At 74.5% G+C, this 113,527-nt stretch carries 96 protein-coding genes (2 of these 96 only partly in view); 53 read left to right on the forward strand and 43 right to left on the reverse strand.

The annotated features are described in order from the left end of the window. Nucleotides 1–438, reverse strand: the 5' portion of a protein-coding gene (locus tag ACFVVX_RS19270) for a hypothetical protein (protein WP_387947015.1). The gene continues 216 nt to the left of window position 1, outside the view; only the first 438 of its 654 coding nucleotides appear in the window; it begins with the start codon at nt 436–438; its stop codon lies beyond the left edge, outside the window. Between the two features lie 178 nt (nt 439–616). On the opposite strand from ACFVVX_RS19270, the gene ACFVVX_RS19275 reads away from it, so the two are divergent. Beyond that, nucleotides 617–1,267 (forward strand): hypothetical protein, encoded by a 651-nt coding sequence (locus ACFVVX_RS19275; RefSeq protein WP_387947017.1) that lies wholly within the window; start codon nt 617–619, stop codon nt 1,265–1,267. Beyond that, nucleotides 1,258–2,736 (forward strand): ABC transporter substrate-binding protein, encoded by a 1,479-nt coding sequence (locus ACFVVX_RS19280; RefSeq protein ID WP_387947019.1) that lies wholly within the window; start codon nt 1,258–1,260, stop codon nt 2,734–2,736. The genes ACFVVX_RS19275 and ACFVVX_RS19280 overlap by 10 nt, the downstream gene beginning before the upstream one ends. A 45-nt stretch (nt 2,737–2,781) precedes the next feature. Here ACFVVX_RS19280 and ACFVVX_RS19285 read toward each other — a convergent pair whose 3' ends face one another. The 4 genes from ACFVVX_RS19285 to ACFVVX_RS19300 all read right to left on the reverse strand — a co-directional run bounded on the left by ACFVVX_RS19285 (nt 2,782) and on the right by ACFVVX_RS19300 (nt 6,258). After that, nucleotides 2,782–3,945 (reverse strand): PP2C family protein-serine/threonine phosphatase, encoded by a 1,164-nt coding sequence (locus ACFVVX_RS19285; RefSeq protein ID WP_387947021.1) that lies wholly within the window; start codon nt 3,943–3,945, stop codon nt 2,782–2,784. A gap of 158 nt (nt 3,946–4,103) precedes the next feature. After that, nucleotides 4,104–4,526, reverse strand: a complete 423-nt coding sequence (locus tag ACFVVX_RS19290) for a MarR family winged helix-turn-helix transcriptional regulator (RefSeq protein WP_387947023.1) — start codon at nt 4,524–4,526, stop codon at nt 4,104–4,106. A 73-nt stretch (nt 4,527–4,599) separates the two neighbouring features. Then, nucleotides 4,600–5,769 carry a M48 family metalloprotease gene (locus tag ACFVVX_RS19295; RefSeq protein ID WP_387947025.1) on the reverse strand — a complete coding sequence of 390 codons (1,170 nt, stop codon included), beginning with the start codon at nt 5,767–5,769 and terminating at the stop codon, nt 4,600–4,602. A gap of 168 nt (nt 5,770–5,937) precedes the next feature. After that, a complete protein-coding gene (locus tag ACFVVX_RS19300) occupies nt 5,938–6,258 on the reverse strand; it encodes a dsRBD fold-containing protein (RefSeq protein ID WP_387947251.1) in 321 nt (106 codons plus the stop codon). A 214-nt stretch (nt 6,259–6,472) separates the two neighbouring features. Here ACFVVX_RS19300 and ACFVVX_RS19305 point away from each other — a divergent pair, with 214 nt between their 5' ends. Together ACFVVX_RS19305 and ACFVVX_RS19310 are read left to right on the forward strand one after the other, a co-directional pair. Then, nucleotides 6,473–7,609, forward strand: coding sequence for a CapA family protein (locus tag ACFVVX_RS19305; RefSeq protein WP_387947027.1), 1,137 nt, complete (start codon nt 6,473–6,475; stop codon nt 7,607–7,609). Nucleotides 7,610–7,735: 126 nt separating this feature from the next. Next, entirely contained in the window at nt 7,736–8,704 is a 969-nt protein-coding gene (locus ACFVVX_RS19310; RefSeq protein WP_387947029.1) for a helix-turn-helix transcriptional regulator, read from the forward strand. A gap of 19 nt (nt 8,705–8,723) precedes the next feature. On the opposite strand, the gene ACFVVX_RS19315 is transcribed toward ACFVVX_RS19310, so the two are convergent. From ACFVVX_RS19315 to ACFVVX_RS19330, 4 genes are all read right to left on the reverse strand, one after another. Further along, nucleotides 8,724–10,028, reverse strand: coding sequence for an MFS transporter (locus ACFVVX_RS19315; RefSeq protein WP_387947031.1), 1,305 nt, complete (start codon nt 10,026–10,028; stop codon nt 8,724–8,726). A 210-nt stretch (nt 10,029–10,238) separates the two neighbouring features. Then, the gene (locus ACFVVX_RS19320) at nt 10,239–10,937 is read right to left on the reverse strand and encodes a siderophore-interacting protein (RefSeq protein WP_387947033.1); all 699 of its coding nucleotides are present in this window, start codon (nt 10,935–10,937) and stop codon (nt 10,239–10,241) included. A gap of 107 nt (nt 10,938–11,044) precedes the next feature. After that, nucleotides 11,045–11,689 carry a TetR/AcrR family transcriptional regulator gene (locus ACFVVX_RS19325; RefSeq protein WP_387947035.1) on the reverse strand — a complete coding sequence of 215 codons (645 nt, stop codon included), beginning with the start codon at nt 11,687–11,689 and terminating at the stop codon, nt 11,045–11,047. A 4-nt stretch (nt 11,690–11,693) separates the two neighbouring features. Beyond that, entirely contained in the window at nt 11,694–12,932 is a 1,239-nt protein-coding gene (locus ACFVVX_RS19330; RefSeq protein WP_387947037.1) for an MFS transporter, read from the reverse strand. 422 nt (nt 12,933–13,354) lie between these two features. On the opposite strand from ACFVVX_RS19330, the gene dhbC reads away from it, so the two are divergent. The 6 genes from dhbC to ACFVVX_RS19360 all read left to right on the forward strand — a co-directional run bounded on the left by dhbC (nt 13,355) and on the right by ACFVVX_RS19360 (nt 20,969). Continuing rightward, a complete protein-coding gene (gene dhbC / locus ACFVVX_RS19335; RefSeq protein ID WP_387947039.1) occupies nt 13,355–14,572 on the forward strand; it encodes an isochorismate synthase DhbC in 1,218 nt (405 codons plus the stop codon). Between the two features lie 10 nt (nt 14,573–14,582). Further along, a complete protein-coding gene (locus ACFVVX_RS19340) occupies nt 14,583–16,139 on the forward strand; it encodes a BTAD domain-containing putative transcriptional regulator (protein ID WP_387947041.1) in 1,557 nt (518 codons plus the stop codon). Between the two features lie 119 nt (nt 16,140–16,258). Further along, the gene (locus tag ACFVVX_RS19345; RefSeq protein WP_387947043.1) at nt 16,259–16,828 is read left to right on the forward strand and encodes a hypothetical protein; all 570 of its coding nucleotides are present in this window, start codon (nt 16,259–16,261) and stop codon (nt 16,826–16,828) included. Between the two features lie 111 nt (nt 16,829–16,939). Further along, on the forward strand, nt 16,940–19,921 hold the full coding sequence (locus ACFVVX_RS19350; protein ID WP_387947045.1) for a BTAD domain-containing putative transcriptional regulator: 2,982 nt from the start codon (nt 16,940–16,942) through the stop codon (nt 19,919–19,921). 140 nt (nt 19,922–20,061) lie between these two features. Further along, the gene (locus ACFVVX_RS19355; protein ID WP_387947047.1) at nt 20,062–20,466 is read left to right on the forward strand and encodes a hypothetical protein; all 405 of its coding nucleotides are present in this window, start codon (nt 20,062–20,064) and stop codon (nt 20,464–20,466) included. A 158-nt stretch (nt 20,467–20,624) separates the two neighbouring features. After that, complete coding sequence (locus ACFVVX_RS19360) at nt 20,625–20,969, forward strand: chaplin family protein (protein WP_387947049.1); 345 nt, start codon at nt 20,625–20,627, stop codon at nt 20,967–20,969. A 103-nt stretch (nt 20,970–21,072) separates the two neighbouring features. Here the strand turns inward: ACFVVX_RS19360 and ACFVVX_RS19365 are convergent, their stop codons facing one another. Further along, nucleotides 21,073–21,273 (reverse strand): DUF397 domain-containing protein, encoded by a 201-nt coding sequence (locus ACFVVX_RS19365; protein ID WP_387947051.1) that lies wholly within the window; start codon nt 21,271–21,273, stop codon nt 21,073–21,075. After that, nucleotides 21,270–22,052, reverse strand: a complete 783-nt coding sequence (locus ACFVVX_RS19370) for a Scr1 family TA system antitoxin-like transcriptional regulator (RefSeq protein ID WP_387947053.1) — start codon at nt 22,050–22,052, stop codon at nt 21,270–21,272. Before ACFVVX_RS19370 ends, ACFVVX_RS19365 begins: the two co-directional genes overlap by 4 nt. Nucleotides 22,053–22,303: 251 nt before the next feature. On the opposite strand from ACFVVX_RS19370, the gene ACFVVX_RS19375 reads away from it, so the two are divergent. The 9 genes from ACFVVX_RS19375 to ACFVVX_RS19415 all read left to right on the forward strand — a co-directional run bounded on the left by ACFVVX_RS19375 (nt 22,304) and on the right by ACFVVX_RS19415 (nt 38,795). Next, nucleotides 22,304–23,068: an alpha/beta fold hydrolase gene (locus tag ACFVVX_RS19375; RefSeq protein WP_387947055.1), complete on the forward strand. Its 765-nt coding sequence runs from the start codon at nt 22,304–22,306 to the stop codon at nt 23,066–23,068. 171 nt (nt 23,069–23,239) lie between these two features. Then, nucleotides 23,240–24,370, forward strand: coding sequence for a PQQ-dependent sugar dehydrogenase (locus ACFVVX_RS19380; RefSeq protein WP_387947057.1), 1,131 nt, complete (start codon nt 23,240–23,242; stop codon nt 24,368–24,370). 322 nt (nt 24,371–24,692) lie between these two features. Further along, nucleotides 24,693–25,055 (forward strand): DUF1304 domain-containing protein, encoded by a 363-nt coding sequence (locus ACFVVX_RS19385; protein ID WP_387947253.1) that lies wholly within the window; start codon nt 24,693–24,695, stop codon nt 25,053–25,055. Next, nucleotides 25,052–25,621 (forward strand): TetR/AcrR family transcriptional regulator, encoded by a 570-nt coding sequence (locus ACFVVX_RS19390; protein WP_387947059.1) that lies wholly within the window; start codon nt 25,052–25,054, stop codon nt 25,619–25,621. Before ACFVVX_RS19385 ends, ACFVVX_RS19390 begins: the two co-directional genes overlap by 4 nt. 198 nt (nt 25,622–25,819) lie before the next feature. After that, nucleotides 25,820–26,680: a DUF4132 domain-containing protein gene (locus ACFVVX_RS19395; protein WP_387947061.1), complete on the forward strand. Its 861-nt coding sequence runs from the start codon at nt 25,820–25,822 to the stop codon at nt 26,678–26,680. Beyond that, nucleotides 26,677–31,743 carry a hypothetical protein gene (locus ACFVVX_RS19400; protein ID WP_387947063.1) on the forward strand — a complete coding sequence of 1,689 codons (5,067 nt, stop codon included), beginning with the start codon at nt 26,677–26,679 and terminating at the stop codon, nt 31,741–31,743. Before ACFVVX_RS19395 ends, ACFVVX_RS19400 begins: the two co-directional genes overlap by 4 nt. Next, nucleotides 31,740–32,942: an AAA family ATPase gene (locus tag ACFVVX_RS19405; protein WP_387947065.1), complete on the forward strand. Its 1,203-nt coding sequence runs from the start codon at nt 31,740–31,742 to the stop codon at nt 32,940–32,942. The genes ACFVVX_RS19400 and ACFVVX_RS19405 overlap by 4 nt, the downstream gene beginning before the upstream one ends. A 4-nt stretch (nt 32,943–32,946) precedes the next feature. Continuing rightward, nucleotides 32,947–36,726 (forward strand): DUF5682 family protein, encoded by a 3,780-nt coding sequence (locus ACFVVX_RS19410; protein WP_387947067.1) that lies wholly within the window; start codon nt 32,947–32,949, stop codon nt 36,724–36,726. Next, on the forward strand, nt 36,723–38,795 hold the full coding sequence (locus ACFVVX_RS19415; RefSeq protein ID WP_387947069.1) for a hypothetical protein: 2,073 nt from the start codon (nt 36,723–36,725) through the stop codon (nt 38,793–38,795). Before ACFVVX_RS19410 ends, ACFVVX_RS19415 begins: the two co-directional genes overlap by 4 nt. Nucleotides 38,796–38,905: 110 nt before the next feature. Here the strand turns inward: ACFVVX_RS19415 and ACFVVX_RS19420 are convergent, their stop codons facing one another. Further along, nucleotides 38,906–39,592, reverse strand: coding sequence for a helix-turn-helix domain-containing protein (locus tag ACFVVX_RS19420; protein ID WP_387947071.1), 687 nt, complete (start codon nt 39,590–39,592; stop codon nt 38,906–38,908). Between the two features lie 63 nt (nt 39,593–39,655). Here ACFVVX_RS19420 and ACFVVX_RS19425 point away from each other — a divergent pair, with 63 nt between their 5' ends. Together ACFVVX_RS19425 and ACFVVX_RS19430 are read left to right on the forward strand one after the other, a co-directional pair. Continuing rightward, nucleotides 39,656–40,459, forward strand: a complete 804-nt coding sequence (locus tag ACFVVX_RS19425; protein WP_387947073.1) for an NAD(P)H-binding protein — start codon at nt 39,656–39,658, stop codon at nt 40,457–40,459. 285 nt (nt 40,460–40,744) lie between these two features. Further along, a complete protein-coding gene (locus ACFVVX_RS19430; RefSeq protein ID WP_387947075.1) occupies nt 40,745–41,260 on the forward strand; it encodes a MarR family winged helix-turn-helix transcriptional regulator in 516 nt (171 codons plus the stop codon). Between the two features lie 100 nt (nt 41,261–41,360). On the opposite strand, the gene ACFVVX_RS19435 is transcribed toward ACFVVX_RS19430, so the two are convergent. The 6 genes from ACFVVX_RS19435 to ACFVVX_RS19460 form a co-directional block, all read right to left on the reverse strand. After that, entirely contained in the window at nt 41,361–41,705 is a 345-nt protein-coding gene (locus tag ACFVVX_RS19435) for an ester cyclase (protein WP_387947255.1), read from the reverse strand. Nucleotides 41,706–41,906: 201 nt separating this feature from the next. Beyond that, nucleotides 41,907–42,479, reverse strand: a complete 573-nt coding sequence (locus ACFVVX_RS19440) for an ATP/GTP-binding protein (protein ID WP_387947077.1) — start codon at nt 42,477–42,479, stop codon at nt 41,907–41,909. Between the two features lie 118 nt (nt 42,480–42,597). Next, entirely contained in the window at nt 42,598–42,978 is a 381-nt protein-coding gene (locus ACFVVX_RS19445) for a DUF742 domain-containing protein (RefSeq protein ID WP_387947079.1), read from the reverse strand. Continuing rightward, nucleotides 42,975–43,406: a roadblock/LC7 domain-containing protein gene (locus tag ACFVVX_RS19450; RefSeq protein WP_387947081.1), complete on the reverse strand. Its 432-nt coding sequence runs from the start codon at nt 43,404–43,406 to the stop codon at nt 42,975–42,977. Before ACFVVX_RS19450 ends, ACFVVX_RS19445 begins: the two co-directional genes overlap by 4 nt. Further along, nucleotides 43,406–45,559 carry an ATP-binding protein gene (locus tag ACFVVX_RS19455; RefSeq protein ID WP_387947083.1) on the reverse strand — a complete coding sequence of 718 codons (2,154 nt, stop codon included), beginning with the start codon at nt 45,557–45,559 and terminating at the stop codon, nt 43,406–43,408. The genes ACFVVX_RS19450 and ACFVVX_RS19455 overlap by 1 nt, the downstream gene beginning before the upstream one ends. A 391-nt stretch (nt 45,560–45,950) precedes the next feature. Then, a complete protein-coding gene (locus ACFVVX_RS19460; protein ID WP_387947085.1) occupies nt 45,951–47,231 on the reverse strand; it encodes an acyl-CoA dehydrogenase family protein in 1,281 nt (426 codons plus the stop codon). Nucleotides 47,232–47,628: 397 nt separating this feature from the next. Between ACFVVX_RS19460 and ACFVVX_RS19465 the strand changes: the two genes are divergently transcribed. The 3 genes from ACFVVX_RS19465 (at nt 47,629) to ACFVVX_RS19475 (ending at nt 52,995) form a co-directional block, all read left to right on the forward strand. Beyond that, entirely contained in the window at nt 47,629–48,702 is a 1,074-nt protein-coding gene (locus tag ACFVVX_RS19465; RefSeq protein ID WP_387947087.1) for a GAF domain-containing protein, read from the forward strand. A gap of 228 nt (nt 48,703–48,930) precedes the next feature. Continuing rightward, a complete protein-coding gene (locus ACFVVX_RS19470; RefSeq protein WP_387947257.1) occupies nt 48,931–50,448 on the forward strand; it encodes a lipase maturation factor family protein in 1,518 nt (505 codons plus the stop codon). 204 nt (nt 50,449–50,652) lie between these two features. Then, entirely contained in the window at nt 50,653–52,995 is a 2,343-nt protein-coding gene (locus tag ACFVVX_RS19475) for a hypothetical protein (RefSeq protein ID WP_387947089.1), read from the forward strand. Nucleotides 52,996–53,095: 100 nt separating this feature from the next. Here ACFVVX_RS19475 and ACFVVX_RS19480 read toward each other — a convergent pair whose 3' ends face one another. Then, nucleotides 53,096–54,106 carry a transglycosylase SLT domain-containing protein gene (locus ACFVVX_RS19480; protein ID WP_387947091.1) on the reverse strand — a complete coding sequence of 337 codons (1,011 nt, stop codon included), beginning with the start codon at nt 54,104–54,106 and terminating at the stop codon, nt 53,096–53,098. A gap of 99 nt (nt 54,107–54,205) precedes the next feature. Continuing rightward, on the reverse strand, nt 54,206–55,045 hold the full coding sequence (locus tag ACFVVX_RS19485; protein ID WP_387947093.1) for a helical backbone metal receptor: 840 nt from the start codon (nt 55,043–55,045) through the stop codon (nt 54,206–54,208). A gap of 124 nt (nt 55,046–55,169) precedes the next feature. Here ACFVVX_RS19485 and ACFVVX_RS19490 point away from each other — a divergent pair, with 124 nt between their 5' ends. Genes ACFVVX_RS19490 through ACFVVX_RS19500 form a run of 3 tightly spaced genes read left to right on the forward strand, consistent with a single transcriptional unit; the run spans nt 55,170 to nt 58,150 of the window. Beyond that, nucleotides 55,170–56,258, forward strand: coding sequence for an ABC transporter substrate-binding protein (locus tag ACFVVX_RS19490; RefSeq protein WP_387947095.1), 1,089 nt, complete (start codon nt 55,170–55,172; stop codon nt 56,256–56,258). Between the two features lie 3 nt (nt 56,259–56,261). Continuing rightward, nucleotides 56,262–57,344 carry a FecCD family ABC transporter permease gene (locus ACFVVX_RS19495; protein ID WP_387947097.1) on the forward strand — a complete coding sequence of 361 codons (1,083 nt, stop codon included), beginning with the start codon at nt 56,262–56,264 and terminating at the stop codon, nt 57,342–57,344. Then, a complete protein-coding gene (locus tag ACFVVX_RS19500) occupies nt 57,341–58,150 on the forward strand; it encodes an ABC transporter ATP-binding protein (protein WP_387947099.1) in 810 nt (269 codons plus the stop codon). The genes ACFVVX_RS19495 and ACFVVX_RS19500 overlap by 4 nt, the downstream gene beginning before the upstream one ends. On the opposite strand, the gene ACFVVX_RS19505 is transcribed toward ACFVVX_RS19500, so the two are convergent. The 3 genes from ACFVVX_RS19505 to ACFVVX_RS19515 all read right to left on the reverse strand — a co-directional run bounded on the left by ACFVVX_RS19505 (nt 58,135) and on the right by ACFVVX_RS19515 (nt 62,116). Next, nucleotides 58,135–59,157 (reverse strand): L-tyrosine/L-tryptophan isonitrile synthase family protein, encoded by a 1,023-nt coding sequence (locus ACFVVX_RS19505; RefSeq protein ID WP_387947101.1) that lies wholly within the window; start codon nt 59,155–59,157, stop codon nt 58,135–58,137. The genes ACFVVX_RS19500 and ACFVVX_RS19505 overlap by 16 nt on opposite strands. Nucleotides 59,158–59,262: 105 nt before the next feature. After that, nucleotides 59,263–60,597, reverse strand: a complete 1,335-nt coding sequence (locus tag ACFVVX_RS19510) for a cytochrome P450 (RefSeq protein ID WP_387947103.1) — start codon at nt 60,595–60,597, stop codon at nt 59,263–59,265. Nucleotides 60,598–60,712: 115 nt separating this feature from the next. After that, entirely contained in the window at nt 60,713–62,116 is a 1,404-nt protein-coding gene (locus tag ACFVVX_RS19515) for an MFS transporter (RefSeq protein WP_387947105.1), read from the reverse strand. Nucleotides 62,117–62,410: 294 nt separating this feature from the next. Between ACFVVX_RS19515 and ACFVVX_RS19520 the strand changes: the two genes are divergently transcribed. Then, nucleotides 62,411–63,070 (forward strand): NADPH-dependent F420 reductase, encoded by a 660-nt coding sequence (locus ACFVVX_RS19520; protein ID WP_387947107.1) that lies wholly within the window; start codon nt 62,411–62,413, stop codon nt 63,068–63,070. A gap of 139 nt (nt 63,071–63,209) precedes the next feature. On the opposite strand, the gene ACFVVX_RS19525 is transcribed toward ACFVVX_RS19520, so the two are convergent. Further along, on the reverse strand, nt 63,210–63,800 hold the full coding sequence (locus tag ACFVVX_RS19525; RefSeq protein WP_387947109.1) for a sigma-70 family RNA polymerase sigma factor: 591 nt from the start codon (nt 63,798–63,800) through the stop codon (nt 63,210–63,212). A 55-nt stretch (nt 63,801–63,855) separates the two neighbouring features. Between ACFVVX_RS19525 and ACFVVX_RS19530 the strand changes: the two genes are divergently transcribed. Further along, nucleotides 63,856–64,224 carry a zf-HC2 domain-containing protein gene (locus tag ACFVVX_RS19530; RefSeq protein WP_387947111.1) on the forward strand — a complete coding sequence of 123 codons (369 nt, stop codon included), beginning with the start codon at nt 63,856–63,858 and terminating at the stop codon, nt 64,222–64,224. Between the two features lie 247 nt (nt 64,225–64,471). Here ACFVVX_RS19530 and ACFVVX_RS19535 read toward each other — a convergent pair whose 3' ends face one another. Beyond that, nucleotides 64,472–65,341: a hypothetical protein gene (locus ACFVVX_RS19535; protein WP_387947113.1), complete on the reverse strand. Its 870-nt coding sequence runs from the start codon at nt 65,339–65,341 to the stop codon at nt 64,472–64,474. Between the two features lie 334 nt (nt 65,342–65,675). Here ACFVVX_RS19535 and ACFVVX_RS19540 point away from each other — a divergent pair, with 334 nt between their 5' ends. After that, nucleotides 65,676–66,977, forward strand: a complete 1,302-nt coding sequence (locus tag ACFVVX_RS19540; RefSeq protein ID WP_387947115.1) for an ATP-binding protein — start codon at nt 65,676–65,678, stop codon at nt 66,975–66,977. A 155-nt stretch (nt 66,978–67,132) separates the two neighbouring features. Further along, nucleotides 67,133–68,404: a cytochrome P450 gene (locus tag ACFVVX_RS19545; protein ID WP_387947117.1), complete on the forward strand. Its 1,272-nt coding sequence runs from the start codon at nt 67,133–67,135 to the stop codon at nt 68,402–68,404. 62 nt (nt 68,405–68,466) lie between these two features. Here ACFVVX_RS19545 and ACFVVX_RS19550 read toward each other — a convergent pair whose 3' ends face one another. Further along, on the reverse strand, nt 68,467–68,925 hold the full coding sequence (locus ACFVVX_RS19550; protein WP_387947119.1) for an Lrp/AsnC family transcriptional regulator: 459 nt from the start codon (nt 68,923–68,925) through the stop codon (nt 68,467–68,469). Between the two features lie 119 nt (nt 68,926–69,044). Here ACFVVX_RS19550 and ACFVVX_RS19555 point away from each other — a divergent pair, with 119 nt between their 5' ends. Next, a complete protein-coding gene (locus ACFVVX_RS19555) occupies nt 69,045–69,674 on the forward strand; it encodes a LysE family translocator (protein WP_387947121.1) in 630 nt (209 codons plus the stop codon). A gap of 21 nt (nt 69,675–69,695) precedes the next feature. Further along, entirely contained in the window at nt 69,696–71,189 is a 1,494-nt protein-coding gene (locus ACFVVX_RS19560) for a CoA transferase (RefSeq protein ID WP_387947123.1), read from the forward strand. Nucleotides 71,190–71,271: 82 nt separating this feature from the next. On the opposite strand, the gene ACFVVX_RS19565 is transcribed toward ACFVVX_RS19560, so the two are convergent. Further along, nucleotides 71,272–71,871 (reverse strand): HdeD family acid-resistance protein, encoded by a 600-nt coding sequence (locus ACFVVX_RS19565; RefSeq protein ID WP_387947125.1) that lies wholly within the window; start codon nt 71,869–71,871, stop codon nt 71,272–71,274. 195 nt (nt 71,872–72,066) lie between these two features. On the opposite strand from ACFVVX_RS19565, the gene ACFVVX_RS19570 reads away from it, so the two are divergent. Further along, nucleotides 72,067–73,881, forward strand: coding sequence for an NAD-binding protein (locus ACFVVX_RS19570; RefSeq protein WP_387947127.1), 1,815 nt, complete (start codon nt 72,067–72,069; stop codon nt 73,879–73,881). 169 nt (nt 73,882–74,050) lie between these two features. Here the strand turns inward: ACFVVX_RS19570 and ACFVVX_RS19575 are convergent, their stop codons facing one another. Together ACFVVX_RS19575 and ACFVVX_RS19580 are read right to left on the reverse strand one after the other, a co-directional pair. Continuing rightward, nucleotides 74,051–74,830, reverse strand: coding sequence for an enoyl-CoA hydratase (locus ACFVVX_RS19575; protein WP_387947129.1), 780 nt, complete (start codon nt 74,828–74,830; stop codon nt 74,051–74,053). 128 nt (nt 74,831–74,958) lie between these two features. Beyond that, a complete protein-coding gene (locus tag ACFVVX_RS19580; RefSeq protein WP_387947131.1) occupies nt 74,959–76,023 on the reverse strand; it encodes an enoyl-CoA hydratase/isomerase family protein in 1,065 nt (354 codons plus the stop codon). Between the two features lie 165 nt (nt 76,024–76,188). Between ACFVVX_RS19580 and ACFVVX_RS19585 the strand changes: the two genes are divergently transcribed. Continuing rightward, complete coding sequence (locus ACFVVX_RS19585) at nt 76,189–76,572, forward strand: bleomycin resistance protein (RefSeq protein ID WP_387947133.1); 384 nt, start codon at nt 76,189–76,191, stop codon at nt 76,570–76,572. Nucleotides 76,573–76,717: 145 nt separating this feature from the next. Here the strand turns inward: ACFVVX_RS19585 and fahA are convergent, their stop codons facing one another. The 5 genes from fahA to ACFVVX_RS19610 form a co-directional block, all read right to left on the reverse strand. Beyond that, on the reverse strand, nt 76,718–77,938 hold the full coding sequence (fahA, locus tag ACFVVX_RS19590; protein WP_387947135.1) for a fumarylacetoacetase: 1,221 nt from the start codon (nt 77,936–77,938) through the stop codon (nt 76,718–76,720). Next, the gene (locus ACFVVX_RS19595; RefSeq protein ID WP_387947137.1) at nt 77,935–78,792 is read right to left on the reverse strand and encodes a hypothetical protein; all 858 of its coding nucleotides are present in this window, start codon (nt 78,790–78,792) and stop codon (nt 77,935–77,937) included. Before ACFVVX_RS19595 ends, fahA begins: the two co-directional genes overlap by 4 nt. Continuing rightward, complete coding sequence (locus tag ACFVVX_RS19600; protein ID WP_387947139.1) at nt 78,789–79,988, reverse strand: homogentisate 1,2-dioxygenase; 1,200 nt, start codon at nt 79,986–79,988, stop codon at nt 78,789–78,791. The genes ACFVVX_RS19595 and ACFVVX_RS19600 overlap by 4 nt, the downstream gene beginning before the upstream one ends. A 76-nt stretch (nt 79,989–80,064) precedes the next feature. Continuing rightward, nucleotides 80,065–81,279 (reverse strand): 4-hydroxyphenylpyruvate dioxygenase, encoded by a 1,215-nt coding sequence (hppD, locus tag ACFVVX_RS19605; protein WP_387947141.1) that lies wholly within the window; start codon nt 81,277–81,279, stop codon nt 80,065–80,067. 355 nt (nt 81,280–81,634) lie between these two features. Continuing rightward, nucleotides 81,635–82,996 carry a phosphoribosyltransferase family protein gene (locus tag ACFVVX_RS19610; protein ID WP_387947143.1) on the reverse strand — a complete coding sequence of 454 codons (1,362 nt, stop codon included), beginning with the start codon at nt 82,994–82,996 and terminating at the stop codon, nt 81,635–81,637. Between the two features lie 344 nt (nt 82,997–83,340). Here ACFVVX_RS19610 and ACFVVX_RS19615 point away from each other — a divergent pair, with 344 nt between their 5' ends. From ACFVVX_RS19615 to ACFVVX_RS19640, 6 genes are all read left to right on the forward strand, one after another. Then, nucleotides 83,341–84,546, forward strand: coding sequence for a sedoheptulose 7-phosphate cyclase (locus ACFVVX_RS19615; protein ID WP_387947259.1), 1,206 nt, complete (start codon nt 83,341–83,343; stop codon nt 84,544–84,546). Between the two features lie 330 nt (nt 84,547–84,876). Continuing rightward, complete coding sequence (locus ACFVVX_RS19620; protein WP_387947145.1) at nt 84,877–85,953, forward strand: hypothetical protein; 1,077 nt, start codon at nt 84,877–84,879, stop codon at nt 85,951–85,953. 206 nt (nt 85,954–86,159) lie between these two features. Further along, nucleotides 86,160–86,591, forward strand: coding sequence for a hypothetical protein (locus ACFVVX_RS19625; RefSeq protein ID WP_387947147.1), 432 nt, complete (start codon nt 86,160–86,162; stop codon nt 86,589–86,591). Further along, nucleotides 86,588–86,998, forward strand: coding sequence for a hypothetical protein (locus ACFVVX_RS19630; protein WP_387947149.1), 411 nt, complete (start codon nt 86,588–86,590; stop codon nt 86,996–86,998). The genes ACFVVX_RS19625 and ACFVVX_RS19630 overlap by 4 nt, the downstream gene beginning before the upstream one ends. Nucleotides 86,999–87,263: 265 nt before the next feature. Beyond that, nucleotides 87,264–88,037 carry a cupin domain-containing protein gene (locus ACFVVX_RS19635; RefSeq protein ID WP_387947151.1) on the forward strand — a complete coding sequence of 258 codons (774 nt, stop codon included), beginning with the start codon at nt 87,264–87,266 and terminating at the stop codon, nt 88,035–88,037. A 211-nt stretch (nt 88,038–88,248) separates the two neighbouring features. Continuing rightward, complete coding sequence (locus tag ACFVVX_RS19640; RefSeq protein WP_387947153.1) at nt 88,249–88,452, forward strand: hypothetical protein; 204 nt, start codon at nt 88,249–88,251, stop codon at nt 88,450–88,452. Nucleotides 88,453–88,538: 86 nt separating this feature from the next. On the opposite strand, the gene ACFVVX_RS19645 is transcribed toward ACFVVX_RS19640, so the two are convergent. Beyond that, complete coding sequence (locus ACFVVX_RS19645; protein ID WP_387947155.1) at nt 88,539–90,758, reverse strand: ATP-binding protein; 2,220 nt, start codon at nt 90,756–90,758, stop codon at nt 88,539–88,541. 310 nt (nt 90,759–91,068) lie between these two features. On the opposite strand from ACFVVX_RS19645, the gene ACFVVX_RS19650 reads away from it, so the two are divergent. The 3 genes from ACFVVX_RS19650 to ACFVVX_RS19660 all read left to right on the forward strand — a co-directional run bounded on the left by ACFVVX_RS19650 (nt 91,069) and on the right by ACFVVX_RS19660 (nt 95,831). Next, nucleotides 91,069–91,710 (forward strand): response regulator, encoded by a 642-nt coding sequence (locus ACFVVX_RS19650; protein WP_387947261.1) that lies wholly within the window; start codon nt 91,069–91,071, stop codon nt 91,708–91,710. A 269-nt stretch (nt 91,711–91,979) separates the two neighbouring features. Next, complete coding sequence (locus ACFVVX_RS19655; RefSeq protein WP_387947157.1) at nt 91,980–94,271, forward strand: sensor histidine kinase; 2,292 nt, start codon at nt 91,980–91,982, stop codon at nt 94,269–94,271. A gap of 207 nt (nt 94,272–94,478) precedes the next feature. Then, nucleotides 94,479–95,831, forward strand: coding sequence for a M28 family metallopeptidase (locus tag ACFVVX_RS19660; RefSeq protein WP_387947159.1), 1,353 nt, complete (start codon nt 94,479–94,481; stop codon nt 95,829–95,831). 170 nt (nt 95,832–96,001) lie between these two features. Here the strand turns inward: ACFVVX_RS19660 and ACFVVX_RS19665 are convergent, their stop codons facing one another. Both ACFVVX_RS19665 and ACFVVX_RS19670 read right to left on the reverse strand, forming a co-directional pair. Further along, nucleotides 96,002–97,723, reverse strand: coding sequence for an acyl-CoA dehydrogenase family protein (locus ACFVVX_RS19665; protein ID WP_387947161.1), 1,722 nt, complete (start codon nt 97,721–97,723; stop codon nt 96,002–96,004). Further along, nucleotides 97,723–98,418 (reverse strand): PadR family transcriptional regulator, encoded by a 696-nt coding sequence (locus ACFVVX_RS19670; RefSeq protein ID WP_387947163.1) that lies wholly within the window; start codon nt 98,416–98,418, stop codon nt 97,723–97,725. The genes ACFVVX_RS19665 and ACFVVX_RS19670 overlap by 1 nt, the downstream gene beginning before the upstream one ends. A 181-nt stretch (nt 98,419–98,599) precedes the next feature. Here ACFVVX_RS19670 and ACFVVX_RS19675 point away from each other — a divergent pair, with 181 nt between their 5' ends. Then, a complete protein-coding gene (locus ACFVVX_RS19675) occupies nt 98,600–99,070 on the forward strand; it encodes an SPW repeat protein (RefSeq protein WP_387947165.1) in 471 nt (156 codons plus the stop codon). A gap of 160 nt (nt 99,071–99,230) precedes the next feature. On the opposite strand, the gene ACFVVX_RS19680 is transcribed toward ACFVVX_RS19675, so the two are convergent. Continuing rightward, nucleotides 99,231–100,643 carry a class II fumarate hydratase gene (locus ACFVVX_RS19680; RefSeq protein ID WP_387947167.1) on the reverse strand — a complete coding sequence of 471 codons (1,413 nt, stop codon included), beginning with the start codon at nt 100,641–100,643 and terminating at the stop codon, nt 99,231–99,233. 350 nt (nt 100,644–100,993) lie between these two features. Between ACFVVX_RS19680 and ACFVVX_RS19685 the strand changes: the two genes are divergently transcribed. Then, on the forward strand, nt 100,994–102,811 hold the full coding sequence (locus ACFVVX_RS19685) for a cholesterol oxidase substrate-binding domain-containing protein (protein WP_387947168.1): 1,818 nt from the start codon (nt 100,994–100,996) through the stop codon (nt 102,809–102,811). Nucleotides 102,812–102,821: 10 nt separating this feature from the next. Here ACFVVX_RS19685 and ACFVVX_RS19690 read toward each other — a convergent pair whose 3' ends face one another. Beyond that, entirely contained in the window at nt 102,822–103,304 is a 483-nt protein-coding gene (locus ACFVVX_RS19690; RefSeq protein WP_387947263.1) for a helix-turn-helix domain-containing protein, read from the reverse strand. Between the two features lie 220 nt (nt 103,305–103,524). On the opposite strand from ACFVVX_RS19690, the gene ACFVVX_RS19695 reads away from it, so the two are divergent. After that, nucleotides 103,525–104,310 carry an AzlC family ABC transporter permease gene (locus ACFVVX_RS19695; protein WP_387947170.1) on the forward strand — a complete coding sequence of 262 codons (786 nt, stop codon included), beginning with the start codon at nt 103,525–103,527 and terminating at the stop codon, nt 104,308–104,310. Continuing rightward, nucleotides 104,310–104,618, forward strand: a complete 309-nt coding sequence (locus ACFVVX_RS19700; RefSeq protein WP_387947172.1) for an AzlD domain-containing protein — start codon at nt 104,310–104,312, stop codon at nt 104,616–104,618. Before ACFVVX_RS19695 ends, ACFVVX_RS19700 begins: the two co-directional genes overlap by 1 nt. 35 nt (nt 104,619–104,653) lie before the next feature. Here ACFVVX_RS19700 and ACFVVX_RS19705 read toward each other — a convergent pair whose 3' ends face one another. Both ACFVVX_RS19705 and ACFVVX_RS19710 read right to left on the reverse strand, forming a co-directional pair. Beyond that, nucleotides 104,654–104,974 carry a hypothetical protein gene (locus ACFVVX_RS19705; RefSeq protein WP_387947174.1) on the reverse strand — a complete coding sequence of 107 codons (321 nt, stop codon included), beginning with the start codon at nt 104,972–104,974 and terminating at the stop codon, nt 104,654–104,656. Between the two features lie 49 nt (nt 104,975–105,023). Further along, complete coding sequence (locus ACFVVX_RS19710) at nt 105,024–105,560, reverse strand: GNAT family N-acetyltransferase (protein ID WP_387947176.1); 537 nt, start codon at nt 105,558–105,560, stop codon at nt 105,024–105,026. 138 nt (nt 105,561–105,698) lie between these two features. On the opposite strand from ACFVVX_RS19710, the gene ACFVVX_RS19715 reads away from it, so the two are divergent. The 5 genes from ACFVVX_RS19715 to ACFVVX_RS19735 all read left to right on the forward strand — a co-directional run bounded on the left by ACFVVX_RS19715 (nt 105,699) and on the right by ACFVVX_RS19735 (nt 110,838). Next, on the forward strand, nt 105,699–106,877 hold the full coding sequence (locus ACFVVX_RS19715) for an acyl-CoA dehydrogenase family protein (protein ID WP_387947178.1): 1,179 nt from the start codon (nt 105,699–105,701) through the stop codon (nt 106,875–106,877). Nucleotides 106,878–106,965: 88 nt separating this feature from the next. Further along, nucleotides 106,966–107,373, forward strand: coding sequence for an ADP-ribosylation/crystallin J1 (locus ACFVVX_RS19720; RefSeq protein ID WP_387947180.1), 408 nt, complete (start codon nt 106,966–106,968; stop codon nt 107,371–107,373). Nucleotides 107,374–107,555: 182 nt separating this feature from the next. Next, a complete protein-coding gene (locus ACFVVX_RS19725) occupies nt 107,556–108,434 on the forward strand; it encodes an alkaline phosphatase family protein (protein ID WP_387947182.1) in 879 nt (292 codons plus the stop codon). Nucleotides 108,435–108,720: 286 nt separating this feature from the next. Beyond that, on the forward strand, nt 108,721–109,191 hold the full coding sequence (locus ACFVVX_RS19730) for a hypothetical protein (protein WP_387947184.1): 471 nt from the start codon (nt 108,721–108,723) through the stop codon (nt 109,189–109,191). A gap of 204 nt (nt 109,192–109,395) precedes the next feature. Beyond that, the gene (locus ACFVVX_RS19735; protein ID WP_387947186.1) at nt 109,396–110,838 is read left to right on the forward strand and encodes a multidrug effflux MFS transporter; all 1,443 of its coding nucleotides are present in this window, start codon (nt 109,396–109,398) and stop codon (nt 110,836–110,838) included. An 84-nt stretch (nt 110,839–110,922) separates the two neighbouring features. On the opposite strand, the gene ACFVVX_RS19740 is transcribed toward ACFVVX_RS19735, so the two are convergent. Beyond that, nucleotides 110,923–112,974, reverse strand: a complete 2,052-nt coding sequence (locus ACFVVX_RS19740) for a glycosyl hydrolase family 18 protein (protein WP_387947188.1) — start codon at nt 112,972–112,974, stop codon at nt 110,923–110,925. Between the two features lie 439 nt (nt 112,975–113,413). Continuing rightward, nucleotides 113,414–113,527: the 3' end of a hypothetical protein gene (locus tag ACFVVX_RS19745; RefSeq protein ID WP_387947190.1), read on the reverse strand. The gene runs 459 nt beyond the window's last position; only the last 114 of its 573 coding nucleotides appear in the window; its start codon lies off the right edge, out of view; the stop codon is at nt 113,414–113,416.

Below are 113,527 nucleotides of genomic sequence, written 5' to 3' on the forward strand. Positions count from 1 at the left end.
GCGGTCCGGGTGGCCCGGCCCGGCGGCGGCGCCCGCGTTCGGCGCGGTCCGGCCGGCCGCCTCGTCGGCCGCGCCCGCTTCGGCCGGGTCGGCCGGTTCGACCAGCAGGGCGTACAGCCGCTCGATCCGGAGGTCCGTCGGATCCCCCTGCGGCGGCGAGGACTTGGAGCGGCCGGACGTGCGCACGGCGACCATGACCGTCCCCGCCACGACCAGCGCGGCGCCGGGGATGGTGGAGGAGGCGAGGTAGGGGATCTGCTGCTCGACGAAGGCCTCGCCGGAGACCCCGTACCAGCCCAGCACGCACAGGACCGCCCCGGTCGCCGCGAGGGCCCAGCCGAGCCACTCGGGTGCCCCCCGGGCCGGTCGGACCTCCCGCCCGGGCGTCCGCTCCCTCGCGTGACGAGGTCTCGCGTCCTCGGATTGCGATTCGTCCATGGATCCGCCTTCATGGTGTCACCTGCGACGTTTCCAGGAACGGCCTGGAACAGCATCCGGGACGGATCCGGGAAAGCGCCCGGGAAGGCCCCTGGGAGGCACCCGGGAAAGCGCCGGGAAAGCACCCGGGAAGGCATCCGGGGCAGTGCTCGTGACGGCGCCCGGCGAGAGGAACACCATGCATGTGACGCAGCGGGGCACCCGTCGGGGCGGCACCGGTCGGCGCGGCACCCGTCGGGGCGGCGGCCTGGTCCTGCGGTCCGCGAGCGTACTGCTCGTGGTGCTGCTGGCGGGCTCGACGGCCGGATGCAGCAGCAGTGGCTCCGGCTCCACGACCCCGTCCTCGGCCCTGGGGTCCGCGGCGGCGTCGGTCTCCGCGGCGATCTCCAGCCTGGCCTCCGGGCTGGCGTCCGCTTCGGCCTCCGGCTCGGCGTCGGCCGGTGCCACCGGTACCGCGCCCGCCGATCCGGCGGCCGCCAGGACGGAGGTCACCACCAACTGGGAGAAGTTCTTCGACCCGGCCACCCCGATCGCCGACAAGGCCAAGCTGCTCCAGAACGGGGACGTGCTGCTCCCGGTGCTCCAGGGCTTCTCGCAGGACCCGAGGATCGGCCAGGTGCAGGCCAAGGTGACGGACGTGGCGTTCACCTCGGCGACCGAGGCCACCGTCACCTACTCGCTCTCCCTCCAGGGCACCGTGGTCGAGCCCAGTGCCAGCGGCCAGGCCGTGCTGGAGAACGGGACGTGGAAGGTGGCCCGCTCCACGCTCTGCGGCCTGCTCACCCAGGCCGGCGGTGCCGGCGGGACGCCGATCCCCGGATGCAGCTGACGGCCTCGCCGTCCGACCGGGCCGCCGGAGCGCGCCGGCGGCCCGGGCAGCCGAGCGGTCGGCTGCCCGCCGCAGCCCTCGCGCCGGTGGTCGCGCTCGTCCTGCTGCTCGTGGCGGGCTGCGGTACCCGCTTGCCCGGGTCCGCGTTCAGCGGGCGCCCGACCCAGGGCGGCGGGACCGGCCAGCCGCCCGGCTCCGGCTCCGGCTCCGGTTCGGGCTCAGGCTCGGGCCCGGGGTCCGGCTCCGGCGGCAACCCGGCCTCCGACACCGGGGTCACCGCGACCGAGATCCGGATCGGCATCGTCACCTCGCTGACCAGCCCCGTCGGCAGCGAGGTGTTCAGCGGGCCGCGCTACGGTGCGCAGGCCTTCTTCCAGGCCCTCAACGACCGGGGCGGCCTGCACGGACGCACCGTCCGCCTGGTCACCTGCGACGACGGCGGCAGCGGCATCGGCAACCAGGACTGCGTGCACCGGCTGATCGACCAGGAGCACGTCTTCGCCTTCGTCTCCGGCAGCGTCCTGGACTACGCGGGCGCGTCCTACGTGAGCGGCAAGGGCGTGCCGGACGTCGGGGGCCAGCCGATCGGCACGGCGTACGACCGCTGGCCGCACCTCTACGGCATCTACGGCAGCAGCGCGCCGCGCGACGGCCGCGCGGTCGGCTGGAACGGCACGCTCTACCAGACCACCGAGGTGTTCCGTTTCTTCAAGGAGCGGCTTGGCGCGGGCAGTGCCGCCGTGGTTGCCTACAACCAGGCCGACTCCGCCCGCTACGCCGCCCGGCTGAAGACCGGACTGGAGGCGGAGGGCTACCGGGTGCTGGTGCAGACGGTGGACTTCGCGCTGCCGAACTTCCAGGCGGTGGCGGCGGCCGTGCGCGCCGACGGTTCGCAGCTGCTGTTCGACGCCATGGACACCCGGGGCAACGCGGCCCTGTGCCGGGCGCTGGACGAGGCCGGGGCGCAGGTGGCGGCGAAGGTGACCAACGTCCAGAACTGGTCCCAGAGCGTCGGGACCGACTACCAGGCCTCACCCGCCTGCCGCAACGCGCTCTGGGCGACCGCGTCGAGCCTGAACTACGAGGACGTGGGGTACCCGGCGGTGCGGGACTTCCGGGCCGCGATGGCGCGGTACCTCCCGGACCGGGAGCCGCTGCTGTCGGCCTGGGAGCTGGAGGGCTGGGCGGGCGCCCAGTGGCTCGCCGACGCGATGGACCCGTGCGGCGCCGAGCTCACCCGGGTCTGCGTGGAGCGCTTCATGAACCGGACCGAGCCGTACGACGCGCACGGACTGATCCTGCCGGCCTCCTTCGTCCCGCAGCCCCCGCCGACCGGGCTCGCCCGGGCCTGTCTGAACGCCGCCCGCTGGCAGGACGCCGCCGAGTCGGGCAGGGGCGGCTGGGTCACCCAGGTGGCGTCGATGACGACCACCTGCTTCGACGTGCCGCAACTGCCGTACACGCCGTAGCGCCGGGGCCGGAGGGTAGCGGCGCGGAGTTGGGCGGACGGCCGGTCACGCGCCCCGCGGGCTGTCTCCCGGCAGCCGTTCCACCGCGACCATCGCCGCGTCGTCGTCCAGCCGCCCGCCGACGTGCGCGAGCAGGTCGCGGCGGAGGTGCTGCAGGAGGACGGCCGGGCGCTCGTCGTGCCAGGCGGTGGCCCGCTCGGTGAGCGGGTAGAAGCGCCGCCGGGCGTCGCGGGCCTCGATGACGCCGTCGGTGTAGATCAGCAGCCGGTCGCCGGGGAGGAACGGGTACTCCTCCACCTCGTACTCGGTCGGCCCCAGGTCGCCGAGCCCGAGCGGCGGGGCGGGGTTGCGGGCGGCCAGCGCGGTGGTGCCCCCGGCGTGCAGCAGGAGCGGGGGCGGGTGGCCGCAGTCGATCAGGCGGACCACCGAGCCGTCGTCCGGGATGTCGAGGATGACCGCGGTGATGAACGACTCGCCGGCGTCGCCGGTCGGCTCGCCCCCGTCCGGGTCGCCGTCGTGCCCCTGCATCCCCAGCTGGGCGAGGTCCCAGCAGACGCTGCCGTCCAGGTAGACGGCGAGGTCGGGCAGGGAGGCGTGCAGGTGGGCGGCCGCGCGGAAGGCGCCGAGCAGGAGGGCGGCGTCGCCGAGCGAGGCCAGGCCCTTGCCGCGGATGTCGCCGACCAGCAGCCGGGTGCCGGTGGCGGTCCGGGCCGCCGCGTACAGATCGCCGCCGACCTGGGCCTCGGCCTCGGCCGCGAGGTAGACGGAGGCCAGGTGCAGCGGCCCGATCCGGTCCGGCAGCGGGCGCAGCAGGACGCGTTGGGCCGCCTCGGAGACCGAGCGGACCTGGGCCAGCTCCTGTTCGTGCCGGTCACGCAGCACGCGCAGGCCGACGATCAGCGCCGAGACCACGATCTGGGCGGCTATCTGCGCCTCGTGGTTGGCCGTGGTCAGCCCGTCGCGCAGGCCGCCGATGACGACCAGGGCGGCGATCGAGAGGAGGGCGACGGCGGCGGTGGCCCGGGTGCCGGCGAAGGAGGCGGTGATCGCGGGGGCGACGATCAGCAGCGGGCCGAGGTGGATCTCCGGCGGCGACAGGATGTCGACCACGGTGATCACGGCGATCAGTGCGAGCGGCAGCGCCGTCAGTGCGCGGCGGTCGGGCCGCCACACCCGGCGCGGGTCTCGGGGGTGCTGCCGAAGTGGCACCTCTCCTCTGTACACCGTGCGGGCGGTGGACCGCATTCCGGCGGGAGGGCCCCGGGGCGGAAAGGGGCGGTCCCGGCCGCCCGGGCGGGTTCGGTCCGCGCCCGGTCCGAGCCGGTCCGAGCCGGTCCGAGCCGGTCCGAGCGTTCGGCCCGGGCGGCTCAGTCCTGGGCGCCGTACCGGGCGAGGTAGTCGGCGAAGCGGGCGACGTCCTCGTCCGACCAGTCGGTGAACCGCGCGGTGAAGGAGATCCGGCGCTGCTCGTTGGCCTCGCGCAGCAGGGTCAGCCCGGCCTCCGTGGCGCGCAGGATCTGGCCGCGCTGGTCCTCCGGGTCGGTCTCGCGGCGCAGCAGCCCCAGCTTCTCCAGGGCGCCCACCTGGCGGCTGACGGTGGACTTGTCGAGCATGAAGTACGAGGCGACGTCGGCGGCCCGGCAGCCCCCGCGCTCGTTGATCAGGTCGAGGATGCTGTAGGTGACCAGGGAGAGGTCCGGGTGCAGCTGCGACGCCTTGTGCCGCGCCCGCCGGGCGAAGGCGGTCAGCTCGCGCTGGATGGTTTCGATCGACGTCTCGCGACCGGGCACGGCGCACCTACCTCCTCGAATATTTGTTGCATCATACAACAAATTTCCCTGTGCCCGGCTGTCGCCCGTCCGCTCAGCGGGCCGATGCCTGCCAGGCCCGGGCGGCGGCGATTCGACGGGTCGCACTCGGGTGAGTGGCGAACAGTAGCTCAAGCACCCGGGGCGGGTCGACATCGGACACGTTGACCAGTGCCAGTCTGCGCTGCATCGCGATGAACTGCTCGGCGTCCGAGGTGAGTTCGAGTGCGTGTCGGTCCGCCCGGGCCTCGACCCGCCGGCTCACCGCGCACTGTACCGGTCCGGACAGCGCCCCCAGGAGCGCCGCGCACGCGGCCAGCAGGGGGAGCGAGCGCGGATCGGCGGCGTCCGTCGCGCCGGCGGCCGACAGCAGCGGTCCCCAGCCGGTGAGCAGGCCGAGCACGCACACCACCGCGGCCGCGCCCACCGCGCCCAGCACGGTGCCGGTCAGCACGTCCCGGTGTTTGACGTGGCCCAGCTCGTGCGCCACCACCAGCTCCACCTCGCGCGGTTCGGCCGCGGCGAGCAGCGTGTCGTACGCGACGATCCGGCGGGTCGCGCCGAGTCCGGACACGTACGCGTTGAGCGCCGTCGTGCGCCGCGAGGCGTCCGCCACCAGGACGTCCCGGACGCGTACCCGGTCGCGCTCGGCCAGCGCCAGCAGCGCCTCCCGCAGCGGGCCGTCCGGCATCGGCGTGAAGCGGTTGAACACCGGCTCGACGACGAGCGGGAAGAGGAAGGAGAGGGCCGCGGTGAGCAGCGCCGCCGCGCCCGCCGCCGGGATCCACCAGCGGTCCGGCGACCAGGCGGTCAGCGCGTACAGGCCGAACACGACCGGCAGCGCCAGGGCCAGCGTGAGCGCCAGCCCGCGCAGCGCGTCCACCGCCCAACCGCCCCAGCCCTGGGTGACCAGTCCGTACCGGGCGCGGACGGTGCGGGCGCCGGCCCCGAAGGGCAGCTGCGCGGCCTGGCCGAGGAGGACGAGGGCGGCCGCGCCGGCGAGCACCTCGGCGCTCCGGGAGCCGCCGAACCAGCCGCCGACCGCGGTGACCAGGCCTGCGCCGACCGGGGTCAGCCCGAGCAGGAGGGTGAGCGCCAGGCCGAGCGCCCGCCCGCCGAGTGCCCACGGCAGTTGCTCGCGGCGCAGGGCCCGGCCGCGGGCGCGCTCGGCGGGGGTGAAGTCGGGGGCGGTGAAGTCGGGGGCGGTGCCGGTGCTGGTTTCCATGGGTGCCTGGGGTCCCGGTGGTCGACTGACGGAATCCGAAGTCCGAAGTCCGGAATCCGAAGTCCGGAATCTGTCATCTGTCATCTGGTGTCTGCTGTCTGGCGGTCGTCGTCGAGCGGTGGCCGTCATCCGGCCTGCGTCATCCGCCGACCGCCAGGGACCAGCATGTCAGTCCTCGACGGACCCGGTGGCGCCCTGGGTGCCCGCGCGCAGGAGTTGGTGGCCCAGGTCGACCAGTGCGCGGCCGACGGCGAACTCGTCCCCGACCGCCGGCGCCGGGTCGTCGCGCGGGTTGCGGCGGGCCAGGGCATCGCTCCGCAGGACGGCCCCGTCGGCGTCCAGCACGGCGTGCACCCGGGTGGTGTCGCGTTCCTCGACCACGTGCAGGCTCAGCTGCCAGTCCTTGGTGCGGACGGTGCCCGGACCCCCGCCGTCACCGTTGCCGTTGCTGACAGCGCCGGTGCCGTCCCTGCCGTCCCTGTCGTCCATGCCGTTCACGACCCACCACCTCGAGCGCGGTTGCCACCCCTCCACTCCACGCTGCGCGCGGGCGCCGCCGCCGCGCCAGTGACACGGTGGCCGGATCGGGCGCCCGGGTTGGGCCGGTCGGGCCTGTCCGGGGTCCCGTGGAGGCGGGGCGAAGGCCGCGCGGAGGCGTGACGTAGGCTGAACCGCTCTTGGACCGACCCCTGGGGGAATCTCAATGCGCCGTGTCGCGGCCGCCGTCGCACTGCTGGTCGGGCTGATACCCGTGGCCGCCTGCGGACCGGACGACCCCGCGCCGGCTCCGGCCGCGCTCGCCGCGGACGGCGCCAAGCCCTCGACAGGCGCCACGGCCTCCGCCGACCCCTCCGCAGCGGCGTCCGGCAGCCCCGCCGCGCCCCGGCCGGACGGCAGCATCACGGTGGCGTTCGCGGGCGACGTCCACTTCGAGGGCCGGACGGAGTCGCGGCTCGCCGTGAAGGCGCCGGAGCAGCCGCTCGGGCCGATCTCCAAGACCCTCTCGGACGCCGACCTCGCCGTCCTCAACCTGGAGACCGCGATCACCGACCGCGGCGCCCCCGAGCCGAAGACCTACACCTTCCGCACCTCGCCCAAGGCGCTCACCGCGCTGCGCGACTCCGGCGTCGACGTCGTCTCGATGGCCAACAACCACGCCGTGGACTTCGGCGCCGACGGCCTCGCCGACTCCCTCGCCGCCAAGGACGCCTCGCCGATCCCGATCGTCGGCTTCGGCCACAACGCCAAGGAGGCGTACGCGCCGTACGTCACGACGGTGCGCGGGGTGAAGGTCGCGGTGGTGGCGGCGAGCCAGGTCGAGGACCTCACCAACCAGAAGTGGCGCGCGGGCGCCACCAAGCCGGGCATCGCCTCGGCCCTGGACGCGGCGGCCCTGGTGAAGGCGGTCGAGGCGGCCAAGCAGCAGGCTCCGGTGGTGCTCGTCTACCTGCACTGGGGCGACGAGGGCAAGGCCTGTCCGACCAGCGCCCAGACCGCCATCGCGAAGAAGCTCGCGGGCGTCGGGGCGACGGCCGTCGTCGGCACGCACGCGCACACCATGCTCGGCTCGGGGATGCTCGGCAACACGTACATCGGGTACGGCTTCGGCAACTTCCTCTGGTACGGCACCTCCAACTACGCCTTCTCCAACGAGACCGGCGTCACCACCCTCACCCTGAACGCCGCGGGCAAGGTGACCGGCGAGACCTTCGCCCCGGCGACGGTCGACGGCCAGGGCGTCCCCGTCCCGCAGACCGGCGCCGCCGCCGAGGCCGCCCTCAAGCGCCGCGACGGCCTTCGGGGCTGCACCGGTCTGGCACCCGCCCCCGCTGCGCACTGACCGCCCGCAGCCCGTCCAGGTCCTCCGCGGTCACCGCCTCGGCGGTGTGCGACCAGCGGTGGCCGGCTCGGCGCAGACCTGTCGGCCGGGCGAAGACCTGTCGGTGGTGGCGCGGATACTGCAGCCATGCGTGCGAGCCGACTGGTGTCCCTTCTCCTGCTCCTCCAGACCCGCGGCAGGATGACCGCGCAACAGCTGGCGGACGAGTTGGAGGTGTCGGTCCGCACCGTCTACCGGGATGTGGAGTCCCTGCACGCGGCGGGCATCCCGCTGTACGGCGACGCCGGTCCGGCCGGCGGCTACCGGCTCCTCGACGGCTACCGCACCCGGCTGACCGGTCTCAGCGCCGACGAGGCCCGGGCGCTCTTCCTCGGCGCGCTGCCCGGACCGGCCGCCGAGCTCGGCCTCGGGGCGGTGGCCGCGGCGGCCCAACTGAAGGTCCGGGCCGCGCTGCCCGCGGAACTCCGCGACCACATGGCGCGCAGCCAGGAGCGGTTCCATCTCGACACCCCCGGCTGGTACAGCGAGGGCGAGGAGGTGCCGCACCTGCCGGCCGTCGCGGACGCGGTGTGGAGCCGGCGGCCGATCAGGATCCGCTACCGCCGCTGGCAGGCGCCGACCGAGGTCGAGCGGCACCTCGCGCCGTACGGCCTCGTGCTCAAGGCCGGCCGCTGGTACCTGGTGGCCCGCAGCGGCCCGGACGTCCGTACCTACCGGGTCGACCAGATCCTGGAAGTCCAGCTGCTGGACGGGGAGTTCGAGCGCCCGGAGGGGTTCGACCTGGCCGCCTTCTGGCGGGAGTACGTCGCCGACTTCCACGCGCGGCTGCACCAGGGCCAGGCCCTCGTCAGGCTCTCCCCGCGTGGAGTCGAACGCCTGCCCGGGCTGCTGGGCCGGGTGGTCGCCGAGGCCGTGGCCGCGAGCGTGCGGCCCGACCGGGACGGCTGGTGCCGGGCGGTCGTCCCGATCGAGTCGGTGGACCATGCGCACACCGAGTTCCTGAAGCTCGGCGCGGAGTTGGAGGTCCTGGAGCCCGCGGACCTGCGCGACCGGATGGCCGCGTCCGCACGGGCGCTCGCCGGGCTGTACCGATGACCGCCGCCCCGCCGCGCGGTCAGCCCGCCCCGGTGCCGACCGTCGGCGCACCGCACCCCGCGGGTCGGACGGGCGGGACGGTCTCGGCAGGTTCGACGGGCAGGGCGGGCCGGGCGGGTTCGACCGGCTGGGGCGGCTCGCGCCGCAGGGCCCGTCGGCCCACCGCCGCGACGGCCGCCACCGCGCTGATCGCGGCGAGGACGGCGAAGCCGTACCGGCTGTCGGAGTGGTCGGTGACCGCGGAGACCGCCAGCATCACCACCACCGTGGCGGCCAGCCCGCTCGCATGGGCGACGCCGAAGACCCGTCCGATCCGCTGCTCCTCGACCGAGGTCATCAGCAGAGCGCGCGAGGCGATCCGCGCCTGGCCGAAGAGGAAGGCCCCGAGCGTCACGAACACCACCAATCCGGTGACCCCGAAGAGCGGTTGCAGCACCAGCATCAGACTGGCCGCGAGGAAGCCGACCACCGCGATCCGCAGATCGCCCGTCCGCCGGCCGAGCACCCGGTACGCCACGGCGGCGAGCAGGAACCCGGCGCCCCCGGCGGCGTCGGCCGCCCCGAACACGGCCGCCCCGCGGTGCAGTTCACCGATCACCAGGACGGGGAGCAGCGCGTTGAAGACGGTGACGACGACGCTGCCCTGCGCGTACAGCACGATCAGACGGGCCACCGGGCCGCGCGAACTCCCCGGTGCCGGCACCCGTTCGGCCCCGACCAGCCGTTCGGCGGCCGCGGCGGCCGGGCGGTTCCCCGTCGCGGCCACGCACACCGCGGACACCAGGAAGGTCGCCGCGTTGAACACGAAGAGCGGGGTGGCTCCGAAGAACTGGAGCGCGAAGCCGCCGACCGAGGCGGAGAGCAGCATCCCGGCCTGGGTGGCGACCTCGTAGTCGGCGGTGAACCGGCGCAGTTCGGCGGGCCGCACCCGCTCCTTGATCAGGCCCGCGCTGGCGGGGCCGAAGAGCGCACCGACGACCGCGAGCGCGAAGTTGCCCGCGTAGACGACGCCGCTGCTCGGGCCGGCGGCGGCCGACCAGACCGGGACCGCCAACGCCGCGACGGCGCTGACCAGGTCGCACCCCAGCCAGAGCCGCCGACGGTCGAACCGGTCGGCCAGCCGCCCGAAGAACGGTGACAGCACCGCCTGCGGGACGGCCACGGCGATGAACAGCCAGCCGACCGAGAGCATCGTCCCCTCCGTCCTGACCATCAGCAGTGCCGCCGCGATCAGTTGGATGTTGTTGCCCAGCGCGGTGATGAGCGCGGCGGGTATCAGCAGGCGCTCGGCGGCAGGGGCGGGACGGTCGGGCTGGATGCGCAAGGGATCCTCGTCGGGAGTCGGAGTCGGAGTCGGAGTCGGAGTCGCAGTCGGGAACCGGCGGTCGGCGGGCCCGATGTGGACCGCCGACCGCCAGTCTCGCGAGAATCCCTGACACCTCCTGTCAGTGTCTGCCGGGCAGTGTCCGCCGAGCAGTCTCCGCCGAGCACTGAGTGGACGAGCGGGGGCGGTGGCCGGGGCGGCCGCCCGCGGTCAGCCCTTGTGGTCGGACTCGCCCTGCTTCCAGTAGCCCTTGGCCTGGACGTGCTCGCGGGGGTAGCCGAGGTCGGTGAGGAGGTGGCGGCGGATGGCGGTGACGGAGGAGGCCTCGCCGGCGAGCCACGCCGATGCCGAGGAGGGGAGCCGGGCGTCGAGCAGGGCGGCGCTCAGGAGGTGGCCCTTGGGGTGTCCGGTGGGCCGGGGGAGCCAGCTGGTGGTCAGGTCGGCACGGGTGCTGAGCGGGAGGGCGTCGGCGGCATCGGCGATCTCGAAGTAGGCGGACACCCGGACGGACGGGTGGAGTCGGTCGAGGATGGTGAGGGCCGCCGGGAGGGCGCTCTCGTCGGCGGCGAGCAGGAGGTGGGCGGCGCTGTCGAGCGGCTGGAACCGCCCGCGGGGGCCGGCGAGACGGGCGGCGTCGCCGGGGCGGGCGGTCGCGGCCCAGCGGGAGACCGGGCCGTTGCCGTGCAGGACGATGTCGATGTCCACCTCGCCCTGCCCGGGCCGGTGGTGCCGGATGGTGTAGGCCCGGGAGTGGCCCTCCGGGATCGCCAACTTCACCCACTGGGTGGGGTGTTCGATGCCGAGGTCGGCCAGGGTGGGGCCGTTGAGGGTGAGTCGGACGAGGGTCGAGGTCAGTGGTGCGACCGCGGTGACCCGGACGTCGTGGGTCGGGCGGGGGCGGCGGAACATGGCGGCTCCAGAGGGCGGCCCGGGGGACTCACGGGCGCGGAAAGGGGATTGCGCGGGAACAGGCCTGCGCGGAAAGAGGACTGCGCGGAAAAGGATGTGACGGACCGTCAGTGATCGAGGTGTCGGTCGAGCAGCGCGTCGACGAAGGCCGGGTCGAGCGGGCGGCGCAGGACGAGGGCGCGGTGGTAGAGCGGGGCGAGGAGGGCGTCGAGGACGGACTCGGCCTCGGCGGCGGAGACCGAGAGGCAGCGGGCGGTCTGCTCGACGTCCCGGGCGTGCAGCTCGTCCAGGAAGCCGGAGTGCAGCAACTCCGCGGTCCGGCTGTCGAGCTGGGCGTGTCCGAGGAGGGCCAGCAGGACCCGCCCGGCCGGTTCCTCGCCGAGGAAGCGGGCGAAGCGGTGGACGTAGGCGCGCAGTTCGTCCGCGCCGGGCGGGGTGTCCTCGGGCCAGACGAGGGCCGGTCCGGCGTCCAGGGCCAGGTTGTCGAAGAGGATGTCGACCTTGGACTTCCACCAGCGGTAGATGGTCTGCTTGGCTACCCCGGCCGCGGCGGCGATGCCCTCGATGGTGAGGCCCTCGAAGCCGTGTTCCACCAGCAGGTCGTCGGCCGCGTTCAGCACGGCCAGGCGCGCGGCCTCGCTGCGGCGGCTGCTGCCACCGGTCGGGGCGGGGTGCTGCTGGGCGGCGATGGTGCTGAGGTCCTTACGGGCGGGCCGGTGGACTGTTCGGCCGGAGGTGCTGGTCGGGCCCATCCTCTCACGCCTCCCGGGGGTGGACGGGCGCCGTACGCCGGGCCAGGCCGGCCGCGGCACCGAGGGCCAGCACGGCGACCAGGGCGCTGAAGACCAGGCCGGCCGTGCGCAGCCCGGCGAGCTGGATCAGCACGCCGACGCCCACCACCGGCACCGAGAGCATCGTGTACAGGATGGCGAAGAAGGTGGACACCGCCTCGCCGCGCTGCTGCGGTGCCACGCCGGTGTTGATGGCTCCCAGGCCGGTGCCGACGGCGGTGCCGGTGGCCAGCCCGTTGACGCAGGCGCCGAGCAGGAGCGGGGCCAGGGACTCGGTGAGCAGGGCGGTCGCGATGAGGGCGGCGGCCGCGACCAGTCCGGCGCAGGCGGTCGGCAGGGCGCGGGGTGCGGGCAGGAGGCGGGCCAGCAGCTGGCCGACGGCGGTGGCGGCGAAGGCGAGGCAGACGACCAGGCCGGTCAGCGCGCGGTTGTGGATGTCGAGGACGGTGGCCAGGAAGAGGCCGCTGACGGCGGTGAGCACGCCCAGGACGGCGAACCCGGAGCCGCCGGCCAGCGCGGCGCGAAGGAAGTCGGGCCGGATCGCGGCGGGGACGCGCAGCGGCTGGAAGCGCAGCCTGAACCGGGCGCCCGCCTGTGCCCCGGCCGCCCGCCGCGGACCGGCCGCGGCGCCGGGCACCGTCTCGGGGACGGCGAGCAGTCCGAGCAGCGCGGCGGCGGTCAGGGCGAGCATCACCGTCCAGGGCAGCCGCAGGGGCGAGCCGGCCCACTGGGCGAGCGCCCCGGCGAGCAGGGTGCCGCAGGCCAGGCCGCCCATGTTCGCGGCGAGCGCGAGGGTCTGGGCGCGTTGGCGGCGGTCGGGCGCGGCGAGGTCGAGCAGGGCGGCGGTGGCGCTGCCGGTGATCAGGGCGGCGGAGAGGCCGGAGACCACCCGGGCGGCGAGCAGCCAGGGCAGCGCGTCGGCGGCCTGGAAGAGCCCGGCGGCGGCCGCGGCGAGCAGCAGCGCTCCGCCGAGGACCGGGCGGCGCCCGATCCGGTCGGAGAGGCGGCCGAGGGTGAGCAGTCCGGCGACGACGCCGAGCGCGTAGACGGCGAAGACCACCGTGACGGTGAACGGGGTGAAGCCGAAGGCGTGTTGGTAGAGGGGGTAGAGCGGGGTCGGGACGGTGGTCCCGGCCATGGTGACCCAGAGCGCGAGCGCGACGGCGGCGCGGGCGACCGGTGTGGGGCGGGCTGCGGAGGGCATAAGGGGTGCTCCTCTGGTGGTGGATCCGGCGGTGGGTCCGGGGGTCCGGCGGGTCCGGTGGCGGACTCGGTGGTCGGTCCGGTGGCACACACGCGGCGGATCCGGGGTGAAAGTAGACGCAACGTTGCGTTGCGACTGAAGTGTCCGCACCGTAGCACTGGACGCAACGTTGCGTCCAGGTTCGTGCGCCGGACCCGGCCCGCTCCGCGGCTTCCGGCGTGGAGTGGTGGCCCGAATCCGCGAGTTGACGGGCCCGCAGACCCTCGGCCGAACCGAACAATTGTGTTAGGTTAGGCTTGCCTAATACTTCTGGCGCACCCGAGCCGTCCGCCGTCCGACCCCCGCCGCTCCACCCGCAACGCCCCGCACCCCGCCCGGCCCCACCACGGCCCGGCGGCCACTCGCAGACTGGGAGAATCCAGGTGACCACGGCGCACCACGCCCCCGCCACGGCGTACCACGGCCCGGACGGGACGGACCACAGCGTCATCGGCGCGGCCAGCGGGCTGCTGGGCCGGTACCGGGCCGGGTCCGACGAGGCGTTCTTCGCCTCCCCGAGCCGCACGCTGCTCGCCGAGGGCGTGCACGCCCGCGTCCCGCAGGGCGCCCGCCCGCTGCCGGTCCGGGTCGCCGAGACGTTCGCCCGGGCCCGCCGCGACGGGGTCGAACACCCGCTGGTGATCGGCGCGGTGGCGTTCGACCACGACAGCCGCGCCGAACTGGCCGTGCCCGCACAGGTCCGCCACTGCGGCGCGCTGCGCGACGACCCGCTGATCGCGCTGCCCGCCCCGGCCGCCGAGCGGGTGGACTGGCAGGTCCGCCCGATACCCGAGCCGGCCGCGTACGGCGCCGGTGTCGCCGAGGCCGTCCGCCGCCTCCAGGGCGGCGAGTTGAGCAAGGTGGTGCTCTCCCGGACGCTGGAGCTGACCGCCGCCGGCCCGCTCGACCTGCCCGCGATCCTCCAGCGGCTGGCCCGCCGCGACCCCGGCGGCTACACCTTCGCGGTACCCGCCGGCGGCGGCCGGACGCTGATCGGCGCCAGCCCCGAACTGCTGCTCTCCCGTCACGGCACGGCCGTGCTGGCCAACCCGCTGGCCGGCTCCGTCCCGCGCAGCGCGGACCTCGGCGAGGACGTCCGCCGCGCCGCCGCCCTGCTGGAGTCGCCCAAGGACCTGCACGAGCACGCCGTCGTGGTGGACGCCATCCGTACGGCGCTGGCCCCGTACTGCCGGGACCTGGACGTGCCCGAGCGGCCGACCCTGGTCCGCACCGCCGCGATGTGGCACCTGGCCACCACCATCACCGGCGTGCTGGTCGACCCGTCCGTCTCCGCGCTGGAGCTGGCCACCGCGATGCACCCGACGCCCGCCGTCTGCGGCGCGCCGACGCCGCTCGCCCGCACGGTGATCGGCGAGATCGAGCCGTTCGACCGCGGCCTGTACACCGGCATGGTCGGCTGGGGCGACGCGGACGGCGACGGCGAGTGGGTGGTCACCATCCGCTGCGCCGAGGCCGACGAGCGCACGCTGCGGCTGTACGCGGGTGCGGGTGTGGTCGCCGCGTCCCGGCCGGAGTCCGAACTCGCCGAGACCAGCGCGAAGTTCCGCACCTTCCTGGACGCCGCGGGGGTGCCGCGCTGAGCCACCGGGGGTGCAGGGGCTGAGCGCGGAGGGCCGGTCGTGCGGGGCGGGCCCGGGGGCGGATCCGGGCGGCAATCCGGGTGGTGGATCCGGCCGGGGGCGCCGCTGTAGCACCGGGAACCGGGACGATCGGCCGGACACGGCCTACCATGACGGGCTGTCGGTCCGATCGTCCAAGGAGCACGCGCTGGAGCTGCACTTCACCACCCTCGGACCGCTGAAGGCCTGGCGCGCCGGCCGGGAGCTGCGCATCAACCGGGCCCGGGACCGGGCCGTGCTGGCCGTCCTGCTCGCCGGCGCGGGGCGGCCGGTGCCGGTGGGCGAGATCATCGACGGGGTGTGGGGCGAGGAGGGCGACGAGGCGCCGGACCGGGCCGCCTCGCTGCCGGGCAACGTGTACCGGCTGCGCAGCGTGCTCGACGGCCGGGGTGCGGGCATCCTGCGGCACGTGGGCAAGGGGTACCGGCTGGACGTCGACCCGCAGGGCATCGACCGGACGGTCTTCCTGGCCGCGCTCGCCGAGGCCGCCACGGCCCGCCGGAACTGGCAGCCGGAACGCGCCCGCACCCTGCTCTCCGAAGCGCTGGACCTGTGGCGGGGCCCGGCGCTGGACGGCGTGCCGGGGCCCTTCGCGGAGCACGAGCGCCGCCTGCTGGCCGGACGGCGGGAGGAGGCGCGGCGGTCCCTCCTCGAACTCGACCGCGAACTCGGCCCGTTACCAGGCCCGTTACCAGGCCCGTTGCCAGGCCTGGTGCCCGGTTCGGGGCCCGGTTCGGGGCCCGGTGCAGGGCCCGGTGCAGGGCCTCATCCGGAGCCCGGTCCGGAGGTGGTGACCTGGGCGCCCGGGGCCGCCCGCGCCGGTGCCAGGCCGGTTCGCCGCCCCTTCCAACTGCCCACCGACCTTGCCGACTTCACCGGCCGCGTGGAGCAACTCGCCACTCTCGCCGCCCTGCTGACCGGGCCGCGTCGGCCACCGGCCGCACTGGTCACGGTCTGCGGACCACCCGGGTCCGGCAAGAGCGCGCTGGCGGTGCACGCCGCCCACGCGGCCGCACCCGGCTACCCCGACGGCCAGCTGTACGCCGACCTCCACGGCCGCCCCGGCGAGGACCCCGCGGAAGTGCCCGGCATCCTGGCCGCGTTCCTGCGCGCCCTGGGCGTCGAGGAGCAGGCCGTGCCGCCGGGCCCGGCCGACCGAGCCGGGCTCTACCACCGGCTGCTCGCCGACCGGCGGGTCCTGGTCCTGCTCGACGGCGCCACCGCCGTCGACCGGATCCGCCCGCTGCTCCCCGCCGCACCCGCCTGCGCGGCCCTCGTCACCCTCCCCGGTGACGGCCCGGCACCGGGCGAACACACCGTCAGGCTCGGGCGGATGACCGCCCGCGAGGCACGGGAACTGCTCGGCCGGGTCCTCGGCCGGGAGCGACTGGAACGCGAACCGGCGGCCGCCCGGGAGCTGGCCGCAGCCTGCGACCACCTGCCGCGCGCACTGCGGGACGCGGCCGACCGGCTGGTGCGCCGCCCCGCCTGGCCGATCTCCGCCCTGCTCTCCTCTCCCGGCGCGTAAACGCGGGCATTCATCACCCGTCAACCGACGCGGCCGAGACTTCCCCCCGCAGGCGGCCACCACCCGCCTGAACAGGGCGGCCGCGGCACCAGCAGCGGCCGGGGGAGAGGACCAGGACATTGCGCCGGACCGTCACACGCACCATCCGCGGGCTCGCCGGAGCCGCCACCGCCGCCACCCTGGCGGCCGTCGGCGTCCTCGCCGTCCAGGGCACCGCGCACGCCACCTACGACGCGCCGACCGCGAGCATCTGGGACGACGAGGAGCTCCGCAACGACGGCGGGCACGTCGACAACCCGGGCAACGGCACGGCCCGGCTGGTCATGCAGCCGGACGGCAACCTCGTCGCCTACTACGCGCCGGACCACGACTGGTCGCGCCAGTACCCGACCTGGGCGTCCGGCACCGTCGGCTGCGGCGTCCGGGCGGTCATGCGCGCCGACGGCAACCTGGTCGTCCTCGACCCCTCCGGCGGCCTCTGCTGGGAGAGCGGCACCGCCGGCCACCCGCACGCCCGGCTGACCCTCTGGCGCAGCGGCGACCTCCTGATCACCGACACCTGCAACCGCCTCCTGTGGGAGCGGCAGCCCGGAACCAGCTACGTCCGCGACCAACTGCACGGCCCCATCCACACACCGGACTCCACCGAGAGCCCCTACGTGATCCTGCCGGTGCCCAGCGGCTGCTGAGCCCCGCCGACCTCGGCCCGACCCGGTCCCGCAGCGGGCCGGGCCGAAGGCGTGCACCCGCCGCCTCCGTGCGCCGGCCCCGGGGCCCCACCACGCCCACGGAGACCCGACATGGAGACAACCGAACCCGGCCCCACCGCAGCGGCGGCACTGCGCTTCAGGCTGCTGGGCCCGCTCGCCGCCTGGCACGGCGAACAGCCGCTGGCCCTCGGACGGCGCCAGCAGCAGGCCTTCCTGGCCATGCTGCTCGCCCATCCGGGCCGGGCGCTCACCGCCGGGCAGCTCGGCGACGGCGTCTTCGACGAGGACGGCCCGCCGAACCGGCCCAGGTCCATCCTCGCGACCCACGCCTACCGGGTGCGCAGGGAGCTGCGGAAGTGCTCCGCCGAGCACCTGCTCGTCACCGTCGACGGCGGATACCGCCTCGACGTGCCCGCCCTGGCGGTGGACAGCGCCACCTTCGACAGCCTCGTCGCACAGGCCGCCGACCGGCTCGCCGCGGGTGACCGCCCACGGGCCAGGGAGCTGCTGACCGGCGCGCTCGCCCTGCACGCGGGCGAACCCCTGGCGGGCCTGCCCGGCCGGCACGCCGCCGAGCTGCGCCGCCACCTGGCCGAGCGCCGGCTGGACGCCTGGGAGGCGAAACTCGGCCTCGACGTCGAGCTGGGGGACAACCCCTCCTGCCTCGTCGAGCTCGACCAGGCCGTCTTCGCCCACCCGTTCCGGGAGCGGTTCCGGGCACTGCTGATGCTGGAGTACCACCTCGCCGGCCGACCGGCCGAGGCCCGCGCCGTCCACGCCGACGCCCGGCGCTTCCACCGGTCCGAGGGGCTGGACTGCGCGGAGCTGGACGCGCTGTACGACCGGATCCTCCGCGCGGACCCGGCCCTCGGCGCCGGGCGCCGGGCCGCCGCCCGGGAAAGCCCGGCGCGGGCCGCCACCCCGGACCAACTACCGCCCGGTATCGCCGACTTCACCGGTCGGGCGGCGGCCGTCGCGGAACTCGCCGCGGCGCTCTCCGGGACGGACCCGGGAGCCGTCGTCATCTCGGCGGTCAACGGGATCGGCGGCGTCGGGAAGACCAGTCTGGCCGTGCACGTCGCCCACGCCCTGCGCGGGAGCTTCCCCGACGGGCAGCTCCACCTCGACCTGCGCGGCGCCCAGGGCGACCCGCTCGACCCCGCCGAGGCGCTCGGCACCTTCCTGACCGCCCTCGGGGTGGAGGAGCGGGCGATCCCGGCGGACCGGGTCGAGCGCGCCGCGCTCTACCGCACGACGGTCAGCGGCCGGCGCCTGCTGATCCTGCTCGACAACGCGGCCGACGCCGAACAGATCGCCCCCCTGCTGCCCGGCTCCAGGACCTGCGCGGTGGTCGTCACCAGCCGGGCCTGGCTGACGGCGCTGCCGGGCGCACGGCACCTCCACCTCGACGCGATGGAGCCGGCCGAGGCGCTCGACCTGCTCGCCGCCATCGCCGGCCGCGCCCGGATCGACGCCGAACCCGAGGCGGCGGCCGCCGTCGTCACGGCCTGCGCCCTGCTGCCCCTGGCCGTGCGGGTGGCCGGCTCGCGCCTGGCCGCCGATCCCGCGCAGTCCCTGGCCGCGCTGGCCGCGAGCCTCGCCGACGAACGGACCAGGCTCGGCGAACTCGCCTGCCACCACACCGCCGTGGAGCCCGTCCTCGCGCTCTCCTACGCCCGGCTCGGCGCGGCGCAGGCACGCGCCCTGCGGCTGCTCGCCCTGCCGGACGCCCCCGACCTCGCCCTCGCCGCCGCCGGCGCCCTGCTCGGCACGGGCCTCGACGAGACCCGCGAACTCCTGGAGGAGCTGGTCGACCTCAACCTCCTGCAGTCCCCGGCCGCCGACCGGTACGCCTTCCACGACCTGCTGAAGGTGTTCGCCCGGCAGCGCAGCGCCGGCCAGGACGCCCCCGGGGCGGTGACCGCGGCGTTCGCCCGGCTGCTGGACTTCTGTCTGGCGAGCGCCCGCAACGCCGAGGAGACCGCACACCGCGTCGACCGCGCCCGCCGCAGCCTGATCCGCGCCGAGACCACCGGACCGGGCCGGACCTTCCACACCGTCGAGGACGCCACCGCGTGGCTGCGGACGCAGACCGACCTCCACCGCGCGGTCCTCCACCGGGCCTGCCAGGACACCGGCCTCCCGCTGGAGCAGAGCGCCGACCTGCTGGACAAGATGGGCTCGATCCTGTTCGGGCACGGCTACGCGACCACCGTGGCCGAGCTCGCCGGCCGGGTCGCCGCGCAGGCCCTGGCCCGGGGCCGGCGGGACGCCGAGGCACTGGCGCGCTCGGTCCGCGGCAGCATGCTCTGGCACGCCAACTCCTATGCGCAGGCGGAGGCCGAACTCCACCGCTGCCTGGCCCTGTGCGACGGGCCGGACATGCTGCGGCTGCGCGCCAACGTCCTCCAGCTCCTCGGCGCGAACGCCCGCGCCCGCCGGGAGTTCCACCGGGCCGTCGGCCCGCTGGAGGAGGCCGCCGCCCTCTTCCACCGGCTGGCGGACGACACCGCCGAGGGCCTGGTGCTCGGCGAACTCGGCTTCAACTACGCGCAGTGCGGGCGGCTCGGCGAGGCCAGGACCGCCGCCGAGCGCTGCGCCGCACTGACCGGCGCGGACGCCTCGGACGCCTCGGGGGCCTCGGGGGCTTCGGGGGCCTCGGGGGCCTCCATCTCCGAAGCGGTCGGCCGCTACTACCTCGCCCGGGTGCTGCACCTGTGCGGGGAGCTGGACCCGGCCCTCGACGAGGCCGGGCAGGCGCTGACCCGGTTCCGCTCCTTCGGGATGCCCGGCTTCCAGGCCGCCACCGGCAGCCTGATCGCCCACGTCCACCTGGCGGCCGGGCGCGCGACGGAGACCGTCCGGGCGGCGGAGGAGGCGCTCGCGCAGGCGCGCCAGGTCGGCGGGATGCTCGAAGGCACCCTGCTGCGGGTCCTCGGCGAGGCGCTCGGCCGGCTGCACCACACCGACCGGGCACGGACCTGCCTGACCCAGGCGGTGGGCCACTTCCGGCGACTGGACCTCACCGCGGACGCGGCCGCCGCCGAGGAGCTGCTGCGTGGACTGGGCTGAGCCGGGTGGGCCTTCCGGGCCTGCTCAGGCACCTGCTCAGGCACCTGCTCAGGACTCTGCTCATCGGATGTCCATCGGCGGGGCGCAGCCTCTTCACGTGCCCCGGTCATCCGGGCCGGGCAACACGGGAGGGAACGATCATGTCCGTTAAGGGAATCCGCCGGGCCACGCTGGCCCTGGCCACCGCGGCACTGGCCGGCGGCGTCGCGCTGACGGGTGCCGGGGCCGCCTCGGCGGCGAGCGGCGGCGGCTGCAGCGGCCCCGGCTGGAAGCAGGCCTGTATCAGCGCGGGCGGCGGCCAGGTGGCGGCGACGGTGAACACCAGCTTCGCCAGCAACAACTGCACCGAGGAGGTCATCATCTGGGACTACACCACCGGTAGCCGGGCGCTCTCGGCCTCGTTCCCCTGCCGCTCCGGTCAGTTCGCCTACACCCTCAACCTGACCAACCCGAGCCCGGGCCACGACTACAAGGCCGAGGCCCGCTTCTACTGGCAGCCCGGCAACGGCTACGACTTCCAGACCAGCCCCGACCTCTGGTACTGACCGGCCGACTGACGGGCGGCGGGAGGTCGCGGTCACGGCCGCCCGCCGCCCGGATGGCCCTGGGCCTTGCTGCGGTCGGGTTGGTTCCGGGCTGCGATCGGGTGACTTCTGGCGAGTCTCGAAGTCGGTTTATATGACAAATGGGCACGCATGAGCCCATGACCAACACCAGAAAGTTCGTGGCGGCCGCAGGCCTCGGCGTCGTGCTGGCCCTGTCCTCCGCCGGCCCCGCGCTGGCGGGCTGCGACGGTCCCGACAACGCCCCCGTCTCCTCGGGCATGTCCAACGCCTTCAGTGGCGGCGGCGGTACCACCTGTATCAACGAGGGCGGTGCCTACGCGAGCGGCGTGGTCACCGGCTCGCCCGGTGTCCTGTCCGGCAATCAGATCCAGATCCCGATCAGCATCCCGATCAACATCTGCGGCAACAGCGTCAACCTCCTCGGAATCGGCAACGGTACCGGCGGTGGCGGTGGCAACAACGGCAGCGGAGGCAACAACTGATCCGTAGTCGCGCTCCCGAACGCTGACACCGGCTTCGACGCAAGGGCTGCAACCCCAGCGGGTTGCAGCCCTTCCGGCCGTCCGGGGCGCCAGGCGTCAGGCGTCAGGCGTCCGCGGACGGGGTGCGGTTCGCGGCGTAGGCGACGAAGGCGGCCCAGGCATCGGGGGCGAAGGCGAGTTGGGGCCCGGTCCGGTCCTTGGAGTCGCGGACCCGGACGGCGGCGGGGGTGGCGGCGACCTCGATGCAATCGCCGCCCGCTGTACCACTGTGGCTGGACTTGAACCAGATCAGTTCGCCGCTCATAGTTCCTCCGCCAGCTTGCCGATGAACCTCGCAGAGTCCTCGTGGTTGAGGGCCTGTCGGAGGATCATTTCATGGCGTTGGCTGAGCAGGCTCACCTTGGAGGGGTCCGAGAAGAGCAGGGCCATCGCCTGCCCTTCCTCGTAGCCGAGGCGCTCGTGCTCGGCGGTTTCCAGGAGTACGAACGGGCCGTCGAGCCCAGGGTGTGCGCCCTTCGCCGGGACGACCTGGATCTGGACGTGCCGGGGCTCCCCGGCGGTCAGCAGGTGGCGGAGCTGGCGTCGGTGCTCGTCCGCAGTGCCGACCCGGTGGTGCAGCGCGGCCTCACCGACAAGGAAGTTGAAGGACTTGGTCTGCGTTCTCAGGATGGCCTGGCGCTCCAACCTGGCAGCCACGCGTTCCTCGACCGTCTCGTCGTCCATGCGCGGCCAGTAGGAGTTCATGAGGGCCCGGGCCGTCTCCTCGGTCTGGAGCAGGCCCGGGATCAGCTGGTTCTGGTAGTTGCACAGGATGACGGCCTCGGCCTCGTGTCGCATGAAGTCCTCGGCGAAGTGCGGGTACTTCTCCGGCTTCAGGAACTCCGCTCCCGCCGCCAGGATGCCCTTCGCCCCGCACAGTTCGTCGGCCACGTGCAGCAGGTGCAGCGAGGGCCGGCGCCGACCCGCCTCCATCGAGCGCAGGCTCTCCACGACGTACCCGGCCTCCTTGGCCAGCTCCTCGCGGCTGATCCGGGCATGGGTGCGCCAGAGCTTGATCTGGTTGCCGCAGTACCGCCATGCCATGGGCGGCGGAGTGTTGGAAGACTCGCTCATCGCTGACCCCCCGGGTCCTCTACTGGCGTTGCTCCGGAGGCTAGATCGGCCGAGGCCTGAAAGGATTGGGAATCCTCCCAAACCCCACGTCCGAGGGAATTTCGCCCGCGCGAGCCGTGGCGTGTGCTCTCCGGTGCTCGTCCATGCGCCCCAGCGCGCTCCAGTGCTCTGACCGGGGAAAATCGTGGTGCCTTGATCATTTTCCGCCTAGGGTCTGCCGCATGACTCTTGCTTACGATGCGGCCGGTGACGGCCCCGCGCTGGTGCTCCTCCACTCCGGGGTGTGCGACCGGAGGATGTGGGACCCGCAGTGGTCGGCCCTGGTCGACGCCGGATACCGGGTGGTGCGCTGTGACTTCCGGGGCTTCGGGGAGACCCCCCTGCCGGACCGGCGCCACAACGATGCCGATGACGTGCTGGAGCTGCTGGACACGCTCGGCATCGACCGGGCGGCGCTGATCGGCTCCTCGTTCGGCGGGCGCGTCGCCCTGGAGATCGCCGCCCGCCGCCCGGAGCGGGTGTCCGCCCTGGTCCTGCTGTGCGCCGGGCTGCCGGAGCACGAGCCCAGCGACGTGCTGCGGGCTTTCGGCGAGCGGGAGGACGCGCTGCTGGAGGCGGGTGACGTCGCGGGGGCCGTGGAGCTGAACGTGGACACCTGGCTGGGGCCGGACGCGCAGGAGGCGGTCCGGGACGAGGTGCGCGCGATGCAGCGGCATGCCTTCGACGTGCAACTGGCCGCCCCCGAGGGGGCCGGACGGTTTGCGGTGGAGACCGATCTGTCGGCGGTCAAGGCACCCTGTCTCGCCCTCTCGGGCGGCCGCGACCTGGAGGACTTCCGGCAGATCGCGGCCCGGCTGCCGGAGCTGCTCGCCGACGCCCGGCACCTCGAACTGCCCTGGGCCGGCCATCTCCCCGGCCTGGAGCGGCCGGCCGCGGTGTCGGACCTGCTGGCCGGCTTCCTGCGGGAGACCGTCCCCGCCGGCTGAGCGTGGTGGTGATCGCGGCGGATCGCGGTCGGGGCGGCCCGGGGCGGCCCAGGCCTGGGTCGGTCGTGGTCAATCGGCCCGGTGGCGCGGCGGGGTGCGGCCCCGGCGGCGGGCCGGTGTGGTCTGCTGGGGCGCCGCGTCCGCGTCCGTCGCCCCTTGGAGGGTCCACCGGTGCTCCGCCGCTCCGCCGCCGTCGTTCTCGCCCTGCTCATCGGACCGGCCGCCGCCGTGGGCTGCTCCTCCGCCGCGCCGTCGGCCGCCACCGGGACCGCTGCGACCGCGCCCTCCGGAGCCGCGTCGGCCGCCTCCGGACCGGAGGTCGCCGTCCGGGCGACCGTCACCGACGGGCTGGCCGCGCCCTGGGGCCTGGCGGTGCTGCCGGACGGGGATCTGCTGGTCTCCGAGCGGGACAGCGCACAGGTCGTCCGGGTCGCGGCGAAGGACGGCGCCAAGACCGTGGCGGGCACCGTGCCGGGGGTGACCGCGGGGGGCGAGGGCGGGCTGCTCGGGATCGCCCTGTCGCCCGGATTCGCCACCGACCACCTGGTGTACGCCTACTTCAGCACCGCCGACGACAACCGGATCGTCCGCTTCACCTACGACCCGGCGCAGCCCGCCGACCGGCAACTCGGCACTCCCGAGGTGCTTCTGACCGGAATCCCGCACGGCCCCCGGCACAACGGCGGCCGGATCGCCTTCGGCCCCGACGGCATGCTCTACGCGGGCACGGGCGACAGCAGCAACAGTGCCCTCGCCCAGGACAGGAGCTCGCTCGGCGGCAAGATCCTGCGGCTGGCCCCGGACGGCCTCCCCGCCCCCGGCAACCCGTTCCCCGGTTCGCCGGTCTACTCCTACGGCCACCGCAACGTCCAGGGGCTCGCCTGGGACCCTCAAGGCCGGCTCTGGGCCTCCGAGTTCGGCCAGGACAGCTGGGACGAGCTGAACCTGATCAAGCCCGGCGGCAACTACGGCTGGCCGGTGGTCGAAGGCATCGGCACCAACCCGGACTACATCAACCCGGTGGCGCAGTGGCGCACCGCCGACGCCTCCCCGAGCGGTATCGCCTACGCCGACGGGGCGATCTGGATGGCCGCGCTGCGCGGCACCCGGCTCTGGCGCATCCCGCTCGACGGCGACCACCTGGCCTCCGCGCCACAGGAGTTCCTCGACGGCGAGTACGGCCGCCTGCGCGCGGTCGTGGCGGACCGGGACGGCACCCTGCTGGTGGTCACCAACAACACCGACGGCCGCGGCGACCCGCAGCCGGGCGACGACCGCATCCTGCGCCTCTCCCCGGCGTAGGCCCGCCACCGCCGTCAGCCCGGGCGGTCGGTGGCCCGGGTGGTCGGCGGCCGGGGCGGTGGTACCCCTGGGCGATCGGCAGCCCGGGAGCTTGCGCTCCGGCAACGGGAGTCGGCGGACGCGGACGGCAAACAGGTGCTGGACGCTGTCCTCGCCCCGATTGCGATCGACGGCCGCAGCGGAGTGGAACAGGCGGTCGAGAGGCTGACCGCCGCCGAGGCGTGGGCGGCCTCGCGGGGGCGGTGGACCACTCGGAGATTCTGGACAGGTGTCCATGTACAGTGGACACCTGTCCATGAAGTGCGAGAGGGAGTGGGTCACCGTGGAGACGACGGCGAATGTCCTGGTCGGCCTGGTGGCCGCCCTGCACGCGTACATCCTGGTGCTGGAGATGTTCCTGTGGGAGAAGCGGCCGGGGCGTGAACTCTCCGGCTTCGACGCGGAGATGGCCCGGGCCACCGCCCCGCTGGCCGCGAACCAGGGCCTGTACAACGGCTTCCTGTCGGCCGGACTGGTCTGGGGTCTGATCGCCGCCGACCCGACCGGGTTCCGGGTCCAGGTGTTCTTCCTCGCCTGCGTGCTGATCGCCGGCCTGTACGGCGGGATCACCGCCAACCGGCGCATCCTCCTCGCCCAGGCGCTGCCGGGGGCGCTGGCCCTGGCCGCCGTCCTGCTGGCCCGATGACGGCCGGGCGGGACGGCGACCCCCGGGCGGCCAGGACCAGGGCCAGGCTGCGCCGGGCGCTGCTGGAGGAGTGCGCGCTGCGCCCGCTGGCGGAGGTCAGCGTCGCGGCGCTGGTGCGCCGGGCGGAGGTGGGCCGCGCCACGTTCTACCTGCACTACGCCGACCTGGAGGCGCTGGCCGTCGACGCCTGCGCAGACATCGTCCGGGAGGCGGTGGACGCCCTCCACGCCTGGCGCGGCGCGCCCGATCCGGCCGTCCCGCCGCCGGCCCTGGTCGCCTTCTTCACCGACCTCGCCCCGCATGCCGGGCTCTACCGGGAGCTGCTGAGCCCGGGGGGCGGCGGCCCGCTCGGCCTGGTCCTCCACCGGGACCTGCGTGCCCGCAGCCGCGCCGAACGCGCCCTGGTCGGCGCGCCGGAGCCGGATCTGGTCGCCTCGGCCGTGGCCGCGACCTTCGCCGGGGTGCTCGCCGACTGGCTGCACGGCCTCGTCGAGGCGACCGCCCCCGAGCTGGCCCACCGGGTGTGGCGGCTGCTGATCGCCCTGCACCGGACGGCACTGGACTGACCCCCTGCTCCAACCGGCCCCGCCCGCCGGGGCATTGCGCCCGCCGCCCGCCCGCAGACAGGGCTCCGCCCGGCTGATCGTTCACTCGTTCGATGGGTTTGAGGGTCGGCAGAACCGGTGGCGGCCCCCCGGCGGCCGCGTTGTCAGTGTGTCCCGTTACGTTCCTCCCATCACTGACCAGCTGGGAGGAGAGCGGCCGTGGCATGGGTGGAAGCAGGATCGGGCGGCTACCAAGTCGCGCTCGACGCGGAGGGAAAGGTGGTGTGCCGCAACGCGGCCGGCCGCCAGTTGAAGTCCGTGCCGTCGAAGCTGGGTGACGACCCGGTGGTCACCGGGCTCAAGCAGCTCACCGAGTGGCTCGCCGCGCACGAGCGCGGCTGCCTGGAGGACGTCGAGCGGTGGATGGTCCGCTCGCTGCCCGTGCCCGCCGCCGTGATCACCGCCGTCTGGGCGGACGAGGCCTGGCAGCAGGTCCTGCGCGACCTGGTGGTGACCGGTGCGGACGGCGCGGTCGCCGGGTTCCTGCGCGGCGCCGACGCCGAGCGCGGCCTCGGCCTGGTCGACCTGGACGGCGACACCGTCCGGCTCACCGACGGCGAGGTCCGGATACCCCACCCCGTCCTCCTGGAGGACCTGGACGAGCTGCGCGAGTTCGCCGTCGAACTCGGAGTCTCCCAGCGGGTCCAGCAGCTCTACCGGGAGGTCTGGCACCGCCCGGCCGACGCCGGGGGACAGGCCGCCCAGATCGCCGCCTACGCCGGCGGCCGCTACAAGGAGCTGCGCGAACTCCTCGGCCGCTGCACCCGGCTCGGCTACCGCGTGCGCGGCGGCCACGCCGTGCTCCCCGTCGTCGAGGGCGGGGTCGCCCAGGAGGCCCGGGTCTGGGTCGGCGACTACTACGAGTACGACGAGTGCGAGACGGGCGCGCTCAGCTGGACGGGCCCGGACGGCACGGTGCTGGGGCTCGCCGAGGTCGGGCCGGTCGCCTGGTCCGAGGGGATGCGCATGGCCGCGGCGCTGCACGCCGGCCGCACGATCGAAGGGGAGGAAGCCGCATGAGCGCCACCGACCGTACGACCACCGTCGAAGCCCACGAGAGGCTGCTGGACGCCGGCGCGGTGCTGGCGCCCGGCACCCTGCCCGACGCCGGACGGCCCGACAGCGCGGCGGACGTGCTCACCGCGCGCGGCTACACCCACCCGGCGCTCGACGGGCGCCGCATCGTCCGACTGGTCCCCGGCGCGCTCGGCCCCGCCGAGGACCTCGCGGTCGACTTCCTCGGACTGGTACCCGCGGGCGAGCCCGCCGAGGTCGGCCAGGTCCGCCAGGAGGCGCTCGGCTTCCCCGCCTGGGCGCTCGTCCACGACCCGGCCAACGGGCACCACGCCCTCGCCCTGGTCAAGGAGATGGAGCGGCTCGCCCGGCAGGCCAAGTCCAAGCCCGGCAACGCCAAGGACGGCTTCGAGGCGCTCGCCGTGCGCCTCGGCCGCGCCGTGCCGCACTTCCTCCCCACCTACTGCGAGCAGGTCGGCCGGATCTTCATCGAGCACGGCAACCAGACCTACGCCGGCACCTTCTTCGGCCGCGCCCGCGAGGCCGAGCGCACCTACAGCCTCGCGGTGGACGAGGAGCGGCTGCGCGCCGTCTTCCTGGAGTTCGCCCTGGCCGGCGCACTCACCGTCAAGGCGCTGCGCCAGTACGTCAAGGAGCTCAGCACCCGGCTCGACCCGCTCACCGCCTGGCAGCGCTTCCGCCAGCTCTGCACCGAGCGCTCCGCCGCCGGCATGGCCCCCTACGCCGGGGTCGCCGAGGACGCCCGCGCGCTGATCAGGGCCGCCGGGCTCGACCGTACCGAGCACGAGCAGGCCCTGCTCGCCGAACTGCTCGCCTCACCCGCCGTCGACCGGGCCCCCGGCGCCTTCTGGAAGTCCTGGCACGGCGCCATCATCGAGCTCGCCCAGCGCGACGAGGCCGTCCGCGCCCGCCTGCTGGAGATCCTCCCCAACCCGGCCGGCACCTCCGACGACGCGGCCCAGGACGTCGGCTGGCTCGCCGTCCTCGCCGAGAGCGGCGCCGAACTGCTGCTCACCGGCCCCCGCCCCGAGGGTGCCGAGCCCGTCGCCGGCTGGCTGCAGCGCTGGTGCGCCCACGTCGGCCGCGGCTGGCGCTCCCGCCCCGCCTGCGCCGCCACCTACGCCCTCGCCGGACGGATGGCCGAGCGGCTGCGCGCCGACGACGTCCCGGTCGACCTCCTCGGCGGCCGCCGGCGCGGCAAGACCCAGCTGGAGGTGCTCGACCTGCTGCTCGCCGAGGGCGTCCCGGTCGCCGACCCGGCCGGCACCCACTCCTTCGACCTCACCGACTGGGTGAAGGAGGCCCGCCCCGACAGCCCCACGCTGGCCGCCGTCGCCGCCGACCCGCGCCTGCGGCCCACCCTGCGCGCCGCCGTGCCGCCCGCCTGGAAGAGCGCCGCCGCCGCCAAGACCCTGCCCGCCCTCCCGGTGCTGCGCGAGCTCTTCGTCGAATGGGCCGACCAGCGCACCGACGAACTCCTCGCCGCCCGCGGCCTGGCCGGCGCCGCCGACCTGCTGCGGGAGCTGCGCTCGCACCGCAGCTCCATCCGCACCGAGAACCCGGCCGCCGCCGAGCGGATCGCCGGCCTCGACGCCGCCGGCCTGCTCGCCCGCGCCCTGCGCACCGGCATCCTCGACGAACTCGGCTGGCCCGCCCTGGAGGAGGCACTCGGACGACTCGGCGCCACCACCGGCGAGACGCCCGGCAACCCGCCCGGCCAGACCCTCCCCGAGGGCCTGCTGATCGAGGACGCCTGGCCCCACCTCATCCTGGCCCGCAAGGGCGAGGCCCTGGTGGTCGGCCCGCAGGGCATCCTGCTGGAGCACACCCTGCGCCACCCCAAGCTGGAGAGCTGGCAGCGCCCCCGACTGCGCTACACCGACGGTGAACTCCTGGTCGTCTGGTACCAGGACGGCAAGCAGCACGCCTACTGGTCCAGCCGGCCCGCCGAGACCTTCGAACTCGGCGGCGAGTCCGTCGCCCACTACTACGGCGGCCGCGACGAGCCCGACGACCCGTCCATCCCGCTGCCCGGCGGCGGCCGCACCACCGGCGAACGCCCGCTGCACGCCGGCGACACCCGGATGCCCGGCGAATACCAGGTGCTCGGCGACGGCACCGGCTTCTGGGCGCTGCGCCACGACCGGGGCGACGCCCTCGTCGAGCTCGACCCCGCCACCGGCACCCTCGGCCGCACCGCCGAGCCGCCCCGGATCGCTGCCACCGCCGGCGCCGGCCGGCTCGACCTCCACCGCACCCGGCTGCTGCCCCTCCAGCCCGGCCTGGAGGGCACCCCGCTCGGCACCGACGGCGCCGCACTCGGCAGCTGGGTCCGCGTCGACGGAGCCCGCGTCACCACCACCACGGCCGACGGCCGCACCCTCACCCTGACCGGCTCCGGCGAGCACGTCCGGCGCTACCCGGTGGGCCGGCTCGGCCTGCCCGGTGACGCCCACCCGACGCTCGCCGAGGAACGCGGCAACGGCCTCGCCCTCGTCCTGCCCGAGGCCGGGGGCGACGGCGGCAGCGACCGCACCTGCGAGCTCCGCGCCTGCCGCCCCGGCGGCCTGCACGCCGCCGGCACCGCCCTCGTCCCCCCGCTGGAGCAGTGGCACGCCCTGCGCCCGCGCGACGAGGAGGGCTCGCGGATCCTGCGCACCGTCACCGACGAGCAGGCCGCCCGGCTCATCGACGCCGCCTGGCCCGTGGACGCCGAACCGGTCCCCGAGGCCGAGCAGCGCTGGCTCACCGTCCAGGGCGTCCGCCGCCCGATCCCGCACACCAAGAAGGCCAGGGCCCGGGTACGGGTCCAGGAGGTCGGCGCCGCCCTCGACGGCCTCGGCCACCCGCTGCTGCTCGCCGGGGTCGCCGGGCTCGCCAGGGTCGCCGCCGACCTGCTCGACGCCGCCGCCTGGTTCGTCCCCCAGCCCGAGGCCGAGGCCCGCTCCAAGGCCGGCGCCGGCCGGCAGCGCACCGCGCACCGGCCCGAGCACGGCCGCGACCACGAACTGCGCGAAGCCGCCGGCGTCCTGCTGCCCGACCTCGGCGGCTTCGGCCGCTCCTGGGAGCGCGACGAGACCTGGCGGGTGGTCAACAACCTGCGCACCGTCGCCGCCGTGCTCGCCGACCCGCCCGCCGTCGCCGACGGCACCGAGGGCTGGTCCACCCCGCTCACCGTGGACCTGCAGGGCGACGACAACCACCACGGCTGGCTGCACCTGCTCGGCCGGCTCGGCACCCTCGCCTACGCCGCCACCGCCCCGCTCACCCGGCCCGAGCAGCGCGCCTCGCTCGCCCTGCTGCTCACCGAACTGACCCGCGCCCCGCTCGCCGACCCGCAGGGCACCGTCCGCGAGCTCACCCTCACCGAGCCGCTCAACGCCGCCGGCCACGAGCGCAAGCACGAGGAGCGCGCCGGACAGGTCCTGCGGCTCGGCCACCGCACCGTGGTCGTCCTCGGCTGCCGCCACCACCAGGACGACCAGGTGCACTGGCTCGCCGTCGACCACGACCCGAGCGGCGCCTTCGGCCCGGTCGCCCACTTCGCCACCGCCGAGGAGCGGATCGCCGCCGAGCCCTTCACCGCCGAACGCGCCGCCCGGATCGCCGAGGCCGTGCAACTGCCCGGCGGCTTCACCTGGGACGCCGCCCACGCCGCCGCCTTCGGCGAGCGGACCGGCATCGGCCGCACCCGCGCCACCCTGCTGCTCAGCCCCACCAACACCCTGTTCCAGTGGTACGGCGGCGTCCTGCCCGCCGACCGGCTCAAGGAGTACGGCCTCAAGTCCACCGAGGCCAAGGCCGCCCGGGACTGGCTGCGCGAGCGCGGCCGGGAGGACCTCGCCGCCGTCTGGGCCGCCCTGGTACCCGCCGACCCCGCGCAGATCCGGACCGCCGGCCCCGACCTCGCGGCCGGCGTCCAGGCCTGGACGGAGCGGATCGGACAGCTCGTCACCCTGCCCGAGGAGGAGCAGGCCACCGTCAGCGGCGCCGACATCCGCCACATCGAGGCGGTGCTCAACCCCGCCCGCACCGCCTGGCTGAGCCGCACCACCGGGTACCGGATGCGCACCGACCCGGACCGCGGCATCGACCGGCTGCTGCCCGACGACCCCGACGCCGTGCCCGCCAACGGCGTCCTGGGCGGCATGGTCGACGCCCTGCGCTGGCTCGCCTACCACCTGCCGAACGAGAGCCCGCTGCGCCCGCTGCTGCCGCAGGCCGCCGCCGCGCTGCGCCGGCGCCTCGCCGACCCGGACCTGCTGCTGGACTACGACATCCACCACGACGTCAAGGGCCGGCCGCTCGGCCCGGTGCTGCGCACCCGCTTCGGCCTGCCCGCCGAGGGCGGCGCCGACGCCGACGGGCTGGTCCGCTGCGGTGAGGCGCTGGTCCTCGTGCCCTGGCACGACGGCGTCGAGACGGCCTGGCTGCGGCCCGCCGGGCTCACCGGAGCCGACGACCCGCTGCTCGAACTGCTCGAAGGCCTCTCCTCCAGCTACTGGTTCGGCAGCCAGCGGCCCGGCATCGAGGCCATCCTCGGCGGCGAGCTGGCCCGTCTGGTGGCCGCACCCGAGCCGGGCGCCGAGACCGGCTGGGCGCACAACCCGCAGCTCAGCGTCCCCGACCTGGTCGCCGAGGTGGCCAAGACGCACGGCCTCGGCGAGGACGCCGCCGCGCTCTACCTCCAACTGCTCGCCCTGCCGGACCCGACCGACCGCAACACCGCCCGCTGGACGGGCTGGAAGCCCGCCCGCCTGAAGAAGGCCCGCGCCGAACTCGCCGCCACCGACCTGGTGCTGGAGGCCAAGCGGGCCCGGGCCGGCCGCAGCCTCTTCCTGCCCGGCGGCTGGCAGGAGGCCAAGGCCCCCGGCCTGCCCGCCGAGACCTGGAAGGCCGGCCTCTACCCGCTGGCGACCCACCAGGCGGTCCTGCCGCACCTGCCCGTCCCGGAGCTGTTCGCCCGGGCCTGGCAGCGGATCGCCGAGGGCGACACCCCCGGCTACGAAGAGCTCCAGACCAGCAAGCGCAGGAAGGCCCGCCGATGAGCACCACCGTCACCAGCACCACCGCCGGCACCGCGACCGACGCCACCACCAGCACCACCGCCGGCACCGCGACCGACACCGCTGCCCGGCAGGTCGTCCCGCCGGAGGAGAAGTACGCCGCCGAACTGGAGTTCCTGGCCGCCCACGACTCCGGCCCCCGCCCGCCCGGCTGGCGGCTCACCCCGCGCGCCGTCGTCACCTTCGTGATGGGCAGCGACGGCGAGAAGCTCAAGGCCGGGCGGAAGAGCCTGGCCGTCGAGCAGAAGTTCGTCGGCGAGCGCGCGCTGGTCGAGCGCTGCGTCGTCACCCTCGCCGGGGAGCGCGGCCTGCTGCTGGTCGGCGAGCCCGGCACGGCCAAGTCGATGCTCTCCGAGCTGCTCGCCGCCGCCGTCTGCGGCAGCAGCGCGCTCACCGTCCAGGGCACCGCAGGGACGACCGAGGACCAGCTCAAGTACGGCTGGAACTACGCGCTGCTGCTGGCCAAGGGCCCCAGCCGGGAGGCCCTGGTGCCCTCGCCGGTGCTCACCGCGATGACCACCGGCGCCGTCGCCCGGGTCGAGGAGGTGACCCGCTGCCTGCCGGAGGTGCAGGACGCCCTCGTCTCGCTGCTCTCCGAACGCCGCATCGCCGTACCCGAGCTGGCCGGCACCCCGGACGCGCAGCTGCACGCGGCGGCCGGGTTCACCCTGATCGCCACCGCCAACCTGCGGGACAAGGGCGTCAGCGAGATGTCCGCGGCCCTCAAGCGGCGGTTCAACTTCGAGACGGTCGGGCCGATCGGCAGCCTCGCGGCCGAGGTCGAGCTGGTCCGCCGCCAGTCCACCGCCGCCGTCGCCCGGGCCGGCGCCCCGTACGCCGTGGACGACGCGGTACTGGAGGCCCTGGTCACCGCCTTCCGGGACCTGCGCACCGGCCGCTCCACCGAGGGCTGGGACGTCGAGCGCCCGTCCACCGTGATGAGCACCGCCGAGGCCGTCTCGGTGGCCACCGCCCTCGGCGTCGGCGCCGCCTACCTGCCCGACGGCGGCGACCTCCTCGGGCGGCTCCCCGGTCAGCTGATCGGCGTGGTCCGCAAGGACGACCCGGCCGACGCCGCCCGCCTGCTCGGCTACTGGGACGGCCCGGTCCGTCGCCGCGCCGAGCAGGGAGCCGCCACCTGGCGCACCCTGTGGGACCAGCGCTCGGCTCTGGAGGCGTGAGGCGATGAGCAGCGCGGTGATCACCGACGGCTCCTCCCGGGAGGCGGTCGAGGCACGGGCGGCCGAACTGGCCGCCACCGGGGTGGCGCGTCCCGGGCCCTACCTGATCGGGGTACGGCACCACGCGCCGTCGCTCAGCGCCGTGGTGCCCGCGCTGCTCGACGCGGCCCGACCCGAGGTCCTGCTGGTCGAGCTGCCCGCCGAGTTCCAGCCGTGGCTGGGCCTGCTGGCGGACGAGGACACCCGGGCGCCCGTCGCGCTCGCCGCCGCACCCGGTGCGGACGGGTCGGCGCAGGACGGGACGGCACCGGACGCGGTGGGCGAGGGCGCCGCAGGGCTCGCCTTCTACCCCTTCGCGGACTTCTCACCCGAGCTCGCCGCGCTGCGGTGGGCCCGCCGCAACGGCGTCGAGGCCGTCGCCTGCGACCTGCCGCTCGCCCACCGGGCGCAGGCCCGCCGCACGCCCGGCGGGCCCGGACCGGCGCAGGACGGGGAGCCGGGCGTGGCCGACGCGCTGCGCCACCGGCTCACCGGGCGCGCGGACGACGACGACCTGTGGGACCGGCTGGTCGAGACCGCCGCCCCCGGCTCCCCGCCGGAGGCCGTCCGGCGAGCCGCCCTGCTGGTCGGCTGGGCGATGCGGCGCGACGCGGCGCAGGGCGCGGGCGTCGACCCGTACGACCTGCGGCGGGAGGAGTGGATGCGCGACCGCATCCGGGCCGCGGCGCAGGGCGGCCGCCGGGTCGCCGCCGTGATCGGGGCGTTCCACGCGCCGGCGCTGCTCGACGCCCTCGACCAGCCGAACGAGCCGGACAAGCCGGACCGGCCGGGACCGGCTGAGACCGTACCGGCCGACGGCGGCCACGTGGTCTCGCTGATCCCCTACACCTACCCGCTGCTGGACGCCCGCTCCGGCTACCCGGCCGGCATCCGCGACCCCGAGTGGCAGCACACCGTGCTCGACGCGGCCGGCGACCCGGAGCGGCTCACCGAGGCGCTGACCCTCACCGCTGTCCGGATCTGCGAGGCCCTGCGCACCCAGGACCACCCCGCCGGACCGGCCGACGCCCGCGAGATCGTCCGGCTCGCCGGAGACCTCGCCCGGCTGCGCGGGCTCGCCGCCCCGGGCCGGGGCGAACTGATCGAGGCGGTCCAGACCGTGCTGGCCCAGGGCGAACCGCTCGGCCGCGGCCGGGCGGTGGCCCGCGCGTTGGAACGCGTCCTGGTCGGCACCCGCACCGGCCGACCCACCCCCGCGGCGCCGCGCAGCGGCCTCGCCCCGGCCACCGAGGCCCTGCTCGCCGAGCTGGGCCTGCCCGACCCGGGTGAGCCGGAGGCGCGCGAACTGCGCCTCGACCCGCTGCGCTCACGCCTCGACCGCCGCCGCGACCTGCTCCTGCACCGGCTCGCCGTCTGCGGCGTCCCCTACGCCGAACCGGTCGCCGGTACCGGGGCGGGCGGCACCGAGACGGTCGGCACCCGCTGGCGCGCGGAGTGGACCCCGGCCGTCGCCGCGATGCTGACGGTGGCCGGCACCCGTGGGGTCACCCCGGCGCAGGCCGCCGAGGGCGCCCTGCGCGAGCAGCTGCGCCGCGAACAGCAGGCGGACGGCCCGACGGCCCGCCAGGTCCTCCAGGGCCTCGCCGACGCCGCCGCCTGCGGCCTCCCCGCCCTCGCCGACACCCGGCTGGACCAGCTCACCGCCACCCTCCCCGCCGGCGGCACCCTGCCCGAACTCCTCGACGGACTCGCCCTACTGGACCGCCTGAGGGCCGGTCACATTCCGGGCCTCGCCCCGGAGCGGGCCGATACCGGGGCCGGCGAGGCCGGTGGGGCCGGCGACGCAGGCGGAGATCCGCGGGCCGCGGTACTGACGGCCGCCGGCGAGCTGTTGACGGTGGCGGCCGTACGGCAGTTGGAGGGCCTGGGCGGCTCCGACGATCCGCAGGACGCCCGGGCGCTGGTCGACCTGGCCCGGCGGGCGGACGAGTCCGGAGGGCTGCGGCTCGCCCACACCCTGGCCGAACTCGCCGACGGGGGAAGCCCGCTGGTCCGGGGCGCGGCCGGGGCGGTACGGGTACTGCTCGGGCACCAGCCGCCGACGGTGTTCGGGGAGCGTGCGGCCTCCTGGGTCGACGGCGCCACCGGCCCGCAGACACGGCAGGCGCTCGGGCGCTCGCTGATCGGCCTGCTCACGGCGGCGGAGGGGCTGTTCGCCACCGCGCCGGAGGTGCTCGAACCGGTACTGGAACGGGTCACCACCCTGTCCGACGAGGGGTTCCTCGACCGGCTGCCCGCCCTGCGCGGCGGCTTCGACACCCTCAGCCCGGCCGCCCGGGAGCGCCTGCTGACCCTGGTCGAGGAACGCCTCGGCACCCGGCTGGGAGCCCTGCCGGACACGGTCGACCCCGCCCTGCTCACCGGCTGGGCCCGCGCCGACCTCGTGGCCCGCGCCGCACTCGGCCGACGCGGCCTGCTGCCGGCGGCGGCCGACGCCACTCCCGGCGCCACTCCCGGTACCGCCACTCCCGGTGCCATCACTCCCGGTGCCGCCACTTCCGGCGGCACCCCCGGCCCGGTGCGGACCCCAGGCCCGGTGACGGCCCCCGTACCCGCGCGGACCGGCGACCCCGAGGAAGCCTCCGACCGGGTCCTCGCCCCCGCCGAGCGGTGGCGGCTGCTGCTCGGCCGACCGGGCGGTGGCCGCCCGGGCGGCCGGTCCGCCCGGCTCGCCACCGCGCTGGACGAGCTCTACGGCACCGGACGCGGCGAGGGCTCCGGCCCCGGCCTGGACGGGCGCGGTGGACCGGGCGGCAACCGGGGCGGCCGCGAGGCCCCCTACCCGGGCGTGCGGGAGTGGGCGGAGGAGCTGGCGCTGCTGTTCGGGCCGGGCATCCGCGAGGAGGTGCTGGCCGCCGCCGTCGCGCAGGGTCGGACGGACGCGCTGGACGCGATCGACCCGGGCGCGGTCCGCCCGTCGGTCGACCTGCTGCGTACCGTCCTGGAGCACGCGGGCGGGCTGCCCGAGGCCCGCATCGCCGGGCTGCGGCCGCTGGTCCGCCGCCTGGTGGACGAGCTGACCAGGGAGCTGGCGACGAGGCTGCGCCCGGCCCTGACCGGGATCAGCGTGCCGCGTCCGAGCCGCCGCCCGGGCGGCGGCCTGGACCTGCACCGGACGATCCGGGCCAACCTGGCCACCGCCCGCCCCGCCCGGCCGGGCGAGCCGGACGCGGGCACGCTGATCGTCCCCGAGCGGCCGGTGTTCCGGACGCGGGCCCGCCAGGCCTCCGACTGGCGGCTGATCCTGGTGGTCGACGTCTCCGGATCGATGGAGTCGTCCACGGTCTGGGCGGCGCTGACGGCCGCGATCCTGGCCGGGGTGCCCTCGCTGAGCACCCACTTCGTCGCCTTCTCCACCGAGATCGTCGACCTGACCGAGCGGGTGGAGGACCCGCTGGGCCTGCTGCTGGAGGTCAGGATCGGCGGCGGCACGCACATCGCGGCCGGGCTGAAGTACGCCCGGGAGCTGGTGACGGTGCCGTCCCGCACACTGGTCGCGGTGATCAGCGACTTCGAGGAGGGCGGTCCGATCGGCGGGCTGCTCGCGCAGACCCGGGCGCTGGTCGACTCGGGCTGCCATCTGCTCGGCTGCGCCGCGTTGGACGACACCGGCGTGGCGCGGTATTCGACGGCGGTCGCGAGCCAGCTGGTCGCGGCCGGGATGCCCGTGGCGGCGCTCAGCCCGCTTGAACTGGCCCGCTGGGTGGGGGAGAAGGTCCGATGACGGCGACGACGGCGGAGCAGAGGACGGATCGGCCCGGTGGCGACTGGCCGGCCGTGCGGCCGGAGGTGGTCGCCGAGGTGGTGGCCGGGCTGTCGGCCCGGTTGCAGAAGCGGCTGGACAGCGCGGCCGCCAAGCTGGCCGTCCGGCCGGTGAGCCGCTCCGGTGACGAGTGGCGGATCGAGGTGGACGAGGAGACGGCGCTCGTCCTGCACGCGCCGGGCGGTGTGGTCGCCGGGGAGCAGGACGTCCGCTGCGGCTGCCTGCTCGCGCCCGCCTGTGTGCACCGGGCGGCGGCGGTGACGGTCTGCCGACTGGCCGACCCGGGGGAGGGTGTCGAGGAGGGCGCCCAGGAGGACACGCCGGAGGGCGCAGCCGGGGCAGACACCGGGGCAGCGGCCGGTGCCGAGCCGACGGCTCCGACCGCCGAACCCGCCCCCGCCGAACCCGCCCCCGCCGAACTCGCCCCCGCCGAGCGGGTGTCCGCCCATCACCTGCACCGGGCTGCGGCCGCCGTGCTGGCCGCCGGGGTCAGCGGGGCGGGCGCCGTTCTCCAGGCCGAGCTGCTGCGGGCCGCCCACCGCGCCCGGCTCGCCGGGCTCTACCGCCCGGCCGCCGCGGCCGTGGCGGTGGTGACCAGAGTCCGGGCGGCGCGTTCCGGTGAGCCGGACCACCGGCTCGCCGACCTGGCGGCCGGGCTGCGCGAGCTGCTCGACCTCACGGCGGCCCTGACCGCAGCGCAGGCCTCGACCCCGGCCACCGCCCTCTCGGTGGAGCACTCCGACCTCGCCGAACTGCGCGGTGTCGCCCGCCAGGCGTACCAGGAGGCGGGCGGCCTGCGGCTGTACGGGCTGTTCGCGGAGCCGGTGCTGACGGTCACCCACGCGGGCGTGCTCACCTGGGCGGTGGACGCGACCGGGCGGCTGAGCACGGTCGCGGAGGTCATGCCGCACGCGGACGCGACGGCGGCGGCGCCGCAGGCCGTCGGGGCGGGCAACCGGGCGGTCCGGCTGGGCGACGCCTCGCTCAGCCACCGCGCGTTCAGCCGCGCCGGGCTGGCCGTCCAGGGGGCGACCAGGTCCGCCAACGGGCGACTGGGCGCGGGTGCCTCGGTCCGGGCGGTGCGTGCGGCGGGGGCGGGGTGGACGGCGGAACCCCTCGCGGCGCTGTGGGCCGAGCCGGTGGCCGCACAGGTGGACCGGGCCCTGGCGGCGGCGGCCCTGCCGTACGAGAGCCGCCCGGCCGGGAGCGACCTGCTGTTCCTGGACGTCACGTTGCTCGGCACGGCCCCGTCCGGGCCCGGCGGCGCTCAGCGGCTGCTTGCCGACTGCGGCGGCCGGGTGGTCGCCCTGCTCCCGGGGCACGAGCACCCCGGGCTGGCGTACCGCGGCAACCTCGCGCTGCTGGCGACCGGGCCGGGCCTGCGGCTGCGGGTGATCGGGCGGCTGGAGCGCGCGGCCCGCCCGGAGCTGCGGCTGCTCGCGATCGGCGACATGCCCGAGCCGTCCGACCTGCCCGAGCTGCCGGGGATTCCCGGATCACCAGAGGCACCCGGGGCACCCGGGGCACCCGGATCACCCGAGGCACCAGAGGCGGTCCCGACCGCGCCCGCCCTGGCGCTGCCGGCCGACCGGGCCGGCCGGGTCAACCTCGGCCTGGAGCGGTTGCAGACCGCCGACCTGACCCCGGGCCGCGAGGGCGAGCCGTCGGCCCCGCCGGTGGTGGGGAGCGGGCCCGAGGCCCCGGTGCACCTGCTGACCCGCCGGGTGGAGCAGGCGGTCACCAGCGGGCGTCGCGCCCTGGCGCTCGGGGCGGGGACGGCCACCGCCGACGCGGCGCAGCTGCGGTCGGCGGGCCTTGCCACGGGGGCCGCGCTGTTGGACGGGCTGCGTGCGGCCGCGGCGGACCAGCCCCGGGACGTGTTCGGCCGGGTCGCCGCCGAGGACCACGGCGCGTTCACGGCGGCCTGGCTGGCCGCGGCCTGCTACGGGGAGGAGTTGGCCTCGGCACTCTGCGCGGGAGGCTGGGCCGAGCGTGACCCGCAGGGGGCCGAACTCCAGGAGGTTGGGTAGATAGGCGCGATGGGGCACCTCGGGAGGTGAAGAGGCCAGGGCCTGGTGATCATGGGGTTGCGGCGCTCTGTGATCACCGGGAGACCTGCTTCTGTGCCGTGTCCTGGAACTCAGGCCGTGCACAAGGTCGCGGCGGGGCGCCGACCAGTGGTGAAGGCGGCCGGTGGGACACCCATGAAGCGGCGGAACTCGGCCGTCATGTGGGACTGGTCGTAGTAGCCGGCCGTCGCGGCGATGTCCGCCCATCGGCCCACATCGGCCGCGAGCACGGTGCGAACGCGGTCAATGCGTGCGAAGTGCTTGGGGGACAAGCCGGTCGCGTCGGTGAACAGGGCGTGCAGGCGGCGCTCACTGATGTGCAACCGGGCCGCGGTCGCGGTGACAGTGGTGCCGACCAGTAGACGCGCGGCCTCTTCAAGCCGCTCCGACGGCTCCGGGCGGTCGACCAACGCTCTTTCGAGAGCGGTGACCGGGTCGGCGGCGAGCTGGTCGATGTCCAGGCCCGGTAGTTCGCCGAGCGGCAGGACACCGTCGGCGAGACCGTTCAGCGAACGTCCGAGCAGGGCCTGGGCACGGCCCGGCCGCATCCGAACCCGCACGCACGAGTGGCCGGGCGTGGCGACGTGATAGGCGGCCCGGGTGCGGGGCCCCATGACGATCAGCTCGCGTTTGTCGGTGCGCACGAGAAGTGTGGTGGCGTGGTCGGGCACATCGACCGCCGCCGACCCGGCCGCCGTAGCGACATCGATCCCGGCGACCCACCCCAGAAGGGAAGGCGGCACGACGAGTGAACTCACGCGGCCCACGATAGTGCCGAAACTTCCTATCAGGAGCCGTGAGAGCGCTGCCATCGTCGGGACATGATCCTTGTTACCGGTGCCACCGGCACCATCGGCAGTCACGTCGTCCGCCTGCTCACCGAGCGCGGCCTACCGTTCCGGGCGATGTCCCGCCGCGAGCGTCCCGGCGGGGTGCGGGCCGACTTCGACGACCCGGCGTCGCTGGCGCGCGCAGTGGCCGACGTCGACACGGTCTTCCTGGTAACCGTGCCCCCCGCACCAACCGCGGACCACGACATCGCCCTGGTCGCGGCCGCCCGGGCGACAGGCGTCCGTAAGATCGTCAAGTTGTCCGCCATCGGCAGCGGCGAGCGGTTCGACGGGGCGACCGTCGGCGCGTGGCACCTCGCCGCGGAGGAGGCGATCGAGGCCAGCGGGCTCGTGTGGACGATGCTTCGCCCGGCGAGCTTCTCCTCGAACGTCTTGTGGCATCGGGCGCTGATCCAGGACGGAGAGCCGATCCCGAACCTGACCGGCGACTCCCGGCAGGCCATCGTCGACCCGAGGGACGTGGCCGCGGTCGCCGTCGCCGCCATGACCAGCGGTGCGCACGACGGGCAGCGGTACGACCTGACCGGGCCGGAGCTGCTGACGTTCGCGGACCAGGCGGCGATCCTGGAGGGCGTGTTGGAACGGCCGGTCAGGATCACCGACACGAATGCGCTCGACCAGTTGCCGGCCGGGATGCGCACCGGCGTCGGCTGGGCACGCGCCGGCGGTGCGGCCTACCTCACCGACCACGTGCCGCGAGTGCTCGGCCGACCGGCGGGCACCTTTGAGCAGTGGGCACGCGACCATCGGGAGGCATTCGCGGCAGTGCCGTAACCGACCGCCGCCGATGGCCGCCAGGGGTTCCCGGTTTGCCCCGGTCGACCGGTGGGCGTCCGGCGGCTTCTCCGCCTCCAGGGGTTCGATCAGCCATGTCGGCAAGGCAGGCACAGGTCTCCCGGTGATCACAGAGCGGCGCCCCCATCTGTGCGACCTATAAGGAGAACTACTTGCACAGGCAGCTAATCCGCGCCGACTGGCATACTTGAGTGAACGGGGGAGTCGAAAGCCCCGGGGAACAGCAGGCAACAACGGGGAATCACGGGAACGGAGAGGCCAGCCATGGGTATCCACGACGATGCCGCCGAGGTCCGCGCCCGCGGCTGGCGCACGCTCGCCGCCCTGCACGGCCTCATCGACACCGCGCTGGAGAAGGCGCTCCAGGCCGAGCTGCGGCTCTCGGTGGTCGAGTACACCGTGCTGGACGCACTGTCCCGGCAGGACGGCTGGCACATGCGGATGCAGCAGCTCGCCCGTGCGGCCGCGCTGAGCAGCAGTGCCACCACCCGCCTGGTGACCAGGCTGGAGGACCGGGAGCTGCTCAGCCGCTACCTGTGCGCGGACGACCGGCGCGGCATCTACACCGAGCTGACCCCGCAGGGCCGCGAGCTGCTCGCGGCCGCCCGCCCGGTGCACGACGCCACGCTGGAGGCCACCCTGGCGAAGGCCACCGAGCTCCCGGAGCTGGCGCCACTGGTACGGGCCCTGGACGAGCTCAAGCCGGCCACGCCCCCGGCCGCGTCCCCGACCTCGCCTCCGGCCACGTCCCCGGCCTCGCCCGCCGCGGTCACCGCCTGACGGAGCGCCACACGCCCCCGAGGCCGCGACGTGCGGCCTCGGGGGTGATCGTCCCGTCCGTCGAGCCCGAGTGGCTGTGGCCGGCGCGATCGCCGCAGGGCTACGCAGTCCTCGGCCACTCCCAGCCGAGCTGGAGGAAGAGCCCGAGGCGGTCACTTACGGCACGGATCTCGATGATCTTGCCCTCGGTCAGGGTGAAGATCCAGATCGCCTCGTTCTCGAAGCTCCGGCCAGTCGGCTCGGGCATGCGCGGGTGGGTTCCACCGTGGACTCCACGCTGGGTGACACGGGCGACCACCTGGTCACCCTCGCCGATCAGTTCGTCCACCTGGACCGTGAGTGGCTCGAACGCGACCAGCTGCTGGCGAAGACCTTCGAACGCGGCTCCCGGCCCGTCGGCCTCCCCATGGATGATCTTGTTGTGGTCCACGACATCGTGTGCCATGAACCGGGGAAGGTCCGCAAGCCGACGGTCGCTGACTGCTTCGAAGAAGCCCAGAACGACCTTCTTGTTGTGATCCACCACTGATCGCACACCCCGTCTGATCGATTGTCGGCCACCGGATCCTAATCCCCTTGATCCACGAGCCCGTCGGCACGTTCGAAGCCGGCACGTTCGAAGCCGGTACTTTCGGAACAGGCCCTGTCAGCGCCGTCCGGCGATCGCGTCCGCCCGGACCCGGTCGAGCAGGGCGAGCAGCAGCTCCTTGCTGGACCCGCGCTCCCGGACGTCGCAGAGCACCACCGGCACCGTGGCGTCCAGGTCGAGGGCGCGTCGGACGTCCTCGGGCGTGGACTCGCGGCGCCCGTGGAAGCAGTTGACGCCGATCGCGAACGGGATGCCGCGCTGTTCGAAGAAGTCCACGGCGGCGAAGCTGGACTCCAGCCGCCGGGTGTCGGCCAGCACGATCGCGCCGAGCGCGCCGAGCGCGAGGTCGTCCCACATGAACCAGAACCGGAACTGGCCCGGCGTGCCGAACAGGTAGAGCACCAGGTCCTCACGGATGGTGATCCGCCCGAAGTCCATCGCGACCGTGGTGGTGGACTTCCCCTGGACGCCGTCGAGGCTGTCGACCCCGATGCTGGCGCGGGTCATCCGCTCCTCGGTCTGCAGCGGTTCGATCTCGCTGACCGAGCCGACCATGGTGGTCTTGCCGACGCCGAAGCCGCCGGCGACGAGAATCTTGACCGCGCCCGGCACCAGGCTCTGCGTCGTCAATTCGGGTCTCCTGGAGGGGAACTGGAAGCGGTGGCACGAGGGCGGGCCCGCCGGTCGGTGCCGGCAGGGCCCTCGGAGCCGGTCGGAGAGCGGGGTGGAGCAGCGGGCGCGGGACCGGTCACAGCCGGCGGACGCCCTCGATCACGGCCTGGATGAGCGCGATGTCGGGCGCCTCGGCGAGCTGGACGGGCGCGCGGGTGAGGATCAGCCGCGCCTCCGCCAGATCGTCCAGCAGCACCTTGACCACACTCACCGGGAGGTCGAGGCTGGCCGCGATCTCGGCCACGGCCAGCGGGCGTTCGCGACACAGGTGCAGGATCGCGGCCGGCTCGGGTGTCAGCCGGGTGGTGTCCGTGCGCGGGTCGGCGGTGACCACCAGGGTGATCAGCGCGAAGCCGTCACGGACCGGGCCGGTACGCCCGTTGGTGATGGCGTAAGGGCGGACCAGATGGCCCGCGTCCTTGTCGAAGAACCAGGCCTCCTCGATGTCGGTGGTCACGCACTGCCACCCACGCCGACCTGGCCGGCATCGCTGCGCGGCGCCGCGGTGAGGTACTGGCCGACCTGCTTGACCAGCATGTTGATCTCGTATGCCATCAGCCCGGCGTCGACCAGCTCGCTGGTCAGCACGGCGAGCCGGGCGCCCTGTCCGGCGGTGGTGACGAACAGGAACAGCTGGTCCATCTCGATCACCGTCTGCCGGACCCGGCCGCCGTTGAAGCGGTGGCCGGCGCCGCGGGCGAGGCTCTGCAGTCCGGAGGCGACGGCCGAGAGGTGCTCGGCGTCGGCGCGGTCCAGACCCTGGGAGAGGCCGACCAGCAGGCCGTCCTCGGAGAGGACGATGGCGTGGCGGGTCTCCGGGACCCGCGCCACCAGCTGGTCCAACAGCCAGTTGAGGTCGCGCTGGGTGTCGGTGTGCTGCGTCATCACTGCTGTTCCTTAGCTGCGGAAGGTGCGGCCGGTGCAGGGGAGTAGGCCGATGCGTCCGAGTCCTGGTCCGCCGCGCGGGCGGTTCGGGTGCCGCGCTGGATGGCGGCCATGGTGGCGCGGGAGCGCTGCGGGGAGGGGTCCTCCTCGGCGGGTCGCGCACTCGCCGGGCCGGCCGTGGAGGCCGGAGCGGGGGCCGACACCGAGGCCGGAGCCGGGCCTGACGCCGACCCCGACGCCGGGGCGAAGGCGGCCGGCGGCGGCAGCAGGGAGCCGGGTGCGTTGGCCTCCCGCAGCTGCTCGGCGAGGCTGGCGTTGCGGACCCGCTGCGGCAGGATGCGCGGGGTCCGCAGCTCACCGTCCGGGCCGTGCTCCACGTGGTCCTTCTGGGCGCGCTCGTGCGTGGGCGTTCCGCGGTCGGCCGGGTGGCTCTCCACCGGACCGGCCGCCAGGCTGTCGCCCAGACCGTCGCCCAAACCGTCGTGCAGGCCGTGGCCGAGGCCGCCGCCCGGGGAGTCCACTCCCTCGTTCGTGGTGTCGTACGGCAGGGGCAGCGCGGGCCGGGGGACGACCACGGCGCCGGGCAGTCCGGGGATCGGTGAACCCACGGGCAGTCCGCCGTGGGCGGGTGCCGCTCCGGTCGGGTAGGCGGCGAGCAGCTCACCGATGATCACACCGTGGTCGCCGTCCGAATCCGCGGAAGCACCCGCGGAGCCCGCCGTGAGGCCGCCGCCGAGACCGGCCGGAAAGCCACCCGCAGGACCGCCGGCAGGACCGCCCGCAGGACCGCCCGCGGAACCGCCCGCAGGACCGCCCGCGGAGCCGCCCGGGCCGGCCTCCGGTGCCCCCGGAGCGCCGCCGCCCCCCGGACCGCTGCCGAGCAGTCCGCTGAGCACCCCGGCCAGGGCGCCCGACAGCTCCTCGTCGATCTCGCCGAGCCCGCCGTCCACGACGGCTTCCGGCTGCGGCACCGGCGTGCGGGTGACCCGGGCGCCGGACGGCAGTCCGGGCACCGAGGCGGCCTGCTCCGCCTGCTCCAGCAGCACGGCCGGCACGAGCACCACGGCCCGGGTGCCGCCGTACGGGGAGGGGCGCAGGGTGACCTGGATGGCGTGCCGGGCGGCGAGCCGCGCCACCACGAACAGGCCGAGTCGCAGGTCGTCGCCGAGCGCGGAGACGTCCAGCTCCGGCGGGTTGGCCAGGTAGTCGTTGAGGCGCTCGTACTCGTCCTCGGTCATGCCGAGGCCGCGGTCCTCCACCTCGACGGCCAGGCCCTTGGGGACCTCCTGCGCGGAGACCTGCACCTGGGTGTACGGCGGGGAGAAGGTGGTGCCGTTCTCGATCAGCTCGGCGACCAGGTGGATCACGTCGGCGACGGCCTGCCCGCTGAGCGAGGCGCGCGGCACGCCCTGGACGACCACCCGGGAGTAGTTCTCGGTCTCGGACACGGCGCTGCGCAGCACGTTGACCATGGGCACGGCGTTGCGCCAGCGCCGGGCGGGCAGCGCGCCGCCGAGGATGACCAGGTTCTCGGCGTTGCGCCGCATCCGGGTGGCCAGGTGGTCGACGGCGAACAGTTCGCGCAGCAGCTCGGGTTCCTCGTGCTCGCGCTCCAGGGCGTCCAGCATGCTGATCTGCCGGTGGATCAGGATCTGGGTGCGGCGGGCGATGTTGAGGAAGACCTTCTTCGTCCCCTCGCGGCCCTGCGCCTGGTGCACGATGGCGGCGACGGCGGCCTGGCGGACGGCGGCCAGCCCGTCGGCGGTCTGCTGCAGCTCGTCGCCGGCGCGCCGGGCGGGGGCCCAGGCGGGCGGTGCGGCGAGGGCCTCGCCGGACTGCAGCCGTCCGACCACCTCGGGGATCTCGTGCTGGGCGAGGGCGAGGGTGTCGGAGCGCAGGTTGGCCAGTCGGGTCGACAGCGTCCGGGCAGCCCGGACTCCACGTACCAGGCTCCAGAGCAGCACCACCGCGACGACGGCGCTGACGGCCAGGACGGCGTCGTGGTGTCCGGAGTCGCGCAGCAGGTAGGCGGCGTAGCCCCAGGCGGCGGCCAGGCCCAGACAGGGGACCAGCACGAGGGCGAGGAGGGAGCTGCGGAGGGAGCCGGACCGGCCGGCGCGGTGGCCCGTGCGGGGGGCCGATATGCCTGGCATCTGATTCCTTGTTGCAGGGCCGAACGGCGGGGTCGCCCGTGCGCGTCCGGCCGAGGCTCAGGCCGCCACGGCCGGCAGTGCCGAGGGATGCCCGGCGAGGTGACGCGATGTCATCGTCCGGGCGGGGGTGCAGCACGGCCGCCGACTGCGTGCACGCTACCAGTCCCAGGTGGCCTTATCGCAACATCAACTGACGATATGTGAACGGGTGGTGACTCGGAGGTCGTCGGCGCGCAGCACCTCCGGTCGACGGATCGTCGCAGGTCGGGCGGGCTTCCGGGAAACGCCGACGGCTCTCCGGGACCGCTGGTTGGTCTCCGGAAAGCCGTCAGGGACAGGTCAAGCTCCGTATGCCGAAGAATCGGTCACCGAGCAGTGGGCCTAGGGGTGTTCAGCCCGCCAGCGGGATGCTCAGCAGCGTCGCCCGCAGGGAGCGCTCGGCGTCGCTCTCGGCCTGGGCCTCGCGTTGGGCCAGTTCGGACCAGGCCCAGCCGGCCAGGCCGGAGAGCTCGGCCGACCACTGCTTGCCGTAGGTGCCCGCCGCCACCTGGCCCAGCCGCAGCCGCTGGACGTCCGAGGTGCCGGCCGGCGGGTAGAGGTGGGTGGCGTCGCGCTGGTAGCGCTCGATGTGGAACTCGGCCTGCAGGCCCCGGGCGGCGTGGATCTCCATCGCGTTGCGGGCGGAGTCCAGGGTGTACTCGGTGTTGATGAGCTTGGCGTTCATCAACTCGGCGTCACAGGCCTTGCCGTGGTCCAGCAGGTGCGAGGCGTGGTAGGCGGCGAGCTTCGCGGTCATCAGCCGGGACTGCATCTCGCCGAGCTTCAGCGCGATGTTGGGCAGGTGGGACAGCGGCTTGCCGTAGAGCTTCCGCGACTCGGCGAACCGCACGGTGTCCTCGACGATCGCGACGTGGATGCCGAGGGCGACGGCGGCCAGGTTCAGCCGTCCGTACAGGGTGGAGGAGGAGTAGGCGACGTCCAGGCCCTGGCTCTCCCGGCCCAGCCGGTTGGCGGCGGGGATCCGGCAGTCCTCGAAGACGATCTCGCCGAAGCTGAATCCGTGCAGGCCGCTCTGCGAGCCGAGGGTGCCGGTGCGAAAGCCCGGGCGGTCGCTCTCCACCAGGAACGCCGAAAGGCCCTTGCTGCCCGGCCCGGTGCGGAACACCACGCCGTGCACGTCGCCGATGTGGGAGTTGCCGACGAACCACTTGCGGCCGTCGAGCACGTACTCGTCGCCCTCCCTCCGCGCGGTGCCGGCCATGCCGAGCACATGGCCGCCGGACTCGGGCTCGGTGACGGCGATGGTCGGGAGCGATTCTCCGGACGCGAACCGCGGGAGCCACTTGCGGCGTTGGGCGGCCGAGCCGAAGTGGATGACCTTGGCGACGCCGAGCTGCGAGGCCTGCGCCACCGCGCCCATCGCGCCGCTGACCCGGGACAGCTCCTCGACGATGACGGTCTTGGCCAGGTGTCCGAGACCCAGCCCGCCGAACTCCCGTGGAATGGTGACGCCGATCCAGCCGCGGCGGGCGATCGCCCGGGAGAGTTCGAACTCGACCTGACGGTCGGTCTCCATTCTGGCCACGTGCGGACGCACCTCCTTCTCCGCGAACTCACGGACCTCCGCGCGAAGGCTTTCGTGTCGCTCGTCGGTGAAGTAGTCCATCGCCATGCCTGGTCCTCTCGGTGGGTGTGGTTGTGCCTCCGTCCGTGCAGCCGATCCTGAGCCGACCGCCCGAGAGTGTGGGGCCTGGTTGGCGGTCGGTTGCCCTGCCCCAGGCGACACCTGTGGCAGGGCAGGCGGTTTTCCCCGGTAACCGCCCGTCAGTTCGGCAGGGCTCATTGTCGTATGAGTGCTTGTGTCCCTCCAGAGTGGATCTTGGAATGGCGTGAACAAGCCGCTCCGCAACTGGGGAGGATTGAAACCCGCGGCCGGTGGGAAACGATCTTCCCCCGCTTCACCGGCCGTTCGGGCGGTCGTTCACGTGCGACTTTGGCTGTTCATCAGCAAGGGCGCCCAGGGGGGTCGGGAGCGCCAACTGCCTCGGATGTCTGATTACATGTGCGCCATGACTGATGTGATGAGCACTCAAGGCCAGTTCCCGGGTGCCGCCGGTGAGTCCGAGCGGACCCGCAGGTTGCGCAGCCTGGGTCTCAACGAACCGACCGCGGACGAGGCCTTCGACCGCTTCGCTCACCTCGCCGCCAGCATCACCCGCGCCCCCATCGCGATGGTCAACTTCATCAACGACGAGCGCCAGATGTTCCGGGGGCTCTACATTCCGCCAACCTCGTCCGATTCCGTGGCCGAAGGTAGTGCCTCCTGGGCCGACCGCGGCATCGCCTTCGACCTCCCGACCCGGGAAATGCCGCTGAGTCACGGCTTCTGCCCGCACGTCGTCGCCCAGCGCTCCCCGCTCGCCCTCGACGACATCCTCGCCTACCCGCGCTTCGCCGGTAACCCGGTCGTCGACGAACTGGGCGTCCGCGCCTACCTCGGGGCCCCGCTGGTCGACGACACCAACACCATCATCGGCACCGTCTGCGTCCTCGACCGCGAACCCCGCCAGTGGGGCCGCGAGCGGCTGCGCGACATCCAGCACCTCGCCGAGGCCCTGCTCTCCGAGATCCGGCTGCGCGACAACCTGCTCGCGCAGCAGCAGGAGATGTTCGCGGCCTTCGACGGCTCGCCCTTCCCGATCATCCTCACCGACGGTCCCGGCCAGGAGATCCGCTACGCCAACGCCCAGCACGCAGACATCTTCGGGGCCCCGGCGGCGTACGGCTCGGTCGGCCAGGCCTACCCGCAGCTCGGTGCGGCCGGCCTCCAGCAGGCCGTCGCCGAGGCCTTCCACACCGGGCGGACCACCGTCCTCAACGACGTGCGCATCCAGTCCGTCCGGCCCGACGCCCAGCGGATCCAGCAGATCTTCAGCTTCACCTGCAGCCCGATGCGGGCCGCCCGCACCGGCCAGGTCAGCGGCGTCCTCACCGTCGGCATGGACGTCACCGCACAGTCCCGCACCGAGGAGGAGCTGGGCACCCTCGCCGCACTGCTGGTCGACCGCCTCCAGCAGAACGGCACCGCCACCGGCCGCCCGGGCCTCGGCGCCGGCGAGACCGGCCTCGTCCTGCCGGGCTGAGACCCGGCCCGAACCCTCCGCCGTGGCGGGGATCCTCTCACCCCCGAGGAGAGGACCCCCGCCACAGTGCTGTCCGGCACAGCGCTGTCCGGGCGCCGCACCGCACAGCACTGGCGCCCTCGGACCGGCCGCAGAGCGGTGCCGGACCGGTGCCGGACGGGTGAACCGGCTCGGCTGCGCGCCGGACCCGGCCGCCGGGCGGCACCCGCGGTGGTAGGCATGGGCCGCATGGAGTGGTTCGCGGCGCCCGAGTACTGGCTGAGCAGGCTGCTCGTCCAACGGCTGCTCGCCGCCCTCTACCTGATCGGCTTCCTCGCCGCCGCCGCCCAGTTCCGGGCCCTGATCGGCACCCGGGGCATGCTGCCGGTACCCCGCTTCACCGCCCGGGTCCCCTGGCGCCACGCGCCCGGCCTGTTCCACCTCCACTACTCCGACCGCTTCTTCGCCGCCGTCTGCTGGACCGGCGCCGCACTGTCGGCCGCCCTGGTGGGCGGCGCGGGCGACCTCGTCCCGCTCTGGGCGGCGATGCCGCTCTGGGCCGTGCTCTGGGCGCTCTACCTGTCGATCGTCAACGTCGGCCAGACCTGGTACTCCTTCGGCTGGGAGTCGCTGCTGCTGGAGGCGGGCTTCCTGGCCGTCTTCCTGGGCAACGAGGACACCGCCCCACCCGTCCTGGTGCTCTGGCTGCTGCGCTGGCTGGTCTTCCGCGTCGAGTTCGGGGCCGGTCTGATCAAGCTGCGCGGCGACAGCTGCTGGCGCGACCTCACCTGCCTCCGCTTCCATCACGAGACCCAGCCGATGCCCGGCCCGCTGAGCTGGTTCTTCCACCACCTGCCCGCCCCGCTGCACCGCGTCGAGGCCGCCGCCAACCACGTCACCCAGCTCGTCGTCCCGGTCGGCCTCCTCCTTCCGCAACCCGTCGCCGGCTACGCGGCCTGGATCGTCATCGCCACCCAGCTGTGGCTGGTCGCCTCCGGCAACTTCGCCTGGCTCAACTGGCTGACCATCACCCTCGCCCTTTCCGCCGTCGACACCGCGCGACTGGGCGCCCCGGCGCCGCCCGCCTACCCGGGCACCCCCGTCTGGTACCTGGTCCTGGTCATCGCCCTCACCGCCGCCGTCGCCGTCCTCAGCTACTGGCCGGTGCGCAACATGGTCTCCCGCGGGCAGGTCATGAACCGCTCGTTCAACCGCCTGCACCTGGTCAACACCTACGGCGCCTTCGGCAGCGTCAACCGGATCCGCCAGGAGGTCGTGGTCGAGGGCACCGAGGAGGCCGTCGTCACCCCGCACACGGTCTGGAAGGAGTACGGCTTCAAGGGCAAACCCGGCGACGTACGCCGTCTGCCGCGCCAGTACGCCCCCTACCACCTGCGGTTGGACTGGCTGATGTGGTTCGCCGGCATCTCGCCCGCCTACGCCCGGCCCTGGTTCCTGCCGTTCGTCGCCCGGCTGCTGGTCAACGACCCCGCCACCCTCCGGCTGCTGCGCCACAACCCCTTCCCCGGCTCCCCGCCGACCCACGTCCGGGCGACCCTCCACCTCTACCGGTTCACCGATTGGCGCGAACTGCGGGAAACCGGCGCGTGGTGGCACCGGACCGCGCTGCACGAGTACCTCGAGCCCGTCAACCTGGACACCCTCACCCGATCCGGGTACCGGCCACCACTCGGGCGGCGGATCCGAACGGTGCCGATCAGCCGTCGCAAGGGTGAACAGGGCCACCCGCCCGGCCCTCCCGGGTAGCGGCCAGGCGGGCGGTACGGCACGCCACACCGGCCCGTCGGACGGTGGGTGCGTGCAAGGCTCGAACGGGCACCCGTATTCTGGGCCTCCACAACCGGAAGGCCGACCGCGCGCGCCCAGCCCTCCCGCCCGGGTCCGCGCACGACCGGTCCGCCGTCCCCCTCGCCGCCAGCCCCGCCGCCGTCGCCCAGAACCGGACCTCACATGACAGTGCTTCACTCGCGCAACGCCGACGCCGCCGACGCAGCCTCTGCCACGGACGCCGCGGACGCCACGAACCCGGAGCAGGCCCGCGGTCAGGAGGCCACGGCCGAACCCGACCTCCGCGAGGACCTCGGCCGGTACGCCGAACTCGGCGCCTTCACCCTCACCGCCGAGACCCACGCCTGGTACGCGGCCGTCGAGACCGTCGCCACCCCGGAGGACGCCCGCGCCGCCTCCACCGTCCTGGCCGAACTGCGCGGCCGCGACCTCCAGCAGACCTGGGAGGCCGTCACCAGCCTCGCAACCGACGCCAAGCTGGAGGAGCCCGGCACCGTCGCCAAGGCGGCGCTGCTGGTCGAGCTGCTCCAGCGGGTCCACCGGACCGCCGCGACGCTGATCGGTGCCGCGTACGACGCCGACCTCGACTCCCTCGCCGCCGCCACGGCGGACCGCGGCTGGCGCCGGGAGCGCGGCGTCAAGCTGTCGTTCCTGCGGGTGCGCGCCCTGCGCAAGCAGGCCGCCGCGCTGGTGGTCGGCGGCCGCAAGGTCCGGCCCGAGGACCTGCACGAGGCGCTCGCCTCCGCCGAGATCGAGCGCCGCGCCTGGGCCGTCCTCGCCCCCGAGGGCACCCTGCCCGTCGCGCCCGCCGACGGCGCCCTGGTGGAGCGCACGGCGACCGCGTTCGAGGCGATCAACACCGGCCTGCGGGACCTCGCCCGGCTGCTGCCCGAGCACGACCTGGACGGGCTGCCGTTCGGCGAGCTGATCGACCTGGTGGAGCGGCTGGCCGCGGACGAGGGCACCCTCTACCGCCTGCCGACCATCCGCACCCTGCGCACCTCGCTGGAGGAGGCCGGCCTGACCGACCTGCTCGGCGAGCTGACGGCATCCCGTGCCGACCGCCGCGCCGCCGAGGCCGCGTACGGCGCCCGCCAGGCGCTCGCGGGCGGGCAGCGGGACGGACTCGCGGGGGCCGAGAGTGCTGCTCCCGAGAGCACTCTCACCGAGAGCACCGTCACGGAGGGCGCTGTCACGGAGAGCGCTGCTCCCGAGGCCGCGGTGACCGAGAGCCCCGAGGCGGAGGCGCCGGAGGCAGCGGTCACCGAGGCGGACGTCACGGAGGCGGACACCGAGACGGCGGCCGCCGAGGTCGCTGACGCTGCTGCCGACGCCGACGTGGTCACTGCCGTCGAGGTCGAGATCGAGGTCGAGGTCCAGGCCGAGGCCGACGCGGTCGACGAGCCGGTGGTCGAGGAGCCCGTCGCGGAGGCGCCGATCGTCGTCACGCTGCCGGCTCCGTCCCCGGCCGCCGACGACCTGGTGGCCGCTGCGGTCGTCGCCGTGTCGGTGCCGGAAGAGGTTGCTGTCGAGGCCGAGGTTGCTGTCGAGGTCGAGGCGGAGGTTGCGGCCGAGGCTTCGGAGCCGAGTGCCGAGGTCGCCGAGGAGACTGTCGAGCCGGCCGGTGCAGTGGATGCCCCGGCCGAGGAGACCGAGCCCGAGGTGACGGCCGTCGAGGCCGAGGTGACCGAGGTCGAGCCCGCCGCCGCCGAGATCGAGGCGCCGGTTGTCGAGGACGCCTCGGTCGAGGCAGTCGCCGACGAGCCCGTGGCGGACGAGGCCGCTGTGGTGGCCGAGGTGGCCGAGGTGGCTGAGGTCGCCGAGGTCGAGCCGGTGGTCGAGGCCGAGCCCGTCGCTGAGGTTGCCGAGGTCGCCGAGGTCGAGACGCCTGCTGTCGAGGACGCTCCGGTCGACGCTCAGGAGACCGAGGCTGCTGAGCTCGCCGAGGTCGAGCCCGTCGCCGAGGTCCCGGTGACCGAGGAGTCGCCTGCTTCGGAGGAGACGGTCGTCGCCGCCGAGGTAGAGGCCGCTGAGGTCGAGGCCACCGAGGTCGAGACTGCTGTGGTCGAGCCCGTCGCCGAGGAGGCCCCGGCCGAGGCCCCCGCTGAGGTTGCCGAGGTCGAGCCCGTCGCCGAGGTCGAGGCGCCGGTGGCCGAGGTTTCCGAGCCGGAGGCCGAGCCCACGCCTGAGCCGGTGGTCGAGCCGGTGGTCGAGGCCGCCGAGCCCGAGCCGGCCGCTGCCGTCGAGCCCGAGCCCGAGCCCGCGCCGAAGGCCGAGCCCGCTGCCGCCGGGCGGCCGGAGAAGCCGGACTTCACGCCCGGCCGCCCGGTGACCGCCTACTCGGCCGAGGAACTGCTCGCCGTCGTCCGCTGGGTGGACGGTGACGGCGTCGACCGCAGCGAGGAGGAGCTGCTGCGGGCGGCGATGAAGGAGCTGGGCTTCGCCCGCCTCGGCCCGCGCATCAAGGAGGCGCTGGGCACGGCCGTCGCCGACGCCCGGAGCTGACCGGACGCAGGGCCGAACTGCACACAGCGGGCCCGGTGGATGCACGCGCATCCACCGGGCCCGCTGCCGTGTCCGGCTGTCCGGCTGTCCGGCCGATCGGTCAGCCGGTGGCCTTGGTCCAGGGGGCACTCGACATCAGCGACTTGACGTTGGCCACGTAGGACGGGTTGGGGATGTCCAGGCTGCCGCTGACCGCACCGGTGGCCGGGTCGGTGACGGTGTTGTAGTGCACCTTGCCGGCGCCCGCGTTGTACGCGGCGATGACCAGGTCGAGCAGCGGCGTCTTGCCGGTGGCCGGGTCGGGGGAGAGGTCGTACTTCCCGCCGAAGGAGGAGTCGCCGTAGTAGGCGACCAGCCAGTCGAGCAGCTGGGCGCCGAGCTGGACGTTGCCGGCCAGGGTGTTGGGGTCGGAGGTGGTGGCGAACTTGCCGTTCATCCAGCTCACCGTGGCGGGCATGATCTGCATCGTGCCGATGCCGCCGTCGCAGGCGAGGATGCCGGACTGCCAGCCGCTCTCCTGCCAGGCGATCGCCTTGACCAGGCTGACGGGCAGCGCCGGGAGCCTGTCGGTGCCGCCGTTGCTGAGGTTCAGCGTGCGGGCCTGGCCGGCGGCGGTCGTGAGCGCGGTGCCCACGGCCTCCTTCGGCTCGTTGGGCTGCGGGTAGGTGGGCTTGCAGCTGCTCTGCAGCGGCGGGACGTGCGGGGTCGGCGGCGCGGGCGGCGGCGGGGGTGCGACCGGCCCGGGCTTCTGGGTGGGCGCGGGCGGCGCCGCCGCGGCGGGTACCGGCGCGGGTGCGGGGGCGGCCGCCGGCGCGGAGGAGGGCGCCTTCTGCGCCGGCTCGGAGGGCTTCGCGCTGGTCGACCTGGCAGCGCTCGGGGTTGCGGTGGGGCTCGGCTTCCCGGACCTGCTCGCCGTGGCACTCGGCGATGCGCTCGCGCTCGGACTCGGGCTCGCACTCGCCGTGGGCGACGCGGTGGCGGACGGCGCCGCGGACGGTGAGGCCTCCGGCGCGGTGGCGGCCGCCGTGGTCGGGGCCGTGTCCGCCGCGGTGTCGGCCTTCTTGCTGCCGCACCCGGTGAGCAGCGCCGTCGAGACGGCCACCGCGGTCACCGCCACCAGTGTTCGTCGTGAGGTACGTCCGTGCATCGTGGTCCAGCCCCCGTTCGTCACCGGCAGGCCCGGTGGAAGGGGCATCGTACGACGGGCCGATCACCGCACCGGCGGGCGGGTGGCCGGTCCCTCCGGAGGGCGGACCGCGGTCGCCCGGCGCAGCTGCGCCGCCAGTACCTCCGGTGCTTCGGCCAAGGACGGTCCGTACCAGGTGAGATGGCGTCCGCTGACCAGGGCGGCCGGGATCCCGGGGAAGGCCTCGGGCCCGTCCCCTGCCGTGAACCGGTACGGCTCGTCCGGGAGAACCACCAACTCCGGTCCCTGCGCGATCAGTTCGGGAAGCGGGATGGCGGGGTAGCGTTCCGGGTGGCCGGAGTGCAGGAGCGGGACGCCCAGTCGGTGGAGGAGGTCGCCGGCGAAGGTGTCGCCGCCGAGGACCATCCAGGGGCGGCGCCAGATCGGGACGACGGCACGCAGCGGGCGGGGCAGCGGGCGGACGTCGCGCCAGGCGGCCTCGGCCGCGTCGAGCCAGGCCGGGCGGGGCAGGCCGCAGGCCGCGGTGAGGAGGCGGTGCAGGGAGTGGAAGGCCTGGTCGAGGGTGCGGATGTCGGTGACCCAGACGGCGAGACCGGCGGCGCGCAGCGCGTCCAGGTCGGGGAGGCGGTTCTCCTCGGCGTTGGCGATCACCAGGTCGGGGGCGAGGGCCGCGATCCGCGGGACGTCGGGGTTCTTGGTGCCGCCGACGCGGGTGACGGCGAGACCGGCCGGGTGGCTGCACCAGTCGGTCGCGCCGACCAGCAGGCCGGGCGCGGTGGCGGCGACGGCCTCGGTCAGCGACGGCACCAGCGACACCACCCGCCGGACGGGGGCCGGGCCGAGCGGGACGGAACGCCCCAGATCGTCCCGGGGCGGCACGGCAGGCTCGGAAGCAGAGGGCATGCCCGCCACCCTAGGTCCTGTCCGAGGGTGAAACTCCCGGGAACCCTGCGGTGATGACGGCCGACTATCTGATCCGGGTCCGTAGTGGTGGGCCCCAGCACAACCATTGACCAGGAGAATCCTCATGCGCCCTCGCGTGTTCCACGGTATCGCGGCCGTCGTCGCCCTGTTCGCCACGGCCTGCGGAAGCGACGGTGGGGGGAGTGGCGCCGGGGGGAGCGGTGACGGCGCCGGACCGGCCGCCACGGCCGGGGCGTACCCGGTGAAGGTGGCGGACTGCGCGGGCAAGGAGACCGGCATCACCACGGCCCCCCGCAAGATCGTCACCAGCAACGCGGCCGGCCTGGAGATGCTGCTCCAACTCGGCGCCGGGGAGCGCGTGATCGGTACCGGGTTCCCCCCGGGCAAGGGCTCGCTGCCGGCGGCGGTGGCCGACCAGGGCGCCAAGGTGCCGGTCCTGGGCCAGATGGGCATCGCGAAGGAGAAGCTGCTCGGCTCCGGCGCCGACCTCTACGTCGACGCCTTCGGGGCGATGACCATGGGGGGTGCGGGGGACGCGCCGAGCGAGCAGGAGTTCACGGCCGCCGGCATCAAGCACGTGTTCCTCCTCTCGACCGCCTGCGCCGGCACGCCGAAGGCCGGCAAGGGGCCGCGCACCGACCTCGCCGAGGTGGAGGAGGACATCCGCCGGCTCGGCTCGGTGACCGGTACGACCGCGAAGGCCGCGGAGCTGGTCGCCGGGATGGAGAAGCAGATCGGCGAGGTGCGCACCGCGACCGCCGCCGTCCCCGCCGACCAGCGGCCCGGCTACCTGTTCTTCGACTACGACGCCGGCACCAAGCAGCCGATCGCCGTCTGCGGCCGGCAGGTCGCCAACGCGGTGATCACCCTGGCCGGTGCGCGCAACGTGTTCGCCGACTGCGACGCCGACTTCAAGCCGGTCTCCTGGGAGGACGTGGTCGCCAAGAACCCGGACTGGATCCAGCTCGGCGTGCGCAACCGGGGCAGCGAGGAGGAGAACCGCAAGGCCTTCGAGGAGGCCGAGAACTTCCTGCGGGGCTTCCCGGCGACCCAGGGGCTCAAGGCCGTCAAGGACGGGCACTTCCTGCGGATCGGCTCCGAGGTGACCACCATCGCGGGAGTCCGCAACGCCGACACCGTCCGGCAGATCGCCGCCACCATCCACCCGACGCTCGTCAAGAACGCGCAGTAGTCGGTGACTTCGGCCACCGCAACCGTCGAGAGGGCCCGCCGGGTACGCACCCTGCGGGCCGGGCCGCTGGCCGCCGGGCTCGCCGTCGCCCTGCTCCTCGCGCTGACCGCCGCCGTATCCTTCGGCTCGGTCGACATCCCGCCCGGCGAGGTCTGGTCGGTGGTCGCCCGCCGGCTCACCGGCCGGGCCCCGGCGCCCGGCACCCGGGACCTCATCATCTGGCAACTGCGCTTCCCCCGGGCCATGTTGGCGGCCATGGTCGGTGCCGGGCTCGGCCTGGTCGGCACCGCCGTGCAGGCCCTGGTGCGGAACCCGCTCGCCGACCCCTACCTGCTGGGCATCTCCTCCGGCGCCTCGCTCGGGGCCGTCGCGATGATCGTCCTCGGGGCCGGACTCGGCCTGGAGCTGACCTTCGGCAGCGCGGTCGGACTGACCATCTCGCTGGCCGCCTTCCTCGGCGCGCTCGGGGCGTTCTCCCTGGTCTGGGTGCTCGCCCGGCGCGGCGGCGGCTTCTCCCCGCTGCGCCTGGTGCTGGCCGGCATCGGCATCGGGCAGTTCCTCACCGGCTTCACCAGCTACCTCGTCCTGCAGACCAGTGACGAGCAGCAGACCAGGGGGGTGCTGTTCTGGCTGATGGGCAGCCTCGGCGGCGCCACCTGGAGCCAACTCGCCGTGCCCGCCGTCGCGGTGGCCCTCGGACTGGCCCTGCTCCAGGCCCGCGCCCGGGGGCTCAACGCGCTGCTGATGGGCGACGAGACGGCGGCCGGCCTCGGCGTCGACGTCACCAGGCTGCGCCGCGAGATCTTCGTCGTCACCAGCGTGCTGACCGGCGTCCTGGTCGCCGTCTCCGGGGCCATCGGCTTCGTCGGGCTGATGGTGCCGCACGTCTGCCGGCTGCTGGTCGGCGGCGACCACCGCCGGCTGCTGCCGTTGTCCGCCCTCACCGGGGCCGTGCTGCTGGTGGTGGTCGACACCATCGCCCGCACCGCCCTGGACACCCAGGAGTTGCCGATCGGCGTCGTCACGGCGCTGCTCGGCGCGCCCACCCTGCTCTACCTGCTGGACCGACGTCTGGAGCGAAATTGAGGATCGCGGTCGAGGATCTGAGCGTCACCCTGTCCGGCCGGACGGTGGTGGCGGGCGTCCATCTGGTCGCCAAGGAGGGGGAGATCGCCGGACTCGTCGGTCCGAACGGCAGCGGCAAGTCCAGTCTGCTGCGCACCGTCTACCGGCACCTGAAGCCGAGCGCGGGGAGGGTGCTGCTGGCCGGCCGGGAGCTCGCCGAGCTCACCCCGGCCGAGTCCGCCCGGCACATCGCGGCGTTGCCGCAGGAGCGCGGCGGGGACTTCGAGCTGACCGTCCTCGAGGTGGTGGCGATGGGCCGCACCCCGTACAAGCGGGCGTTCGCCGCGGACGACGCGGAGGACCACCGGCTGGTCGCCGACGCGCTGCAGCGGGTCGGCATGGCGGACGCGGCCGGCCGCCGCTTCGCCCAGCTGTCCGGCGGCGAGCGCCAGCGGGTCCTGCTGGCCCGGGCGCTCGCCCAGCAACCGGACGTCCTGGTGCTGGACGAGCCGACCAACCACCTGGACGTCCGCCACCAGGTCGAACTGCTCACCCTGCTGCGGGAACAGCGCCGCACCACGCTGATCGCCCTGCACGACCTCAACGCGGCGGCCTCGGTCTGCGACCGGCTGCACGTACTGCACCGCGGCACCCTGGTGGCATCCGGGGTGCCGCGGGACGTGCTGACGGCGGAGCTGCTCGCGGAGGTGTTCGGGGTGCGGGCGGCGGTGGTCGAACATCCGCTCACCGGTGATCCGTTGATCGCCTTCGACCACCGCACGCCCGCGTCGTCCTCAGACCTGCTGAAGCGTCAGGAGGTCTCGTAGTGGCTGGGCCGGCCGTTGCGCTCGACCAGGCGCCCGATCTTCTCGGCGTCCGCGCTGCGCAGCAACTCCCACTCGCCGTCCGGCCGGTGGAGCACCGAGGAGTGCCAGGGGGTCATCCACGCGTCGGCGGCCTCCAGCAGCCGGATGCCGAACTTGAGGACGCCGACCTTCTGCGGGTGGATGGACAGCCGGAACGACCGGGGGTGCTGCTCGGCGATCAGGTCGCCCCAGGCGCGGCTGCGCTGGATGACGCCGTAGGCGCGCTGGCGGCAGTCGCGCTGGAGGGCGGACTTGGTGCCCTCGAAGCCGAAGGTGTCCTCGGTGAGGAAACGGGTGATGCCGCGGTAGAGCCGCAGGGTCTCCTCGTCGGTCATGACCTGCTCGCGCAGCTCCTCCCTGGTGGGCGCGTACTGGGCGTGCACCCGGGCCCGCTTCTCGTCGAACGGCAGGTCGCCGAGGACGGCCCGCAGGTCGAAGGTGGAGAGGTGGGTGAGGCCCTCGCGCTCGATCATCGCGGTGAGCTCGTCCGAGTACTGGTCGATGTGGTCGTCCGGGACGTGGATGAGGTCGCCGAAGATGTGCCCGTCGGAGCAGATGAGGATCTGCGCGCCGGGCTCGTAGAACTTGCCGATCTCCTCGCAGAGGCCGTTGAGGAAGGTCAGCGAGAGCCGCTCGCCCTCGTCGGGCAGGTGGCTGAGCACCTTGGCGAGGTTGGGCGACTTGCAGGGGAACCCGGGCAGGGTGAACAGGATCGGGTCCCCGGCCGTGATGAAGTCGGCCAGCTGCTCCAGCTGGAGCGGGAAGTCCGCGGGCGTGGCGTCGACCTCCGGGTCGGAGGCGCGGCGGTGCGGCAGCAGAAGGTCGAGGATGTCGGCGCAGAGCCGTTCCAGGGCCTGCGGGTCCCGGGCGACGGCGGACGCGGCGGCCTTCGCGTCGGTGGCCTGAGCGTCGGTGGCCTGTGGGTCGGGGATCTGGGAGTCGGTGGTAACGGTGCCGGCGGGCGGCATGGTGGTCCTCCACGGAACGGTGAGCGGGCTTCAGGGCAGGCAGAGCCACGCCCGGGCACTGGTTGCCAGGACGCTGGGGGTGGTGCCGGGGAGTATCGGGGCCGGTCAGGCCCGCTTGTCGTAGGCGACCGGCAGTTGGTTGACCCCGCGGGCCAGGACGGCGGGCACCCAGGTGAGCGCGTCGAGCTCGCGGCCGTCGCCGTCGGCGGGACGCAGCCCGGACAGCCGGGTGACCAGGGTGCCGATGGCGATCTGGAGTTCGGCCCGGGCCAGGGCGGCGCCGGGGCAGTAGTGGATGCCGTGGCCGAAGGCCAGGTGGGCGTTGGGGGAGCGGTCGAAGTCCAGGACGTCGGCGTCCGGGAACTGCTCCCCGTCACGGTTGGCGGCGCAGAGCGAGACGATCACCGAGTCGCCGGCCGGGACGGCCGTCCCGTGCAGATCGCTGTCCTCGGCGAAGAAGCGCCAGGTGGTGAGCTCGAACGCGGCGTCGTAGCGCAGCAGTTCCTCCACCGCACGGGTGAGCAGGCCCGGGTCGTCGGCGAGGCCGTCGCGCAGCCGGGCGAGCTGCACGGGGTTGCGCAGCAGGGTGATCAGCATGGTGGTGATCTGGTTGGTGACGGGCTCCTGGCCGGCCACGAGCAGCTGGAACACCATGGAGTCGAGCTCCTCGGGGCTCAACTCGCCCGCGTCGCAGGCGGCGACGAGGCGGCCGAGCAGGTCCACGTCGGGCCGGGCCGGGTCGTAGGTGGCGCGCTTGTGGGCGACCACGTCGGCGATGTACGTCTGCAGCCCGCGCAGTCGGCCCTCGTACGCCGGGCGGCCCGGGTCCTGCGGGCCGACGGGCTGGACGACCTTGCCCCAGTCGCGGTCGAAGCGGGCGGCCAACTCCGGCGGCAGGCCGATGGTTTCGGCCAGCACACGGAAGGGGTAGTGGGCCGCGAAGCCGGCCACCAGGTCGGTGTGGCCGCCGTCCGGAAGCTCGTCGACGAGGGCGTCGGCGAGCTCCTGGATGCGCGGGCGCAGGGCCTCCACCCGGCGGGGCGCGAAGGCGTCCAGGACGAGCTTGCGCATCGTGGTGTGCTTCGGCGGGTCCTGGTGGAGCAGGTGCACCTGGAGCTGGGAGTGCTGCGGCTCGGGCATGATCGAGGCGAGCTTGCGCCAACCCTCGTTGCCCAGTGAGTGGTTCTTGCCGAGGCGGGGGTCGTTGAGGGTCTCGTGGGCGGCCTTGTAGCCGGTCACCAGCCAGGCGGCGATCCCACTGGGGAACTTGACCCGGTGGACCGGGCCGGCCTCGCGCATCCGCTGGTAGAGGGGATAGGGGTCGCTCTTGTACTCCGGGCCGTACAGCGGTACCGGGTCCGGGAGTCGGTCGTACCCGAATGGGCAGCGGGAGGCTTCGGCCGGATCGCCGGCCGTCGGGTCGTGGACGGTGTCGGTCATGCGGGTGTTCCTCCGGTCGGGTCTTCGGTGCGGTGGTGCCATGTGCGGTGGTGCGGTCACGCGTGATGGTGCGGTGGTGCTGTGCGGGTGGTGCGGTGCGCCTCGGTCCCGGGTGCTAGGAACCGGAGGCGCCGGTCGTGCGGGTCGTGCGGTTGGTGCGGTGGTGCAGGGCTAGGAGGGCCACGGCGAGCGCGGCGGCGGTCGTGGCGAGGACGAGCCCCGCCCGGTTGCCCGCGGTGCCGGTGCCGCCGAACAGGGTGGCGGCGGTGGCGAGGGCGGGTCCGAGGGCGAAGCCGAGACTGCGGGCGAGCTGGACGGCGGAGCCGGCGGTGGCCATCTGGTCCGGCGGGGAGGCCGTCATCACCAGGGCCTGGACCGGGCCGCCGTTGAGGCCCATGCCGGCCCCGGCGAGCGCGAGCCGCCAGGAGATGTCGATCGGCGACCAGTCGCCGTCCAGCGGGACGAGCAGCAGCATCCCGAACGCGGTGACGGCGGCGCCGGTGAGCGCGGTCGGCCGGGCGCCCCAGCGGTCCGCGAGCCGTCCGCCGAAGCGGCCGGCGAGCACCATGCCGAGCGGGAAGGCGAGCATGGTCAGCGCGGTGGTGGTGGCGCTGTCCCCGTCGTCCCGGCGCAGGTGCTGGGCGAGCAGGTAGTGGTTGGCGGCGAATCCTGCCGCGAGGGCGAGCACCGAGGCGTTCACCCCGGCCGTCCCGGAGGCGCGCAGCACGCCCGCGACGGGTCGTCCACCGGGCCGGCGCAGCCAGTAGGCGGTGAGCGGGGCGGCGGGCAGTGCGAGCAGCAGCCAGAGCGGCGCGTCGGGGGCGAGGGTGAGCGCGAGCATCACGGAGGCCACCGCCGAACCGATCAGGCCGGCGTCGACGAGCGAGTCCCGGTCGGGCAGCCGCAGTCGGCCGCCGAGCGGCGCGTGGCGGCGGGCGATCAGCAGGGCGGCCAGGCAGACCGGCAGCTTGACCAGGAAGATGGCCCGCCAGCCGGTGTGGTCGAGCAGCAGGCCGCCGATCACCGGTCCGGTGACGGCGCCGAGCGGCCCGAGGGTGGCGGGCACGCTCATCGCCCGTCCGCGCAGTTCGGGCCGGACCGACCGGGCGGCCAGGACCGGCATCAGCACGAACAGCACCGCGCCGAAGGCGCCCTGGGCGAGTCGTGCCGCGATCAGCCAGCTCGCCCACGGGGCGACCGAGGCGAGCACGCTGCAGAACGCGAAGCAGCTCACCGCGAGCAGCAGCGCGGACCTGGTGCCGACCTGGTCGAGCCACCGTCCGGCGGGCAGCAGCAGGGCGACCAAGGGGAGTTGGTAGCCGAGTACGGCCCACTGGGCGGTGGCGGCGGAGATGTGGAAGCTGTCCGCGATGTCGGGGAGCGCCAGGTTGACGACGTTCATGTCGAGCATCGCCACGAACGAGAGCAGCCCCGCCGCCACGACCAGGCTCCACCGGTCCTCAGGCTGTGCCTGATCACCGGTCAGTCCAGCGGTGGCCAGCGGCTGTTGCGCTGCCATGGATCTTCCTCCGTCCCCGTACCGTGCCGGACACCGCCAGAGCGGCGGGGTCCGGTACAGCAGTCGGAGGCGCGGCGGCCCCAGTTCCGAACACTTGAAGGAATTTTTCCGGTTGGCCGGATTGTGTCGGTCCTGGCCGGTCGTGATCGCCCACGATCAAGGTGGCCGGGCCGGAATTCCGCGCGGCGGGGCGGGCCTTCGCCCGAATGTCCCCGACGGTCGGAAATAGCCCCGCCCCGGCCGGGGTTGCAGCCAGGCACGACGCACGGTTACGGAAGGCCGGAGAGGATCATCATGAAGATCGGCATTATCGGTGCGGGGAACATCGGCGGGAACCTGACCCGGCGGCTCACCGCGCTGGGGCACGACGTGTCCGTGGCGAATTCGCGTGGCCCGCACACCCTGACCGCGCTCGCCGAGGAGACCGGCGCCACCCCGGTCACGGTGGCCGAGGCGGCGCGCGGCGCCGAGCTCGTGGTGGTGACGGTGCCGCTGAAGAACGTGCCGGACCTGCCGTCCGGGCTGTTCGACGGCGCCGCCGAGAACCTCGCCGTGATCGACACCGGGAACTACTACCCCCAGCAGCGGGACGGCCGGATCGCGGCCATCGAGGAGGGGCTGACCGAGAGCCGCTGGACGGAGCGCCAGATCGGCCACCCGGTGGTCAAGGCCTTCAACGGCACCTATGCGGAGGACATCCTCGACCGGCCCCGCCCGCAGGGCGACGCGGAGCGCATCGCGCTGCCGGTGGCCGGTGACGACGAGGCGGCCAAGCGGGTGGTGCGCACCCTGATCGACGAGCTGGGCTTCGACACCGTGGACGCGGGCGGCATAGACGAGTCCTGGCGCCAGCAGCCCGACACCCCGGTCTACGGCCTGCGTGCGGGCGTGGACGAGGTGACCAAGGCCCTGGCCTCCGCCTCCCCCGAGCGGCCCGAGGCGTTCCGCGGATAGCGGATAGCAGATAGCGGGCAGCGGCGGGCACGGGTGACGGATCCGGCTGACGGCTGACGGTGGCCGGCGCGGCCGGGGTGGAACGGGTGGCGGCGCCATGGCACCGCCACCCGTTCCGGCCACCGTCAGCCGTCAGCCGTCAGCAGGCCGCCGCGAGCTCGGCGGACGGTGCCGCGGCCGGCGTCTCGCCGTGCTCGGCGGCCCGCAGGCGGGCTATCAGCTCCTCGCGGGCGCGGGCGACCCGGGAGCGGACGGTGCCGACCGGGCAGCCGGCCACCTCGGCGGCCTCGGCGTAGCTCAGACCCACCACCTGGGTGAGCACGAAGGCCTCCCGGCGCTGGGCCGGGACGCGGTCGAGCAGGTCGCCGAGGGCGATGCCGTCCTCGAAGCCGGCGGCCGGCGGGGTGCTCTGCCGCTCGGCCGCCTCCTGCCAGTCCGGCAGCGCCGCGCAGCGCGGCCGGGCGGCGGCGCTGCGGTAGCGGTCGATGACCGTCCGGCGCGCGATGGACAGCAGCCAGGTCCGGGCGGAGGAGCGGCCCGCGAAGCCCGGCAGGCTGCGCAGTGCGCGCAGGAACGTCTCCTGCGCCAGGTCGTCCGCCGACTGCACATCGGTGAGGTGGGCGACGAACCGCCACACGTCCCGCTGGGTCTCCCGGACGAAGGCCTCGACATCCGCCGCCCGGCCCTCGCGGGCGGCCAGGGCCAGCGCGGTCAGCTGGTCGTCATCCACGGCGGCCTCCCACCCGGCCGGTCCGGGACGGACGAAGGTGCGGGACGATGGCCGTATGAGATGCGCCCACTTCCGCACCGCCCTGTCCAGCCGCCTCGACGGTGAACCGGCCGGAGTGCCGGACCGGCGGCTGGACAAGCACGTGGAGCGGTGCCCGGCCTGCCGCGACTGGCTGGAGCGGGCGGAGCGGCTGCGCGGACTGCGTCCGGCGGCCCCGGCGGACGGACCCTCGGCGGACTGGTCGGCGGGCCTCCTCGCCCGGCTCGGCGAGGAGGGGCTCGGCGAGGAGCAGCTCGGCGGGGAGCAGCTCGGCAGGGAGGACGCCCGGGAGGGCGGCGCGGTGCGCGGTACGGCGGGAGGCGCTGCGGGCGGCCCCGGCGGAACGCCCGGTGACCGGCCGGGGAGCGGCGGTCCGGAGCGGTAGGACGGTGGCGCCGGGCGAGGCCGGTGCGCCGTCGTAGTCAGGCATGAGAGGTCCCGGGGGAGTGCTGGGCGCGGTGCGGTCTGCGGACGGCACCGCTGCGTCGGACGGGGCCCCGGCGCGCCGGCGCCGCACACGGCGGCGGGCACGCGGGCCCGGGCCCTGGCGCGCGACCGGTTCGAACCGGCACGGCGCAGGGCGACCTGCCCGCCACAGCGGTGACCTTCAGCGGTGACCGGGAGCGGGCGCGTCAGCAGGCGGGGACGAGGGAGGGCGGGCCGCGTCGGACGAGGGCGTGCGAGAGCAGCACCAGCCGGGGCGGCCGGGCGCGCCGGGCGACCGGTCTGGGCGCGGCCGGGGGCCGGTGGCCGCGGGGCGCGGCCAGGGCGAGGATCGGGAGCAGGGCGCCGGCCAGCGCGGCCAGCAGGTCGAACAGCCGGACCAGCGCCGCCTCACCGCGCCAGAGCAGCAGCGCACAGGCGAGCGCCGCGAGCACGTGGGCGGCGAGCATCCCGGCCGACATGCCGTGCGCGGACATGTCGTGCAGGGGCATCCCCGAGGGCGTTCCCGAGGACATCCCCGAGGAGGAGCCCCCCGACATCCCTGACATCCCCGGCATTCCCGACATCTCGGAAGCCTCCGAGGAGCCCGGCAGTCCGGCGCCCGCGGCGGAGGCCGAGTGGTGCATCCCCGCCATGGCGCGGATGCCGCTCACCGGCGGGGCGTCCGGGTCGAGCCCGGCCATCCGGGCCAGCTCGGCGGGCGAGAGGTCGGCGGGCACGCTCTGCGGGTTGCACAGCAGCAGGCCCGCCCAGTCCGTCCCGGCCAGTCGGCCGAGCCCTCCGCCGCCGGTGGCCAGCGCGCCGGCCTGTTGGAACAGCAGGTGCAGCGCGGTCTGCGCCGCGACCATCCAGAGGCTGATCAGACCGAGGCCGCGCCGCTTGCCCGCGAGCAGCCAGGAGAAGCCGAGGGTCAGACCGAACGCCCCCGCCAGCACGGCGGGGGACACCCCGGCGCCGGCCATGGCGACGTGCGCCGTGGCGGCCAGCGCCACGCACAGCGCGGCGAAGACCACGGCGCGCAGCGAGCGGATCCGGTCGGTCATCACGATGGCACTCATCGTCGCACTCGGCCGTGTCGCCCCGTACCGCCCCCTCGGGTATTGGCCGGTTCCGCCCCCGTGAGAGCATGCCCGGCCGCCCGGCCGGGCCCGGTCCGCGGGCTGGTCGGGGCGCCGTGGGCGGGCCTGCCGGGCGCCCGGCGGGTGGCCGCCGGGTGGCTGTCGGGCGCCGTCGCGGTAGAGGCGGTTCGTACGGTTGCCGGCGGTGCCGTTGTCCGTTCCGGCGCGCGACCGGGGGCGGGGCCCGACCGTAGCGTTCGGGCACCGCGCGGCCGACGGCCGCCGGGCGGGTGTGCCGGTACGGGCCGGTGAGGACGGAGAGGCGGGCAGAGTGGTGAACTGGCTGATTCACGACTATCGCGAGGACGATCTCGCGGCGGTGGTCCACTTGATCGACACCACGGCGGAGCTCGGCCAGGAGTCGGTGTTCTCGCTCGCGGAGTGCATCACCGCGCTGACCTCCCGCCAGCCGGCCGTGGTCGCCGTCCACCAGGGCGCGCCGATCGGTGCCGCGCTGGCCTGTGTGGCGGGGGAGCGGGCCTGGGTGATGCGGATCGCCATCGCCCCGGCCTGGCGCGGCCGCGGCCTGGCCAGTTCGCTGCTGCGCGAGCTGGAGCGCCGGCTGGTCTCCTGCCGGGTCCGCCGGATCGCCTACGTCCTGCCCGAGGAGGAACTGCTCGGCGAGGGCCTGCACAACGCCGGTTACACCCGCCGCCCGGCGGCCGCCTACTTCGAGAAGGACGAACCGCAGGCGGGCGCCGCGAGCGGGCTGCTGGAGGAACTGGGCGGGCGGCTGCTGCCCGGCGACCTCTGGGCGAAGGTGGCCGGCATGGAGGCGGAGAAGAACCTGATCGAGCGCCGGGTGGTGCTGCCGCTCGCCGAACCGGAGCGGGCGGCCCGGCACGGGGTGCGCCCGCCGCGGGCGATCGCCCTGTTCGGGCCGCCCGGCACCGGCAAGACCACCTTCGCCCGGGCGATCGCCTCCCGGCTCGGCTGGCCGTTCGTCGAGCTGCTGCCGTCCCGGCTGGCGGACGAGGGCAACCTGGCGGCGGCGCTGCGCGACGCCTTCGCCCGGATCGGGCAGCTGGAGCGGGCGCTGGTCTTCATCGACGAGGTGGAGGAGATCGCCCCGGTCCGCACCGAGGGCGCCCACGGCGGCATGCACGGCGTCACCAACGAGCTGCTGAAGCTGATCCCCGGCTTCCGGGAGGGCGAGGAGCGGCTGCTGGTCTGCGCGACCAACTCGATCCGCTCGCTGGATCCGGCCTTCCTGCGCCCGGGCCGCTTCGACTACCTGATCCCGATCGGCACCCCGGACGCGGCCGCCCGGTCCGCCATCTGGTCCCGCTACGCGGCCGGGCGGGCGGACGTGGACCTCGGTGTGCTGGTCGGCGCGAGCGAGCTGTTCACCCCGGCGGACATCGAGCACGCGGCCCGGGTCGCGGCCCAGGCGGCCTTCGAGCGGGACCTGGCGGTGTCGCACGGCGACGGCGGGGACTACGGGGACGGCGGGGAGGGCCCGGACGGGGCGGACACCGCCGACTACCTGGCGGCCATCGCGCAGGCCCGGCCGACCGTCACCCCGGCGATGATCGAGGAGTTCGGCGCGGACATCACCTCACACGCCCGGGTCTGAGAATCCGCCATAACCAGCCATAGTCCGCCCATATGACGATAGTCGCGGTTTGACACGGTCCTGTCGGTGCTCCCTAAATGTGCTCACTCCATGCGGGCGCATGGCGGGAACTGCGGGCGCATGGCGGGAACGCCGACAGGACAAGGAGGCCCGGTATGGGCACACCCGGCACGGGCACGGTGACCGAACCCGGACCCCCCGCGGACCTGGCCGACCCCCTGTTCTGGCGACTGCCCGCCCCCGCTCGCGCCGCCGCCTTCGCCGAGCTGCGCCGCCGGCCCGGACCGGTCTACTTCGGTGACCCGGCCGCCAAGGGCCCCGGCCGGGGCTTCCACGCGCTCGTCCGGCACGCCGACGTGGTCGAGGCCAGCCGGACCCCCGCCGTCTTCCTCAGCGGACCGGGCGTCACCACCCCCGAACCCGCCCGCTGGGTCCGGCTGCTGTTCGGCGACTCGATGGTCAACCTCGACGACCCCCGGCACGCCCAGCTGCGCCGGATCGTCTCCAAGGCGTTCACCCCGCGCCTGCTCGCCCGGGCCGAGGACGACATCCGCCGGGTGGCCGGCCGCCTGGTCGACCAGGTGGTGGAGCAGCGGCCCGCGGACTTCGTCACCGCCGTCGCCGCGGAGCTCCCCTTCCAGGTCATCTGCAACATGATGGGCATCCCCGAGGAGCCCCGCCGCGCCATCCTCGACCAGGTCAACCACGCCTCCGAGCACACCGGTGTCGCCCGCCCGCTGCGCAGCCGGATCCGGATCCCCGGGCGCGGGCTGCGCGCGCTGGGACGCATGCAGGGCATGGTCGCCGAGCTCGGCCGCGAACGCCGCCGCCGGCCCACCGACGACCTCGTCTCCGCCCTCGTCACCGCCGACGTCGACGGCCGCCGGCTGACCGGGCGGGAGCTCGGCGCCTTCTTCTCCCTGCTGCTGGTCGCCGGCGTCGAGACCACCCGCAACGCGCTCGCCCACGGCCTGCACCTGCTCACCACCCACCCCGAGCAGCGTGCGCTGCTGCTGGGCGACCTGGACCGCCACCTCGGCGGCACGGTCGACGAGATCGTCCGGCACTCCACCCCGATCATCCAGTTCCGCCGCACCCTGGCCACCGACCACGAGCTCGGCGGCCCCGGCGGCACGCTGCTGCGGGCGGGCGAGAAGGTGGTGCTGTTCTTCGGCTCGGCCAACCGGGACGAGGCCGTCTTCACCGACCCGGACGCCTTCGACATCACCCGCAGCCCCAACCCCCACCTCGGCTTCGGCGGCGGCGGGCCGCACTACTGCCTGGGCGCGCACCTCGCCCGGCAGGAGATGAAGGTGCTCTACCGGGAGCTGTTCACCCGGCTGCCCGAGGTGCACTCGATCGGCGAGCCGGAGCTGGTCCCGTCCAACTTCGACCACCGGGTGCGGGCGCTTCGGTTCGGCTACTGACGCCCCGGGGTACCCGGGCCGGCCGGGGCGACGGGAACCCCCAGGGGCAGGCACCGGCGCCGTCAGCCGCCCGTCGGGATGCCGTGGTCGGCCTTCACCTGCTTCATCGTCAGATGCGAGTTGACCTGCGCGATCCCCGGCAGCCCCGACAGCACGTCGGTGATGAACCGCTCGTACGCGGCGATGTCGGCCACCGCGATCCGCAGCAGGTAGTCCGGCTCGCCGAACAGCCGGTGCGCCTCGACCACCTCCGGCAGCCCGGCCACCCGGCGCTCGAACTCCGCCACCGTCTCCCGGTCCTCGTGCCGCATCGTGATCGTCACGAAGGGCTGGAAGCCGCGTCCCAGCGCCGCGCCGTCCAGCAGCGCCCGGTAGCCGTGGATCACCCCGTCGTGTTCGAGCTGCCGCACCCGGCGCAGGCACGGCGAGGGAGTGAGGGAGACCCTGGCGGCCAGCTCCGCGTTGGTGAGGCGGCCGTCCTGTTGGAGCTCGTGGAGGATTCTGCGGTCGATGCGGTCCATAGCGCAACATTCTGCCAAAACCGGACCCGGGGGAGCCCGAAGTGGCCATCGGCTGCCAGCCCGGTCCGGCTACCTTCAGTAACCAGAACCCGCTGCGCGAACACGACAGGTCACCACCCATGGATACGCACGCCCTCCTCCTCTTCCTGGGGGTCGACCTGCTGCTGGTCTGCACCCCCGGTCCGGACTGGCTCTACATCGCCGCCCGCGGCCTCGGCCAGGGCCGGCGCGCCGCCCTCACCGCCGTCGGCGGCGTCTGCGCCGGCTACGCCGTGCACACCCTGCTCTCCAGCGCCGGCCTCGCCGCCGCGCTGCGCGCCGTCCCCGCGGCCCTGCCCGCCCTGCGCATCGTCGGCGCCCTCTACCTGCTGGTACTCGCCGTGACGATGCTGCTCGCGCTGCGCCGGGGCGGGGCCTCCACTGCCGCGGCCGCCCCGCGGCCGCAGCCCACGGCCACCGTGCTGCGCCAGAGCATGCTCACCGCCCTGCTCAACCCCAAGGGCCTGCTGCTCTACCTCTCCCTGGTCCCACAGTTCGTCGACCCCGCCGCCCGCCTGCCGGTCGGCGGCCAGGTGCTCGTCCTCGGCTCGCTCAACGTCCTGACCTGCGCCGTCGTGTACGCACTGGTGGCGCACGCCAGCGGACGGCTCGGCGGCCGGTTCGGCGGCACCCCGCAGGCGGCCCGCCGGATGACCCTCGTCTCGGCGGTGCTGCTGATGCTGGTGGCTGGGGTCACGGCGAGCGCCTGAGATCAGGAGCAGAATGCGCACATGACAGAGCGTTCGATGCCCTCGGTCGACCCGGCCCCCTCGGCCGACCAGCCCACCGCCCACGCCTGGGCGGCCCTCGGCGGACCGCCCGGCCTGCTGGACCGGGTCTCCTTCCACGGCCCCGACACCGTGCTGTCCTCGCGGCTGCCGGTGCGCCGGCTCGCCCGGGCGACGGTCGCCGCCTGTTCGCTGGCCGCCGCCGAACTGGCCGCGCTGCGCGCGGGCGGGTCCGGGGCGGGTGCGGGCGGTGCGGCCGCGGGTGCCGACGCGACGGCGGCGGGCACGGGTACGGGCGGCGAGCCGGGTGCGGTGGCGGAGGTCCGGGTGGACCAGGGCGCCGTGGCCACCGCCTTCGTCAGCGAGCGCCATCTGCAGATCGACGGCCGCACACCGGTCAGCTTCGCCCCGCTCTCCGGCTTCTGGCAGACCGCCGACGGGTGGGTCCGCACCCACGCCAACTACCCGCACCACCGGGTCCGGCTGCTCACCGCCCTCGGGCTGCCCGCCGACACGGACGCCGACCGGCTCGGCAGGACACTGCGCGAGCACCCCGCCGAGTGGATCCAGGAGCGCGCGTACGAGGCGGGGGCGCTCGCCGTCGCTGTCGCGCCCCCGGTTCCGGGCGTCCGGCACCCGCTGGTGGAGTCCCGGGTGGTCGGCGAGGCGCCGGTCCGCCCGCTCGGGGCCGCCGCCCTGCCCGCCGACGGCATCCGGGTCCTCGACCTCACCCGGGTGATCGCCGGGCCGGTCGCCACCCGCACCCTCGCCCTGCTCGGCGCGGACGTGCTGCGCGTCGACCCGCCCCGTCTGCCCGAGGCCGAGGACGCCCACGCCGACACCGGCTTCGGCAAGCGCTCCACCCGCCTCGACCTCACCGGACCCGCCGACCGGGCCGTCTTCGAGGACCTGCTGGCCACCGCCGACGTCGTCATCAGCGGCTACCGCCCCGGCGCCCTCGACGCCTTCGGGCTCGCCCCCGAAGCCCTGCTCGAACGCCGCCCCGGGCTGGTCGTCGCCCAGCTCTGCGCCTGGGGCTGGACCGGTCCGTGGGCCGCGCGCCGGGGCTTCGACAGCCTGGTCCAGGCGGGCGCGGGCATCGCCGCCACCCTGGCCGACGCCGACGGCCGCCCCGGCGTCCTGCCCGCCCAGGCCCTCGACCACGGCACCGGCTACCTGCTCGCCGCCGGCGTCCTGCGCGCCCTCACCGACCAGCGCACCGGCCGTCCCGGCGGCCGCCACCTGCGGTTCTCGCTCGCCGGAACGGCGTCCTGGCTGATGTACGGCATCGATCCGGCCGCACCGGCGAGCGCCGAGCTGTCAGGTGCCGCGCTGCCGAGCGAGGAGCCGTACGACGCCGCGCTCCGGCTCGCCGAGACCGACTCCGCGTACGGCCGGCTGCGTTACGTCCTCCCGCCGGTCTCCTACCGGGGCGGCCCCGCCGACTGGTCCCGACCGCCGGGGCGCTGGGGGACGGACCGGCCGGTCTGGCGCTGACCGGACGGCCCGACCGGCGGTTCTGCCTGCCCGTGCTCAGCCCGACGCGGCAGGTCCCGAGCCGGGCGCGGACCTCCCGCGGTCAGACACCGGACGGGATCTGCTTCGCCCGGCTGCGGACCTGGAACGCCGTCACGATCTCGATCAGTCCGAGGATCAGCAGCCAGCACCCGGCCAGGACGGTCAACGCCTTGATCGAGCCGACCGGCCAGACCATCAGCAGCACGCCGGCCAGGGTGTTGGCCACACCGGCGAAGGCCTGCCAGCCCCGGGCCGGCATGTCCGGGTCGGAGGCCGCGGCGACGAGCTGGGTGATCCCCCGGAACAGCCAGCCGATGCCGATCCAGATCGCCAGCAGCAGGATCGACTGCACGGCGCTGCGGAAGCAGAGCAGCCCGAGCAGCACACAGATCGTGCCGCTGATGAAGGCCAGCACCCGCAGCGCGGTGGAGGCGTGCGTGCCGAACGCAGCGACCAGCTGCATGATCCCGATGATCAGCAGATAGAGGCCGAACAGCACGCCCACCACCGTGAGCGTCTGCTTCGGCCAGACGAAGACGATGATCCCGAGGCCGAGTGAGGCGAGCCCGGCGACCAGCAGTACCTGCCAGGCGGCCTTGGCGAGCATTCCGAGCGGCCCGGGGACCGGGGAACCGTCGGGGGTGATGATCGGAGAGACCACGGTGGCGTACTCCTGGTGACTGGTGACGGGTGACTGGCAGGGGGCGTTCCCCATGGTCGTCGCGCCGGGGCCGCTCCGCTCGCCGGGTACGGCCGTTCGGGGGACCGCACCGGGGCCGGTGGCCCCCGAACTGATAGCCCCTCAGTCGCCGGAAGGACACCTCCCGATCACCCGGCGTCGATACCATCCGGCGATATGACTTCTGAAGGGTGGGGGACCCCTCCGGTCGAGCCGATCAGCCAGCACTACATCGTGTGCGGCGGCAACGCGCTCGCCCACCGCCTGATCGTCGAACTGGTCGAGCACTACGAAGTCCCGGTGGTGGTGCTCGTCCCGGACCGCACGCGCGACCACGCGCCGCGGATCGAGCAGCTGCCCGGTGTCGCCGCCGTGGTCGAGTACAGCAGCGTCACCGAGGAGGCGCTGCGAGCCGTCCGGGTCGAGACCGCGCGCGGCCTCGCCCTGGTCGACGGCAGCGACCAGGAGAACATCCACACCGCGCTCAGCGCCCAGGGCCGCAACCCCGGGATCCGGATCGTGCTGCGGATGTTCAACCAGCGCCTTGGCGAGAACATCGAGAAGCTGCTGAAGAACGGCGCCGCGCTCTCCGGCTCCGCCACCGCCGCACCCGCCCTCGCCGCCGCCGCGCTCTCCCGCCCCAACGCCGTCCAGGTCGGCGACCGCTTCCTGCACATCGCCTTCGACGAGGACATCGACTCCGGCCGGATCTGCGTGGTCGCCGATCACATCGACCGCCAGGACCTCAGCCGGATCCGCCTGCTCCCGGACCAGGAGACCGACTCCGCCTCCTTCGTCCGGCTGGCCGGCGAGTTCGGCGACGGCGGCCCGATCCGCCCCGGCGGCGCCCGGCCCGACCCGGAACCCGAGCCCGACCCGGCCGAGACCGGCGGGGTGGCCGCCCTCCAGGCGCTGCCGGGCGAACCCGTCGTCCGGATCGCCTGGCTGCGCCGCCTGCGCTGGCGGCTGCTCGACACCCTGCGCTTCTTCACCAGCGCCCGGCTGCGCCTGGTGCTGATCACCGCGCTCGCCGCCGTGCTCCTCGCCTTCGGCCTGCTCTGGTACCTCAACCGGGACTTCGGCTGGTCGCTCTACGTCTCCCTGCTGGACCTGGCCGGCGCGGCCCAGCCCGACCAGCCGGGCGGCGCGGCCGGGGGCACCGGGACGGGCGGCACCTGGCAGCGGGTCGCCCAGGTGGTGATCACCTTCTGCGGGATCACCTTCGCGCCCGTCGCCACCGCCATCATGGTCGAGGTGCTGGGCTCCGGCCGGCGCGGCCAGCCCCGGAACCCCGGTGCCGGCACCCGGGACCACGTCATCGTGGTCGGCCTCGGCAACGTCGGCACCCGGGTCGCCACCCAACTGCACGGCCTCGGCGTACCGGTGGTCGGTCTGGAGCGCGACCCGCAGGCGCGCGGCATCTCCGCCCTCCGGGCCCTCGGCATCCCGGTGGTGGTCGGCGACGGTCCGCTGGAGGACCAGCTGCGCAGGGCCCGGCTGAAGCACAGCCGGGCCCTGGTGGCGGTCAGCGGAGACGACGCCACCAACCTGGAGGCCGCGCTGGAGGCCCGTGCCGGAAAGCCCGAAGTGCGGGTGGTGGTACGGATCTTCGACGACAACTTCGCCGGCCACCTGTACGCCACGCTGGACAACGCGGCGTCCCGCTCGGTGTCCTACCTGGCCGCGCCCGCCTTCGCCGCCGCCCTGATGGGGCGGGAGGTCCTGGGCACGCTCTCGGTGTTCCGGCACGTCCTGCTGATCGCCGAACTGCGGGCCGAGGAGGGCGGCGGCCTGGTCGGCATGAACCGGCACGACATCGAGGACCCGGGCGGGGTACGGGTGGTCGCCGTCCGGCTGGCCGCCAACCCCGCCGTCCACCTGTGGAACTACGCCGACCGGACGCGGGGCCTGGCGCCGGGGGACCGGATCGTGGTCGCCGCGACCCGCAGCGGGCTCGCCCGGCTGAACACCGTCCCGGTCAGCGAGGACTGACGGCCGATCGGGTGGGATCGGCCGCCAGCCCGGGCGTGTGCTCGGCGACGGGCGCGTGCTCGGCGACGGGTGTGGCTCCGGGTCGGCGGTGCCCGGCCGGACGGTGCTCGGCCGGGCGGCCGGTCCGAGGGCTACGTCCTCGCCGGCCGCTCGTCCAAGGGCCGCTCGATCACCGGTGGTTGAAGGACGGCGGGCGCTTCTCGGCGAAGGCCGCCATGCCCTCCTTCTGGTCACTGGTGGCGAACGTGGCGTGGAACAGCCGCCGTTCGAAGCGGACGCCCTCGGCGAGCGTGGTCTCGAAGGCGCGGTTGACGCTCTCCTTCATCATGATGGCGGCGGGGGTGGACATCGCCGCGACGGTCTCGGCGGTGGCCAGCGCCTCGGCCAGCAGCTGGTCCGCCGGGACGATCCGGGAGACCAGGCCGGCCCGCTCGGCCTCCTCGGCGCCCATCATCCGGCCGGTCAGGCACAGCTCCATCGCCTTGGCCTTGCCGACCGCCCGGGTCAGGCGCTGCGAGCCGCCGATGCCCGGGATGACACCGAGCTTGATCTCCGGCTGCCCGAACTTCGCGGTGTCGGCGGCGAGCAGGATGTCGCACAGCATCGCCAGCTCGCAGCCGCCGCCGAGCGCGAACCCGGCCACCGCCGCGATCACCGGCTTGCGCAGCTCGGCGAGCCGGTCCCACGGGCCCAGCCAGTCGTCCAGGTAGACGTCGGGGAAGTTGTTCCCCTGCATCTCCTTGATGTCCGCCCCGGCCGCGAAGGCCTTCTCCGAGCCCGTGATCACCAGACAGCCGATCTCCGGGTCCCGGTCGAACGCGGTCGCCGCCGCGATGACCTCGTTCATCAGCTGCGTGTTGAGCGCGTTGAGCGCCTTCGGGCGGTTCAGCGTGATCAGCCCGACCCGGCCCTTGCGCTCGACGAGGATGGTCTCGTAGGTCTCGGTCATCGCCATTGACTCCCATTCCGCTGCTCGGCGCCACGCCGTGCGCCCTTGACCACCCAACGATCTCCGACACGGACCGCCTCGCGCCAGTCTTGCCATGCGAGACGGTCATCACGGGAAGGTGGGCAGCGTCAGGCCAGGCCCAGTTCGTCGCCCTCGCGCGGCGCGAGGAAGCGGGCGACGTCCTGCGGCGTCACGGCGGCCAGGGTGGCGGGCGACCAGCGCGGATTGCGGTCCTTGTCGACGACCTGGGCGCGGATGCCCTCCACCAGGTCGGGGGCGGCCAGGGCGGCGCAGGAGATGCGGTACTCCTGGTCGAGGGCCGCCTCCAGGGAGGTGAGGGTGCGGGCGCGGCGGAGGGCGGCGAGGGTCACCTTGACGGCGGTCGGCGAGTTGGCGAGGAGCTGGTCGGCCGCCTCCTTGGCCTCCTGGACGCCGGTGGCGAGCAGCCGTTCGACGATCTCCTCCACGGTGTCGGCGGCGTAGCAGGAGTCGATCCAGTCCCGCTGTCCGGCCAGGGCCGAGGGCGGTGCGGGCCGGGCGTGGGCGGCCACGGCCTGCGCGACTGCCTCCGCCGCATCCGCACCCCCAGCCGGTTCGAGTGCGGCCAGGTCGGCCAGCAGGGCCGGCACGGCGGCCGAGGGGACGAAGTGGTCCGCGAAGCCGCAGAGCAGCGCGTCGCCGGGGCCCATCGACGCCGAGGTGAGCCCGAGGTGGGTGCCCGACTCGCCCGGCGCGCGGGCGAGCAGGAGGCTCCCGCCGACGTCCGGCACCAGGCCGATCCGGGTCTCCGGCATCGCCACGACGGAGCGCTCGGTGACGATCCGCACCGCGCCGTGCGCGGAGAGGCCGACACCGCCGCCCATGGTGATGCCGTCCATCACCGCGACGTACGGCTTCGGGTAGCGGCCGATCAGCGCGTTGAGCTCGTACTCGTCCCGGAAGAAGGCCCGTGAACCGGCTCCGCCCGCCTTGGCGTCGTCGTGGATCGCGCGGATGTCCGCACCCGCGCAGAGCCCGCGCCCGCCCTCACCGGTCAGCACCACCACGTCGACGGAGTCGTCCGCCGCCCAGCCGTCCAGCGCCGCGCGAACGGCGCCGATCATGCCGTGGGTCAGCGAGTTGAGCGCCCTCGGCCGATCGAGCACGATCCGCCCGACCCGGCCCTCCGTGAATACCCGTACCTCTGTGCTCATCGGACCCGCTCCCGTCCCTCGTCCGCCGTGAAGATCCGCGTGACACGCTACTAGGCGCTGCTCCGCCCGGGTGTCGCGGTGGCTCGGTCACGCGATGGACGGGGGCGGCGGACCCGGCCGCGAGTCCGGACGCGGGTGTCGGGGCGGCGCGCTACGGTGTGCCGCATGGACGAGTACGCGGTGCCCATCCTGCCCAGCCGCGAGCTGGGTGAGACGCTCGACTTCTACGCCCGCCTGGGCTTCGAGCAGCGAGGCGCGCCACCGGAGCAGTACGGCTACCTGATCATGGTCCGGGGCACCGTGGAGCTGCACTTCTGGCACCACCCCGAGGTGGATCCGCTGGCCACCGCGGGCAGTTGCTATGTGCACGTCGCGGATGCGGAGGCCCTCCACCGCGAGTGGGACCGGATCGGCGTGCCGAGCGATCGGGCGACGGGCAGCCGTCTGCAGCCGCCGGTCGACACCGACTACCGGATGCGCGAGTTCGCCCTCGTCGACCGCAGCGGCAATCTGCTGCGGATCGGCAGCCCGATCCCCTCCTCGGCCTGACCGCCGAGGTCCCTGTCGTAGGGCTCCCGACCACCGCGCTCCTGACCACAGCGAGCCCGACCACCGCGCCCCTGATCATCGCGGTGGCAGCGAAGGGCGGCGCCGGAGTACGGCGCCGCCCTTCGGTGTTCGGACCGGCGGAGTCCTACGGCGCCACGCGGCCGGCGACCTCGCCGAGGCCGACGAGGGTGCCGTCGGGGCCCGGCGCGGTGGCGGTGATGGTGACCTCGTCGCCGTCCTCCAGGAAGGTGCGGGTGGTGCCGTCGCCGAGCTTGAGCGGCTCCTCGCCGTTCCAGGTGAGCTCGATCAGCGCGCCCCGGGTCTCGCGCTCGGGGCCGCTGACGGTGCCGGAGGCGAACAGGTCGCCGGCCCGCAGCGACGCGCCGTTGGCCGTCATGTGGGCGAGCTGCTGGGCGGCCGTCCAGTACATCGAGGCGAACGGCGGGCGGGAGATCGTGTGCCCGTTCAGGCTGACCTCCAACGCGAGGTCCAGGCCCCAGGGTTCGCCGCCCCGGTCGTCCAGGTAAGGGAGCGGTTCGACGTCCCGGGCGGGCGGGCTGACCCGGGCGTGCTCCAGGGCGTCCAGCGGGACGATCCACGGCGAGACCGAGGTCGCGAAGGACTTGCCGAGGAACGGGCCGAGCGGCACGTACTCCCAGGCCTGGATGTCGCGTGCGGACCAGTCGTTGACCAGGCAGACGCCGAACACGTGCTCGCGGAAGCGGTCCAGGGTGACGGACGTGCCGAGCGCGGACGGGGCGCCGACCACGAAGCCGACCTCGGCCTCGATGTCCAGCCGGCGGGTCGGGCCGAAGGACGGCGCGGCCTCGGTGGGCGCCTTGCGCTGCCCCTGCGGCCGGACGACGGGGGTGCCGGAGACCACGACCGTCCCGGCCCGGCCGTGGTAACCGATCGGCAGGTGCTTCCAGTTGGGGGTGAGCGGGTCCGAGCCGGGGCGGAAGATCCGGCCCAGGTTGGTGGCGTGGTGCTCGGAGGCGTAGAAGTCGACGTAGTCGGCCACCTCGAACGGCAGGTGCAGCTCCACCTCGGCCAACGGCACCAGCAGCGGCGAGACGGCGTCCCGGCAGGACTCGTCGGTGAGCCACCGGGTGAGCTCCGCGCGGACCTGCGTCCACACCGAACGCCCCGCGCCGAGCAGCGGGTTGAGGGTGTCGGCGGACAGCAGGACGGACGGCGACCCGGTGGCGCGGGCGGCGGCCCCGGCGTCGAGGACGAAGTCGCCGATGCGCACGCCGATCCGCCGCCGGCCCGGCTGGTCGGCTGCGGTGAAGACGCCGTACGGCAGGTTGTGCACGCCGAAGGGCGAGTCCTGCGCGCTGGCGAGCCAGCTGCGGGGGGTGGTCAACGGTCCTCCTGGGGCGAGGGCTGGTGCGGTGAACTGGAGGGCAGCAGGCCGAGTCCGGCCAGGTCGTCCAGCGGTTCGGTGATGCTGCAGGTGCCGAACGCGGTGAACGAGTTCCTGATCACCGTAACCTGATGCACGGTCAGTTCGCCGACCGCCTTGGCGAGGACCTCGCCGGAGCGCTCCGCGAGCACCTCGGCGGCGGCCGTCCGGTCGGTGGCGAGCGCGGCCAGCAGGACGTTCAGGAAGCCGTGGTGCTCGAAGCCGGTGACCGGGTCGGTGTGCCGCACGGCGTTGTGCAGGCCGGCGGTGCACTTGTACGGCAGCCCGCGCTGGGCGCAGCCGGTGAGGAAGGCGGCCAGCTCCCGCTCGTCGGGGAAGGCGCCCGCGACCAGCCCGCCGGTGCGGAACTTGGCCCGGTAGGGGCTGTCGACGAGGATGTCCAGCACCTCGTCCAGCCCGTCGCCGCGCAGGAGTTCGCGCGGCAGCTCGATGGCGGCCGGCACGTGAGGCGGCAGCAGCAGGTCCAGCGCGGCGACGGCCTCGCCGGCGTCGCGGGTGGCCAGTTCGACGCCGGCGATCTCGAACGGCGCGGCGGCCGCCAACGCCGGGCCGAGCTCCGCGCTGCCCCCCGGCAGCACGAGCCCGACCCGGAGAACCGGTCCGGCCGCCCCGGCGGCTGCGGCCAACTCGCCCAGCCGGCCCGCTCCGCAGAGGAACGGGCCGACCGCCTCGGCGTACCAGGCGGAGCGGTGCCCGCGGTGGGCGGGCACCGCCTCGGCGACCGGCAGGTTCCCCGGCGGGAACACCGCCGCGTCGTCGAACAGGCCCTGGAAGAGCGCGGGGATGCGGCTCATCGCTTCGGCCCCCGGCCCGACCAGGTCCACGCGTAGTTGCCGTCCTCGCTCGCCCGGCCGCCCTCGCCCAGCTCCAGCGGACGGAAGGTGTCCACCATCACGGCGAGCTCGTCGAAGAACTCGGCGCCGATGCTGCGCTCGTACGCGCCCGGCTGCGGGCCGTGGGTGTGGCCGCCGGGGTGCAGCGAGATCGAACCCTGGGCGATGCCCGAGCCCTTGCGGGCCGCGTAGTCGCCGCCGCAGTAGAACATGACCTCGTCGCTGTCCACGTTGGAGTGGTAGTAGGGCACCGGGATCGACAGCGGGTGGTAGTCCACCTTGCGCGGCACGAAGTTGCAGATGACGAACCCGTTGCCCTCGAACACCTGGTGGGCCGGCGGCGGCTGGTGGATCCGGCCGGTGATCGGCTCGTAGTCGCGGATGTTGAAGACGTACGGGTACAGGCAGCCGTCCCAGCCGACCACGTCGAACGGGTGGTGCGGCAGGGTGTAGCGGGTGCCCGCGACGCCGTTCGGGCCACGGTGCTTGACCAGCACGTCGACGTCCTCGCCGTCGACCAGCAGCGGGCCGGCCGGGCCGCGCAGGTCCCGCTCGCAGTACGGCGCGTGCTCCAGCAGCTGACCGTACTTGGAGAGGAAGCGCTTCACCAAGGTGATGTGGCTGTTCGCCTCGATGCAGTAGGCGCGCAGCGGCTCGTCGCCGGAGGGCACCCAGCGGTGCGTGGTGGCCCGGGGGATGAGCACGTAGTCGCCCTGGCCGACCTCCAGCGTGCCGAACACCGTCTCGACGGTGCCCGAGCCGGACTCCACGTACACGCACTCGTCGCCGAGCCCGTTGCGGTACAGCTCGCTCGGGGCCCCGGCGGCGACGTACGAGATCCGCACGTCGCCGTTGCCGAGGACGAGCCGCCGGCCGCCGACCACGTCCGCGGACTTCCACTCCTGGCCCGCGAACAGCTCGTGCAGCTTCAGGTGGCGGGGGAGCAGGGGATGGTTGGGCACCGTGGACTGGTCCGGGAGCTCCCACGGCACCGCGTCCACGACGGCCGAGGGGATACCCCGGTGGTAGAGCAGCGAGGAGTCCGAGGAGAACCCCTCCTCACCCATCAACTCCTCGTAGTACAGACCGCCTTCGGGTGTGCGGTGCTGCGTGTGCCGCTTGGGCGGGATGCTGCCCAGCTGCCGGTAGTGCGCCATCGTCCTGCTCCTCCTGGGCCGTTCGCCGACCGGCCCCTCTGGCCCGTCGCCGTGTGCGCTCCGATCGGGGTGTCGGTCAGAGGTTGCCGCGACGGTCCTGCTCGCGCTCCAGGGATTCGAAGAGCGCCTTGAAGTTGCCCTTCCCGAAGCCGAGCGAGCCATGCCGCTCGATGAACTCGAAGAACACGGTCGGCCGGTCGCCCTGCGGCTTGGTGAAGATCTGCAGCAGGTAGCCGTCCTCGTCGCGGTCGACCAGGATGCCGCGCTTCTTCAGCTCCTCGACCTCGACGCGGACCTTGCCGATCCGGGCGCGCAGCTCCGGGTCGTCGTAGTACGAGTCGGGGGTGGAGAGGAACTCCACGCCGTTGGCGCGCAGGATGTCGACCGTGCTGAGGATGTCGTTGGTGGCGAGCGCCAGGTGCTGGCAGCCGGGGCCGCCGTAGAACTCCAGGTACTCGTCGATCTGCGACTTCTTCTTGGCGATGGCCGGCTCGTTGAGCGGGAACTTCACCCGGTGGTTGCCGCTGGCGACGACCTTGGACATCAGCGCGGAGTACTCGGTGGCGATGTCGTCGCCGACGAACTCGGCCATGTTCACGAAGCCCATGACGCGGTTGTAGAACCCGACCCACTCGTCCATCCGGCCGAGCTCGACGTTGCCGACCGCGTGGTCCAGCGCCTGGAACAGCCGCTTCGGCTGACCGGCCGGGCGGGTCACCCTGGTCTGGGCGGCCACGAAGCCCGGCAGGTAGGGGCCGTGGTAGCGGGAGCGGTCGACCAGGGTGTGCCGGGTCTCGCCGTAGGTGGCGATGGCCGCGCGGCGCACGGTGCCGTGCTCGTCGGAGACGTCGTTCGGCTCCTCCAGCACGATGGCGCCCTGGGCGCGGGCGTGTGCGATGCACTTGTCGACGTCCGGCACCTCGAGCGCCAGGTCGACGACGCCGTCGCCGTGTCGGCGGTGGTGGTCCAGCAGCGGGCTCTCCGGGGAGACGCCGCCCTTGATCACGAAGCGGCAGGAGCCGGACCGCAGCACGAAGGCCTTGCGGTCGCGCCGGCCGGTCTCCGGACCGGAGTAGGCGACCAGCTCCATGCCGAACACGGCCTGGTAGAAGTGGGCCGTCTGGGTGGCGTTGCCCACGACGAACACGATGGCGTCCTGTGCGATGACAGGGAACGGGTCCGTGGCGGGGTCGTGCTCGACGAGGCCGACGAGGCGGCGCAGCTGCTCGGCGTCGAGACCGGCCTCGCGTTCCTCGGGGGTCAGCTCAAGGGCGTGGGTCTGCGGGGTCATCGGTCGTTCCTCCACATTGAGGCCTCGGCATTGAGGCATCCGCTTGAGGCGGCCGCGCCGCAGGGGTGGGCGGTGCGGCTGAGCGGAGAGCTTGCTCCTGTCGGGGTGGTTGGGCAACAGGTCGGGATTTCACTGTTCAATGTGTACAAGGTGATCAGAAAATCCCCGGGTCGGCTGAACAAATTGTGCTGCCGGAGCGGATGGTTCCGCAGGTCGGTACGGCGGGAGGCTCCGGGCCGAGTGCAGGTCCGCGCCCACGTCCGCGCCCACGTCCGCGCCCACGTCCGGGCCCAGGTCCGCCGGGCCCAGGTCCGCCGGGGTGAGGCCGGGGCCGGGTGCGGTGGGCGCGCGGGCTTCACGGGCTCCCCGGGCGCCGCAGATGCGACAGGAACCAGTCGCCGGCCAGTTCGGCGACCCGGTCCAGGGTGCCCGGCTCCTCGAACAGGTGCCCCGCGTGGGGCACCACCGCGAGTTCACTCTCGCAGCGCAGCCGGGACCGCGCCTGCCGGTTCAGGTCGACCACGGTGCCGTCCCGGGCGCCGACGATCAGCAGGGTCGGCGCGGTGACCTCGGCCAGCAGCTCCGCCCCGGCGAGGTCGGGGCGCCCGCCGCGGGAGACCACGGCGGCCACGCCGTCGCCCAGCCGGGCGGCCGCCCAGAGCGCGGCGGCGGCGCCGGTGCTGGCCCCGAAGAGGCCGAGGGGGAGGCCCTGCAGGAGGCCCTGCGGGAGATCAGGCGGGAGATCGGGCGGGGGGTCGGCGAGCAGTTCGGCGACGGCGGTGAGGCGGGCGCCCAGCAGCTCCACGTCGAAGACCTTGCGCCGGTCCGGCTCCTCGGCCTCGGTGAGCAGGTCGAACAGCAGGGTCGCCAGGCCGGACCGGTTGAGCCGGGTGGCGACGTGGCGGTTGCGCGGGCTGTGGCGGCTGCTGCCGCTGCCGTGCGCGAACACCACGAGGCCGCGCGCGTCCGCCGGGACGGTCAGCAGGCCCGCCAGCCGGACCCCGTCGGCGGGCAGGGCCAGCTCGCGGTCGACGGGTGCGGCGACGAGTCCCCGGCCGGCCGGGCCCTCGCCGCGCGCCTCGGCGAGGATCCGCAGGACCTCGTCGTCGCCGGTCTGCGAGAAGTCGGAGTAGAACTCGCCGATCGCGTAGAACGGCGACGGGGTGAGCACGCAGACCAGCTCGTCGGCGACCTCGGCGAGCCGGTCGGTCCAGTCGGGTGGCGCCACCGGCACCGCCAGGACCACCCGGGCCGCTCCCCGGGCCCGGACGATCCGGCAGGCCGCCTGGGCGGTGGAGCCGGTGGCGATGCCGTCGTCGACCACGAGCACCGTGCGCCCGCGCAGGTCGGCGGGCGGCCGGTCGCCCCGGTAGCGGCGGGCCCGGCGGTCGAGCTCGGCGCGCTCCTGCTCCTCGACGCGGGCCAGCTGGTCGGCGGTGACGCCGGCGAGGCGCATGACGTGGTCGTTGAGCACCCGGACGCCGTCCTCGCCGATCGCCCCCATGCCCAGCTCGGGCTGGTACGGCACGCCGAGTTTGCGGATCACGCAGATGTCGAGCGGGGCGCCGAGCGCGGCCGCCACCTCGGCGGCCACCGGGACGCCGCCGCGCGGCAGGGCGACGACCACGGCGTCGGCGCCGCGCAGGTGGTCCAGGCGGGCGGCCAGTCGGCGGCCCGCGTCGGTGCGGTCGGTGAACCCGGTCCCGGTGACGTGCATGGCGCGGCCTCCGGCTTCCACCGTACGTCGGTCGGACGGCAGGGGCGTCGGCTCCCGGGCCCTGCTTCGGAGCCCTGCTTCGGAGCCCTGCTTCGGGGCCCTGCTTCGGGACCCGGTGGGGTGCCGCGCTGCGGTGCCGCGGTGCGGTGCGAGGCCAGCCGTGGTCGGGCGCGGTCGGGCGCGGGCCGGGGCATCGTCCGGGACGTCTTCCGGGACGTGGACGTGACCTCGCGCCCGTGTGCCCGGGACAGCGGGCACCGGAGGGTGGGGCATGCCGGCCGGGTGCCCCATCCGGTGCCGGAAGGCCTGCACCCGCCCCGACACCACGAGGAGCACCCGTGTCCATGCCCCAGCGCCACCACCGCCCCGGCGGCCCTGCCTCCCTCGGCCTGCCCGCCACCGCGGCGCCGTGCACCGGCCGGACCGCCGCCATCGCGCCCCCTGCCAGCCCCCGGGTGCGCCTCACCCCTGACCTGCTGGACCCGGCCGACCCCGCGCTGGCCCGCGCCGGAGGGCCGCCCGGACCTCGCCTGGTGGTCGTCGAAGCCCGCGTGGACGAGCTCTACGGCCACCGGATCCACGCCTACCTGGCCGCCCGCGGCGTCGAGTACGAAGTCCTGGTCCTGCTCGCCCACGAGCAGCCGAAGACCATGGACTCGGTGTTCCGGGTCGCCGACCGGATGGACTGCTTCGGCACCTCCCGCCGTGGCGACCCGGTCATCGCGATCGGCGGCGGCGCCCTGACCGACGTCGTCGGCCTCGCCTGCAGCCTCTACCGGCGTGCCACCCCGTTCGTCCGGGTGCCCACCACGCTGATCGGACTGGTCGACGCGGGCGTCGGCGCGAGCGCCGGCGCCGACCGCGGCCGCCACGGGAACCGGCTCGGCCCCTACCGCCCGGCCGTCGAGACGCTGCTCGACCCGGCGTTCCTCGCCACCCTCGACCGGCGGCACCTCGCCAACGGGCTCGCCGAGATCCTCAAGGTCGCGCTGATCAAGGACCGGCGGCTGTTCGAGCTGCTGGAACGCCACGGCCGGGACCTCCTCGACGAGCGGTTCCAGGACCCGTGCGCGGGTGCCGTGGTGCTCGCCAGGGCGGTGCGCGGGATGCTCCGGGAACTCCGGTCCGACCTCCGGGAGCACCGCCCGGAACGCCTGACGGACTACGGGCACTCGTTCAGCCCGACGGTCGAGCTGCGCGCGCTGCCCGAACTGCTGCACGGCGAGGCCGTCTGCATCGACATGGCGCTCACCACCGTGCTCGCCGAGCGGCGCGGACTGCTCGACGCGGGGCAGCGCGAGCGCATCCTCCGGCTGATGCGTCGGCTCGAACTCCCGGTCTGGCACCCGCTGCTGGAACCGCTCACGCTGAGCGAGGCGCTGACCGACACCGCCCGCCCGCGTGACGTCCGGCGGCGCCTGCCACTGCCTTCCGGGATCGGCCGGGGGGTGTTCGCCGACGACCTGACGGTCAGTGAGCTGGCTTACTCCGCAGGCGAGTTGAGGCGATGGGCGGCCCACGAGCGGGCAGGGGCCGGGGTCCCCGTGTAGCGCGTCCCCCGCTCCCCGTTCCCCGCTCCCGGCTCCAGACGCGCGGCCGTCCGGCGGCGTCCGGCGGCCGACAGTCGGCGGATCGCAGATGACAGACGGTGAAATCCGTCAGCACAACACCGGCGCGCCACCCTCCTCCTCCCCTCCCCGTGCCCCGGCGCCGATCCCTGCCGGGGCACGGGCCCCGCCTGCCCGGCTGCCCGTCCTCCTCGGACCCCCGCCCCCCGGCCGGACCCAGGAACCGCACGGGTGGACTCGGGCACCGCGGCTCAGGTGCCCGGGGCGTCGGGCGGCTCATCGTGGGTGGTCGGAAGCGGGAGGAGGACCACCATGAGCCCCAGTGTAGGTTTCGAACGACGCATCCAGGCCGGAGCCTCGTACCTCACCCTGGTGGTGCGCAGCGGAGAGGCCTCCTGGCAGGAACTCGCCGACCACCTCGCCGGATTCCACGCCGACCGGTTCGTCATCGCCACCGACGGTGCCGCGCCCGCCGCCTACCTCGCCCGCGTCCGCGCGCTCGCGGCCACCCAGGCGCCCACCACCGTGCAGGACCGGCGGGAGCCGACCCGGCAGACGGACGGCCGGACGGTCGTGATCGCCGTCGGCGGCGAGCAGGCGGGCTGCACCGCCGCGCAGGTCCGCCTGCCGACCACCCTCGCCGCCGCGTGCGGGCCGGCCCTGTCGATGCGCCGCCCGGTCCCGGGACACCCCGAGCCCGTGCTGGTCTGGGTCCGCAGCGACCTCCTGGCCGACCGGCCCGCCCCGGAGACCCGGGCCGGGATGGTCACCGTGATCCGGCACGTCCTGGCCGTCTGCCCGGCGCTGTACGGGTCGCTCGCCAACGCGCTGCGCCCCGAGGCCCGTTACTCCGAGCGAGCCCTCGCCGCCTTCCTCGCCATCTGCGCGGACGCCCGGGCCACGCTGGTCTGCTTCGACCCGTACGAGACCGGCCCGGCGCTGGCCCTGGCCTACGGCCGCAGCCTCGGCGACGCCGTCCGGCGCGTTGGCGACGCATCCGACGGCCTCGCGCTCGCCCCCGGCGACGCCGACGGACTCGGACTGCTGCTGGCGGCCCGGATCGCGGTGCGGCTCGGTCTGCTGGACGCCGCCGACGCCCGGGCCCACTGCGAGCTGCTGGCCCGCAACGGCAGCGCGACCGCGCTCCCGGCCGAGTGGGACACCGCCGCCCTGGCGGACGCCCTGCACACGGCGGCCGAGCCCGGCCTGCTGCTGCTCGGCGGCCTCGGCCGCCCGCGCTGTGCCGACGGCCGGCTGCTGACCCCGGTGTCCGACCCGGTGCTTCGCGCCGCCGCCGCCGAGGGGCCGGCCCTGGCCTCCGTCGCCCGCAGCCGCCGCCCCGCAGTGCAGCCCGTGCCCGTGTCCGTGTCCGTTCCCGTGACCGTCTGAGCCACTCCCGACCGCCGCCCGACCGCCGCCCGACCCCCGTCCGACCGGTGGCCGGGCGGTGTCGGGCCCGGGGGCGGGATCAGGACGGGACCCGGTCCCCGTGTGGCCGGGACGGCAGGCGCCGCACCGTGGAGTCAGAAGCGGACCCCGACAGGCCGCCGAGCAGCACGAGCAGCACGAGCAGCACGAGTAGAAGGAGCCCCACCATGACCGGGACCGTCATCACCGACCTCCGCCGGCGCGGCGCCGTCGACCCCGGCCGGGTGCTCACCGGACCGCTGCGCGCCGTCGGTCTGCAGTGGCTCGACCCGGGCCGCAGCACCGAAGTCGCCTCCGACGGCATCGAGCACGCCCTCTACATCACCGCCGGCTCGGGCACGGCCTCCGTACCCGACCCGGGGCCCGACCCCACCGCCGAGAACGGCGACCCCGCCGACCCGGGCGAGGCGGCCCCCGACACCGCCGTCCCGCTGCTGGAGGGCACCGCCCTGACGCTGCCGCTCGGCACCCGCACCGTCCTGACCGCCGGGACGGCCGGGCTGGAGTACTTCCACGCCATCCTCTCCGTCCCCCGGGCCCCGCAGAATCCCGCCGGCCCGCCGACCCCGCCGACCCCGGAAGAAGGCGAATCACGATGATCGTCACCACCGACTCCGGCTCCGCCGCCGTCATCCTCGGCCCGCACGGGGAGCGCGTCCGCGTCCGCTGCCTCGCGCGGCAGTCCATGGTCGCCAGCGCCTGCGAGTCCTTCGACCAGCTGCGGCTCAGCCCCGGCGCCCACCACGTCCTGCCGGGGCGCGGCGACGCCGAGACCGTGGTCTACGTCCTGCGCGGAGCCGTGCTGGCCGGCGAGGTGGCCGACGAGCCGGAGTACCTGGCGTCCGAAGGCGATCTCCTGCTGGCCCGGCGCGGCCACCCGCTCCAGCTGGACGCCGGCCCGCTGGGCGCCGAACTGCTCTGCCTCACGCTCACCGCCGCGCGCCGTGCCGCGGGGACGAGGGACGCCCTCGTCCGCCGCCGCGCCGAGCGGCGGACCCGGCCGTGAACCCGCGAACCGACGGTCCCGGCAGTCCCGGCAGTCCCGGCAGGGCGGTCACCGCCCTGCGGATCGACGTGCCGCACCGGATGCCCCGGCCCGGGCGCCCCGACCGGGGGTGCCCGGGCCCGGCGCTGCCCTCGGACCTCTCGGACCTCCCAGATTCCTCGAACCTTCCAGACCCCCCAGACCCCTCAGCTCCGCAGGCTCCCCAATGCCGGTCACCGCAGGACCGGTCTGCCGGACGGGCCGACGCCCCAGGAAGCGTGACGTGATGATCCTCGTACCCGCCGCCGTGCCCGGCACGGCCCCCGCGTTCCGCCGGCTGATCGACCCGGAACACCTGCCGTCCGCGCAGGGCGGACTGGTCGTCGAGACCCTGCCGCCCGGCGTGCGGATCGAACAACACCCCTCCCGCGTGGCCGAGTCGGTGACCGTCGTGCTCTCCGGGCGGATCCGCTCGGCCGGGCGGGTGCTCGGTCCGGGGGAGGGCCTCTACCACCCGCCGGGCAGCGCCGGCGGTCTCACCGCGCTGCCGGGCGCACCGGCCGCCATCCTCACCGTCCGGCCGCGAACCGACGCACGGCCGTCACCGGTTGCGCCGACGCCGCTGTCGAAGCGGCCGGAAGCGCCCCGGCCGTACGCCGTCCCGCTGGCGCCCGCTCCCGGCGGCGCCGCGGAGGGTGTCGCCGCCGTCCCGGGTTCGGCCGGTACGGCCGTGCACTGGCTGGCCAGTGCGGAGACGGTGGGCGCCCGACGGATCACCGTCGCGGCCACCACCTTCGGCTCGGGCGGCGGCCACGACCTGCACCGGCACCCGTGCGCGGACGAGTTCTTCCTGGTCGTCTCGGGCGGCGGCCGGCACCTCACCGCGACGGGCGGACTCCACCTCTCCCGTGGGGACTTGGTCTACCTCCCGGCGGGGGAGTGGCACGGATTCCGGACCGACCGGGCCGGCCCCACCACCGCCCTGCACGGCTACCTGGGCGCCCCGAGCCTGGAACGGGCCGGCTACCAGCTCCGCCCCGCCCTCCCGGACGCCGCCTGATGTGCGCCGCGAACCACCGGCCTCCCACCGCCCCGACCGTCACGGCCACCGTCACGGCCACCGGCACCGGCTCCGGCCGGTCCACCGCGTTCGCGCCCCCTTTGGGACCGGAACGGGACGGCGGGCCCATGCGCCCGGGGCGGACCCCCGCGCACAGTGAAGGAAGAGCGGCCGATCGGCTCGACCACTCGGAAGAACTGGAGCGATTCCCATGACAACCAGTACAACGACCAAGGCAGTTCGGATGGCCTCGCTGATCGTCGGCGCCGCCACGGCGGGCCTCGCACTCAGGAGCGCGATCGCCGGCGCCGTCAGGTCGGCCTGTGCCGACGGTTCCCCGGGCACCGGCCTGGTGGCACCGCCGGCCGCGGAAGAACCGAGAAAGTGCGACATCGGCGAGAAGAACTGCCACTGATGCCCGACCCCCTCACCAGGCCTGCCCCCGACACCACCCCGGTGCCGGGGGCAGGCCGTGGGGCGGTGCGGGACCGGCCGGGGCCGTCACTCGCGGGCGGCGTGCGACGGGTAGCGGGGCAGTACGGCGAGCACCCGGGTGCCGTGTTCCAGCGGCCCGACGGTGCAGCGGCCGCCGATCTCCGCGGCCCGGTCCGACATCGAGCGCAGCCCGACCCCGCTGCCCGCTTCCGTCCCGCCCGCGCCCGCTTCCGTCCCGGCCGTGCCGTGCTCGCCGCCCGAGCCGGTCCCGCCCGCAGAGGGAGCGTCGATTTCGCCGCCCGCCGCCGCCGAGCCGCCCGCCGAGCCGCCCGCCGACAGGCCGCGGTACCCGACCCCGTCGTCCTGGACGACGAGGGTCAGCGTCTCGCGCTGCACCTGGACACGGACCTGGGCGGAGTGGGCACGGGCGTGCCGCAGGACGTTGTTGAGGGCCTCCGCGGTGATCCGGTACACGGCCACCTCGACGGCGGCCGGCAGCTCCGGCAGCGGATCGGGGGAGAGCTCCGCCGTGACGGTCAGCCCCGCGCCGTTGAACGTGGCGCTGAGCTGCTGGATCGCCCGGGCCAGTCCGAGCTCGCCGAGCGGCGCCGGCCCCAGCCGGTCGGTGATCCGCCGGACCTCCTTGATGGCCATCGCGAGGTCGCCCGAGATGCCGCGCAGGGTGCCCGAGAGGGGGGCCTGCGCGGCCAGCGCGGCACCGGCGTTGTCCACCCGCAGCCGCAGGCCGGCCAGCGCCGGTCCGAGGCCGTCGTGGATGTCCCGGCGCAGCCAGCGCCGCTCCTCCTCGCGCGCCGCGACGATCTGCTCCCGGCTCGCCTGGAGGTCCTCCTGCAGCCGGAGCGAGGCGACGGCGGGCGAGGCCTGGTCGGCCAGCGAGCGCAGGATGTCCACGTCGCTGGCGTCCAGCCGCTCCTCGCCCGCGCGCAGTCCGACGGTCAACTCCCCGATCACCGTGCCGTGGTGGACCAGCGCGAAGTCCTGACGCGGCCCATCCAGGCGCCCGACGGCGGCCAGCGGGCGCTGTCCGGCCCGGGTGCTGACGGTCAGGGCGACGCCCGGCAGCCGCAGCTCCTGCGCCACCGTGGCGCACAGCGCGGACGGCAGCTGCTGCGGGTCGACGACCTGCCGGACCCGTTCGGCCAGGGTGCGCAGCACCTGGTAGGGCTGGGCGCGCTCGCCGTAGTACAGCCGGTCGACCAGCCCGACGGCCCACCGGGCGGCCCGGGGCAGTCCGGAGCCCAGGGCGAAGACCAGGGCGATCAGGACCAGCGCCGCCGCGCCCCGGCCGGGTACCAGCCAACTGGACAGGACGGCGGCGAACACGACGAACAGCGTGGTCAGCCCGGTGGCGAGGAGCAGTCCGCTGAGGATCCGGCGGGCGGCCCGGTCGAGCCGCCAACCGCCGTCCTTGACGACGAGGTAGGTGATCGCGACGGCCCAGACCACGCCGGCGGCGGCGAACAGCGCGTACGCGAGCCAGTAGTCGTCATCCGGGGCCCGGGTGTAGTAGTCCTGCATCCCGGCCCACAGCAGGTAGGCGCCGAGCATCAGGCCGATGCGCAGCCGGGCCCCGGGCGCGGCGCGCAGCATCCGGGTCAGCAGGACGGCCGCCGCGATTCCGACCAGGACGTAGAACACCTGGTCGTCGTAGCCGCCGAGCCGCTCGTAGGCTGCCATCAGGAACCGGGCCGGCGGGGTGTCCGCCAGCGGGTTCGGGCGGCCGAAGAGTTCGCTCTCGCCCATGTACGACAGGTAGATCGGCGTCTCCCAGAGGGCGACCGCGCCGATGTACCACCACCAGCGCCGGTCGGTCAGCCGCCCCGACGGGAGCCAGAGCGGCAGGACGAAGAACAGGGTCTCGCGGACGGTGTCGCAGACCGCCTTGAGCACGGTGACCGCGCCCACGATGCCCGGATCGGTGACCTCGACCCAGACCGGTGCGGCCGCCGCCTTGGGCAGGATCGCCGCGAGGGCGTAGGCCAGCATGACCCAGCCGAGCGGGCTCCCGGGCCGGTGCGCGTGCAGCAGCATGCCCGCCGCGGCGGTCGGCAGGGCGTAGGCCAGGACGGCCAGCTGGTCGCGGGTCTGGGCCACCCCCGGGTCGCCCAGATGGGCGAGGACGTAGCAGGCCCACAGGGTGGCGAGGGCCAGGCACAGGGACATGACGGCGGCCGCCGCGCTGAGCTGGCGCCGGGCGCGGCGGTCGGGGTCGGGGCGCCGGGGGCGGGCGGGCGTCCGAAAACGGGGAGAGGTCACCGTGGTCATGGCACCGCCTCGAAACGGGCTGGGGATGTGGTCCACCGACGGCCGTACGCCGGGCACAGTTACCAGTGTGGGCGGCCCGCCGTCCCGGGCGCATGGGGCAGCGGTCTCGAACTCCGGTCCCGCGCCTCCTGCGACCGGCCGGGGCACCCGCCGGAGTGGCCGGTCGGAGCGCGGAGCCCGGGCCGGCCGGGCGCCGGACCGGGTCACGTTAAGTCACCGGTTCATCGCTGGTAGTGTCGGCCGGGTGGACGAAGAGCAGCGGGTTCAACAACCGGACGAGCAGCGGGACGGCCCGCGGGGCGACTCGACCGTGCGGGTACTGATCGTCGACGACCACCCGCTGTTCCGGGAGGGCCTGAAGGCCGCGCTGGAGAGCGCCGAGGGCATCGCCGTGGTCGCGGAGGCCGAGCGGGTCGCGGAGGTGCCCGAGGCGGTCGCCAGGTCCGGCCCGGACGTGGTCGTGATGGACCTCTCGCTGCCGGACGGCTCCGGGCTGGAGGCCGCCCGGCTGCTCTCCGCCCGGCAGCCCGCCCCGCCGGTGTTGATGCTGACCATGGCCGACGACGACGGCAGCCTGCTCGCCGCCCTCCAGGCGGGCGCGCGCGGCTACCTGGTCAAGGGCGCCGGACGCGAGGAGGTGCTGCACGCGGTGCGGACGGTCGCGGCGGGCGGGGCGGTGTTCGGCGCGGACGTGGCCGGCCGGATCACCGCCCTGCTGGCGGGGGCCCGGCTGCGCGAGGCGGGGCAGCTGTTCCCGGCGCTGACCGCCCGGGAGGCGGAGGTGTTGGACCTGGTGGCGCGCGGCCTGGACAACCGCCGGATCGCCCGCGAGCTGGTGGTGGCGGAGAAGACGGTCCGCAACCACGTCACCCACATCTTCGAGAAGCTGCACGTCGCGACGCGCGCCGAGGCCGTGGCCCGGGCCCGCGACATGGGCCTCGGCGACAGCTGACCTCCGGCGCGGAACCCGGAACCGGCGGGACACCCGGGGCTGGACACCCCGAACCGGACGGCCGCGGTCGGACGCCCGAGCAGGACGGCCCGAGCGGGAGGGCCCGAGCAGGACGGCCCGCGACCCGGGGCCGGGACCCGACCGCCGCCCCGGGCGCCCGGGACGGCGGGCCGCCGATGATGCCGGTGCGAGCAGGTGCGAGCCGGTGCGGGAGGCAGGCACGGCGAGGAGGTGCGGGCGAGGTGCGGGCGACCTACGAGGAAGGTGCGATGGGCGAGCGAACCGGGCGACTCCGGCAGGCCGGGCCGACCGGACGGGCCCCGGACCCCCGCCCGCCCCTCGGGCGCGGACCGGCCCCGGCCGCCCGGCCCGGCACCCCGGCCGCCTGGGCCTGCGTCGCGACCCTGCTCAGCGGGCTCGGCTGGGTGCTGCTCGTCCTCACCCACCTCGACGACGCCTGGGCGAGCCCGTACTTCACCTACGACGGCGAGACCGTCCTGCTCGGCTTCGGCTTCGCCCTCTCCGGCCTGCTCGTGCTCTCCCACCACCCCTCCCAGTCCCAGCCCCCTGCCGAACCCCGCGCCGCCCTCCCCGGCGCCGCCGCTCCGCCCGGCCCCGTCACCGGCCCCGTCACCCCGCCCGGCCCGGCCGGCCGCAGCCTCGGCCGGCTGATGCTCGCGGCCGGCCTCGGCGGCTGCCTGTCCCGCTTCACCCTGTTCGCGGTGGCCGCCACCGACGCCGGGCCCGTCGCGCAGGCCCTCGCGACCGCCCTGCTGTTCGGCTCGGTGGCCCTGTTCATCTTCCTCGCCATCGCGCTCCCGCTCTGGCTCCCGGACGGCCGGCTGCCCGGCGGCCGCTGGGGCCCGCCGTACATCGCCGCGCTCGCCGTGTGGAGCTGCCTGCACGCCTACACGGCCCGCGCGACCAGACCGCTCCCGTACATCGGCGACGTGCCGGTCCCGGCCGGCCGCGGACTCCTGGGCGGAGGGCTGCCCGGCGACGGGCTGCCGCTCGGCGAGGACCAGACCGTCGTCATCTCCTCCGCCCTCGCCGTCGTCAGCCTCGTCGTGGCGGCCGTCCGCTGGCGGCGCTCGTCCGGGCCGCACCGCGCCGTCGCGGCCGTTCTGGCGCCCTACCTGGTCTGGCTGATCACCACCAACACCGCGACCAGACTGGGCGGTTCCGAGGGCCTCGCCGCAGTCGTCTACTTCACCGGCTCGGCCCTGTGGATGCTCGGCGCGGTCGGCTACGCCTTCACCCGGGACCGCTCCGGCTACCTGGACCGCGCCACCCGCCGGATGCTCAGCGTCCTCGCCCTCACCGCCCTGCTGATCGCCGGCTACCTCGGCATCGCCCTGCTGCTGCGCCACGCCCTGCCCGAGGCCAGCACCACCGGCGCCCAACTGCTCGCCGCCGGCGCCCTCGCCATCGGCGGACTGCTCGGCCCGACCACCCGCTGGGTGGTGCGCGCCGTCGACCGGTTCTACTACGGCGACCGCGCCCGCCCCTACCAGGTGGTGCGGGAGCTCGCCGAACGGCTGAGCCGCGCCGTCAGCCCGGCCGACGCGCCGCCGCTGCTCTGCGACACCGTGGTCAACGCCCTCGGCCTGCCCGGCGCCCGGGTCGTCCTGCACACCAGCGGCGGACCGCACGAACTCGCCTCGGTCGGCGCGACCGGCCCCGACAGCCAGGTCTTCCCGCTCAGTTACGAGGGCGCCGTGATCGGCGACCTCTACGCGCCGCCGCGCGCCGGCCAGGCCGTCCTGGACGCGCAGGACCACGAGGTGCTGCGCTTCCTCGCCGACCAGGCCGCGCCGGCGATCGCCTCGCTGCGGATGTACGAGGAACTCCAGGCCGGGCGGCGGCAGATCGTCCTCGCCCGGGAGGAGGAGCGGCGCCGGCTGCGCCACGACCTGCACGACGGGCTAGGGCCGACGCTGTCCGGGCTGCGGCTCGGCGTCGACACCGCCCGGGCCGCCGTCCCCGAGGACTCCCCGGCCGCCCGCTCCCTGGGCGCGGTCTCCGCCGGGATCGGCCAGGCGATCGTCGAACTGCGCCGGATCACCGAGGGGCTGGCGCCCGCCGCGCTCGCGGGCGAGGGGCTGGCGGGAGCGCTGCGCCGCCTGGTCGCCGGGCTGGACGGGCGCGAGGTGCGGATCAGCCTGGAGCTCGACCCCGATCCGCCGCCCGCCCTGCCGGCGGCCGTCGAGGTGGCGGTGCTGCGGATCAGCGGCGAGGCGTTGAACAACGTGCTGCGCCACTCGGGCGCCGCCCGGGCCCGGTTGGCGCTGCGGGTGTGTCCGGACGAGGTGGTGGTCGAGGCCCGCGACGACGGCCGCGGGTTCCCCCAGGAGGCCGACCGGATCGGCGGGCGGCGCTTCGGCGCGGGCCTCGGGCTGCGCTCGATGGCCGACCGCGCCGAGGAGTTGGGCGGCAGCTTCCGCGCCGTCAACCAGGACGGCGGCGCGCTGATCCGGGCGGTGCTGCCGCGGACACCGGTCGTGCCCGAAGCGGGCGGTCCGACCACGGATGGTTCCGGCTGTCCTTCGTGGACCTCTTGACGGAACCCGGACTTGGCCCAATCATCATGGTCGCGTCAACTTTGCGGCTGTGAACTCCGAAGCTGTTCCCCTCACTTCACCGGACCCCGATCCGGATCCTGATCCGGACCTCGATCCGGACGTCCGGACTCCGGCCCGGGGCCCGCCCGGACTCCCAGCCGCCAGGTGCCGCGCTTCCGTTCTGCCCCACCAGAATCTGGAGCCTCCATGACCGAGCGCGCCCCGCGGCGATCCCGCCTGCGCCGATCCGCCCTCTCGACCGGGGCGGTCGTCACACTCGCCGCCGCCCTGTTCGCCCCCGCCGCCGTCGCGGCCCCACCGTCCCCCGCGCCCGCCGAAGCCCGTCAGAGCGCGGTCGCGGCCCCGGACATCCCCGTCGCCAACGTCAAGGCCCACCTGGCCCAGCTGCAGTCGATAGCCACCGCCAACGGCGGCAACCGCGCCCACGGCCGTACCGGCTACAAGGCGTCGATCGACTACGTCAAGGGCAAGTTGGACGCGGCGGGCTTCACCACCGCGCTGAAGACCTTCAGTTACAACGGCTCGACCGGTTACAACCTGATCGCCGACTGGCCGGGCGGCGACACCTCGCACGTCATCATGGCCGGCGCCCACCTGGACTCCGTCACCGGCGGCCCGGGCATCAACGACAACGGCTCCGGCTCGGCCGGCATCCTGGAGACGGCGCTGGCGGTCTCCCGCGCCGGCCTCCAGCCCACCAAGCACCTGCGGTTCGGCTGGTGGGGCGCCGAGGAGTACGGCATGGTCGGCTCCAAGAACTACGTCAACAGCCTTTCGGCCACTGACCGTTCGAAGATCGAGACCTATCTGAACTTCGACATGATCGGCTCGCCCAACCCGGGCTACTTCACCTACCGCTACGACACCGCGCTGGACGCGCTGTTCCGCGACTACTTCGCGGGCCTGGGCATCAGCACCGAGCAGGACTTCGAGGGCGACGGCCGCTCCGACCACGCCCCGTTCCAGGACGCGGGCATCCGGGTCGGCGGCCTGTTCAGCGGCGCCGACTACACCAAGACGGCCGCCCAGGCGGCCAAGTGGGGCGGGACGGCGGGCCAGGCCTTCGACCGCTGCTACCACTCCTCCTGCGACACCAGCGCCAACATCAACGACACGGCGCTGGACCGGATGAGCGATGCCATCGCGTACGCGGTCTGGACGCTCTCGGCCGGCACCACCACCCCGCCCACCGGGACGGTCTTCGAGAACGCCAATGACGTCCAGATCCCGGACTACGGCGCGGCGGTGACCTCGGACATCGCGGTGACCGGGCGGACCGGCAACGCGCCGGCCGCCCTCCAGGTGGGCGTGGACATCAAGCACACCTGGCGCGGCGACCTGGTGATCGACCTGGTGGCACCGAACGGCACCACCTTCCGGCTGAAGAACTCCAGCGGCAGCGACTCCGCCGCCAACGTGGTCACCACCTACTCGGTGGACGCCTCGGCGGTGCCGGCCAACGGCACCTGGAAGCTCAAGGTCCAGGACGTGGGCCGGCAGGACACCGGCTACGTCGACAGCTGGAAGCTGACCTTCTGAACCGGCCGGCGACCACCACCGGCCTGAGAGGCCTGCCAGGGCTGAGAGGCCTGAGAGGCCCGGCAGGCTGAAGCGGCCGCCACGGCCGAACCTGCCGAACGAGGGACCCGAAAGAAGGAGGGGGTGCCGGCCGCCGCCGGCACCCCCCGTCCCATCGGGCCGCGCGGCCGCTACGGCTGCATCTCGTAGGCGCCCGACAGCGCCTCGACCCGCGCCCACACCCGGGCCGCGCGCTCGCCGTCCGCGACCGGGCGGCGCACGTGCGCCAGGGCCCACGCCGCCTGCTCCGGCGAGGTGGAGGCCTTGCCGTGCAGCTCGGTGGAGTGCGCGGAGAAGTCCCGGACCAGCGCGTCGAAGATCTGGTCCAGCACCTCCTCCTCCAGGCCGGTCAGCGCGGCCTGCTCCAGCACCAGCTGGCCGTAGACGACCAGCGCGAACAGCTGGCCGATCTCCAGCAGGAAGTCCAGGTCCGCCTGCTGCTCCGCGCTGGGGGCGTGCTTCAGCAGCAGCTCGCAGAAGCCGTCGGCCTGCTCCCGGAAGCGGGCGACGTTCGGGACGTGCCCGTGCGCGTCGTACGCGGTGCGCCAGTCGTGGAAGCGGATCGCGCCGAGGCCGCGCGCCGGGCCCTGGCGGAACAGGAACTCGTCGTCGGCGGCGTCCAGCCGGGTCGGCACCGGCGCGTAGTCGGCCGGGTTGAACAGGTAGTTGCCCATGAACTTGAGGATCAGCGCCAGGTTGACGTGGACGGTGCCCTCCAGCTTCGGCAGGCCGCGGATGTCCTTCGCCGCCTTGTCGAAGTAGGTGTCCGCCTCGAAGCCCTTGGCCGCGATGACGTCCCACATCAGGTCGATGACCTTCTCGCCCTCGGTGGTGACCTTCATCTTGGTCATCGGGTTGAACAGCAGGTAGCGCCGGTCCTCGGGGGAGGCGGTGCGGAAGTAGTCGACGGCGCGGTCGCTGAACAGCTTCATCGCGACCAGGCGGGCGTAGGCGTCCGTCAACTCCCGGCGCACGTGCGGGAAGTCGGTGACCTTCTTGCCGTACAGCACCCGGTTGTGGGCGTGCGTGACGGCCTCGTACATCGCGTGCTCGCAGATGCCGACCGACGCCGTGCAGAGGTTGAACTTGCCGACGTTGACGGTGTTCAGCGCCGCGTCGAAGGCCGCCTTGCCGGTGTGCAGCACGTCCTCGGCGCGCACCGGGTAGTCCTCCAGGCGGAACTCGCTGACGTACATCTGCGCGTTCACCACGTTCTTGACCAGGTGGTACGCCTCGTGCCGGCTGTCGGCGGCGAAGAAGACGTAGCCCTCCGGGCCCTCGACGTCCGAGCGGCGGCCGAACACCGAGACCAGGCCGGCGACGTTGCCGTTGCCGATGTAGTACTTGGGGCCGGTGGCGGTGAAGCCGCCCTCGCCGTCCGGGGTGAGGATCATGTCCGTGGAGTAGATGTCGGCGCCGTGGCTGCGCTCGGAGAGGCCGAACGCCATCACGTGACCGTCCGTCAGCAGCTGGGCGGCGCGGGCCCGGACGGCCTCGTTCTCGCTCTGCCAGACCGGGCCGAGGCCGAGGATGGTGACCTGCCAGGTGTACCAGTAGCCGAGTCCGTAGAAGCCGAGGATCTCGTTCAGCTCGGCGATCCGCGCGGTGTCCCAGCGCTTGCCGGAGGTCTCCGGGTCGCCCGAGGGATCGGCCGAGGCGGGCGTCAGGAACTGGGCGAACAGGCCCTCCCGCGCCGCGAACTCGAGGAAGTCGCCGTACCAGCTGCGGTCGATGTAGGTGTCGATCAGCGCCTTCTTGCCGCGGGACTCGAACCAGTCCACGGTCGCGCGCAGCAGCCGGCGGGTCGGCTCGTCGAACTGCGCGGGGTCGTAGGTACGCGGGTTGAAGAGCATCACGGGCTCCCGGGGGTCGAGGGTGGGGTGCCGTCCGGGCGGTTCCGGGCGGCGAGGCGGTGCAGGGTGGCGAGCACGTCGTCCAGCCAGGCGAGGGTCATCCGCTCGTACTCGATGCCGCCGCGCAGCACCACGTGCTGCAGCTCCTGGCGGGCGTCGAGCGGGGCGCGGTCGCGGTCCCCGCCGTCACGCGGGTCGTGGCCGGAGCGGCCAGAGCGGCCGGAGAGGCCGGAGAGGCCTGGGCCGTCTGGGAGGCCTGGGAGGCCGGCCGGGCCCCGGTCGGGGAAGTCGCGCTGCTCGCCGTGCAGATAGCGGGCCAGCAGGGCGGCGTGGCCCTCGCGGTGCCGTTCGACCTCGGAGATCAGCGCGGCCGGGTCGTCGAAGGCCGCGGCGCGGATCTTGACCGCCAGCTCGTGCCGGACGGTCTCCGCCTCGACCGGTTCGCGCAGCCAGCCGGCCAGTGCCTTCCGGCCCGGGTCGGCCGCCGAGTACACCTTCTTGTCCGGCCGGCCGTCCTGGGCGACCTCCTCGGCCGCGATCCAGCCGTCCGTCTCCATCCGCCGCAGCACCCGGTAGATCTGCTGGTGGGTGGCGGTCCAGAAGCGTCCGATGGAGCGGTCGAAGCGCCGGGCCAGCTCGTAGCCGGAGCCGGGTTGCTCCAGCAGCGAGACGAGGATCGCGTGCTCCAGTGCCATGCCCCGCATCCTGCTATGCAACGAGTTGCATAGGCAATGGTCGCGGGCCCGGGTGAGACGCAGCTCACCGGCGGGCGGCGGGCAGGGTAGCTTCCCGGTCGAAATGGTGCAAAACGGCAGATCGGCGCCAGAATGGTATGGGCAAGCGCCTTCCATGTGCCAGACCTAGGAGGTGGTATCGGTGTCTACCCAGATTCCGATGGGCATGGAGCATCATCCGGACATCGTCGAACTACGGGAGCACTACGAGCGGGTCACCCTCACCCCGCGGGCCCAGGGCGTCGAGGCCCTGGCCACACTGGCCGGCCTCTTCCTGGCGGCCTCGCCCTGGATCGTCGGCTTCACCGCCTTCAGCACGCTGACCGTCACGTGCCTGATCGTCGGCCTGGCCTACACCCTGCTGATGGCCGGCTACGGCTCCGCCTACGAGCGCACCCACGCCCGGGCATGGGCGGCGACGGTGCTCGGTGCCTGGACGATCATCTCCCCCTGGGTGGTCTCCGGTGAGGTGGCCCGGGGCAAGAACATCGTGGTCTGCCTGATCACCGGCGCCGTGATGTTCCTGCTCGGACTCGCGGCGATCTCGATGGCCACCATGACGTCGAACGGAGCGTCGATGCGGCGCGGCCAGGCAGGTCGCGCGAAGGGCTGACCCGAAGGGCCGACCTCCGGGGAACCCCGGTCGGTCCGGAACCCGGGGCGCGGAGCGGCGATGCCGCCCTCCGCGCCCCGGCGGCGTCCCGGGCCGCGGGCCGCCGGGGTGCGGTGCGGCCCGCCGGGGTGCGGTTCGGCGGGGTGTGGGACCGAAGCGGCTACGGGCGGGTCATCCGCAGGACGTCCAGCGCCTCGTCCAGCTGCTCCAGGGTGAGCCTGCCCTGCTCCACGTAGCCCTGCTCCAGGACGACCTGGCGGATGGTCTTGCGCTCGGCCAGCGCCCGCTTGGCGACCTTGGCGGCCTCCTCGTAGCCGATGTACCGGTTCAGCGGGGTGACCACCGAGGGCGAGGACTCCGCGTACTCCCGGGCCCGCTCGACGTTGGCGGTGATGCCGTCCACCGCCCGGTCGGCCAGCAGCCGGGCGGAGTTGGCGAGCAGCCGGATCGACTCCAGCACGTTGCGGGCGATCACCGGGAGCATCACGTTGAGCTCGAAGTTGCCGCTGGCGCCGGCCACCGTGACGGTGGCGTCGTTGCCGACGACCTGGGCCGCGACCATCAGCACCACCTCGGGCAGCACCGGGTTGACCTTGCCCGGCATGATCGACGAACCCGGCTGCAGATCCGGCAGGTTGATCTCGCCGAGCCCGGTGCGCGGGCCCGAGCCCATCCACCGCAGATCGTTGGCGATCTTGGTGAAGCCGACCGCGACGGTCCGCAGCTGGCCGCTCAGCTCCACCAGGCCGTCCCGGGCGCCCTGCGCCTCGAAGTGGTCGCGGGCCTCGGTCAGCGGCAGTCCGGTGGCGCGGGCCACCTCCTCGATCACGGCTGCGGCGAACCCCGGCGGGGTGTTGATGCCGGTACCCACCGCCGTGCCGCCCAACGGCAGTTCGGCGACCCGGGGGAGCGTGGCCAGCAGCCGCTCCCGCCCGTGCCGGACCTGCGCCGCGTACCCGGCGAACTCCTGGCCGAGGGTGACGGGCGTGGCGTCCATCAGGTGCGTCCGGCCGGACTTCACCACCTGCGAGAACTCCGCCGCCTTGCGCTCCAGCGCCTCCGCCAGGTGCTCCAGCGCCGGGATCAGGTCGTGCGTGACGGCGGCGGTGGCCGCGATGTGGATCGAGGACGGGAACACGTCGTTGGAGGACTGGCTCGCGTTGACGTGGTCGTTCGGGTGGACCGGCCGGCCGAGCCGCTCGCCGGCCAGGGTGGCGAGCACCTCGTTGGTGTTCATGTTGGAGGACGTTCCCGAGCCGGTCTGGAACACGTCCACCGGGAACTGCGCGTCCCAGCGGCCCTCCGCGACCTCCTCGGCGGCCGCCGCGATCGCCTCGGCCGTCTCCTCCTCCAGCACCCCGAGCCGGGCGTTCACCCGGGCCGCGGCCGCCTTGATCCGGGCCAGGGCGGCGATGTGCGCCCGCTCCAGGCGCTGGCCCGACACCGGGAAGTTCTCCACCGCCCGCTGCGTCTGGGCCTGCCACTTCGCCGCGGCCGGCACCCGCACCTCGCCCATCGAGTCGTGCTCGGTCCGGTACTGCTGCCCGTCGCCCGTCACGTCCTGGTCACCCATCGCGCGCCACACCTCCTGGTCGGCCTGATCCGTTTCCGATCACGACAGCCCCGCCGCCGCCCCGGGTATTTCCCCCCGGGGAGAGCGCCGCGAACAGGGCGCACCGGAACGGCTGCCGGCCCGGCTGCCGGGCCGTCGGCGGGGCCGGGACCGGCGGGTGATGATCACCACCACCCGGGCCGGCCGGGGGCGGAATGGGCGATCTTCACTCGAACGAGTGAACACCATGTGAAGATCGCGACCATTCGCCCCGCAACCGGACGCCCGGGTTCGTACGCTCGCCCGGGCACCGGGCGAATGATCACCGATGATCACCGGGGCGGGACCACCACCGAGCAGAGGGCGGACGCATGACGACGGGACGGCGACACGGGGACGGCCTCAACCGGCGGGAGCTGCTGGGAGCCTCGGCGGCGCTCGGTGGCGCGGCCTGGCTGCTCCGCGGGACGCTCGCGCCGGGCAGCGCCGAGGCGACCGCGCCGGTACCGCCCGCACTGCCGGCCGGCACCGAGCTCTACCAGCGGGTGTACGAGAACTGGGCCGGCGAGATCCGCACCGACCAGCTCTGGACCTGCGCCCCGCGCACCCCCGAGGAGGTCCCCGCCCTCGCCGACTGGGCCCACGCCAACGGCTGGCGGCTGCGCGCCCACGGCCACCGGCACACCTGGGCGCCGCTCACCGTCGCCGACGCGACCCCCGGGTCGGCCCGCGTCCTGCTGCTCGACACCAGCCGCCACCTGACCGCCATCACCGCGGACTCCCCGGCCACCGTCCGGGTCCAGACCGGCGCCACGATGGAGGACCTGCTCGCCCACCTCGCCGCCCGCGGCCTCGGCGTCACCGCCTGCCCCGCGCCCGGCGAACTCACCGTCGGCGGCGTCCTCGCCATCGGCGGCCACGGGACCGCCGTCCCCGCCGCCGGCGAGACCCGTCCCGACGGCCACGGCTACGGCTCGCTCAGCAACCAGGTCACCCGGCTCACCGCCGTCGTCCACGACCCGGCCACCGGCCGCTACGCGCTGCGCACCTTCGACCGCGCCGAGGCCGACAGCGCCGCCTTCCTCGTCCACCTCGGCCGGGCCTTCGTGACCGAGGTCGTCCTGCGCGCCGGAGCCGACCGGCCGCTGCGCTGCGTCAGCCGGCTGGACATCCCGGCGACCGAGCTGTTCGCCCCGCCCGGCACGGCCGGCCGCCCCCGCACCTTCGCCGACTTCGTCGACCGCGACGGACGCGCGGAGGCCATCTGGTTCGCCTACACCGACCGCCCCTGGCTGAAGACCTGGACGCTCGCCCCGAACCGCCCCTTCGGCTCCCGCTCCGTGGACGAGCCCTACAACTACCCCTTCTCCGACAGCATCCCGGAACCCGTCGCCCGACTGGCCGGCCAACTCGTCTCCGGCACCTGGGCATCGGCCCCGCTCTTCGGCCAACTCCAGTACCTCGTCGCCAAAGTGGCACTCACCGGCGACATCACCGACGTACTGCTCTCCGGCGGACTGATCCGCGACCTGCTCACCGGCGAGATCCTCACCCACCTGCTGGCCGGCGGCCTGCGCTCCGACCTCTGGGGCCCCTCGCGCACCCTGCTGCAGTACGTCCGCCCCACCACCCTGCGGGTCACCGCCAACGGCTACGCTGTCCTCGCCCGGCGCGCCGACCTGCAGTGGGTGGTCTCCGAATTCGCCGCCTACTACCGGCAGTTGCTGGACACCTACCGGGCGCGCGGCGAGTTCCCGGTGAACGGCGCGGTGGAGATCCGGGTCACCGGCCTGGACGACCCCGCCTCGTCCGGGGTGCCCGGCGCCCGGCCGCCCCTGCTCTCGGCCCTGCGTCCCCGCCCCGACCGCCCGGAGTGGGACACCGCCGTCTGGATCGACATCCTCAGCCTGCCCGGCACCCCCGGACTCCACCGGTTCTACCGGGAGATCGAACAGTTCCTGCTGCGCACCTTCGACGGCGGCCGGGCCGGACTGCGCGTCGAGTGGTCCAAGGGCTGGGCCTACACCGACGACGCCGCCTGGGCCGATCCGGACGTGCTCGGCCGGGTCATCCCCGCCGGGCACCGGGCCGGCGGCGGCGCGGGCTGGGACGAGGCGGTCGCCGTGCTGGACCGCCACGACCCGCACCGGGTGTTCGGAAACGCCTTCCTGGACGGGCTGTTGAGGTGAGCCGGTCCGCTCAGACGTGCTCCATCACGATCACGGCGAGCGTCCCCGCCGCCAGGGCGCGGAACACGTGCGGAGCGTCGCCCGGGTAGCTGACGTAGTCGCCCGGGCCGAGCTCCACCGGAGCGTCCGCCGGTCCGGCCAGCGCCCGCCCGGCGCTCAGCAGCACGTGCTCGACCGTGCCCGGCATGTGCGGGTCGGAGGCCCGGGTCTCGCCCGGCTGGGCCTCGATCCGGTAGATGTCGCGACGGGCGTTGGGCGGGCAGGAGGCCAGCAGGGTGGCGGCGTAGTCGGCCCGCTCGGAGTGGGTGACCGGCCCCTCGCCCGCCCGGATCACCCGCACCACCGGGCGCGGCGGGTCGACGAGCCGGCTGAACGGCACGTCCAGCGCGACGCCGAGCGCCCAGAGGGTCTCCACGCTCGGGTTGCCCGCGCCCGACTCCAGCTGCGACAGCGTGGACTTGGCGATCCCCGCCCGCCGGGCCAGCTCGGCCATCGAGAGCCCGGCGCGCTCGCGCTCCCGCCGGATGGCGGCGGCGATCAGTCCGATCAGCTCCGAGCCGGAGCCGGAGCCGGAGCCGGAGCCGGAGCCGGAGCCTGAGGCCGGGGCCGAGCCCGGGGAGGTGTTGCCGACGCTGTTCGCACTCATGCGTTCGCTCCACAGGTCCATTCGTTCGGCTTGACGAACGACGGTCATCGGGTTCACTCTACTGGACATGCGTTCGCTATCACGAACCCTCGAACGTGCCACGCTCCGTGACATCGCTCTGGTCTGCCTCGCCGACGCCCTCGTCGGCGTCTCCTTCGGCGCGATCGGCGTCTCCGGCGGCCTGCCGCTCTGGGTCCCGGTCGCCATGTCCGTCCTCGTCTTCGCCGGCGGTGCCCAGTTCGCCGCCATCGGTGTGGTGCTCTCGGGCGGCGGCGTACTCGCCGCCGTCGCGACCGGACTGGTGCTCAACGCCCGCCTGCTGCCGTTCGGCTTCACCGTCGCCGGGGTGCTCGACGGCCCCCGGTGGCGGCGGCTGCTCGGTGCGCACCTGCTGACGGACGAGACCGTCGCCTTCACCCTGCTCCAACCCGACCGGCCCCGGCGGCGGGCGGCGTTCTGGCTCTGCGGCCTCGCGCTGTTCGTGGTCTGGAACGCCGCCGTCCTCCTCGGTGCGGCCGCCGGCGGCTTCATCGGGGACACCGACGCCCTCGGACTGGACGCCGCCTTCCCGGCCGTCCTGCTCGCCCTCGTCCTGCCCTCGCTGGAGGAGCGCCGCACGCGCAACGCCGCCCTGTTCGGCGCGGCCCTCGCCGTGGCGGCCACACCGTTCCTGCCCGCCGGCCTGCCCGTCCTGCTGGCCCTCGCCGGGCTGCTGCTCGCCGGGCGCGCGCAGCCGGACCGCGCGGGTGAGTCGGGCCCCGAAGGGCGGTCTGGTCTCGAAGGCCGGTCCGGTCTCGAAGGGGAGTCGGCGACCCGGGAGCGACGCGCGGACTTCGCCAAGGAGGCCCACTGATGCCCCTGCTCGCCATCCTGCTGCTGGCCGTCGGCACCTACGCGTTCCGGATCGCCGGACCGGTGCTCGGCCACCGCCTGACCATCTCCGACCGCGTGCAGCGGCTGCTCTCGGTGGCCGCCGCCGTGCTGCTGGTCGCCCTCGTCGCCACCGGAGCCCTCACCCAGGGCCAGGGCTTCGCCGGCTGGGCGCGGCCGGGCGGCGTCCTGGTCGCCGGGATCCTCGCCCTGCGCCGCGCGCCCTTCCCCGCGGTCGTGGTCGCGGGAGCCGCGACCACGGCGGTGCTCCGACTGTGCGGGGTGTCCTGACCGGCCGTCGGCCGACGCGGCGGGCCCTTGAGGACCTAGCCGGCCGCGCCCTCCTCCAGCCGCTCCTGCTGGATCTCGGGCCGCTTGCTGTCCCACAGCAGCTCCCACACCTTGAACACGCAGTGGTAGTCGCGCATGCTGCCCTTGGAGATCAGCAGATAGGTGTCGCCGTCCCGCAGCAGCGTGCGCTGACGGCTGTTGAACGGGTGCTGCGGGGTGTACGTCGGCACGAGGCGCTTCAGCTCGGCGAGGGCCTCCTCCCGGGTGCCCTCCAGCTCGTCGAGCACCTTGGTGCCCCAGATCCGGTCGTTGCCGACGCCCTCGGTCTCCTGGACGATCAGTGCCCAGCGCGCCATGCTCCACCCCTCGTTCGGCTTCCGGAAGGAATCATCGTACCCACGCCGCTCACGGGCCCACCGACCCCGGCGCCTTGAAGAAGATGGTGGTCGGGTGCGGCACGCCCGTCGGGTCGGTGGCGTAGTCCGGCACCGTGCCGACCCTGGTCCAGCCGGCCGCCGCGTACATCTTCTCGGCGGGGCTCCGCGTCTCGGTGTCCAGCACCAGCAGCCGGATGCCCAGGTCGGCGGCGGCCGCCTCCAACGCGCCGAGCAGGCGCCCGGCGAGGCGCTGCCCGCGCGCCGTCGGGTGAACCATCAGCTTGGCGACCTCCGCCCGGTGGCGCCCGTTGGCGGCGGTCGCCGGACGAAGCTGCACCGTCCCCGCGACCCGGCCGTCCGCCTGCGCCCGGGCGACCCACAGCAGCAGCCGCCCGGCCGCCACGTCCGGGGCCAGTGCCCGCCACCAGTCGGCCGCGGCGGTGGGGTCGAGCGGCGCGAGGAAACCGAGCGAGGCGCCGTCCGCGACGGTGGCGGCCAACAGTGCGCCCAGTTCCGGCGCTGCGGCCGCGAGTCCGTCGGCGGTCAGCCTGCTGATCGTGAACATGGTCACTCCTTGCCTCCGGTCCGTCCCACCCGCCGTGGCGTGCGGAATACTCGCCGGAACCGCCTGTACTCGTCGGTACCCGCCACGCGCCGGCCGTCGCCGTCGCCGCGCCGCGACCAGAGACTACAAGGAGCTTCAATGACGAAGCCGACCCGGATCGACCCCGCCGACCTGCTCGCCGTCGGCGACCTCCTCACCGACGAGGAGCGGCTGATCCGCGACACCGTACGGAAGTTCGCCGACGAGCGGATCCGCCCGCACATCGGCGACTGGTACGACCGCGGCGTCTTCCCGGCCCGCGAACTCGCCCCCGAACTGGGCGCGCTCGGCGTCCTCGGGATGCATCTGGACGGCTACGGCTGCACCGGCTCCACGGCCGTCGCCTACGGGGTGGCGTGCATGGAGCTGGAGGCGGCCGACTCCGGGCTGCGCAGCTTCGTCTCCGTCACGGGCTCGCTGGCGATGCGCTCGATCCACGCCTTCGGCTCCGAGGAGCAGAAGCAGCGCTGGCTGCCGGGCCTGGCGGCCGGCCGGCTCATCGGCTGCTTCGGCCTCACCGAACCGGACTTCGGCTCCGACCCGGCCAACATGCGGACCAGGGCCCGCCGCCGGGGCGGCGACTGGGTGCTCTCCGGCAGCAAGATGTGGATCACCAACGGCAGCATCTCCGACGTCGCCGTGGTCTGGGCGCAGACCGAGGAGGGCGTACGCGGCTTCCTGGTCGAGCCCGGCATGCCCGGCTTCACCGCCAACGACGTGCACGGCAAGCTCTCGCTGCGCGCCTCGGTGACCAGCGAGCTGGTCCTCGACGAGGTCGTGCTGCCCGCCGACGCCGTCCTGCCGGGCGTCACCGGTCTGCGCGGCCCGCTCTCCTCCCTCAACGAGGCGCGCTACGGCATCCTCTGGGGCACCGTCGGCGCCGCCCGCGACTGCTACACCACCGCGCTCGACTACGCGAAGAGCAGGATCCAGTTCGACCGCCCGATCGCCGGGTTCCAGCTGACCCAGCAGAAGCTGGTCGAGATGATGCTGGAGGTGGAGAAGGCGTACCTGGTCGCGCTGCGGATCGGCCGGCTCAAGGACGAGGGCGCGGCCCGCCCGGCCCACGTCAGCTTCGGCAAGCTGAACAACGTGCGGGCCGCGCTGGAGATCGCCCGCAGCGCCCGTACGGTGCTCGGCGCCAACGGCATCACCACCGAGTACCCGGTCCTGCGGCACGCCAACAACCTGGAGTCGGTGCTCACCTACGAGGGGACGAGCGAGATCCACACCCTCGTCCTCGGCGAGGCCATCACCGGCGAGTCCGCCTACCGCTGACGGACCTGCCGGAGAGGGTCGCGCACCGGCCGCGGGCAAAGGAAAACGGCTGGCCGGGCCGGCCGCGGCCCGGCTACCGTCGGCTGCCATGACCACCGGCCCGACCAGCACCCCCGCGAGCACCCCCGCGACTACTCCCGCGGCCACTCCCACCACGACGCTCTGGCGCCCCACCGGGCCCGAGGAGCTGGCTCTGGTCGAGGCGGCCGACTGGCGTGCGTGGCCGCCCCGGCTGCCCGAGCAGCCGATCTTCTACCCGGTGCTGAACGAGGACTACGCGGTCCGGATCGCCCGGGACTGGAACGTCCCGGCCTCCGGCGTCGGCTACGTCACCCGCTTCGAGGTCGACACCGCCTTCCTGGCCCGCTACCCCGTCCAGCAGGCCGGCGGCCGGACGATCCTCGAACTCTGGGTACCGGCCGAGGAGCTGCCCGAGTTCAACCGGCACATCGCGGGCCGGATCGAGGTCGTCCACGAGTTCCGGCCGGCGCCGTGACGCCCGCCCCGGTTCCGCCTCCGCCGACCGCGCACTGAGCCCCCGGGCCGCGTCGACACCGCACGGACACCGGCCGTTCCCCCCGGGGACACCGGCCGGTACGGCGCGCCGTGGATCATGTCGCGGTCGGCGGCGCCTGCGGGTCTGCCGCCGGCCGCACATCCCGGAAAGGAACCCCCTCCATGTCCACAGCTCCGCTGCCCCGGCCCCGGGTGCTCGTCGTCGGCATCGACGGCGTCCGGTACGACCTGCTGGAGGAGGTCCCGATGCCCCGGCTGGCGGAGGTGGCCGAGGCCGGGTTCCTGGCGCCGGTCACGGTGGCGGACTCCACGCCCACCATGTCCGGACCCTGCTGGGCGACCATCGTGACCGGCGTCGAGCCCGCCAAGCACGGGGTCTGGGGCAACCACCTGGGCGGCAACCGGCTGGACGTCTTCCCCGACTTCGCCACCCGGCTGGCGCGCCAGGACCGCCGCCGCACCTACGTCGCGGCCGGCTGGGACCCGCTGGTGATCAGGGAGTCCGGCGGCCCGCTCTTCCGGGCGCCCGGCCGCCTGTCGTACGTCTCCCCGGCCGAGGACACCCCCGAGGCCTGGGAGGCCGTCGACGAGGAGATCACCCGGGAGGCCGTGCACGTGCTGGGCGGCGCCGACCCGGAGGCGTCCTTCGTCTACCTCGGCGCGGTCGACGAGACCGCGCACTTCCTCGGCTGCGGAGCGGAGTACCGGGCGTCGATGCGCACCGCCGACGAGCGCCTCGGCCGCCTGCTGGACGCGGTGCGCGGCCGCGCCACCTACCCGGACGAGGCGTGGACGGTCATCGTCGTCACCGACCACGGCCACGTCGACGCCGGCGGCCACGGCGGACGCACCGCCGAGGAGCGCACCGCCTGGGTGGCCTGCGCCGGTCCGGGCATCCCCGCCGCGCCGCCCACCGGCGAGATCCGCCATCCGGACGTCGCCGCCCAGGTGTACACGGCACTCGGCCGGCCCATCGACCCGCACTGGACTCTGGACGGCCGGCCGTTCCCGGTCGAGCGGCCCGTCGCGGCCGCCGTCTGAACCCCACCTGAACCCCGCAGGCCCCACCCGTCCCGCCGGACACCCGCTCCAGCAGCGCCCCAGCGGGACCTGAGCGGAAGTCCACCGCGGTGCAACCCTGACATCCGGCGGCTGCGTGTACCTCTGAAGGTGGAGGCCGTACCCCCTTGGTCGCAGACCCGATCGCGACCTCGTGGTGACGCCCCGACAGGGCACGGCCGGTCAGGATGGAGACCACAGGGCACGGGCACCGGGCCCGGACACCTGGAACGGGCAGGGAGAGGGCAGGGCGGGCATGAACGGCATCATGAGCAAGGTCGCACTCGGGGTCGCGGGCACGGGCATGGCCTTCGCCGTCGCGGCCGTGGTGGTCGGCCCGCGGGTGTCCGACTGGTACGACGAGCGCCACCAGAAGCAGGCGACGTACACCACCGGCAGCGAGGCCAAGGCGAACGGCCGCTCGCTGCCGACCTGGCTGCCCGACAACGCGGCCTCCGTCCGGTACCTGATGTCCACCACCGGGGACGACCGCCTGCTGCGCGCCACCCTCCCCGACGGTCGGCTGCCCGTCGGCTGCACCACCACCGCGCCGACCAAGGGGTCGCACCCGGCGCCGGTGAGGCTGAAGGCCGGCTGGTTCCCCGAGGGCGTCACCGCCAAGGCCAGCGGCACCTGCGGGCACTACAACGTCACGCTGGCGGGCAACCAGCTGTACGCCTGGCAGGACGGCGCCGCCGTCCAGGCCGCCCAGCGCGCGGAGCACGCGGCCAAGCACTGAGCACCGGGTACCGGGCACCGGGAGCTGAGTGCCGGGTGCTGAGTACGGGGCGCCGGGCGCCGAGGTGCCCGGCGCCGGGCCGGGTCGGGGTCGACGGGGCGGCCGGTCACTGATCCGCGCGGCGGACCCCGGGTATCGGCACCCGGGGGCGCTGGGGTAGGACGGAGCGAGTACAAACCCCGCGCCCGTCCTGTGAGGAGCCCCATGCCTGGTCCGACCGCCGGTTCCACCGGCGACATGTCGACCGCCCCCGACTCCGCCCCCGCCGCCGACCTCGCCCCTGACCTCGCCCCTGACCTTGCCCCCGTCTCCGCCGCCCCGGCCGCCGCTGCCACCGTGGCCGCATCCGCCATCAAGGCCACCGCCGGCCCCGCCCTCGCCCCCGGTCCCGTGGCACCTGCACCCGTACCCGCCGCCGCCCCCGGCCGCGGCACCGTCGCCATGCTCGGCGGCCTGGTGGCCCTCGGCCCGCTCACCACCGACCTCTACCTCCCCGGCCTGCCCGCGATCGCCGACGACTTCTCCGCCCAACCCGCCGCCGTCCAGCTCACCCTCACCTTCTCGATGTTCGGGGTCGCCGCCGGCCAGCTGATCTTCGGCCCGCTCAGCGACCGCCTCGGCCGCCGCCCCCCGCTGCTGGCCGGCCTGGTCGTCTACACCCTGGCCAGCCTGGCCTGCGTCATCGCGCCCAACCTGACCGTCCTGGTGGCCGCCCGCTTCGTCCAGGGCGCCGCCGGAGCCGCCGGCCTGGTGATCGGCCGGGCCGTCGCCCGCGACCGCTTCGAAGGCGTCGCGATGCTGCGCTTCCTCGCCTCGATCGGCCTGATATCCGGCCTCGCACCGATCCTCGCCCCGTTGTTCGGCGCCCAACTGCTCCGGGTGACCTCCTGGCGCGGCACCTTCGGGGCCCTCGCCGCGCTCGGCCTGCTGCTCACCCTGATCGCCTTCGCGGTGCTGCGCGAGACGCTGCCGCCCGCGAGCCGGCGCGGCGGCGGCCTCACCACCACGCTGCGCACCATGGGCGGCCTGCTGCGCGACCAGCCGTTCCTCGGACTCGTCCTGACCAGCACCTTCGCCTTCGGCTCGCTGTTCGGCTACATCAGCGGCTCCTCGGTGGTGCTCCAGCACGTCTACCACGTCTCACCGCAGACCTACAGCCTGCTGTTCGGCCTCAACTCGCTGGCGATCGTGGCCGTGACCCAGCTGAACGGGCGGGTGCTGGCCCGCCGCTTCACGTCCGGCGCGCTGATGCTGGGCGGCCTCGGCACGGCCGTCGCCGCCGGGCTGGCCCTGGTCCTGGTGACGGCGGTGTGGGACTTCGGCCTGCTCGGTGTCTGTCCGGCCCTGTTCGTCCTGATGGGCAGTCTCGGCGTGATCCTGCCGAACTCCGCCGCCCAGGCCCTCAGCCTGGTCCCCCCGCAGGCGGCCGGCTCCGCCTCCGCCCTGCTCGGCACCGGCACCTTCCTCTGCGGCGCCGTCGTCGCCCCGCTCAGCAGCATCGGCGGCCGCCCCTCCGCCGTCCTGCTCGCCGTGGTCGTCCTGGCCTGCGCCCTGCTCTCGCTGGCGTCCTACCTCGTCCTCTGCCGCCCCTGGCGTCCGGTCGGACCGGTTCCCGTCCCGGCCGCGGCACCCGCCCAGGCGGGCTGACCCGGGGCCCGGCCGGCCGCCGCGATGCCTGCCGGAGGGTGCCGCAATGCCGCCGGGGGTGGGAAGGGGATCCGGGGCCTCGGATCAGGCGATCGAGAAGTCGTCGCCGAAGACGTTGCCCTGGCCGTACCAGCCGTGCAGGTAGACCGTGACCGTGCCGGACGCGCCCGTGGTGAACGGGACGGTCAGCTTGGTCCAGCCCGCCGCGTTGGCCCAGGTGCTGGCGGTGGCGCCGCCGCTCACCCCGAGGTACGCGTAGTTGCCCTGCACCCAACCACTCAGCGTGTACGAGGTGTTGGGCGCCAGCGTGACGGTCTGCGCGCACTGCCCGGTCTGGCTGCCGTTCGCCGCGGCCTGCAGCGCGTGGGAGCCGGAGTGGACCGGCGTGGAGACCACGGCGCCGCCGCTCTGGCAGGTCCACGGAGCCAGGCTGCCCGTCTCCAGGCCGCCGTTCACCAGGCCGGTCGGCGTGCCGCCGGTCACGGTCAGGGTGAACGTGGCGGTGTGGCTGCCGGACGCGGCGGTGCCCGTGACGGTCAGCGGGTAGGTGCCGGGCGCGGTGGCGGCGGTGGTGGTGATGTTGAGCGTGGCGGCGGCGCCGGCGGTGACGCTGCCGGGGGTCACGGTGGCGCTCACGCCCGCCGGGGCGCCGGTGACGGCCAGGTTGACGGTCTGGGCCGCACCCGAGGCCACGGCCGTGGAGACGGTCGCGCTGGTGGACGAACCCGCCACCACCGAACCGGCGGCCGGCGCGGCCGCGATGGAGAAGTCGTCGCCGGGCTGAGTGCCCGTCACCTTCAGCGTGTAGCTGCTGGTGTGGCTGCCGGAGGCGGCGCTGCCGGTGACGGTCAGCGGGTAACTCCCGGGCGTCACCGAACCGGTGGTGGTGATGTTGAGCGTGGCGGTGGCACCGGCGGTGACGCTGCCGGGGGTCACGGTGGCGCTCACGCCCGCCGGGGCGCCGGTGACGGCCAGGTTGACGGTCTGCGCCGAACCGGCCGTGACGGCCGTGGAGACGGTCGCGCTGGTGGACGAACCCGCCACCACCGTGCCCGAGGCCGGACTCACCGCCACCGAGAAGTCGTTGGTGACCGGCGTGCCGCTGGTGAACGGCGCGAAGATGTGGGTGAAGTCCCAGGTGCCCTGGCTGATCCCGGAGCAGCTGTCACTGCCCGCGGTGCCCGGGCAGCCGCCGTTGTCGCGCTGAAGGGCCCAGAAGGACAGCGTGTTGATGCCCTTCGACACCGCCCAGTTGTAGACCGTGGTGGCGTTGGCGACGGTGAAGGTCTCGGCCGGGCCGTAGTCGTCGACGCCGATCATCTCGATGATGCCGACCGAACCCCACAGCTGCGCCGGGGTCTTGGTCGGGTACAGCTTGGCCAGCTGGTTGTAGAGGCCGGTCGCGGCGGTCTGGGTGTCGGCCGCCATGTCGTGGGTGGCACCGTCGTAGTAGTCGAACGTCATGATGTTGACGACGTCGATCCGGGCGTTGTTGGTGACCGCGTTCTTCAGCACCGCCAGCCCGCTGGACGCCAGACCGGTGGGGGTGGTCGGCAGGGTGTACGAGAACTGGATCGAGCGGCCGTTGGCGGCGGCCCAGTCCTGCACCAGCTTGATCGCCTTGTTGCGGCGGTCGATACCGGCCGTGTTGGTCAGCGAGTTGTCCTCGATGTCGAGGTCGATCCGGCTGATGTCGTAGGTGGTGATGACGTTCTCGAAGGCCGCCGCGATCTGGTTCACATCGGTGCAGCTGTCGGCGAGTTCGGTGCCCGTGTTGTCGGCGGTGTAGCCGCCGAAGGACGGGATGACATCGCCGCCGGCCGCGCGGATGGCCGCGATGTCGGCGCCGAACGAGGAGGAGGAGACGGGCAGCGAGCTGTCCCCGTTCCAGTACGGGGTGCACGAGCCCTTGGTGACGGTCTGCAGGAACGCCATGGTCAGGTGCTTCGCCCCGGACTGGGCCGCCAGGGTGGCCGGGCTCTGGCCCGTCCACGACTCGAAGTACGGCGCGAACACCCGGGTCGGCAGCGGGGTCGCGGCCTCGGCGGACGCCGTCCCGACGGCCACCAGGCCGGCTGACGCGGCCAGCGTGGCACAGGCTGTCAACGCGGCCTGGATCGTTCTACGTAGACGCATGGGTTCTCCAACAGACTTGGTGGGGCAGGACGTTGGTGAAGCACTGGATTGCGTGGCGGAGCCGTGCAACTGCGCGGGCGTGAAGCCGTGAGGCCGGTTACCGCGGAGCTGCGGACCTGCGGGAGCCGAGGAACTGCCAGGGTGGGGGCGTGCGGCGTGCGGGCGTGCGGAACCCCGTGGACACGCGGAACGGACGGACGACGCTGCGTGGGCACGCGTACGCCGTGCGGGTCGGGGGCGGTGCGGAGCAGGGCAGGGCAATGCCTCAGCCGCCGGTGGTCACACCCCCACAGTGCATCCCGGTCGGATCGACATGCTTATGGTTGGACTAGACCACTCGTCTGTCAAGGCTCCTAACAGTTCGTCGGCGGACCGATCCGACCGTCGCCGGACGAACGATCCGCTCGCGGCGGGCGATCCCGCTCCGCCTGACCGAACCTCAGGAAGCCTGCGCGATAAGCCCGTCGACGATCTCCACGAGGTCGTCCGCGCTGCGCCACTTGAAGGCGAAGTGGTGCTCCGCCATCCGGCGGACGGCAGCGGTCAGCCAGGC

Origin of the sequence: Kitasatospora sp. NPDC058170, assembly GCF_042883905.1 — a bacterium.
GTDB lineage: Bacteria > Actinomycetota > Actinomycetes > Streptomycetales > Streptomycetaceae > Kitasatospora.

Bases quoted from the DNA above. Each gene is read 5' to 3' on its own strand.
- ACFVVX_RS19275 (WP_387947017.1), top strand. From the start codon at position 617: ATGCATGTGACGCAGCGGGGCACCCGTCGGGGCGGCACCGGTCGGCGC.
- ACFVVX_RS19280 (WP_387947019.1), top strand. From the start codon at position 1,258: ATGCAGCTGACGGCCTCGCCGTCCGACCGGGCCGCCGGAGCGCGCCGG.
- ACFVVX_RS19295 (WP_387947025.1), bottom strand. From the start codon at position 5,769: ATGGAAACCAGCACCGGCACCGCCCCCGACTTCACCGCCCCCGACTTC.
- ACFVVX_RS19300 (WP_387947251.1), bottom strand. From the start codon at position 6,258: ATGGACGACAGGGACGGCAGGGACGGCACCGGCGCTGTCAGCAACGGC.
- ACFVVX_RS19305 (WP_387947027.1), top strand. From the start codon at position 6,473: ATGCGCCGTGTCGCGGCCGCCGTCGCACTGCTGGTCGGGCTGATACCC.
- ACFVVX_RS19310 (WP_387947029.1), top strand. From the start codon at position 7,736: ATGCGTGCGAGCCGACTGGTGTCCCTTCTCCTGCTCCTCCAGACCCGC.
- ACFVVX_RS19320 (WP_387947033.1), bottom strand. From the start codon at position 10,937: ATGTTCCGCCGCCCCCGCCCGACCCACGACGTCCGGGTCACCGCGGTC.
- ACFVVX_RS19325 (WP_387947035.1), bottom strand. From the start codon at position 11,689: ATGGGCCCGACCAGCACCTCCGGCCGAACAGTCCACCGGCCCGCCCGT.
- ACFVVX_RS19330 (WP_387947037.1), bottom strand. From the start codon at position 12,932: ATGCCCTCCGCAGCCCGCCCCACACCGGTCGCCCGCGCCGCCGTCGCG.
- ACFVVX_RS19350 (WP_387947045.1), top strand. From the start codon at position 16,940: ATGGAGACAACCGAACCCGGCCCCACCGCAGCGGCGGCACTGCGCTTC.
- ACFVVX_RS19355 (WP_387947047.1), top strand. From the start codon at position 20,062: ATGTCCGTTAAGGGAATCCGCCGGGCCACGCTGGCCCTGGCCACCGCG.
- ACFVVX_RS19360 (WP_387947049.1), top strand. From the start codon at position 20,625: ATGACCAACACCAGAAAGTTCGTGGCGGCCGCAGGCCTCGGCGTCGTG.
- ACFVVX_RS19365 (WP_387947051.1), bottom strand. From the start codon at position 21,273: ATGAGCGGCGAACTGATCTGGTTCAAGTCCAGCCACAGTGGTACAGCG.
- ACFVVX_RS19370 (WP_387947053.1), bottom strand. From the start codon at position 22,052: ATGGCATGGCGGTACTGCGGCAACCAGATCAAGCTCTGGCGCACCCAT.
- ACFVVX_RS19375 (WP_387947055.1), top strand. From the start codon at position 22,304: ATGACTCTTGCTTACGATGCGGCCGGTGACGGCCCCGCGCTGGTGCTC.
- ACFVVX_RS19390 (WP_387947059.1), top strand. From the start codon at position 25,052: ATGACGGCCGGGCGGGACGGCGACCCCCGGGCGGCCAGGACCAGGGCC.
- ACFVVX_RS19400 (WP_387947063.1), top strand. From the start codon at position 26,677: ATGAGCGCCACCGACCGTACGACCACCGTCGAAGCCCACGAGAGGCTG.
- ACFVVX_RS19405 (WP_387947065.1), top strand. From the start codon at position 31,740: ATGAGCACCACCGTCACCAGCACCACCGCCGGCACCGCGACCGACGCC.
- ACFVVX_RS19410 (WP_387947067.1), top strand. From the start codon at position 32,947: ATGAGCAGCGCGGTGATCACCGACGGCTCCTCCCGGGAGGCGGTCGAG.
- ACFVVX_RS19415 (WP_387947069.1), top strand. From the start codon at position 36,723: ATGACGGCGACGACGGCGGAGCAGAGGACGGATCGGCCCGGTGGCGAC.
- ACFVVX_RS19425 (WP_387947073.1), top strand. From the start codon at position 39,656: ATGATCCTTGTTACCGGTGCCACCGGCACCATCGGCAGTCACGTCGTC.
- ACFVVX_RS19430 (WP_387947075.1), top strand. From the start codon at position 40,745: ATGGGTATCCACGACGATGCCGCCGAGGTCCGCGCCCGCGGCTGGCGC.
- ACFVVX_RS19435 (WP_387947255.1), bottom strand. From the start codon at position 41,705: ATGGCACACGATGTCGTGGACCACAACAAGATCATCCATGGGGAGGCC.
- ACFVVX_RS19450 (WP_387947081.1), bottom strand. From the start codon at position 43,406: ATGACGCAGCACACCGACACCCAGCGCGACCTCAACTGGCTGTTGGAC.
- ACFVVX_RS19455 (WP_387947083.1), bottom strand. From the start codon at position 45,559: ATGCCAGGCATATCGGCCCCCCGCACGGGCCACCGCGCCGGCCGGTCC.
- ACFVVX_RS19460 (WP_387947085.1), bottom strand. From the start codon at position 47,231: ATGGCGATGGACTACTTCACCGACGAGCGACACGAAAGCCTTCGCGCG.
- ACFVVX_RS19465 (WP_387947087.1), top strand. From the start codon at position 47,629: ATGACTGATGTGATGAGCACTCAAGGCCAGTTCCCGGGTGCCGCCGGT.
- ACFVVX_RS19470 (WP_387947257.1), top strand. From the start codon at position 48,931: ATGGAGTGGTTCGCGGCGCCCGAGTACTGGCTGAGCAGGCTGCTCGTC.
- ACFVVX_RS19475 (WP_387947089.1), top strand. From the start codon at position 50,653: ATGACAGTGCTTCACTCGCGCAACGCCGACGCCGCCGACGCAGCCTCT.
- ACFVVX_RS19485 (WP_387947093.1), bottom strand. From the start codon at position 55,045: ATGCCCTCTGCTTCCGAGCCTGCCGTGCCGCCCCGGGACGATCTGGGG.
- ACFVVX_RS19490 (WP_387947095.1), top strand. From the start codon at position 55,170: ATGCGCCCTCGCGTGTTCCACGGTATCGCGGCCGTCGTCGCCCTGTTC.
- ACFVVX_RS19505 (WP_387947101.1), bottom strand. From the start codon at position 59,157: ATGCCGCCCGCCGGCACCGTTACCACCGACTCCCAGATCCCCGACCCA.
- ACFVVX_RS19510 (WP_387947103.1), bottom strand. From the start codon at position 60,597: ATGACCGACACCGTCCACGACCCGACGGCCGGCGATCCGGCCGAAGCC.
- ACFVVX_RS19515 (WP_387947105.1), bottom strand. From the start codon at position 62,116: ATGGCAGCGCAACAGCCGCTGGCCACCGCTGGACTGACCGGTGATCAG.
- ACFVVX_RS19520 (WP_387947107.1), top strand. From the start codon at position 62,411: ATGAAGATCGGCATTATCGGTGCGGGGAACATCGGCGGGAACCTGACC.
- ACFVVX_RS19530 (WP_387947111.1), top strand. From the start codon at position 63,856: ATGAGATGCGCCCACTTCCGCACCGCCCTGTCCAGCCGCCTCGACGGT.
- ACFVVX_RS19535 (WP_387947113.1), bottom strand. From the start codon at position 65,341: ATGAGTGCCATCGTGATGACCGACCGGATCCGCTCGCTGCGCGCCGTG.
- ACFVVX_RS19545 (WP_387947117.1), top strand. From the start codon at position 67,133: ATGGGCACACCCGGCACGGGCACGGTGACCGAACCCGGACCCCCCGCG.
- ACFVVX_RS19550 (WP_387947119.1), bottom strand. From the start codon at position 68,925: ATGGACCGCATCGACCGCAGAATCCTCCACGAGCTCCAACAGGACGGC.
- ACFVVX_RS19555 (WP_387947121.1), top strand. From the start codon at position 69,045: ATGGATACGCACGCCCTCCTCCTCTTCCTGGGGGTCGACCTGCTGCTG.
- ACFVVX_RS19560 (WP_387947123.1), top strand. From the start codon at position 69,696: ATGACAGAGCGTTCGATGCCCTCGGTCGACCCGGCCCCCTCGGCCGAC.
- ACFVVX_RS19570 (WP_387947127.1), top strand. From the start codon at position 72,067: ATGACTTCTGAAGGGTGGGGGACCCCTCCGGTCGAGCCGATCAGCCAG.
- ACFVVX_RS19575 (WP_387947129.1), bottom strand. From the start codon at position 74,830: ATGACCGAGACCTACGAGACCATCCTCGTCGAGCGCAAGGGCCGGGTC.
- ACFVVX_RS19580 (WP_387947131.1), bottom strand. From the start codon at position 76,023: ATGAGCACAGAGGTACGGGTATTCACGGAGGGCCGGGTCGGGCGGATC.
- ACFVVX_RS19585 (WP_387947133.1), top strand. From the start codon at position 76,189: ATGGACGAGTACGCGGTGCCCATCCTGCCCAGCCGCGAGCTGGGTGAG.
- ACFVVX_RS19595 (WP_387947137.1), bottom strand. From the start codon at position 78,792: ATGAGCCGCATCCCCGCGCTCTTCCAGGGCCTGTTCGACGACGCGGCG.
- ACFVVX_RS19600 (WP_387947139.1), bottom strand. From the start codon at position 79,988: ATGGCGCACTACCGGCAGCTGGGCAGCATCCCGCCCAAGCGGCACACG.
- hppD (WP_387947141.1), bottom strand. From the start codon at position 81,279: ATGACCCCGCAGACCCACGCCCTTGAGCTGACCCCCGAGGAACGCGAG.
- ACFVVX_RS19610 (WP_387947143.1), bottom strand. From the start codon at position 82,996: ATGCACGTCACCGGGACCGGGTTCACCGACCGCACCGACGCGGGCCGC.
- ACFVVX_RS19615 (WP_387947259.1), top strand. From the start codon at position 83,341: ATGCCCCAGCGCCACCACCGCCCCGGCGGCCCTGCCTCCCTCGGCCTG.
- ACFVVX_RS19620 (WP_387947145.1), top strand. From the start codon at position 84,877: ATGAGCCCCAGTGTAGGTTTCGAACGACGCATCCAGGCCGGAGCCTCG.
- ACFVVX_RS19625 (WP_387947147.1), top strand. From the start codon at position 86,160: ATGACCGGGACCGTCATCACCGACCTCCGCCGGCGCGGCGCCGTCGAC.
- ACFVVX_RS19630 (WP_387947149.1), top strand. From the start codon at position 86,588: ATGATCGTCACCACCGACTCCGGCTCCGCCGCCGTCATCCTCGGCCCG.
- ACFVVX_RS19635 (WP_387947151.1), top strand. From the start codon at position 87,264: ATGATCCTCGTACCCGCCGCCGTGCCCGGCACGGCCCCCGCGTTCCGC.
- ACFVVX_RS19640 (WP_387947153.1), top strand. From the start codon at position 88,249: ATGACAACCAGTACAACGACCAAGGCAGTTCGGATGGCCTCGCTGATC.
- ACFVVX_RS19645 (WP_387947155.1), bottom strand. From the start codon at position 90,758: ATGACCACGGTGACCTCTCCCCGTTTTCGGACGCCCGCCCGCCCCCGG.
- ACFVVX_RS19655 (WP_387947157.1), top strand. From the start codon at position 91,980: ATGGGCGAGCGAACCGGGCGACTCCGGCAGGCCGGGCCGACCGGACGG.
- ACFVVX_RS19660 (WP_387947159.1), top strand. From the start codon at position 94,479: ATGACCGAGCGCGCCCCGCGGCGATCCCGCCTGCGCCGATCCGCCCTC.
- ACFVVX_RS19665 (WP_387947161.1), bottom strand. From the start codon at position 97,723: ATGCTCTTCAACCCGCGTACCTACGACCCCGCGCAGTTCGACGAGCCG.
- ACFVVX_RS19670 (WP_387947163.1), bottom strand. From the start codon at position 98,418: ATGGCACTGGAGCACGCGATCCTCGTCTCGCTGCTGGAGCAACCCGGC.
- ACFVVX_RS19680 (WP_387947167.1), bottom strand. From the start codon at position 100,643: ATGGGTGACCAGGACGTGACGGGCGACGGGCAGCAGTACCGGACCGAG.
- ACFVVX_RS19685 (WP_387947168.1), top strand. From the start codon at position 100,994: ATGACGACGGGACGGCGACACGGGGACGGCCTCAACCGGCGGGAGCTG.
- ACFVVX_RS19690 (WP_387947263.1), bottom strand. From the start codon at position 103,304: ATGGCCGAGCTGGCCCGGCGGGCGGGGATCGCCAAGTCCACGCTGTCG.
- ACFVVX_RS19695 (WP_387947170.1), top strand. From the start codon at position 103,525: ATGCGTTCGCTATCACGAACCCTCGAACGTGCCACGCTCCGTGACATC.
- ACFVVX_RS19700 (WP_387947172.1), top strand. From the start codon at position 104,310: ATGCCCCTGCTCGCCATCCTGCTGCTGGCCGTCGGCACCTACGCGTTC.
- ACFVVX_RS19705 (WP_387947174.1), bottom strand. From the start codon at position 104,974: ATGGCGCGCTGGGCACTGATCGTCCAGGAGACCGAGGGCGTCGGCAAC.
- ACFVVX_RS19710 (WP_387947176.1), bottom strand. From the start codon at position 105,560: ATGTTCACGATCAGCAGGCTGACCGCCGACGGACTCGCGGCCGCAGCG.
- ACFVVX_RS19715 (WP_387947178.1), top strand. From the start codon at position 105,699: ATGACGAAGCCGACCCGGATCGACCCCGCCGACCTGCTCGCCGTCGGC.
- ACFVVX_RS19720 (WP_387947180.1), top strand. From the start codon at position 106,966: ATGACCACCGGCCCGACCAGCACCCCCGCGAGCACCCCCGCGACTACT.
- ACFVVX_RS19725 (WP_387947182.1), top strand. From the start codon at position 107,556: ATGTCCACAGCTCCGCTGCCCCGGCCCCGGGTGCTCGTCGTCGGCATC.
- ACFVVX_RS19730 (WP_387947184.1), top strand. From the start codon at position 108,721: ATGAGCAAGGTCGCACTCGGGGTCGCGGGCACGGGCATGGCCTTCGCC.
- ACFVVX_RS19735 (WP_387947186.1), top strand. From the start codon at position 109,396: ATGCCTGGTCCGACCGCCGGTTCCACCGGCGACATGTCGACCGCCCCC.
- ACFVVX_RS19740 (WP_387947188.1), bottom strand. From the start codon at position 112,974: ATGCGTCTACGTAGAACGATCCAGGCCGCGTTGACAGCCTGTGCCACG.